This is a genomic window from Actinoplanes sp. NPDC051405 (genome assembly GCF_055586185.1).
On the sequence record NZ_JBVJIR010000003.1, the window covers coordinates 384,129 to 495,513 of the forward strand.

Consider the following 111,385-nt stretch of genomic DNA (forward strand, 5'->3'; position numbering starts at 1 on the left):
CGTCGAAGCCGGTGACGACGCCGCCGGCCTCCCGGACCAGCAGCAGCGGGCCGATGTGCGACCGCACGTTCTCGAACTGCCAGTGCACATCCAGCCGTCCGGCCGCCACTTGGCTGAGCTCGTGCCCGACCGGCACCGACGAGCGGACGTACAGGGCGTGCTGCAGCATGGCGGTCATCGAGGTGCCGACGCGCCGGGCCACCTCAGCCGAGTGGCTGGGCCGGGCCTGGCCGGTGCCGGTCAGGGCGAGAGCCAGGTCGGTCTTGGCGGAGACCGTCATCCGGCTGCCGTTGCGGTACGCCCCGCCGCCGTCGACCGCGGTGAACAACTCGTCGGACCAGGGCGCGAGGAGCACCACGAAGTCCGGGCGGCCGTCGCGGACCAGCGTGACGCCGATGTTCCAGTCGGTCATGCCGTGGACCAGGTTGAGGTTGCCGCCGACCGGGTCGACGACCCACCGGTCGCCGCCGGCCATCGGGCCGGTGGCGTGCTCGTCCTCCTCCCAGCCGGAGCCGGGCAGAGCGGCGAGCAGGGCGGGCCGCAGCAGGTCGGCCACGGCGGCGTCGTGCCGCCGCAGGCCCGCGAACAGCTGGTCCTCGGTGGCGACGCGGTTGCCGGGCGCGTAGAAGCCCCGCAGGCGAGCGCCGGCTTCCCGGACCAGATCGGTGGTGGTGGAGAGCAGGTCATCGGTCATGACCTGAGTCTTGGCCCGGCGATCAGATAAGTACAGTGCACTCTCTTTAAGCTAACGTTTACCCGCATGCAACTGGATCTGAACCTGCTCACGACGCTGGACGCCCTGCTCGTCGAGGGAAGCGTGCGCGGCGCGGCCGAGCGGCTGCACTTGTCGTCGCCCGCGGTCAGCCGCTCGCTCGGGCGGATCCGGAAGCTGACCGGCGACGACATCCTGGTGCGGACCGGCCGGACCATGACGCCCACCCCGTACGCCCTGGCGGTCCGCGAGCAGGTCAGCGGGCTGGTCCGGCAGGCCGGCGCGGTGCTGGCCCCGAGCCGCGACCTGGACCTGGCGACGCTGGAACGCACGTTCACGCTGCAGTGCCACGACGCGCTGACCACGGCGCTGGCCGCGCCACTGCTGGCCGCGATCGCCGAGCGGGCGCCGGGCGTACGGGTGCGGTTCTTGACCGAGACGGCCGTGGACACCGACGACCTGCGGCACGGCCGGGTGGATCTGGAGATCGGCGCGACGACCCCGGACCTGCCGGAGATCCGGACCGAGACCGTCGGCCACGACCGGCTCGTCGTGGTGCTGCGCGGTGATCACCCGTACGCCGGGAGTCTGGATCTTGAGGCGTACGCGGCTCAGCCGCACCTGCTCGTCTCCCGCCGCGGCCGGCTCAGCGACCCCGTGGACGACCTGCTCGAAGCGCACGGCCTGCACCGCCGCGTGCTGGCCGCCGTCGGCACCACCGCGACCGCCCTGCACGTGGCCGGCCACAGCGACGCCGTCGTGACCGTGCCGGAGGTGATGTGCCGCCCGCTCATCGCGGCCTTCGGGCTGGCCGTGGCACCGCTGCCGGAGCCGCTGCGGCTGCCGCCGGTGCCGATCGTGGGCAACTGGCATCAGCGCTACGACACCGACACCGGCCACGCCTGGCTCCGCGAGCAGACCCGCGACGTGCTGCGCGCGGTCCTCGGCGGCCTTACCTGAGCTCTTCGGCCAGCCCGACGATGATGCCCTCGGGGCCGCGGAGGTAGCAGAGCCGGTAGACGTCCTCGTACCGCACCACCTCACCGACGAGCTCGGCGCCGTGGGCGAGCAGGCGGGCGACCACCTTGTCGATGTCGTCGACGGCGAACATGATGCGGCGGATGCCCAGCGTGTTCACCGGGGCGATGCGCGGCTCGGCGCCGATCGCCTTCGGGGTGTGGAACCGGGCCAGCTCGACGCCGGAGTGGCCGTCCGGGGTCCGCAGCATCGCGATGTCCTGCTTGACGCCGGCGAGCCCGATGACCTGCTCCACCCAGGGCCCCTCGACCGGCCCCCGGCCCTGCAGCTCCAGGCCGAGTTCGACGAAGAACGCGATGACCGCGTCAAGGTCCTCGACCACGATGAGAACGTTGTCCATCCGCTGGATCGTCATGCTGGTCTCCTCGGTCCCGGACGGCCAGGATGACCGTCTCCGCCCCGGGGACGCGGCCGCCACGCCGTTCTCGACATCCGCGCCGATCTTTTCAGCGGGAGTGCGCGGAGCGGGTCGCGTGCAACGACGCCAGGAGCTGCAGCCGGTCCGCGTCGGCGCTGCCCGGTTCCGCGGTCCAGATGAGCATGACCGGGCCGGGGTTGCCCGGCAGCGGATAGGTGTCCCAGTCCAGGACGATGTCGCCGACCTCGGGGACCGGGAAGGTCTTGGTGCCGCTGACCGACTCGCGGACGTCGTGCCGGGCCCACAGCCGCCGGAACTCGGCGCTGCGGATGCTCAGCTCCCCGACGATCGCGGTGGCGCGGGGATGGGTGGGGTCGGTGGCCACGGCGGCGCGCATCATGCCGATGTAGTCCAGGGCCTGGCGCTCCCAGTCCGGGCAGCTCCGCTCGCCGGTCCGGGTGTCGTCGAACATCAGCAGCAGCATGTTGAGCCGGTCGGCCGGGTAGCCGTGCGGGTCGCCCAGCAGCGCCTCCGCCATCGTGTTCCAGGCGAGCAGGTCGAGGTGGCGGCCGAGCACGACCGCCGGGGTGTCCATCACCCGCAGCAGCCGCCGGGTGCTGTCCGGCACCCGTTCCGCGCCGTGCTCCGGCCGGGCGGGCATCGGCCGGCGAGCGGCGTAGGCCAGCGTGAACAGGTGGCGGCGTTCCTCGTCGTCGAGCGCCAGCGCGCCGGCCAGGGCCTCCAGGACCTCGTCGGACGGGCGTACCTCCCGGCCCTGCTCCATCCGCTGGTAGTAGTCGGTGCTCAGCCCGGCGAGCAGGGCCAGCTCCTCACGGCGCAGCCCGGTGACCTTGCGCCGGCCGCCCGGTTCCAGGCCGACGTCGTGCGGGCGCAACCTGCTGCGCCGGGCGCGCAGGAAATCGCCGAGCTCACGAGCGTACGGGTGCGGGCTGCTCATGCCGCAAGTGTGCCGCGGCCCGGACCACCGTGGGTAGGTCCGGCAGACCTAGGCAGGCGGGAACGACGGAACCGGCCCGGATCGCTCCTAGCGTCAGCGGTCCACGCACCGAAACCGTCAGGAGCAGCAGATGACCGGATGGACCGCCGACCGCATCCCCGACCAGCACGGCCGGACCGCGGTCGTGACCGGCGCGAACTCGGGCCTGGGCCTGGTCACCGCCACCGAGCTGGCCCGCCACGGCGCGCACGTCGTGCTCGCCGTCCGCAACACCGACGCCGGCGCGGCGGCCGCCCGCCGGATCGGCGGCGACGCCGAGGTGCGCGAGCTGGACCTGGCCTCGCTCGATTCGGTACGGGGGTTCGCCACGAAGCTGGCCGCCGACCACCCGGTGATCGATCTGCTGGTCAACAACGCCGGCGTGGTGCTGCTCGGCCCCCGCCGCACCTCGGCCGACGGCTTCGAACTGCAGCTCGCCACCAACATGCTGGGCCACTTCGCGCTGACCGGCCTGCTGCTCGGCAACCTGGCGGCGGCCCGGGCGGCGCGGGTGGTCAGCCTCAGCTCGATCACCCACCGGACCGCGCACCTCGACTTCGACGACCTGATGGCCGAACGGGACTACCGGGCCGCCGCCGTCTACGGCCGGTCCAAGCTCGCCACCACGATCTTCGGCGTCGAGCTGGACCGCCGCCTGCGTGCCGCCGGCTCGCCGGTCGTCAGCGTGCTGGCCCACCCGGGTCTCACCCGCACCAACCTGACCCCGCGAGCCTGGGAACACCGCGGCCGGCTCGGCCGGGTCATCGCGCGCGCGGGCCTGGTGGCCACCCAGCCGGTGGAACAGGGGGCGCTGCCGCAGCTGCGCGCCGCCACCGACCCGGGGGTGCAGGGCGGGCAGTTCTTCGGACCGGCCGGGCTCTGGGAGACGCGAGGCCGGGTCGCCGAGGCCCGGTTCAGCCGGGAGGCCACCGACCCGGCCGCGGGCGGGCGTCTCTGGACGGCGGCCGAGGCACTGACGGGCGTCAGCTATCTCTAGCGCAGGTCCGGGATGTCGCGCGCCTCCGCCTCCCGCTGCTCGCGGTACGTGTGCGCCGGCTCAGGGCAGCAGCTGGATGACCGCGGCGGGGCAGCGGCCGACCGCCTGCTCCACGGCCGGCCGTTCCGATTCCGGCGGCTGGTCGTCGAGCAGTACCACGATCGCCTCCTCCGGGTCCTGGTCGAAGACGGCCGGCGCGGTGAGCACGCACATGCCCGCGCCGATGCACAGGTCGCGGTCGACGGTGACCCTCACGACCAGGTCACCGGCAGCTCGACAGGGCCGCGGACCACGGAGTCCTTCTTCCACACGATCTCCTCGCGTGGCACCGCGACCCGCAACGCCGGCACCCGGCGGGCCAGCGCCCCGAGCACCGTGGTCAGCTCTATCCGGGCGATCTGCTGGCCCACACAGGCGTGCGCGCCGTGCCCGAAGCCGAGGTGCGCGCCGGGCTTGCGGGCCACGTCGAACGTGTCGGCGTCCGGGTGCAGCGCGGTGTCGCGGTTGCCCGATTGCACCGCCACCACCACGTAGTCGCCCGCCTTGATCGGCTGCCCGTTGACCACGGTGTCCTCGGTGGCCTGCCGCAGCAGGCCGATGCCGACGCCCAGGTAGCGGACGAGCTCCTCGGCCGCCGAGGCGGCCAGCCCGGGCTCGGCGCAGAGCTTCGCCCACTGTCCCGGGGTGTTCAGCAGGCAGACCAGACCGTACGTGATCATCGACGCGGTCGTGTCGAAGCCGGCGATGAGCAGCGCGCCGTTCATCTGCGTCAGTTCCTCGTCGGTGAGCGGGCGCTCGCTGTCGGCGCTGTGCTCGATCATCCGGCTGAGCACGTCGTCGCCGGGCCGGGCCCGGCGGGTGGCGACCAGCCCATACAGGTACGCCCACAGCGGCTCGATCGCCCGTCGCAGCTCGTCCGGGGTGGTGGAGGTCCTGAACAGAGCCGTCGCCGCGTCGTGCAGCAGATGACGCTGCTCGGGTGGCACCCCGATCAGCTCGGCGATCACCGCGGTGGTGATCGCGGTGGAGAACTGGCTGTGCAACGGATAGGGCTGCGGGGAGGCCAGCATGCGGGTGATCGCCTCGTCGGTGATCTGCTCGACCAGCGGCCGCAGCTCGGCCAGCCGGCGGGGGTGCGACACCTGCGGGGCGAAGTTGCGCCGGATCCGGATGTGCTCCGGGCCGTCCAGCTGGCTGAAGCCGGTGACCGGCGACTCCGGCCCGCCGAACGCGTCCAGCACGTGGGCGGCCTGGCCGGGCCGGGTCGAGAAGCGGCGGCCGTCGCCGAGCACCTCCCGGACGCCCGCGTAGTCCGAGACCAGCCACGCGTCCAGGCCGGTCGGGCAGGTCACCCGGACGACCTGCGGCGCGGCGCGCAGCCGGGCGTACTCCGGCGGCGGGTCGAACGGCAGCTGGTCCTCGTCCGGCAGTGGCAACGCAGGCAGAGACATCCCCGAACCTCCACAATGTGTAGTCGGGGAGATACCTTACGCGACTTTGACGAAGGTCAATATCCCTGGATCAATAGGAGAACGGGTCGTAGCCGTCGTTGTCGCAGGTCCGGCGCTGGGCGATGCAGTTGCGGACCCGCTGGTTCAGCTCCTTGACGTCCCACATCACGAACGCGTCGCCGTGCATCGACGACGCGCTCCGGCCCTGCGGATCGGAGGAGAGGTAGTAGCCCGCCTTCGAGCCCTTGGCCCCGTACGCGATATCGAAGGTCAAGGCCGGAATCCGGACCGGATGGCCGGCCGGGCAGCCGGCGTCGGTCCCGAATGCCACATGCTCCTTGTGGTGCGGGCTGTCCAGGTTCTTGCCGTCCCAGCAGTCCGGGAACTGCAGCATGAAATGCAGGCTCGCCGGCTCACCGCAGATCGGCCAGTTGCCGTTGTCGCTGCGGGCATAGCCATTGATGTCGCCGGGGCCGTAGAAGGCGCAGTAGAACTGACCCTGCGCGCCACGCGGCGTCGGCTGCTTCTTCTGGGCGTCCCCGGCGACCATCCGCAGCCCGTTCGGCATCGGCATGATCCCGTCCGAGTTCTTCCGGAGCGAGCGGTAGTAGACCCGGAATCCGGTGGTCTCGACCGGCTTGCGGGTCGCCGCCTCGTAGAGCGTCGGCACCCAGTACGCGGAATGGTCCACGACCGGCTTGCACGTCGTGGCCGTGAACTTCATCAGATCGCCGGCGACGGTATCCGCGTCCACGGCTTTGTTGCCGACGAACGAATGCATGTGCGAGGCGCCCGGCAGCCCGGGGAAGACGATCGGGTCGTCTGCCTTGCGGTGGCTGTAGCGGCAGTCGGCCCGGAACTCCGGCAGATTACCGGCGTTGCCCGGCGGGTCCGCCTTGGTGGCCTTGTACTTGGCGACCTGCGCGTTCCAGGCCGCCCGGTCGACCGGGAGCCAGCCGGCTCTGGGCGCCTGCTTGGTGGCGGTGGCAGTGGCAGTGGCAGTGGCAGTGGCAGTGGCAGTGGCAGTAATGGTGGCCGACGGCTTTCTTGCGGGCGGCGTCGTCCTCGGCGGCAGCGTCGTGCCAGGGGCTGTTGTCTGCGCGCGGGTCTGATCCACGGCCTGCGGCTGCTGGCGGGCGGAGGCCTGGGTGAGGCTCACCGACACGACCACCGCGGTGATGAGGGCAACGGTCACGCCGGCGCCGGCCACAGCCAGCCCCCGCCCGCGCCGGACATGACGACCGGACTCAGGCACGGGAAAAGGGAAACGCGGCACAGGTCACTCCCAACAAGCGAACACGACAAGCCGGTCGAACCGAGCGACCGCCGGAATCGTAGGCCGGTGGGAAGCGCACCTGACAGGCGCTTAAGCCGGAACAAAGAATGACTGTCCGACAGGACAGAATCCGCCGCGTGACCCCGAAAAAGTGTTAGCGGTGACGATGCTGTGCCGGCTGCAGGGTGGTCACGGCACGCAGCTCGTCGACGGTCAGCGGCCCCCGCGCCTCGGCCGCCACGCATTCGGCCAGTTCGGCACGGTTCTTGACGCCGAGGACGACGGTGGCGACGCCCGGGACGCTCAGCGCGTACCGGTGGGCCAGGGCCGCCGGGGTCTCGCCGAGCTCGGCGGCCAGCTTGCGGAACGGCTCCGCGCGAGCGAAATCGACGGCCGCGGGATGATCGGGGCTCACCTCCCGATCGAGCGCGGCGGTGAGCGACCCCGCGGCGACGGCGCGGATGCCGATCACCGGCACCTGGTTCTCGCCCGCCACCCGGACGATCTCCTGGTTGGCCGGCCCCGCGTCGATGCCGTAGGGCGGCCACAGATCGCCGGTCAGATCCAGCGCGTTCACGACGACCTGGGCGGCGTCCGGCCGCGGCGTCGCCCCGAGCGCGTCCACGACCGATGCCGGGTACGCGACCGCGGTGATCCCCCAGGCGCGGATGCTGCCCTCGTCCCGCAGCCGCTCGAACTCGGCGGCGACCTCCAGGTAGTCCGCCCAGTCGAGGTCGTCCGGCACGGCGGCGGACGGAACGCGCGGCCGCAACTGGGTGTGCAGCAGGAACAGGTCGAGGTGATCGCGGCCCACCCGGGCGAGGCTGTCCCGCAAGCTCCCACGGATGCGACCGGCCCAGTCCGGCGCCCCGGCCAGCTTGGGCAGCTGCACCTTGCTGGTGATCATGACGTCCGAGCCGGGACGGTTACGCAGCGCGGCGCCGGCCGCCTGTTCCGACTCGAAGCCGCTTCCGTAACTCGGCGCCAGGTCCAGCATGGTGACGCCGGCATCGATGGCGGCGTGAATGGTGGCAACTGCCTCAGCGCGGTCGGTGCTGCCCCACACGCCGGCGATGCCGCCACCGCCGAGCGTCAAGGCGCTGATGTGGCCGAGCCGTCCGAAACTTCTGGTCTCCATGGCAGTCCTCCCACCGGTCGGGCCCTTCGTCAACGACCGTAGAAGCTGGAGTGCGCTCCAGATCAACCCCCACGGCCGACGACATTCCGGCAACCGCGCTTCCGCGCGCGGGAGTCGGAGGAAGGTGGTTCTCATGCTGTCCGAGCTGCTCGCGGAGATCGAACGACAAGGCGGTTACGAGTCTGGGAGCGGGCCGGAGCCCGTCGTCAGCCTGGAGCGGGCCGTTCGCGAGCGACGTGCTGACTTGGACCGCCCCGCTTCAGACCGAACCGGAAACACTGCCCGGGTGGTGGAACGAGGCACCGCCGAAGGTGCCACTGCCCGTACCCGGAGGAATGCGGCTCTTGACGCTGTGGTGGGACTGATCCTGATCACTTGACCTTGAGGGTTACTCCGCTGCTGGTTGCGCTCCCGTTGTAGGTTCCGCCGGCCACCGAGACCCTGAGGGTCCAGGTGCCGCGCTTGAAGGATCGGGTGAATGAGTACGACCCGCTAGACGTCGTCTTCGCCGTCGTGACGGTCACCCACTTGGAGCCCGCCTTGCGTTGCAGGGTCACCCTCACGCCCGCGCGGCCCGGTTTTGCCGTACCTGTGAGCTTGATCTTCTTGTTGGCCTTGGGTTTGGTTGTGCTCGCCTTGATCGTGGCGGTGTAGCGGACCGTCGCCGCCGGTGTTGCTGAGGTTGCCGGCCAGGCGCCCGGCGATCCCGCGTACCGGATGCGGTAGGTCGTGGTGATCGACGGCTTGATGGTCGCCCGCCAGGCGCCCTTCGCGTCGGTCTTCACCGTTGTGATCCGGGTCCAGGCCGTCTTGCCGGCCGGGCGTTGTTCCAGAGTCGCCGACGTTCCGGCGATCGCCGTGCTGCTGCGGACGATGCCGGTGAGCGTGGCCGACCTGCCGTAGGAGAACGCGCTGGGCGTCACTGTCAGCGGCAGGGCGGTCGGGCTCAGGGTGACCGTCTTCTCCGCGCCGTCGCCGATCGCGCTGGTGGCCCGCACCCCGATCGTGTACGCGCGGCGGGTGTCCAGCCCGGCCAGGTCCAACGACCGGGCGGCGGCCGGAAGCGTCGTCTCCTGGCCGGGGGAGAGCCGCACGATGTAGCCGGTGGGGACCATCACGCCCGTGCCGTAACCCGGCCTGGCCCATTCCACCCGCGCGGAGCCGTTGCCGGCGGCGACCGACACGCTGACCGGGGCGCCCGGTGGCTGCGCCGGCAGTACCCGCCACGGCACCGACGCCGTCACCTGATCTCCGTCGGCGTCGACGGCGGTCACCACGGTGGTGCCGGAACCGGCGGTGGTGGGTATGCCGCCGATGGCGGCGACCAGCGTGCCCGAACCCGGCCGGCTCACTCCGAGGGTGAGGCCCGCGGGCAGGCCCGTGGCGGTCACCTGGAACGAGTCGTCGGAATCGACCATCTGGTCGGGTGCGTCGGTGAACGTCACGCTGTAGTTGCCGAAGGCGCCATAACCCAGCTGCATCGTCTGGGCCGGCGGCACCGACCGGGCGACCGGCGGACCCTTGACCACCCACCACATCAGTTGCCGGCCGGAGTTGCCGTCGGGGTCGGTCGCGATGATGTCGCCGGGGTACTCGCCCTTGACCGTGGGCGTACCCGTGATCAGCCCGTCGGCGTCGATCGACACACCGGGCGGCAGGTTGGCGGCGCTGAAGGTCACCGGCTGTCCCTGCGGATCGCGGGCGCTGACCTGGATGCGCACGGCCTCCCCGACGTGCGGGGTGGGCGTGCTGTCCTCGAAGTACGCCAGTTGCGGGGCGCCGTACGCCGGATCCGAGCCGTCGACCCCCGCGGCCAGCCAGGCGGCGTCGACGGTCCGCCGCTCGACGCTGTCCGGGCCGTACAGGTCCGCGGCCGCGCGGATGGTCGCATCCCGCGCGCCGGAGAAGTTGGTGTTCGAGACCATGTAGACGGTGAGGGCGCGGTACCAGATCTGCGCGGCGCGGTCGTTGCCGATGCCCGTGACCGGCGCGGCGCCACCGCACGGTGGGCTGTCTCCCCATCGCGTCGCGCCGCTGCCCACGGCCAGGGTGTAGAAGAACTTGTTGCCGATGCCCGACGAGTAGTGCGAGTCGAGGTCCTTCGCCGCCGGGGACCAGCACGAGACCGACTTGCCGTCCTGGGCGGGATCGTCCATGCGGCGCAGGGCCGGCGCACGGGTCTCGGTCTTCTCGCCGACGAGGTAGTCCGGCGGGTCGGCCGGGTTGGCCGCTGAGAACTCGACCAGCATGCCGAAGATGTCGCTGCTGGCCTCGTTCAGCCCCCCGGACTCGCCGGAGTACACCAGGTCGGCGGTCGCACGGGTGAGACCGTGGGCCATCTCATGCCCCACCACGTCGAGCGAGGTGAACGGCTGGCCCGTGGGCGCACCGTCACCGAAGTACATGCAGTCGCAGAGGCCGTTCCACCCCGCGTTGGCCTTGTCGACGTCGAAATGGACGTATGCGGTCACACCCTTGCCGTCGTTGTTCAGGCCCGCGCGGCCGAACGTCTCCCGCAGGTAGTCCGCGGTCCGCGCCATGCCGTAGTGCACATCCACGGCTGCGGTGGTGCGGTCGGCGCGGGTGCCGTCGCCCCACACGTCGTCCGCGTCGGTGAACTCGGCGAAATCCTTCGGCTCGAACAGGAAGTCGCGGTTGAGGGCGTCGCGGACGGTGTTGCCGCCCCGCTCCGGGTCGACGAGCGCGTACGTGCCGTCGGATTTCCGGGTGGTACCCAGCGGGACGTCTCCCACCAGCAAGCCGTGCCCGGTGCCCGCTTCGGCGGCGTGCACCTCGTCGTAGCTGCGCCGGACCGCCCCGGTTGCCGCGTCCACGATCACCACCTGGGCACCGACCGTCACCGCCCAGGCGCGTACCGGCTTGCCGGCGAAGGCGTCGACCACCTGTCGCGCGTTGCCGGCGCTGTGCTGCCCGGCGAATCGTTCGGCGGCCGCGACGGCCTGCTTGCGATCGACCTTCGCGGTTGCCGGAACGTCGATCGCCTGCCGCTGCGCCACGGTGGCGTCGGCGAACCGGCCGGTCGCGGCCGAGTGGACCACGAAGTCGCCGCCGAGCACGGCGAGGCCCTGATGCGTGCGCCGGAACCGGACGTGCCGGGTGCCGGCCGCATCCACCACGGCGTCCACCACGCGGTACTGCTCACCCGGCGCGGACCGGATGGCCGTGCCGTTCCGGCGGATCGCCGTCCGCGCGTCCCGGACCGCCCGGGCGCGGGTCACCGCCGGCTCGGCGGAGGTCTTGGGCTGGGCGGCGGTCCCGGGCTGGCCGGTCGCCGCCGGTTTACCGGCGGCGGGCAGATCAGCGGCGGACGGTCGCGGCGCGGCGGCCTCGTTCCACCGTGGCGCGGGATCCGCGGGGGCCTCACGGGCGACCGCGACCCCGGCCCCGGTGAGCACCAGTACGGCGGCGAGCGCGATCGGGACACGGCGATGCCGGACGGCCATCCTTATTTTCCCCCGTCGATCTTCGATGAGGAGGGGACGATACCGGAGCGACGCTGGATGGGTTGCCCCTGTCGGGGAGGGGCTAGTTTGTCGGGATGAGTCTCCTTGATGACGTGGCCGAGCGTGACGGCTGGCGGTGCTGGGTGTGTGACGAGCCGGTCGACGCCGGCATGTCGGTGAACGACCCGCGGGGTCCCAGCGTCGACAGCCGTACCGCCGACCGCAAGGCCAAGGTCACCGAGCGGCTCGCCCACCGCGCCTGCAACACCCGCAAGGGCGCGGTCAAGGTGGTCATCGCCTGGCCGGACCGGCTGCACGTGGTGGAGCCCGCGCCGCTGATCGCGGTCGCGGACCGCCTCGAGCGCAAGGGCGGGCGTGAGCTGGTCGCCCGGTGCCCGAGCCGCAAGGACGCCCAGGAGGCGGCGGACTGGCTGGTCGACCGGTTCTCCCGGCTGGTGCCCGGGCTGCCGGTGACCGCCAGCGTCGACCCGGGCGGCGGCCAGTTCCTGGTCGCCCTGGCCGCGAGCCGCCGCTGACCGATCAAGCTTCGCGGTCGCGCAGCAGGGATGCGATCTCCGTGGTCTGCGGATGGTCGTCGCCCAGCACGCGTCGGCGATCGCGGAGCACCTGTTCCCACAGCTCGATAGCCTCGGACGGGCGGCCGGCCGTGCGGTAGGCGTACGCGAGGTCGCTGCGGCTGGACAGGGTGTCCGGGTGGTCGTCGCCGAGCACCCGCCGCCGGTCGGTGAGAACCTGCTCGAACAGGTCGATCGCCTCGGTCACCCGCCCGGCCTCGTGGTGCGCGTAGGCGAGGTCGTAGCGGTTGGCGAGCGTGTCGGGGTGGTCGTCGCCGAGCACGCGCCGCGAGTCGATGACGATCTGCTCGAACAGGTCGACGGCCTCGGTCACCCGCCCCGCCGCCAGGTAGGCACTGGCCAGATTGTTGCGGCTGACCAGGGTGTCCGGATGGTCGTCGCCGAGCACCCGGCGCCGGCTGGCGCGGGCCTGCTCGAAGAGGACGATCGCCTCGGCCAGGCGTCCGGCCGCCCGGTACGCGAAGGCGAGGTCGTTGCGGCTGGCCAGGGTGTCGGGGTGGTCGTCGCCCAGGACACGTTGCCGGTCGGCGCCGACCTGCTCGAAAATCTCGATCGCCGCGGCCACCCGGCCCGCCGCCTGGTAGGCGCCCGCGAGGTTGTGGCGGCTGGTCAGAGTGTCCGGGTGGTCATCGCCGAGCACGCGTTGCCGGCCGGCGAGAACCTGTTCGAACATCTCGACCGCGGCGAAGACCTGGCCCTGGGACTGCCGGTAGACCGCTGCCTGGTCGTTCACGTACATCAGGTCGGTGTTGCTGTGTGCCGGGCCGGCGTGCCGGGTGAGCGCGTCGATGTGCGGCAGCAGCTGGTTCCAGCGGCGCCAGCCGGCGACATTGGTCAGCGGTGCCTCCGGTAACGCCGCCCGCACAATCGAGACGGCGGCGGCCGCGTCCTGTTCCTGCCTGACCACGGCCTGCACCAGCCGGTGCACACTCACCTCGCCCGCCCGGCGGTTGATCAGACTGAAGGACGCCAGCACCGCGAGCGCGTCGCTGGTCGCGACCGGATCAGCATGCGGCGGCGACAGCACCTCCACGGGTACGGCGTCAGGGCCGAGCCAGGCCAGCACCCGCAGCACCCGCACAGCCAGCGACGACCGCCCGGCGACCGCGTCCATGCCGGCCCGCCAGATCGTGGCCACCGTCCGCCGCGCCGAGTCACCCTCGCCCGGGTCGGCCGCGACCAGCGCGAACCGGTCGGTCAGCAACCGGACGTAGTCGTCGAAACCGAGACCCTCGTGCTGGCTGACGTACCCCGCGGCCTGCTCCAGCGCCAGCGGCAGGTCACCCAGTGCCGCCGCCAGCCGGCCGGCGCCGTCGCGGTCGTCCAGCCCGGTCAACCGCTGCAACAGCTGCACGCTCGCCGACCGGTCCAGCACGCCCAGCCGCAACGGCGTCAACCCGAGCCGGGCCCACCGGGCCGTCCCGAGATCGCGCCGGCTGGTCACCACCACCCGGCCCCGGCCGGCCACCTGGGCCAGCAGTGCCTCGATGTCAGCGACGTCCTCCACGTTGTCCAGCACCAGCAACCAGTCGCGATGGGTCTGCAGCCAGCCCAGCGCCCAGGAACGCGCGTCCGCCAGCGTCGCCACCGGGTGCAGCCGGCCCGTCAACGCGGCCAGACCGAGCTGCACGTTCGCCGCGGTGTCCGCGGTGATCCACCACACCAGCGAGTGCCGAGCCCGGAACGCCCGCGCATAGTGCACTGCCAGCTCGGACTTCCCGACCCCACCCAGGCCGAGCACCGCGGCCTGACCCGAACCGCGAGCCAGTACGTCGTCCAGCGCCGCGACGTCACGTCCCTCGAACACCGCCGATGCCGGCGGCAGATTGTCCAGCCCCGGCGGGGCGTCCACGGTGTCCGGCGTGAGTGCCGCCGTACCGTCCAGCGCGATGACGTTGTGGACGTTGCCGCTGCCGACCTGCACGTTGGCCGAGCCGGTGACCGTGACGCCGCCGGCGGGCGGATGCCCGGCCGGGCCGGTCACCGCGCCGGGGGCGGCTGGTGGACGGACAGGACGTTGTGGTCGCCGACCTGCACCCCGGTCGAGTTCGTCACGGTCACGGTGAAGGTGTCCCCGCGTACGGGGGAGGCCGCGATCATCGCCGCGATCTCCTCAGCCAGCTCGGCATCCTCCGACAGCGCGCGTTTCACCTGGGCGTACACCGCCGCCGCGAACGCCTCGTCGTCCGGATTCTCGCCCAGGTCGGTCACCGCGGCACCGACCTGCGCCGCGCGCGGCGACTTCAGCAGCCGGCCCAGCAGCCGCCGACCGGCACCCACGGTCGCGTTCGCCGCGGCGTCGGTGCCCTGCTCGGTGGCCTTGGTGACCACCGCGCTGCCGTACGCCCCGGCCGCCGCCGAGAGCAGCGGCACGACGGTGCCCGCGAGCTCGCCCACTTCGATCATGGCCACGCCTTCCTCGCCGGATGCAACGACATATACCAGACCGGTCACAGTGGATCAGGGGTCGGACGCGCGGATCGGACGGTCCGGTAGTGGCGGGCCGCGCGGACGCGATTGCCGCAGGCGACCGAGCACCACTCGCGGCGTGGGTGCGTCTTCGCGAAGTACAGCACGCAGCCGGGCGCGTGGCAGGCCCGCAGCATCGCACCGCGGGCCAGCAGCTGTTGAGCCTCGGCGGCCACCTCGGCGAGGGCGGCGGTCACCGGCGAGGCCGCGGATCCGGCGGCCAGTTCGAGGTTCCCCTCGGTCACCACCAACTGAGGGGCTGGAAGCTCACTCACGACGGCATTCACAGTCTCGAGTGCCTGTCGGACCTCCGACACGGCCGAGGCCGCCGCGGGACGGTCGTCGCCGGTCACGAAGGCGGCCAGCCGGCGGACGGAATCGCGCAGCGCCCGCGCGCGCAGGAACTCGTCGCGTGTCGCTGTCACGCCGTGGCGGGCCGTCCCGATCGCATCGAGCCACTCGTCGAGATCCGGTGGCGCCGCGAGGTCGTCGTGCACGCCGTCGGTGTCGGCCCAGATCGTCGCCATCAGGCGGACCGGAACCGGCTCGTCGGAAAGCATCCAGGTGCGCACCCCCGGAATCTATCACGGATGAAACGGCTTGCATCCGTTAGAAATGCGGAGTACAACTGGCCATCTGGTGGAAGGGGCTCATGATGACTGGCTTTCACGGCGGCGAGCTCGCCGTGCAGCGTCAGGCCGGCGTACGGCAGGACGCCGCCCGCCTCGCGCGCATGCTGGAACCGGCCGAGCTGTCCGGCGGCATCGCCGGCTTCCTCGCCGCACGCACCCTGCTGGTCATCACCGGCCGGGACGCGACCGGCCGGCTCTGGATCTCCCCGCTGGCCGGCCCGGCCGGGTTCCTCGAGGTCCGCTCCGACACCGAGCTGGCGGTCCACGCCGGGGTCCCGGCCGGTGACCCGCTGCACGGCATCACCGCCGGCCAGCGCATCGGCACGACCAGCATGGACTTCGCCCTGCGACGCCGGGTACGGCTCAACGGCACCCTCACGGCCGCCACCGATGACCTGCTGATCGTCGACGTCGAGCAGGCCTACGGCAACTGCCCGCAGTACATCCAGCAGCGGCTGCTCACCCCGGCCACCTCCGGTCAGGAGACGCCGGAAGATGTGCGCCGCGGTGCCGCGTTCGAGCCGGCCGACGTCGCATTGATCCGCTCGGCCGACACCTTCTTCCTCGGCACCGCGCACCCGCAGCGAGGCGCCGACGCGTCCCACCGTGGCGGGCCGCCCGACTTTGTCCGCGTCGACGAGCGCGGCCTGTGGTGGCCGGACTATCCCGGCAACAACGTGTTCAACAGCCTCGGCAACCTGGCCGTCAGCCCGGAGGCCGCGCTGCTGTTCGCCGACTTCACCACCGGGGTCACCCTGCAGCTGTCCGGAACGGCCCGGGTCGAATGGGGCGAGGCCGGACGGCCCGGCGACGACGGGCACAGCGGCCGCATCGTCCGCTTCGAGCTCGGCCAGCTCGTCGCCACGCGCCGATCGTCGATGCGCGAGTCCGCCCACCGCCCGTACCCGCACAACCCGACGCTGACCGACCGAGAGGACCGATCCCGATGACCGAGGACCGACCGCCGTTCCCGCCGTACGACCTGGCGACCGCCCGGCAGAAGGTGCAGGCCGCCGAGGACGCCTGGAACACCCGAGACCCGGCCAAGGTCGCCGCGGCCTACACGCCCGACTCGCAATGGCGCAACCGCGACGTGCACTTCACCGGCCGCCCGGCGATCATCGAATTCCTGACCGCCAAATGGGAACGCGAGCAGGACTACGCGCTCCGCAAGTCGCTGTGGGCCTTCCACGAGAACCGCATCGCGGTGCGCTTCCAGTACGAATGGCACGACGCCGCGGGCCAGTGGTGGCGCAGCTACGGCAACGAACTGTGGGAATTCGCCCCGAACGGCCTGATGAGCCGGCGCGAGGCCTCCATCAACGACCACCCCGGCAACGAGTCGGAGCGCCGCATCACCGGCCCCCGCCCGGAATCGGACCGCGGCCTCGACATCCCGATCTGGTGATCGGCGACGGTCATGGCCCGGTGGCCCGCAGTTCGCGCAGCGACGGGCACCGCAAGCGGCGGGCGGTTCCCGTATTTCGGTTCGCACCGAATGGCGACGGCGGTCATCGTGGCCATCGTGGCGTAGCTCAGCACTAGGAGACGGCGCACAGAATCAGCGCAGCGACTCTTGAGCCCAATGCCACGTCATGAACAGCCTTCCGTTGCTTGCCTCGACGGCAGAACGGTAAAGCGATGACCCGAACGAGCGACCTCTGATCAGCGACGGATGAGGCGGGTCCGCGCTGATCGGCGGAACTGGGCGAGGAGGGGATTGGCGTCCTCGCGGCGGGTGGCGATCACGACGTGGCACGGTTCGATTCCGTCCACCGCGACCGTGACGAGGTCGTCCCGGGCGGTCACCCGGGGGTCGTTCGCGGCTATCAGGGCGACCGCCTGCCCGTCCGCGACAGCTTCGAGTTTGTCCTCGATGGTGTCGGCGGGCATCGCCGCCAGCGGTGCGCCGTCCCGGTCCGGGCGCGGCTCCAGCCGCCAGAATCGCGTCCACGCAGCGGGCGCCCCGGCGCAGGCCACCATCGGCTCGTCGGCGAAGTCGGCCAGGGCGACCACTTCCTTCCCGGCCAGGCGATGCGATGCCGGAAGGACCAGCACGCGTGGCTCCTCGTAGAGCCCGGTGAGGTCGAGGTCGTCGGCCGGGATCGGGAGGGGGTGCGGGCGACCAGCACGTCGACCCGGCCGTCGGGCAGCGCGCGGGTCTCGTGCCAGTCCAGGTGGCGGGTGCGTACGTGCGCGTCCGGATGGTGGCGGCGTAGGTCGCGGACCGCGGCGGTGATGCTGAGGTCTTCGACGTAGCCGATGGTGATCGTTCGTGGCGGCGCAGCGTCACGCGCGGCGCGTACAGCCTGGTCGGCGTGCTGCACCAGGGCGACGTGCAGGGCCTCCGCCAGCGTACTCGTTATGTCGTTTCGGCATGACGGGGTGCGGAACGGGTCTTGGACGACGCCGCCGAGCGCGCGAGAGGTTGTGGTGCATGACCGTTGACTACCGCGCACAGACCGTTCTCCTCACCGGGGCCAGCTCCGGGATCGGGGCCGCTTTCGCCACGGCTCTGGCGGCGCGCGGCTCGAACCTGGTGCTCGTCGCGCGTCGGGCCGAGCGGCTGGCGCACCCGGCCGCCGGCAGCGAGCTTCGCCAGGCTGTCGCCGACCGCGGCGTCACGATCACCAGCCTGATCAACAACGCGGCGTTCGGCACCTTCGCCCGGTTCGCCGACGTTGATCCCGGCCGCCTCGCCGCGGAGATCGCCGTCGACGTGGCGGCACCGGTCCAGCTCACTGCCGCGTTCATGCCGCAGCTGCTGAGCGCCGCCAACGGGTTCATCATCAATCTCGCCGGCGTCTCCGCCTACTTCCCGTCACCACGCATGGCCGTCTACAGCGCCGTAAGGCCTTCATGCTGAGCTTCACCGAGTCCCTCTGGACGGAACTGCGCGGCACGGGCCTCACCGCGTTCGCCGTCTCGCCCGGCGCCACCGATACGGACTTCACCACCGGGGCTCGTGAGCCGGCGCCGGAGCGCTCTGCTGATGGACCGCGTCTTCGACCCGGACCGCCGGGCGAAGACCACCGCGGCCTGACGGCAACGCCTTCCCCGGGTGTGGCCCGAGTCATACCCTTCGATAGGAGCCCGGTACGCGCGCAAACGCTGAGGAGGGGTCATGAAAGTCGTGGTCAGGTTCGTGGTGGCGGTCATGCTGGCAGTGGGAATCGCCGGGGCGGCCGGGTCGCCTGCCGCGGCGTCCTCCGGGCATCAGAGGTTCAAAGCGCTCGTCTTCTCCAAGACAGCGGCGTTCCGGCACGACTCGATCCCGGCCGGAGTGGCCGCGATCCAGCGGCTCGGCGCCCGGCATCACTTCAAGGTGGACGCGACCGAGGACGCCTCCGTGTTCACCGACAGGAACCTCGCCCGGTACGACGTCGTGGTGTTCCTGAGCACCACCGGCGACGTCCTCGACGAGGCGCAGCAGGGCGCGTTCGAGCGTTACATCCGGGCTGGTGGGGGCTACGCGGGCATCCACGCCGCCTCCGACACCGAGTACGACTGGGCCTGGTACGGCGGCCTGGTCGGCGCGTACTTCCGCGACCACCCGGGCGCGGTCAACCCGCAGTTCCAGGTGGCCACGGTCAAGGTCCTCGGCCGTGACACTGCCGCCACCCGCCCGCTGCCGCGCCGCTGGGAACGCGAGGAGGAGTGGTACAACTTCCGTACCAACCCGCGGCACACCGTCCGCGTCCTCACCGAAGTGGACGAACGGACCTACGACCCGCGCGGCTACAGCGTCCCGGGCGGCTCACCGGGGATGGGCCGACACCACCCGATCTCCTGGTGCCAGCCGTACGACGGTGGCCGCGCCTTCTACACCGCGCTGGGGCACAAGGCCGAGTACTACAACGAGCCGCTGCTGCTCGACCACCTGCTCGGCGGGATCCGGATGGCCGCCGGCGTGGCCCGGTTCAACTGCGGCCGGGAGGACTGACCGGCGTACGTAGCCGCTCCGGTCACTGCCCGGAGCGGCTGCGCAGCCATGTCTCCCGGCGGCGCTGAGAGGCCCGCGACAGCCAGGCGTCCTGGATCACCTCGGCCAGCTCCGTACGGCTGATCTCGCCGAGCCGGCTCGCCCGGATCAGCACCGACGGGTGGCCGTTGAAGTGCGGAGTCGTGAAGAAGGGCGTCGTCTCGTCCTGGACCAGCGCCTGCTTGTCCGCGTCCGACTCCACCCAGAAGACGATCACGTCGGGATAGCGTTCGCCGGTCTCCGGGTCGACCGCGTCGGGGCGCGGGTTGCGGAAGAAGACGAACGACTTGCCGCCCACCTGATAGACCGGGTTGTCCGCCTCCGGGTCGTGGACGGTGACGTGCGGCATCGCGAGGGCTAGTTCGTGGACGTCCTCGACGCGCGCGGGACGATCGGCCGGATCAGGCACCGCCCCAGTCTAGGGCGCGAGCAGGGCGGCCGTGAGCACTGCGGCCGTTCGCTGCTGCCACTGGTCGGGGGTCCACTCGCAGACGTCGGTGAACTGCAGATACGTCTCGACGTTGCTGAGGACGAAGGCGAGGTCGCGGGCCTGCTCGACGTCGAGTCCCGGCCGCAGAGCGCCCCGCTCGGCGAGCAGCTCCACGAGAAAGCCGTGCGCCGCCCGCGTCTGCGCCTGGTTGGTGTCCCACTGGGCGGCCACCTCGGGGTCCGTCCCGGTCGCTCCGCGCAGGACCCGCATGAGCGGGACGATCCGGTCGAGGATGGTCCGGCCGGTGGCCAGCCACAATTCGATGATCCGTACGGGATCGGTCTCCTGCCGGATCTCCCGCACCCACGGCCGGTCCATCAGCGGTACGGGATCATCGTCGCCCACCGCGGCGACGTCCAGCGCCTCCTTGAGCAGCGTGCGCTTGTTGCCGAAGTGGAAGTACACGGTCTGGACCGCGACACCCGCCTGCTCGGCCACCTGATCGAGCAGCGTCGCGCCGTAGCCGTGCGCCACGAACTGCGCCGCGGCGGCCGCGATGATGCGCCGGCGGGTCGCCTGCGCTTGCTCGGCCCGGCTGACGCGGGGCTTGACAGATCCCGTCACGCGCTAGAGCCTACTCTAGTCAATTACTAGAGCCGACTCTAGCGAGTGGGGATGAGATGCCCGACCTGTCCGGCTTCCATCACGTCAAGCTCCCCGTGACCGACCTGACCCGCAGCCGCGAGTGGTACGCGTCGGTGCTCGGCCTCCGGGTCGAGATCGAGTTCGTCGAGGACGGCAGCCTGCGAGGGCTGGCCCTGGCCGACGCGAGCGGCCGGTTGCGCTTGGCGCTCCGGCTCGATCCCGTACGGGCCGAGGCACTGGCCGGCTTCGACCCGGTCGCGCTGGAGGTGCCGGAACGCGCAGACATCGAGGCGTGGCGGCGCCGCCTGGACGACCTGGGACAGCCGTACGGCGGCGTCGTCACCGGGCACAAAGGTGGCTCGGTCCTGGTCGGCCTGCACGACCCGGACGGCATCGAGATCCGGCTCTACGCCGACTGACCTGGAGGAACGACCATGATCAACGTCCACACCGACCTCACCCGGACGCTCATCGACGGCGCCGAGGTGGCCTACACCGACTCCGGCGGCGACGGCGAACCGCTGCTGCTGATCCACGGCGGCGGGCTCGCCGACTGGCTCACGCCGCTGGCCGCGACCCCCGAGCTGGCCGACCACCGGGTGATCCGCATGGTCCGCGCGGGCTACACCGGCGGCCCGCTGCCGGCCGGTCTGACGGTGGCCGACCACGCCCGCCACGCCGCCACCCTGCTCCGGCAGCTGGATGCCGCGCCCGCCCACGTCGTCGCCCACTCGTCGGGCTCGACCATCGCCCTCCAACTGGCCGTGGACGATCCGGCTGCCGTCCGTACGGTTGCTCTGTGTGAACCTCCGCTGGTCGACGCCCTGGCTGATCCGGCCGACCTGGACGCCCTGCACGCCGCCTTCGGCCCGGTGATGGGAACGGCGATGGCCGCGACCGCTCAGGGCGACCACGCGACCGCCTTCGACGCTTTCATGGCGCTGGTGTGCGGGCCGGGCTACCGGGCGGTGATGAACGACGTGCTCGGGACCGGCCTCGTCGAAGAAGCGGCGGATCGCAGCGGGGCCTTCTTCATGAGCGAGCTTCCGGCGGTCGGCGCGTGGACGTTCGATCCGGCGGTGACCCGGCCGGTCCTGCTCATCGAGGGCGCCGACAGCCCACCGCCGGTGCACCGGCTGGTCGCCCGTGTCGCCGGTCTGCTCCCGGAATCGGCGGTCGTCACCGTCGACCAGGCCAACCATTTGATGCCGCTGACCGCACCGGCCGAACTCGCGACGGTGGTCGCGCGTTTCGCGAGGTGACTATCCGGCCCGCCGGTCCCGGCGCGGGCGCTTGAGCACGATCGCCCCGCCCACGACGAGCACGATGCCGAGAACGATCCCGAAGAGGTCGGCTCGGACCACGCTGGAGACGGTCATCAGGACGCCTACGACGACCGCCGCCACGGCGACGAACTGCAGGATGTACGCGCCGACAGATTTAGCCGTGATATCCACCATGGACAGTCCGCTACCCGGCGCGCCCGTCGGTGAAACGGCAACAGCGAGCGAGGCCCGGTCCGGCGGATGTTACGCAGCCGGGCTGGTGCCTCGAGGCTGGCCTGGCCGCCCTGAACGGCGAAGTCGCCAACCTGGCCATGTACGACGGCTCGGGACCGGCCAAGGCCATCGCCGCCCGCCCGGACGACCTCGAAGCCGATTCCTGCTCGGCATGGCGGCCTCTTGGTCAATTGCCGACGCGTGTGCGGTCGATCGAGAAGACGGAATCCGGGCCGGAAAGCTGAAGGTGTCCGATGTGCACTCGTAGCTTTCCGCTCGCAGGGAGCGGGCCCACGATCATTGGGCAGTTGTCACGTTGGTCGCTATTGCGATGCCGGCCGCGATGAGAACAGAAACGGCAGCTCCCGAGGTGCGCCGATGAAGTCTCGACATGCACGCCCTCCGCGTTCGTAGAAACGGGATGTCATTGGCGGCCAGAGTGCACCAGGCCGGGTTTCGCATCGCGGAAAGTGTTATGCCGATGCCGAGTGGGGAGTCGCGTCGGCGCAGTCGCCACACACCTTGACACTCATCGATATCCATATCAGGCTGGGAGCGCTCCCAACTGTGTTTCCGCTCGGGCTGGGGCTGTTCAAGGAGTTGTGGATGAGGAAGTTCCGGCCGGCCACACCGTGCTGGTCCCGGCCGGTGCCGCCCTCCCGCCCGCAGCATCTCCACCGTCGTGTTGACCCATCCCTCAGGAGTGAACCAGTGACCAGAAGAAGATCGATCAGTGTCGGCTTGGCGTCGGCCGGTGCCGCCCTGCTGGCGTCGGCCGCGGTTGTCGTGGCGTTGCCGGCGGGTGCCGCGGCGGCGGGCTGCTCGGTGAACTACGCCGTGTCGTCGCAGTGGCAGGGCGGCTTCGGCGCCAGCGTCGGGATCACCAACCTGGGTGATCCGGTGTCCAGCTGGACGTTGACGTGGTCGTACGGCGCCGGCCAGACCGTGACGCAGGCGTGGAACACCACCCTGACCCAGAGCGGCGCGGCGGTGACCGCCAAGAACGTCAGCTACAACGGCGCGCTCGCGACCAACGGCACGGTGTCGTTCGGCTTCAACGGATCGTGGACCGGCAGCAACCCGGTCCCGGCCGGCTTCGCGCTGAACGGCGTGACCTGCACCGGCGGGACGGTACCGACGTCCCCGGCCACCACGCCACCGGGATCACCGTCCCCGACCCCGACGGTCTCACCCTCGACGCCGGGCGGTCCGTGCACGCTGCCGTCGACCTACCGCTGGACGTCGACCGGCTCACTGGCCAACCCCAGGAACGGCTGGGTCTCGCTGAAGGACTTCACCAACGTCGTCTACAACGGCAAGCACCTGGTGTACGCGTCCAACGTGTCGAACGGCTCGTACGGCTCGATGAACTTCGGTCTTTTCACGAACTGGTCCGACATGGCCTCGGCCAGCCAGAACGCGATGAGCCAGGGCACCGTGGCGCCGACGCTGTTCTACTTCGCGCCGAAGAACATCTGGGTGCTGGCGTACCAGTGGGGTCCGACCTCCTTCAGCTACAAGACGTCCACCGACCCGACCAACGCCAACGGCTGGTCCTCGGTGCAGACGCTGTTCACCGGGACGATCGCCGACGCCCCGTACGGGGTGATCGACCAGACGCTCATCGGTGACGACCAGAACATGTACCTGTTCTTCGCCGGTGACAACGGCAAGATCTACCGGGCCAGCATGCCGATCGGGAACTTCCCGGGCAGCTTCGGCGCCTCGTACACGACGATCATGAGCGACACGACGAACAACCTGTTCGAGGGCGTCGAGGTCTACAAGGTCCAGGGCCAGAACCAGTACCTGATGATCGTCGAGGCGATCGGCAGCCAGGGACGCTACTTCCGCTCGTTCACGGCCACCAGCCTCAACGGTACGTGGACCCCCCAGGCGGCGACCGAGAGCAACCCGTTCGCGGGCAAGGCGAACAGCGGTGCCACCTGGACCAACGACATCAGCCACGGTGACCTGGTCCGCAACAACCCGGACCAGACCAAGACCGTCGACCCCTGCAACCTCCAGCTGCTCTACCAGGGCAAGGACCCCAGCGCCGGCGGCGACTACAACAACCTGCCGTGGCGCCCGGGCCTGCTCACCCTCCGGCGATAGGGCTGTGACCCCGGTGGGCTCGGCGTCACGCCGAGCCCGCCGAGGGCTGCCAGAAGGTGCCGGGCAGGGCCTCGACGTCGGTCGCGGAGCGTTCGAGAAGCTCCGCGATGGGCAGCAGCGCGATCGACGCCGGATCCCCGGCGCCGGCCATGCTGCGGATCACCCCGGCCTGCCGGCGGGCCCGCTCGGGCACCACAGCACCGAACGCGAGCCGATCGCCGTCATACCCGTACGCGTCAAGCAGAAGATGGAGCCGCCGCGACCGCTCCCGAAGGTCCGGGCCGCTCAAGGCGGCGCCGTCGCGCGGCGACGCGAGCGGCACCCAGGACAGCGCGGAGAACGCCAGGTCCCACTCCCGCGAGGACGGGCCGGCGATGTCCCAGTCGCAGAATCCGACCAGCCGGTCGCCGTCGACGACCGCGTTGTAGGGAGCCGCGTCCTGGTGTCCGACAACAAGACCGGGACCCATCGCACCACCGATGAACCAGCGCTCGTCCGCCGGCGCCGTGAAGCCGGCGGTCAGGTCGTGCAGACCGCGCAGCCACCGGCCGACCTGGACCAGCATCGCATCGGCCGACGTCCAGGCGGGCGAGGGCTCCCGGTCACCGATCGTCTCTCCCGGCAGGTAGGTGAGCACCTCCCGGCCCTGATCGTCGAAGCCGAGCGCGCGCGGAGCGCCGGCAAAACCGGCATCTTCCAGATGCCGCAACACAGCATGCACGGTCGCGGTCCACGGCGAGGCCCGCTTGTGGACAAGCCCGTCGATGAGTACGGCACCAGTGGTGTTACCGCCGGGCAGGGTCTCTTCGCGCATGCACCGTCGTCTGCCGCGTTCCACAGCTGTGGCAGCAGGCCGAGCACCGCCACGCCGGCGCCGACAAGCATGGGCCGGGCCGGGACGAGGCTGCGCCACCCGTCGACGGGCTCGCGCCACACCAGTGCGGCGGCCGATGCGGTGGCGGCGGCCGCGACCGGCGCCGCGGCGGCCGCGACCGGCGCCGCGGCGGCCGCGACCGGCGCCGCGGCGGCCGCGTAGGTGATGTGGGTCTCGGTGAGGCTGCCCGATCCGCCGAAGCCCTTGATGGCGAACCAGGCCCGGATGGTGATCAGCCCGATGCCGACCAGCTGCGCGGCCACGATGGCGGCGAGCAGAGCCGCGCCTGCGTGCCGGTCGTCATGGACTCGTCGGTTCTCAGATCGCTCACCGGTGCTCACGCTGACGCTCGTGGCCCCCGATGAGCGTGATCCCGCCCAACGCCGTCAGGACATCGGCAGCCGCGATGTCGGCCCGGAAGTCGCCGGCGGCGACGCCGGCGTTCAGCAGCCGTTCGGGCCGGGCAGCCGGCGCGGGGTCGCCCCGTACGCGATCGACGCCGACAATGCGCGCCACCTCTGGAACGTCTCCCTCGAACTGACACACCGCGGTCTATGATCACGGCCCGCGCGGTATCGACGCCGCCGGCTGCCGGGGAGAGTCCACGTGAACAACGCCAACTGGGTCGCCCGTGCCGGCGCGATCCTGCTCGCCACCGTCTCGTTCGGTGCCTTCGCCCTGCCGGCGTTCGCGGCCGGGACCGACGGCGCCGCCTCCGTCTCCGGTACGACGGTGCGCTTCCACGCCGGCACCAAGGTCGCCAACCGGGTGGTGATCACCCGCAAGGGCAAGGTCGTGACCGTCGACGACCGGGTCAAAGTCAGAGCGGGCAAGGGCTGCAAGGCCGTCAAGGGCGACAGGACCAAGGTCCGCTGCACCGTCGAGAAGGGCCCGAAGCGGGTCACCGTCCGGCTCTACGACAGCAACGACTCGGTCGTGAACAACGCCGGCCTGCCGATGAGCGCCGAGGGCGGCTCCGGCAACGACCGGCTGGTCGGCGGCTCGCGCAACGACACGCTGTTCGGCATGTCCGGTGCCGACAAGCTCTACGGCCTGGCCGGCAACGACAAGCTTGACGCCGACACCGGCAACGACATGCTGTCCGGCGGTGACGGCAACGACAGCCTGGCCGGCTGGGCCGGCCGCGACATCCTGTACGGCGGCAAGGGCGACGACTCTCTCGAGGGCCTCGACGGCGACGACAAGCTGTACGGCGGCGCCGGCACGGACGGCCTCTCCGGCGGTAAGGGCCGGGACCACCTCGACGGCGGCGCCGGCAACGACGGGCTCGACGGCGACGAATCCGGGCCCTTCGTCGCCGACGTGCTCCTCGGCGGACCCGGCATCGACGCGGTCTCCTACTTCGGCCGGACCGCGGGCGTCGCGGTGGACGCGGACGGGGCCGGCAATGACGACGGCCAGGCCGGCGAGCATGACACCGTCGGCGCCGACATCGAGACCATCATCGGTGGCCGCGGCAAGGACCGGCTGACCGGGAACAATGGGTCCGGCCAGCTGCAGGGGTACGCCGGCGACGACGTGCTGCACGGCGGAGGCGGCGACGACCTGGTGGAGGGCGGGGAAGGACGGGACCAGCTGTACGGCGACGCGGGCGACGACCTGCTCTTCGGCTGGAAGGAGAAGGCGGCGGCGGACACCCTGGACGGCGGCACCAACGCTGCGACAGGCGACGAGTGCCACGCCTACAGCCCGGACACCAGCACCAACTGCGAACGCTAGTCCGCCCCGGTGGCACACACCCGGCTCACCGCCGACATGGTGGTCGACGGCCGCGTTCCGCGCGCGTTGGCGCTGTCGCCGGACGGCAGGTGGGTCGCCTACGTGGTCGCGCCGGTCGGGCGGGCCGGTGACCACCCGATCGGCGAGCTCTGGGTGGCGGCGACCGACGGCAGTGACCCGCCACGACGATTGACGGCGGGGGAGAGCAACGATGCGGCGCCGAGGTGGGCTGCTGATTCGCTAGCGGTCTACTTCCTTTCCGACCGAGCTGAGCGCGGCACGGCGCAGGTGTGCCGGGTCGGGCTGTTCGACGGAGTCGTGGAGACGCTCACGTCCTGGCCGGGTGGGGTGTCGGCTCACCTCCCACTGACCGATCCGGACCTGGTCGTCGTGATCGCGGCCTCACCTGAGGACGACGCCCGGGTCAGCCCGGACCGGTTGCGGCTGCTCGACGTTCGCAGCGGGCAGGTACGGACCCCTGACGCGTTCGGCGATCGCCATGTCGTCGAGGTGGCCCAGCGGCCCGACGACGGCATGCTGGCCGTGCTCACCTGGTCGACGCCTGAGGTGGACCCGGGTCTGCTCGAACCCGGTCTGCACCTGCTCGACCCGATCAGCGGCACGGCGCAGGATCTGGGTCGGGCTGCCGCGGACGCGTCGTCACTGGTCTGGTGGTCCGCCGAGGACGGCTGGCACCTGGCGTACCTCGCGAAGACGCCGCCGTTCCTGGTGGGTGGGCGAGCGGTTCTCGAGGTCGCCGTACCGGTGGGCGAGCACCGCAGCGTGACCGCCGGCACCACCGTCTGCCCGATCGGTCTGGTCCAGGCGGACACCGGTCCGCCGCTGGCCTTGGTCGCCGACGGCCTCGACACCGCGATCCACCGGCTGGATCCGGCCGGGCACCGCCTCGTCGAGGTGTCCCGGATCAAGGGCCACGCGACGTCGCTGACCACGAACCGGGACGGTGACGCCGTCGCGGTGGTGGTCAGCACGTCCTACGAGCCGGCCAACGTCCACGCCGGCCCGGCCGGTGGGCCACTGACCCGGCTGACCAACCTCAGGCCCGAACTGGCCAACGTCCGGTGGGGTATCCAGCAACGCTTGTCGTACAAAGCATCCGACGGGCTCGACCTCGACGGTCTGCTGATCCTGCCGCCCGGCCGATCCGGACCCTTCCCCTTGGTGACACTGGTCCACGGCGGCCCGTACGACCGGCACGCCGACCGTCTCCAACTCGGCTGGGACCCGTCCGGTCAGTGGCTGGCCGCCGCGGGATACGCGGTGTTCCTGCCGAACCCGCGCGGCGGCATGGGCCACGGCCACGACTTCGCGGTACGGGTCGCCGGGGCGGTCGGGCTGGAGGAGTGGACCGACATCTGCGCCGGTATCGACCGGCTCATCACCGACGGCGTGGCCGACCCGGACCGGCTGGGCATCGGCGGCTGGAGCCACGGCGGATTCATGGCGGCCTGGGCGGTCGGGCAGACGGACCGGTTCAAGGCTGCGGTGATGGGCGCCGGCATCAGCGACTGGGCAATGCTGGCCGCAACCGGGGAGGAGGGCCGGTTCGAGTCAGCCCTCAGCGGCAGTGACGGTTGGGAGGGGCCAGGTCCACACCGCCAGAGCCCGATCTCGTACGCCGGGGAGGTGCGCACCCCGGTGCTGATTCTGCACGGCGAGAACGACACCAACGTTCCGGTATCGCAGGCGGAGCTCTTTCATCGGGCGCTGCGCAGGTTCGGGGTGGAGCACGAGTACGTGGTCTATCCCGGGGAGAAGCACGCGATCCAGGAACGTGGTCACCAGCTTGACGTGCTGCGGCGTACCCGCGGCTGGTTCGATCGCTGGCTTGGATGACCCGGGCACCGAGCATCCGCGCAGGAGTCGCGATCGGTGCACTGACGTTGGCGGCGGTCGCGGACCGGGAGGTGGCCGGCCTGATGCGGTTGAGCGACCTTATCGCCGCAAGCCTTGCTACCGCAGCTTCCGTCTCGGCTCGGCTGCTCCGGGATCGACAGTGGGTGATCGAACCCCGTATTGTCCGGCGGCATCCATGATCACGGGGGTTCGGGCACCATGGGCAAGTTTCGTCTCATCACGGCAGCCGCGCTGGTCGTTTCGCTGGCCATGTCGACGCCGGCATTTGCCGCTGATCCGCCTGTCGATGTCGACGCACCGGTTGTCACCTCGACGGGTCTGGTGGACGGTCAGCTCGTCGGCCGGACCCAGCGGCTGCACCCGAGCTGGACCGACGACGTCGGCGTCGTCAAGGTCGAGGTCGTCCTCAACGGCGCCGTTGTGCGCAGCTACGCGCCCGGACAGTGGAACCTGGGCGTGACCCTTCCGGTGCCGGCACGGCTGCATGACGCCGACGCGGAAGTCACGATCCGGGCGTTCGACGCGGCGGGCAATCCCGGTGAGGCGACGAGCCGGGTCCACGTGGATACCGTGGCCCCGCACGCCACGCTGACGCCGCCGTTCGAGTCCATCGTCGGCGGCGTGGTCACCTTCACGGCGGTCGACACGTCGAGCGATCTTGCCCAGGTGTCGCTGTACGACCACGCGACACCTGGGGAGGCGGCGAGAGCGACGGCTGCTCCGTGGACGATCATCTGGGACACGGCGGGCCGTACCGGAATCGCGTACGTGCATTTCGAGCTCACCGACAAGGCCGGCAACGTCTCGTTCGCGTACGGTTTTTATGGCCTCGACAACACCGGCCCGACCATCACCGCCCTGCGATTCCCGTGGCAAGCGGATTACACCGTGGTGGATGGACGCGTCAGCGGCCGAAGCCGCCTGGCCGTCTCGATCGACAGCATCTCGCCGTTGGAACGGGTCGAGTGGTGGGTCGACGGGACACTGCGCTCGACGTATGTCGTGCCCTCCGATGGGTCCAGTTTCGAACCGTACTTCGACTGGGACACCGGTAAGGCGAACGGCACGGCTCAGCTGGAGGTCCGCGCCTACGACGTCCTGGGACATCGGGCGACCTTGACGCGCAGCATCGTGATGGACAACACCGGCCCGGTGATCACGGCGATCAGTCCCGGCCACCGCGCTTTGGTCCGAGGCAGCGAATTCCGCACCACCGCGAAAGGCACGGACCCGTCGGGAATCCGCGAGGCATACCTGCAGGACGCTTCCAGCGTGACCAAGGCGCCGTTCACCGTGACGGCCTCCGCCGGTAAGGACGGGACCCGCACGCTGACCTGGACGCTCACCGACCGGCTCGGTAACCGGAGCACGGCGAAACGCGCCGTCATCGTCGACAACACCAAGCCGAAGGTGAAGATCACCAAGGGCCCCGGCAACGGCGCGAAGGTCAAGAAGACCGTCAAACTCACGGTGTCCGCCACCGACCGCAACGGCATCAGCCGGGTCGAGCTGCTGATCAACGGCAAGGTCGTCGCCAAGGACACCAAGGCGGCCTTCGCCTTCTCGGTCAACCCGAAGAAATACGGCAAGAAGATCAAGGTCAAGATCCGCGGGTACGACAAAGCGGGCAACCTCACCACCACAGCAACGCGCACCTGGCGCCGCTGAACGTAGGAATCTCACTTCGGCGATGTCTCGACAAAGGTCTTCCCGGTGTCAGTCCACTGGACGGCGTCGCCCTCAGCGCGGGCGCTGGTTGCCGGACCGGACGTTCGGCGTCGTGTGGAGGAGTCCGCGCGTCCCGTCTATCCATGGTGGCGGCGGGTGGCGGTGGTGGACGGGATGCAAATCGCCGGTAGGCGTCAGCTCAACACGAGTCAGACGGTTCTGTACGGCAGGTAGGTAGAGTCGACGGTCAGAGCTCGAACGAGCGGTGCAACGAGGCGCTCGGCCACCTCGGCGGCATTGGTCGCCATGTCGGCGGTAAAAGCGACGGTTGTGCGCTCGTAGATGTCCTCGTCGTAGGGTTGCACTACGTCCTCGTCGCCGCTGCGCACGTAGTCGTAGGCGATCGCGTTCCCGATGCCGGTCAGACGGAGTCCGATGTCCCATTGCCCGTCGTATTTGGCGTAGCGCTGGGCGAGATCAGCGGCTAAGAAGAGCGCGCTGTGGACCAGACCCAGGACTAGTCCTGGAAAGATTACGGGGCGTGTTGACTGGGACCTCGGCTGGCCGACGGGGTGCCAGACGGGTCGCGCTTGGTCGGTGGCGCGGCCGCACAAGACGGTCACAGTGGCGTCCTCGCGCAATGTAAGGACGAGGAGGGTTTTCTCTTGAACGGAGCCGTTCTCTGAGACGCCGGCCGTACTGCGGATGCCGCTGCTGTCCCGTCGCCAGTGACCGGAGGAGAAGTCGGGCACGAACGGGTTCGGCTTGATGCGGACGGCGATCGCGCGTTGGACGGCCGCGTCCAGCTCTGCGGCGGCCGAGGGGGTACAGACAGCGCCTATTGCGTCGTCGGCAGTTGCCCGAGGGCTGACTACCAGGTAGAGGTGACCATTCACGCGGGCGCTCGGGTCAGGAACCGGGTCTCGAGCGGCGAGTTGATCGAGCAGATCGTGCACCGATACACGTCGTCGCACCAAGGGTTCGACCGGATGAGCCGTCGGATTTGCCGGTCCGGAGGCAACCGATGCGGATTCGGTCAGCCAAGCAGTTCGCGCCTGGTCGTAGGCCTCGGCCGTGGTAGCGGTGGCGAACCATCGGATGTCGCGGTCGATCTCCCACCACCAGTTGTCAGGCCCGCCGCCGCCGCTGCCGAACCCCCATCGCTGCACCTGCATCATTGCGTACAGTCGGCGGAGGTTCCTTCGCCTGCCTCTGACCAGCCCGAATGTCTGGGCCACCTCCTGCGATGTCAATCGCGGCGCGGCGTGCGGGTCGGTACCTGGATCGAAGGAGTTGTCCAGCTCGGCGGCCCACCGTGTGACCGTGAGGAACAATTCGATGTCGTACTCGGCTCCGTCGCACAGCGCCAGCCCTCGCAGGGTCAGCTGCATCGGATCATCTCGCATCGGGCGGGCGTTGCCACGGCGCCCGGCCATGAGCCCCGCGGGCATCGACATGACGGTGTACGCGGCATCGATGCCGTGTTGGCGAAGCGGCCGGTCGATCAGATTGAATGCGGGCCACGAGTCGTTCTGCTGGAACATCTCGGAGATCAGCTGCAGCGTCTGTCGATGCCCGGCTGTCAGTCCGGCGGGTGCGGATCCGGGTGAGGGCGCGCGGGTCGGCCCGGCCGGCTGCTTGACGACCGGCTGGAGGAGCTGCGCCAACAAGGCGAAGAGGACCTCGGCAGATGCGCGTGCTGCGAAGGCCTTGTACCGATCGTCCTTCCTCGGGTCGGCGTGGTCCGTCACGCCCTTGACCACCAGCCAGTGCGGAATGTGCTGGTGACGCGCCGCGGTCGCGAGGGTGGCCGCCTCCATCTCCAGGGCGGCGACTGAACGAACACCCATCTGGGCCAGTTGCTCCCAGGCGGCTCCGTCCTTGGCGACGCCGCTGCCGCTGGCCATCGGCCCCACCGACACGGCGAATGGCAATCGGTCGGGTCCGTCGACGTCGTTGTACCACTTTCGATCGATGAGGCTCTTGCCCTCGTCGGTCAACTCCCAGCCTTGACCGCTCCAGAGGATGAGGCCGTCGGCTTGCATCTCGGCGGTCCACGTCTCCCAGGTCTGTTGCGGGAAGTAGCGAGCTCGTGCCGGATGAGCCCGTGGCTCGTCGCCAGCTCTCAGCCGCTCCAAGAACCACAGCTTGGCTTCCTCGCGGCCTGCCTGGCCAAAGCTGGGCAGACTCGAAGGCGCGAATTCCTGGGCCGTACGCAACCAACGATCATCCAGCACAAACTGCCGGTGGTCGCCGGAGAACTCGGTCGACGTCCGCTTACCCTCGTCATACTCGTAGGCCAGCTCTGCCACGACAACGTCACCCAGCCCGACGACACTGGGATTGCCCGCGCAGACACCGCACATGGCAAGGCATTGCGGGTTCAAGCGCCCGGCCAACGCCGTCGCGGTCGGGCCTATCGAGCGGCCACCCATCCGCGTCGGCCGTGCCAAGGCAACCGACAGCGACGCTCCTGAGGAGTTCCTGATCTTGATCGTTTCGTAGGGATCAGAGCCGTCCCGGTCGTGCTGCTGCCATTCGTCGTCGTCGGCGGCCAGCGTCAGACCGACGGTGCGCGCCGCGGCGTACTCCTCGGGCAAGGCCGTGACGATGAGCACGTCCACGCTGGTCATAACACCCCTTGGCGACCTATCAGCAGCCGTCGACGTTACACCGCGCATCGCAGGCCAGGACTCTGTAAGTGGTGCAACGCAAACGGCTCGTTACCGACGAACCGATAACAAGCCGTTGACCTGCATAAACTGTGGTGGGCGATACTGGGATCGAACCAGTGACCTCTTCCGTGTCAAGGAAGCGCGCTCCCGCTGCGCCAATCGCCCTCGTTCAGATGCCGAGGTGGAGACGGGATTTGAACCCGTGTACACGGCTTTGCAGGCCGTTGCCTCGCCTCTCGGCCACTCCACCGAGCTGGCCCCGCACGTAACCTGTGGCGGCCTCTCCGAGCGGACGACGGGATTCGAACCCGCGACCCTCACCTTGGCAAGGTGATGCGCTACCAGCTGCGCTACGTCCGCTTGTCTCTCCGGCGCGTTCCCCGGCGACGGATGAAACATTAGCGGGTCCCCGGCCGCCTTGCCAAACCGGGGTCCCCCGGCGCGTCGCCCCGGCGTAATCCACAGGTAAGGAAACTGGCGAGCGCAGCCACCCCCGTACCCGCTTGGATGGGCTCATGCAGATCCGACAGGTCACCGCCGACGAGCGCACCGACACCATGTTCCCCCTGCAGACGTATGCCTTCATGCCCTCACCCTGGGCCGACGGCGACCGGGAGACCTACGCCCGCCGCATGCAGTACTACCGGACCGCCGTGAGCCTCGTCGCCGAGGAGAACGGCCAGGCGCTCGCCGGCGTCGGCGCCTTCCCGATGCGGCAGAACGTGCGCGGCACCCTGCATGACATGGCCGGTGTCGCCTCCGTGGCGACTCATCCGGCCGCCCGTCGCCGAGGCTTCGTCCGGGCGCTTCTGAGCCGCCTGCTCCGGCAGATGCGCGACCAAGGCTGCACGGTCAGCGCTCTCTACCCCTTCCGTCCGTCCTTCTACGGCCGCTACGGCTTCGTCGGTCTGCCCCGGGTGCGCACGGTCACTTTCGCGCCTGAGGGCCTCTCACACCTCCTGAAGGCCGAGCTGCCGGGCGAGGTCGAGCGCCTGCCCATGCGGGAAGCCTTCGACGACTACACGGCCCTCACGCTGCGTCTGCTGGGGGAACGGCACGGCTTCTCGGTGTTCGACGAGGTGCGCACCGCCGAGTTCCGGGACAACCCGCGCTGGGTTGCGATCGCCCGCGTCGAGGGCGAGGTCGTCGGGGCGGTGACCTACCGCATCGACCGGTTCGGCGGTGAGCTGCTGGCCGACGACCTGCTGACCACCGGTTCGCTGGGCCGGGCGCTCCTCCTGCAGTATTTCGCCCGCCACGTGGATCAGGTGGCGCGCGTGATCCTGAAGGTCGGCACGGATGAGGTGCCGGATCTGTGGGGGACCGATTTCCCGGTGCTCACCCAGGGCCGGGTCGAGCATCCCAGCCAGAACGGACCGATGGCCCGCTTGTTGTCGATGGAGGCGCTCACGGGCACCGCTACGACCGCCGAGCAGGCCATCACGATCGAGGTGGTCGACGACGACTTCATCGCGGGCCGCTACCAGTTGACCGGGGAGAGCGGGCAGCTCACCGTGGAGCCGAGCAAGAACGAGCCGCAGGCGACGGTCACCTGTGCGGGCATCTCAGCGCTCGCGTACGGGGTGCTCGACCCGATCGAGGTCGTGACCAGGGGCTTCGGGCACGTCGACGCGTCGGCGGTCGAGCCGTTGGCCGTGCTGTTCCCGAAGCGGATGCCGTACCTGTTCGCCGACTTCTGATCAGAATGATGCGGTCAGACAGCGGCGGGAAGGCCGGCGGAGCTGAATGCCCGGCCGTCGTCCGTCACCAGCGCGGAGTCGTAGCCGTCCGCCGCCAGCTTCGAGAGCCAGGCGATTCCTGCCTCGCCCATCGCCAGAGCCGCGGTCGCGTAGGCATCTGCCAGCGCCAGGTCCGGCCCGACCACGGTCACCGACCGCAGACCCCGGGCCGGGCCGCCGGTGCGGGGATTGAAGACGTGGTCACCGCGCTCGTAGGTGCCGGAGGTGGCCACCGCCTGGTCGCTCACCGCCAGGACCCAGCTGAGCTTGTCCGCCTCCCACGGGTGCCGGATGCCGACCCGCCACGGCGCTCCCGTGGCGCATCGTCCTCGGGCTCGGATGTCCCCACCGGCGTTCACACAGTGGTTCATCGAGCCGGCCTCCACCAGCCGCGCGGAGGCGATCTCCACCGACCAGCCCTTGACGTAGCCGCTCGGGTCGAGCGGGCCCGCCGCGTAGGCGTCGAAGTAGCCGTCGGTCTCGCGCCACAGGTCGGCGCACGCCTCCAGCACGTGCCGCATGTCCGCCGAGCAGTTCGCCGGGTCGATCTCCCGCCGGCGCAGCTTGCTGACCTCACTGTCCTCGCGGTATGTGCTGAACCGCCGGTCCACCTCGTGCAGCCAGCCGCACACGTCGTCGACCATCGCGCGCAGCTTCTCCGGCGGCAGATCGTCGGCCAGGTCGATGCTGACGACCGTCCCCATGACGTGCTCGGCGTGGTGCATGGCGCGGGACTCTACGCCGTCGCTTCGTCGATGGCCGCCTGCAGCGACTTCACGTACGACTCGGAGGTGAAGGTCGCGCCGGAGACCGCGTCGACGTCGGCGCTCTGGGCCTTGAGCGTGCTCTGCTTCAGCGAGGCGATCGCCGGCGGGTTGATCGTCGCGCTGTCGCCGGTGACCGGGTACGTCGCGTCCGCTGCGGTGATCTTGCCGCCGGAGATCTTGATCGAGACCTGGATGGTGCCGTACGGGTTCTTCGCCGCCGAGCCCTTGAAGATGCCGTTCTTGAGGCCGCTGCCGCCTGCCTCGCCCGAGGCGTCGGCGTTCTCGGTGGGCTTCGCGGCCGGCTTCTTCGACGACGGCTTCTTCGTTGCCGAGCCCGCCGGTTCCGGGTCGGCGTCCTGGCCCGAGTTGGCCAGGTCGACGGCGGGCGGCGCGGCCGAGGGAACCACCGGCGCGGAGACGCTCAGCCGGACCCCGACGATCAGGGCGGCGCCGGTCAACGTCCCAACGGCTGCTGCGGTACTGCGTCGCATGAGCAAACTCCCGGAATCAGAATTCGAAGGGGTCGAGGTGCAACTGGCTGTCTGGCACTTCCAGCTCGCGCAGGGTCTGCACCGCGGCGTCCACCAGCCCGGGCGGCCCGCACAGGTAGACATCGCGGCGGTTGACGTCGGGCACCAGCCCGAGCAGGCCGTTCGCTGTGAAGAGCCGGCGCGGGCCGGGGTCGTTGCGCGAGCCGACGATGTAGCGGACCCAGGCGTCGCGGCGTTCGGCCAGCTCCTCCAGCTCCTCGCGGAAGACCAGCTCGTCGGGGCGGCTGGCCCGGTAGATCACGATCGTGTCCGGCGGCATGTCCTCGAGCAGGGCCCGGATAGGTGCGATGCCGCTGCCACCGGCGATGAGCAGAGCCCGGCGGCGCGTCCGGCGCTGCGCGGTGAAGGTCCCGAACGGGCCTTCCGCCCAGATCGACGTGCCCGGCTGCATCTCCGCGAGCTTCGCGGTGTGCCCGCCGACCGCGGTGACGGTCAGGCGCAGCCACTGCGAGTTCGGCGCGGCCGAGAGCGAGAACGGGTGCGTCTGCCACCAGCCGTTGGCGGTCAGGAAGCGCCAGCGCATGAACTGCCCGGCCTGGGCGGTCAGGCTGTCCAGATTGCGGCCGTCGATGTAGATCGAGAACGTGTTCGCGCCCTCGGCGACGACCTCGGCCACCTCGAAGCGGTGCCGCACGTTGAGCCACAGCGGCTCGACCAGCCGGCCCCAGAACAGCGCGGCGATGACCAGGGCGGCGAGCGCGGGCCAGAAGACCGACGCGAAGCGGCCGGACAGATCCGCGCCGGTGGCGACCTGGTGGCCATAGCCCAGCAGCAGCACCAGGTAGGCGCTGAGGTGGATGAAGTGCCAGAGCTCGTACGGCAGCTTGGACCGCGCGGCCCGGATCGAGATCACACTGATCAGCACCAGCAGGCCCGTGGCCACCGTGGCGCTGATCATCTCCGGCAGGGTGGTGATGATCGTCCAGCCCTGGTCGACGACGCCCGACTCGGCGGTCAGCGCGTAGCCGTAGACGATGAAGACGATGTGCGTGAGCACCGCGACGACCAGCGTCGTGCCCAGCCAGCGATGCCAGCGCAGCAGGTCGCGGGCGCCGACCCACTCCTCGAGCCAGGACACCCGGCTCATCATCAGCAGCTGGATGAAGAGCAGGTAGCCGGCGATCAGCCCGGTGATCCGGCCGACGGCCAACATCAGCGTGGCGGTGTCGTTGATCGCCCCCGCCTGGGTGTCGAAGAGCCAGAGGGAGACGCTGGTGGCCAGGCCTGAGAAGAACAACAGCACCGTGAGCAGGCGGTTACCCGAGGTGGCTTCGGCGGGCGGGCGGTCGTCGGTGACGATCGCGGGGCCGGTGCCCTGCCAGCCCGACTCGTCCGGTGCCTCGACGATGATGTCGCCGCGGGGCACGGCCTCGTTCAGGTCGGGCTGGTCCCAGAATCCACGCTCCGGAGTCACCGTGGGCGCGAACGACGCTGCCGGCTCGTACTCGGGTTCGCGCTGGTCCTCGAAGGATTGGAACACGGTCGGCCCTGATCGGCCGGCAGTATCGCCGTACGCTCGCGCCATCGACCTCACCCGCTCAGCAGTCGTCCTTCGGCATCGGCCACCCCCCAGCGCCCGACGTGACGGTCCGGTCTCGGCGGGCCGTCGACGGTTACTACGCGGTTCAGCGGGTGAAGGCTCAAACCTGAACGGAAAAAGTCCGTGACCAGCGATGATCTTGCTCCGTGGGCGGGCAGCGGCGAGTCAGGCCGAAGGCCGCCGGTCAGGGGCATGATCGTGACGCGGGTGCAGGTAGATCAGGAGCGGCGGACCCGAGGCGAGGTGCGATGGCCGCGCGATCAATCAGCGTCCTCGGTGCGGCGAGTCGGGTCGATGCGCTGTCAGATGTGACGGATATGCGTGTCGGATCATCCGCATTCGAGGCGTTTGGAAACCAACCGAAAGCAATCGATATGCATCGGCCAGGGGTACGGCGGAGGAGGCTCGGTGACCGACGGCTACCGTCACGACGTGACTGACGAACCCGCCGGCCTCACCGTGGTCGGCATCGGCGCCGACGGCTGGCCGGGATTGTCGGGTACGTCCACCGCGGCCCTGACCGCCGCACAGGTGATCTTCGGTAGCGCCCGGCAGCTGGCCCTGTTGCCATCGGCGGTCGAGGGTGACCGGGTGCCGTGGCCGTCACCGCTGCTCCCGGCGCTGCCCGGTCTGCTCGAAGCGCACCAGGATCGGCGCATCGCGGTGCTGGCCAGCGGCGACCCGATGTTCCACGGGATCGGCGCGACGCTGGTCCGGCTGCTCGGGGCGGACGCCGTACGAGTCATCCCGCACCCGTCCTCGATCTCCCTCGCGGCGGCCCGCCTGGGCTGGCCGCTCCCTGAGGTCGACGTCCTCAGCCTGGTCACCGCCCCGGTCGAGGAGCTGCATCCGCTCATCCACCCGCGCCGCAAGATCCTTATTCTCAGCGCAGGCGCGAAGACCCCGGCCGCGGTGGCGGCCCTCCTGTCCTCACGCGGATACGGCGAAAGCACCATTACGGTCCTGTCCCAGCTCGGCGCCCCCACCGAGAGCAAGATCTCCGGAACCGCATCCTCCCTGGACCTGACGGGCATCGATCCGTTGAACGTGATCGCGGTGGTCTGCACCGACGGCACCGCCGCACCCGCGGAGCAAGCGGCCGCACAAATCGACCGGACGGGCCCGCGGCCGCTGGTGCCGGGCCTCCCCGACGCTGTCTATGAGAGCGATGGCCAGCTCACCAAGCGCGAAGTCCGAGCCGTAACGCTCGCCGTGCTCGGCCCCCAACCCGGCGAGCTGCTCTGGGACGTCGGCGCCGGCTCCGGCAGCATCGCGATCGAGTGGATGCGAACCCACCGGGACTGCCGCGCCGTCGCTGTCGAGTCCTCCGCTGAGAGGGCCGGGCGGATTGAGCGCAACGCTGCTGCTCTGGGCGTACCGAAGCTCCGGGTTGTCGAGGGCCGGGCGCCCGGCGCTCTGGCCGGATTGCCGGCGCCCGACGTGGTTTTCATCGGTGGCGGAGTGACGCGGGACGGGGTCGTCGAAGCCGCACTGGACGCCCTGCCATCGGATGGGCGGTTGGTCGCCAACGCGGTGACTTTGGAATCGGAGGCCGTGCTGGCGGCCTGGTACGCGAAGCTGGGCGGTGAACTGACCCGGCTCGCCGTGCAGCGGGCGGCGCCGGTCGGCGGTTTCACGGGATGGAGAGCGATGATGCCGGTGACCATCTGGTCGGTGACGAAGCCGTGACTCTATTAGGCCCTAGGCCGCGCGCATGCGAGGGAATCCTGTGATTGCTGCCCCTAGTCACCACTTGGTGGAGGGGTCTACCGATGACCAGCAGGCAACTGACCACATCGAACGATCGACTGTGGATTGCGTACTCACGGGATTGCCGCATCCGGAACCTGTCGCCGGAGACAATCAAGGGCTACTTCGAAGCCATCTACAACGCTGACCGGTTCTTTGGCTCGGACCTGTCGCAGCTCACGAAGCTCGACATCCGCAATTACCTCGCCGCGAGGCTCGACACCATGGCGGCGCGATCGGTGGTTACCTATTACCGGTCATTGCGCACGTTCTACAACTGGCTGGTGGTGGAGGAAGTCATCACCAAATCCCCGATGGCCGGTATCCCGCAGCCAGCATTCCCGGATGCCCCGCCCGCTGTGCTGTCCGATGAGGACCTCAAATCACTACTGCGTGCCTGTCAAGGCAAGACGCTTCTGTGTCGCCGTGATGAGGCAATCATCCGCGTGATGTCCGAGCCCGGGGGACCACGACTCGCGGAAATTGCTGGCCTGACTGTCGACGCGATCGATGACCGCAATGACATCATCGTGGTGACCGGCAAGACTGGCACGCGCTACATCCCGTTCGGCAACAAGACAGGGACCGCGCTTGACCGATACCGGCGCATCCGCGAAACACACAGATGTTCCGATCGTTCGGAACTTTGGCTCGGTATCCACGGGCCGCTGACCCCGAACGGCATCCAGCAAATGCTAGAGGTACGCGCACGGCAAGCGGGTATCGGTCATGTGCACCCTCACCAATTGCGGCACACAGCAGCGCATCGCTGGCTGGCGGCCGGTGGCAGCGAAACGGACGCTCTGCAATTGTTCGGCTGGTCCACCACTGACATGTTGCGTGTTTACGGCCGGTCGAGTGCGGCTGCACGTGCGCATGCATCGGCACGGCGGCAGTCGTTGGGAGACCGCTTGTAACCGGCGACCTGGCGCGAGCGCCAGGCTACCCGGTCCCACCCGATCGGAAGCTACTGATAGCGACCCCGTGAGAGCCAATCTCCGGGGTCGCTTTCGCGTCCAGGTAGGGGAGCACCGGCGAATTGATTGCGCGTGCATTGAACGGTTTTGCAGTAAATCACACTTCGTTGACAACCACCCGAACGCCGTATCAGCGTCAGGTGAAGGAGGTATCGCCATGAGAGATGATGAGGTACAAGTCCGAATCTACGAAGCGATGACCGACAAAGAACTGCTCATGGAGCTATCGGTGCTGGACATGCCCGATGCTCTGTGGCTGGCCATCCGCAATCGGCTGAAGCGCGGCCGGAGACTGCCGCAGCGACGCTTGCACCTGCACTCCATCTGATCCGGTAGACGCGACCCCTGAGACAGAGCTAGTGCCTCAGGGGTCGCTTGCCGTCCGAGTGTGCCAGGCAGCCCGGATCTTGGCTCAGCGGCCCTCTGAGGGCGCTTTTCACCATCTGCAAGATGGCAAGTCTAGCCACGCGTAGGAACGGCCTACAGGCGTTTGTGGCCCTGCACCGGGCACTACGATGAGAGCAGAGAGGTCCACACAGGACCGCCAGCGCTGGTCAGAGCGCGCATAGACATGGGGCTGGATTCGTTCCCTGGTGCTGACCCCGCCAGGTAGAGCGGAATCCAGCCCCTTTTTTCTTTCCCACCTCCGCCGGTGAGAAAGCTGGGGTAAATGGTGCCCGCTCGTCGGTGGCCGCGAACGCACTGCCACAAAAGGCGAGCGGGCGTCTCCATTCCCATCAAGTAATTCTTTAGGCCGGTAGACGACCACCTAAAGAACGCCGCCCCGTTCGGTTCAGACCACGCGGGTAAACGGAATCGATCGACGGTTCGAACCCACCCTCATAGGGCCGGGCATGCTGTCGGTGGAGCTTGTCCACTTCCGCTTTCGAGCGAAAGGGGGAAAGCTCTAATGAGCAATCTACCTAACGAAACACCGCTGCTGCGTCGTCTGAACGAGCAGCGAATTGCCGCTGCACACGAGCGCAAAGAACTCCTGCTGCGTGCCGCCGATGGCGAAGCAATGTCCGCTGAGGACGACCAGCGCTTTGACCGCGCCAATAAGAACATTGAGCGTTACGGCAAGCTGATCGAAGACGAGACGCGCCGCCTGCGGGATGACAAAGAATTCGCTACGGCGTTTGCGGCGTCCACGCCTCGCGGTGCCAGCTCGCTGGATCAGGTCGACCCGGCAGAGTTCCGCAACATTGCCATGCCGAGCATGCACGAGTACCGCACATTGGTCGAAGGCACCGATTCGGCTGGTGGCTACGTAACTCCGCAGATCTGGTCCACAAAGGTGGTTCAGTACCTATCCGCCAAGTCGGTAGTGCTGAGCGCACGCGCATCGACCGGTGGCGGAATCCAGGTCATCGACATCCCCAGCGGATCGGGCGATGAGATTCTGATTCCGAAGGTCGTCAGCGGCGTCACCGCCAGCATGATCCAGGAAACTGGCACCCTTACAGCGTCGGACCCAACGTTCGCCCAGATCTCGCTGAAGCCCAAAAAGGGCTACGCGTACTCGCTGGTGTCGAATGAAGTTCTGGAGGACTCGCGTCCACAGATTTCCAACATCGTGGTGGACGACCACATGCGACAGTTGGCGCTTCATTTCGACAATCAGTTCTTGCAGGGCGACGGTACCGGCAACAACCTGCGCGGTATCTATAACTTCACCGGCATCAACTCCGTGGCACACGCTGCCTCACTGGTTAATGCCGATGTCTTCCTGGACGCCATCAACCGGCTGTTGACGAACAACGCCAACCCGGACCGCGCAGTCATCTTCATGCACCCTCGCCTATGGACGCAGATCATGAAGCTGAAGACAACCACCACAGCGGGCAACAACGAGTACCTCGGCATGAGTGATGTCACCGGTACGTTGCAGCGTCGGCTCTTCGGTGTCCCGGTCTACCTGACCACGGTGCTACCCGTGAACCAGGGCACCGGTACGAACGGTACGCCGTTCCTGGTGGTGGACCTGGACCAGGTCGTGATTGCGCGCCGTATGGATCTGCGAGTGCAGTATGACCAGTCGCGCTATTTCGAGCAGGACATGACGGCTGTGCGGACACTGGCCCGCTTCGACATCGGAGTGTTCAACACTGCTGGTGTTGAGCGCGTTACGGACGTCAAGCCGTAATGGCCAGCCAGCAGATCGAAGCAACTTCTCGCGTCGTAACGACCGAGATTGTCATTGTGACGACACCCAGATAACTGAAAGAGAGCCAGCCGGGGCTTCCACATGCATCACCCCCGGCTGGCTTTTCATTTGCCCACGGATTCAAAGTTTGAAAGGGGATACATGGAGATGACAACCAGGCCGCGCGCTCTGCTCACCGAGGCAGACGTACGCGAAATCAAGATGCAATTGCGACTAGGCACCTCGCCCAAGTCGCTGGCCGCGCGATTCGGTGTCACGGTCGCGAACATCAGCGCCATCCGGAATGGAAAGAGTTGGAAGCATGTCGACTGACTGCCGATGCCGGCCAGTTCCGGTGCTGTGCTGGGACGGTAAGGCTTTCCACTTGGAGCGCAAGCACTTCTATTCGCAGGGATGCACGATCGACCGGGACGCGGCCGACCTGCGCGAGTGGTATGGGAACTTCAAGCCGTCGGGCAAGGTTCAGCCGGTCGATCACGACTACTGGCATTTTCAGCACTACCGAGACGGCAAGCCCTATATGGAGTCCTACAAGAAGCGGACTCATGGATTCGTCTGAGAGCCCCTGTGCGCCGTTGGACAGGCAGGGGGTACCCCGACCTACCGGCAAGGGGTTCCGATTCGTCTACGGAGTTTCGGGGGTCTGGCGCAATTCGCTGACCAGGCACGATGCAAGGCCAAGAACGACCATTAGCAAGGGGGTGTCCTGTCATGTCCCAACAGACCGTGCCGACGACGATGGACCCGCAGTTTGCGGGCATCACACGGGCATTTCGCGACCGGCTCGATGTGGACAAGAACGAGCTGGAGCTTTTGTTCACCTCGAACCTGAGTTACTACATCGAACCAATGACCGAACAGGAGTGCAGAGACTATGGAGCAGACATTGAAGAGTGGTTTCCGGCAAAATCCGCTGGCACCGCTTAAGCAGCGACTACGGCTGACCGCCGCATCGGACATCGAACCGAGAGCCGTCCGATGGTTGTGGAAAGACCGGATTGCCACCGGCACGTTGGCGTTGCTCGCCGGTCGGGAGGGCATCGGGAAGTCCACATTGGCGTACACACTGGTTGCCGACATTACTAACGGCACATTGCCAGGAGCGTTTTACGGTGAACCGCGGAACGTAGGAATTATCGCTAGTGAGGATTCATGGGAACACACGATCGTTCCTCGACTGGTGTCAGCGGGAGCAGATATCTCCAGAGTCTTCAGCATCACGACGGAGAATGAATTCGACTTCATCACGTTCCCCCGCGACATCCCATCGCTCGGCACGGTGATGAGGGACGGAGCACCGGCGCTGATCCTGCTGGACCCGCTGATTTCCCGTTTGGAGGGTCGGCTTGACACCTACAAAGACAGCAGCGTTAGGCAGGCGCTGGAGCCGCTAGTTCGGGTGGCACAGGAAGGCGACGCGGCAGTGCTCGGCATCATCCATACGAACAAGGGTGACTCGACCGATCCCCTTACCACCATCACGAGTAGCCGAGCGTTCACAGCAGTGAGCCGGGCAGTGCTGTACGTCGCTGAAGACCCAGACAACCCGAGCATCAAAATCATGGGGCAGCCTAAGAACAACCTCGGGCGCGGCGATCTGGCCGAGCTGTCCTACTCCCTGGCAGAGGCGAACCTCGGTGAATTCGACGGCGAGGAGATCACCAGCGTCAGACTCAATTGGGGGTCGGAGGTGCCCGCTGGCCGGCTGCGGCACATTCTCGCCAACCGCAACCGGCCGCCGCGAGCCAATCCCGCCGATGCCCGGCAAGACGGCATCATCGAATACGTCACCGCGAATGGTCCACTCAGCCGGAACAAGATATTTGAGGGAGTCAGGGGCAACCGACCCACCATCCTCAAGGACATTCAAGCGTTGATCGATGCCGGAGAGCTGGTCACCACTCCAACCAAGCTGGTCGACGTTCCGCGTTAGTCCGTTCCTCCAGTCGCGCCTGAGCATAGGTGGTACTGGTACTGGGCTGACCTGCATGTATGTAAACACACACTGGTACCACCCTTGTCCCGACTGGACAGAAGAAAGGTAAATACCCCCGATGAAATGGACGGGGCAACCGCGCCAGTCGGGACAAGGGTGGTACCAGTCCAACCGCAGGTCAGCCCAGTACCAGTACCACCGGTAGACGGGCGTGACTGGAGACCTGAACCGTAAACAGATCTTACTGAGAGGGGACCCAGTGGAAGACCAACTTCCGTCGGTGGAGTGGCACGCAGACGTTGTCAGCACGCTCCGAAACGGCGATTACGTCGCGCGGAGTGTGAACCACACAGAACTAGTCGCCGCAATTATGCGAGGGCTGGGTTACGCCGATGCGGTAATCGCGTCGACGATGATCACTATCACATGGAAAGGAATTGAGCCGGATGAGTGAAGGGGAAATCGAGCTGACGCCTGAACAGGCAGAGCTGGCGCAGCAGGGGACCTTTGCCGATTGGCAGGACAACCTAGCCAAGCTACTGACATCGGCAAACGTGGCATTGGCAACCAAGCCAGTCATCCGATATACGCCGAGCGAGGTACTGCGCCGGGTGTCCATGGATTTGCATGAGATAGCTACCGCCATGGCAGATGAGCTAGAGGAGCGGTATCAGAGCGGCAAGCTCGAATTCGACCAGGATGCGGCGGCAGAACTGGTGAAGCTTGCCAAGACTACGCGCCGCAACGCGGTTGCACGATTCGCTACCTGGGCTGAGGGCAAAGACCCGGATGCCGAGGATGACATTGATAAAGGTACAGGGATGTACCTGTGACGAAAGGAGACACCATCATGGCGGCAGACGAATACGCTCTTGTGTTTGTAGAGGAGAAGAATGGCTTCCGTAAGGAGCACAAGGTTAGCCCTAGTGAAATCGCAGAGGTGCTGCGAGAGAAGCGAGGCGACGCATTCGATGACAATGCAACGCTCACCTTTGCTGGCGCACGCACCGTAGATCGCAATCTAGAGGGCGATAACTACCTCTCCCTTACCAAGCCGGAGCAGGCGGATACCGGACTCAAGACAACGTCGACTAAGCGTGGTCGATGATTATTTGTGCGGAATGCGATACCGAGATGGAGCGGGCAGAGTTCCTGCACTCTCGACTGACGCATTACCTCTGCGATAGCTGCATTGAATTGCACGTATCGAAACGAGTGGGCAAGAATGTGGAATGGAGTACGTCGACATTGAACAGGTGGGAATTGGAAGCCGTTAACACAGCGTAGCTGCAATTCCATTTGGGAAATCTTCCCACCCCCCGGGGGCCCCTAACCTGCCCCCGCGAGCTTAAATTCTCGCGACGTGCGACGACCCGACAGGAAATCGAGTAGCAGAGAGCGGCTATTGCTACTCTCTGCTACTCGATCCTGCTCGTTTCCAGTCGTTTGCGGTCCATTTAGGACCAGACAACATCGAGACAAGTCGGGAGGTATTTGTGTGCCCTTATTGCCGCAAAAGGAAGCTGAAGAAAAGTGCCCGCGGACCGGTTGGCAAATCGTGTGACGATCCTATTTGCGAACGCGCCCACCGGGCGAGAATGAAAAGAATGGAGCGCGAGAGAAAGGCGGCCGGGCCATTGCCCGAATTACCACCGGCACCGGAACTAGATGATCCGGTATCCACGCCATTCGGAGATTTCATCTCCCACAAAGAAGCATGGATTCATGTTTATGACAACGAACGCAATCATGATGAGGCGTATACGAAAATGAACGGTTATCGAGACTGGGCAGTGGCCAATCTGGCACCACTAGAGCAACTAGCGAGTCCTGAGATCATCGGGCTTTTCACTGGTGTACCGCCGGAAATGGAAGAGGATGCCATTCGGGGATAGTAAACGACTTAAAGTCAAAGTCGTCAGTGATGCCGGGGATCTGATCAATGATTTCCAGGGCATACAGAAGGAAAGTAGCAAAACAGGAACGGCGATACAAAGGCTCGGCCGCGAGTTCAGCGCAATGGAAGCAAAGGCTCATGGCGTCTCCAAAGCTTTTGCGAACAAGTCCTTCGAGAACCAGCGGAAGGAAATCGCGCGGCTTGAGCAGACGCTAGCGAAGCGCAAGAACTTCGCGAATCTTGTCGGAGCAGGGCAGAACATCGGCGCTGAGCTGGTAACGAATATCGGCAAGGGCGCGGCCAGTAACGCCAAGCTGGCAATGAATCCGGCTGTGCTGGGAATTGGTGCCGCTGCTGCGGCCGGCCTGGCCCCGATCATTGGTGGCGCTGTCAGTGCAGCGGTGATCGGCGGTGCCGGTGCATTGGGCATCGTCGGCGGTATCGCGCTGGCAAAGAATGACCCGCGCGTCAAGGCTGCCGCTACGAGCCTTTCCGGCTACATCGGGGAGCGGATGAAAGACGCGGCTGAGCCGTTCGTCCCCGAGCTTGTCAGGGTGATGAGTCAGGCGCGCGGAGTCTTCGGCGAGGTTGAGGGAAACATCCGCTCGATCTTCTCGAAATCGGCCCTGCTCGTTCGGCCCCTGGTCGATGGTGCCGCTGAGTTGGTGCGGAAAGTGACACCGGCTTTCGACCGAATGGTGAGTCGAGCTGGTCCTATCTTCGCAGAGACCGGAAGGCAGATCGGCAAGATTGGCGACGCTATCGCGGACGCCATGGATTCGATGAGCAAGAACGGCACTAATGCCGCGTCGGTGGTGACCCTGATTGGCAACCTACTGTCGGGAATCATCCGGACCACCGGCTCCATCATCGGGGTCACCACCGGCTGGCTCGACCAGCTATTGAATGTCGCGCAGGGCGCATCGAAGATCGGCCAGGCATTCGAATGGATTCCGGGTGTGGGCGACCGGATCAAAGCTGGCCGCAAGACGATCGATGATATGCGGGCCACGATCGACCGCACCGGCGATTCCACACGGAAGACCGGTAGCGGATTCTTCGGCTTGACTGTGCAGACCAACGCAGCGGCAGCAGCGTCCGCCAATGCGGCCGAGAAGAACAAGAAGCTGTATGACAGTCTCCAGCAGGCTGCAAACGGCGCTATCAGTTCGATGCGGGCACAGGATGCCGTTAAGGCAGCCACCAACGCTGCAAGCGAGGCACTGAAGAACAACGGTGTCCGACTGAACAGCAACACCGAAAAGGGCCGCGCAAACCGTGAGGCTCTGTTCAATCTGGCGGATGCAGTCAACCGGCATAAGAGTGCGACGTTTGAGCAGACCGGCTCACTTCAGAAAGCCAGTGCCGCTAGTGAGCAGGGACGCAAGAAGTTCATCGAATTGGCCGATAAGATGGGCCTCAGTCGCACAGCGGCGATCAAGCTGGCCGACAAGCTGATCCCGCTGAATAAGACCTACACAGCAAAGATCACGACCTCCGGTGTCGATGAGGCAATGATCAGGCTGCGCTCTCTCAACCTCATGCAGAACGCTCTCAAGAAAGGCACCAGCCTTTCGCCTAGTGCCGCGCGAGCACTGGCAGGCGACGCAAAGGCAGCGAAGCAGCGAGGGTTGTATGCGACGGGTGGTCCCGTCAAGGGACCGGGTGGTCCGACCAGCGACCTAATTCCCGCGATGCTCTCCAACGGGGAGTACGTGCTGAACGCCAAAGCTACAAAGGCAATCGGCATGGCGAACCTGAACAAGATGAATGCGATGAAGCTTGCCGCCGGTGGTGCTGTTAGTTGGCCGTACCCGGTGACTGCGAGCAAGACCCGCATTCCACCGAAGTCCGAAGTGGTCGGTACGGTCGGTGGCAGTTTCGGAAACTGGCCGTCGAGCCCGAGCGCACAGCGTGGCGATTCGGGCGTGTGGCGGAAGATTTTGGCTCTGGTCAAGGCGTCCGGCATTCACTACAAGTTCGGTAACTCGTATCGCCCGGGTGATCCGAAGTGGCACGGTTCGGGACGCGCCATCGATTTCATGGGGTACAACCAGGATCGGCTGGCGAACTTCTTCCTCGGTCGGCAGAACCAAGTCCTGGAAATGATCCACCGGACCAATGCCCGCGACTACGCCTACACGCGCGGTAGGAATAAGGGATCGTTCAACCAGTCGCTGATGCAGGCTCATAAGAATCACCTGCACATCGCCATGGATGGGGTGTCCCAAGTGGAGCCTGGCCCGTTCGTCGGATACAACGCGACGGGTAAGCCGGAAACTTTGGTGAATGCGGATCTCATCCGGCCTGTTCAGGTCATGCCTGGCGCGGTCAACGTGACAGTTCTCGGCACCATGACCGTGACTCAGAAACGGCAGCTTGCGAGCGACCTTGCGATAGCGATTCGCGATGAAATGCGCACCCTAGCTCGGAGGAGCGGCGGCCGGTCCGGTCTGCCGGTCGGCTAGGTCCGGCGGTACGGCTCAATGGCGATACGGAGGAAGTGCTTCGCTCCGGCGTCATCGACGTAATAGACCCATTGAGCCGTACCCCACGCATCGGCAATCACTTCACCGTGGCGCTGCCACCGGTCATCCAACTTGCTCAGGATCTCGGCCAGTAGTTCGCCCTGATCAGGATTCATCCTCTGAGCCTGCCACGAACACACCCACGCCCTGGTGCCCTCTGAGAACGCCTGTGGCAATCAGGATGTCCACAGCCTTGCGGACAGTGGCTTGAGCCACTTGGTATTGCTCTGCTATCTCGCGGGTGCTGGGCAGCTTGTCGCCAGGCTTGAGCAACCCGGCAGCGATGCGCTGCTGGATGTCCTCGGAGATCCGACGCCACATCGGCACGAACGGCTGACCCACACCCATGATCCGACCACAGGACGTGATCTTGCGTCCCGGGTATGCCAGCCTCGCCATCATTGCTAGCTTTACTAGTAAGGCGGTGAGTGATGGAGGAAGCCATGAATTGGAAGTTGGTCATGTCCGAGACCGGAGAGCCGGAGCTGGTCTCGCGTGAGGATGACAACGAGAAGGTCACCTTCTCGATGATGAAGGAACTGGCCCGCGACTCAGACAACGGCCTGGTGGAGCTGGCCCCCGGTGTGTACTTCCAGCGCTTCCACCAGGGCACCGACGATGACACCGGTGGCTGGATCAGCGGGGGATGCTGAATCCGTTGTGTAGCAAGGGAATCCGGGCCGCGAGCCCCGGCTGGTAGAGTTTGGGGCTCACAACTTAGTTCGCCAGGCAGCGAGATCACTGGACAACTGCAAAAGCGCAGGTCACGGCCGGTCGGCGGGTTCACGGGATGGAGAGCGATGATGCCGGTGACCATCTGGTCGGTGACCAAGCCGTGACGGTGCATTTCATCGGCGCCGGGCCCGGCGCCGCCGACCTCATCACGGTGCGCGGCCGGCGGTTGATCGAGGCTTCGCCGGTCTGCCTGTACGCCGGCAGTCTCGTGCCCGCCGAACTGCTCGGCTACTGCCCGCCCGGCGCTCGGCTCGTCGACACCGCCCGCCTCACGCTGGACGACATCATCGGTGAGCTGATCACCGCCACCAAGGCCGGGCACGATGTGGCGCGGCTGCACTCGGGCGACCCCTCGGTGTTCAGCGCGGTCGCCGAGCAGATGCGCCGGCTGGACGAGGCCGGCGTCGAGTACGACGTGACGCCGGGCGTTCCGGCGTTCGCTGCGGCTGCCGCGTCGTTGGGCCGGGAGTTCACCGTGCCGGGTGTCGCCCAGACGGTCATCCTCACCCGCACCGCCGAGCGGGCCACCGCCATGCCACCGGGCGAGGACCTGGCGACGCTGGGCGCGAGTCGCTCGACGATGGTGCTGCACCTGGCCGTCCAGCGCATCGATGCGGTGGTCGCGGAGCTGGTGCCGAGCTACGGCGCGGAGTGCCCGGTGGCCGTGGTGGCGCGGGCGAGCCGGGAGGACGAGCTGATCGTGCGCGGCACGCTGGCGGACATCGCCGCCAAGGTGGCGGCGGCCGGGATCAAACGCACCGCCGTGATCGTCGTCGGCGCGGCCCTGACCGCCTCCACCTTCCCGGACAGTCACCTCTACTCCGCAGACCGATGCCGCCCATAGCGAGACCCATGCCATCCGGCGGAGGGGCGGGTGTCACCCGCAATCGGCGGTGCAACGATGTCTCCCGTAGGCGGTGGCCCTCTGCCGGCGCGGAGCCATGGCTTCCATGAGTGGAAAGAGAACCGGCCGGGTGCTCATTCTCGGCGGCACCACCGAGGGGCGCGAGCTGGCGTCCGCCTGCGCGCCCATCCCAGGCCTCGAGGTGATCAGCTCCCTCGCCGGCCGGACCACCTCGCCGCTGCTCCCCGCCGGCACGGTCCGCATCGGTGGTTTCGGCGGCGTAGACGGCCTCACCGCCTACCTACGCCACGAGCGCATCGATGCCGTCGTCGACGCCACCCACCCCTTCGCCGCAACGATGACCGCCCACGCGATTGCCGCGTCAGCTCAGGCCACCGTGCCGCTGCTGATCCTTCGCCGACCAGGCTGGACCGAACAGCCGGGCGACCGCTGGCACCGCGTACCCGACCTCGCGACCGCCGCAAAGCTGCTTCCCGACCTGGGCGAACGCGTCTTTCTCACGACAGGCCGCCAGAGCATCGCGGCCTTCGCGGAAGTGGACGCCTGCTGGTTCCTGTCCCGATCCGTCGAGCCGCCCGCCGAGCCCCTACCGAGCCGCCTCCAAGTGCTACTGGATCGAGGCCCGTTCACCCGTAGCGGCGAGCGAGCCCTCCTCACCGAGCACCGCATCGACGTGCTCGTCACCAAGGACAGCGGCGGCAGCACCGCCAAGCTCGACGCCGCCCGTGAGCTCGGCCTTCCGGTCGTGCTGGTCGACCGGCCACCGCTACCACCCGATGCTGACGTGGCGCCCACCGTCGATGCCGCGCTGGAGTGGCTCAGGCGGGATAGTGCCGCGGCGTATACACCTGGGTAGAGCCGTCCCCGCGGGTCGTCACCCGGGTCTGGCTCGAGCCGATGATCAGCAGGCAGCGCATGTCGATCGTCGCCGGGTCCAGGTCGCCCAGCGTTGTCACGCGGATCTCCTCCTCCGGGCCGCCCACGTCCCGGCCGACCACCACCGGAGTCGCCGGGAGGCGGTGCTGCAGCAGCAGCTCCCGGGCCCTGACCAGCTGTTCCTTGCGGCTCTTGGACGCCGGGTTGTAGATCGCGATCACCAGGTCGGCGCCCGCCGCCGCGGACAGCCGGGCCGCGATCACGTCCCAGGGCTTCAGCCGGTCCGACAGCGACATGATGCAGAAGTCGTGCCCGAGCGGCGCGCCGGCGCGGCTGGCCACCGCCTGTGCCGCCGTCAGCCCCGGCACCACCCGGACCGGGACGTCCTTCCACTGCGGATCCTCGCTGACCTCCAGCACCGCCGCGGCCATCGCGAAGACGCCCGGGTCCCCGGACGACACCACTGCCACCTTGCGGCCGCGTTTGGCCAGGTCCAGCGCGAACGCCGCGCGTTCGGCCTCCACCCGGTTGTCCGACGGGTGGCGGCGCTGGCGGGCGTTCGGCGGCACTCGGTCCACGTACGGGCCGTAGCCGACCACGTCGTCCGCCGCCGCCAGGGCCTCCTGCGCCTCCGGGGTCAGCCAGTCGCGGCCCGCCGGACCCAGCCCGACAACCGTCACCTGCCCCTGCTGCTCCTGCGTCGCCGGCTCGGCCACGAACGTCGCGGCGGCCGGGCTCGGCAGCAAGGCCAGGGAGAAATACGGCACTGTGTCCGGGTCGACGTCGGCCAGCCGGGCGTGGCGTTCCCGGTCGGTGGTCGCGCGTTCCACGTACCAGGCGTCGTCGAGGCGACCGGCCTGGGCCAGTGCTTCGCGGACGCCGGTGAAGGTGCGGCCCAGCTTCATGATCGCGGCCGAGTCCGTGGCGGCCAGCCGCGCCGCCAGCTCGGCCGGGGGCAGGGTGCCGGGGAGCACGGTCAGGATCTCGTCGCGTTCCATCAGCGGGCGGCCGAGCACCGCCGAGGCCGCGCTCACCGAGGTCACGCCGGGCACGACCTGCGTCTCGTAGCGGTCGGCGAGCCGCTTGTGCATGTGCATGTACGAGCCGTAGAAGAACGGGTCGCCCTCGGCCAGCACCACCACGTCGCGGCCCGCGTCCAGATGGGCGGCCAGCCGCTCCGCGCTCTGGGCGTAGAACTCGTCGATCGCGCCCTGGTAGCCGCCCGGGTGGTCGGTCGTCTCCGTGGTCACCGGGTAGATCAGCGGTTCCTCGATCTGGCCCTCGCGCAGGTACGGCTCCGCGATCGCGCGAGCGTTGCTGCGGCCGTGCCGGGCCGCGTGGTACGCGATCACCCCGGCCGCGCTGATCAGCCGGGCCGCCTTGACGGTGACCAGCTCCGGGTCGCCGGGGCCCAGCCCGACCCCGAACAGTCGGCCCGCCATGACTACTCCTCCTCCGAGGCGAGGGCGTTGACCGCCGCCGCCGTGATGGCGCTGCCGCCGCGTCGCCCGCGCACGACCAGATATTCCAGATCGGATGCGGCCAGCGCGTCCTTCGACTCGGCCGCGCCGATGAACCCGACCGGAATGCCCAGCACCGCCGCCGGTCGCGGCGCACCCGCCTCGACCATCTCCAGCAGCCGGAACAGCGCGGTCGGGGCGTTGCCGATCGCCACCACGGCACCGCCGAGCCGGTCGCCCCACAGGTCCAGCGCGGCCGCACTGCGGGTGTTGCCGAGCTGCGCCGCCAGCGCGGGCACCGCAGGATCGCGCAACGTGCAGATGACCTCGTTGCCGGCGGGCAGGCGCTTGCGGGTCACCCCGGACGCCACCATCTCGGCGTCACACAGGATCGGCGCGCCGCCGAGCAGCGCCTTGCGAGCCGCGGTCACCACCCCGGCGCTGAAGCCGATGTCGGCGGTCAGATCCACCATCCCGCAGGCGTGGATCATCCGTACGGCGACCCGTGCCACGTCGGCCGGCAACCCGGACAGATCCGCCTCCGCGCGGATCGTGGCGAACGACCGCCGGTAGATCTCCGCGCCGTCGCGCACGTACTCCATCTCAGCCCTTCCTCGCGGCGCCGACCAGCGCGCCGACCTCACCGACCGAGGTGACGCCACACGCATACGGCGACCGCACCTCGTAACCCGCCCCGGTCGCCTCGACCCGCACATGCGGCCCGGCGGGGCTCCCGCACCCGCGCGCGCAGCCGACCCAGTGCACCGGCAGTCCCGAGCCCGCGACGGTCGCGGCATCCGCGTCGGCCCGAACGTCGGCCAGGGACTTCGCGCAGCCCGGCCGGCCCGCGCACGCGGTCACCCCGACCCATCGCGACCCGGCCTCGACCTCGAGCCCGGCCCCGGCCAGAGCCGCGAGCCAGGACCCGGCCGCCTGCGGCGTCAGACCGGGCAGGACGACCCCACGCCACGGGGTGAAGGTCAAGCTCTCCGCCGCCTCCAGCACTTTCAGTTGTACGTCGCTGAGCCGCCCGAGCGGCACCAGGGCCCCGACGGCCACGGTCCCGTCAGCCTGCGCGACGACGCCGATCGGCTCCCGGAGGACTGGCCGAGGCAGCTCCGCGGGCTCGCCGAGCGTCCTGCCCAGCGCCGCGGCGGTCCGCGCGGCGACCCGAGCCGGCCCGTCCGCCAGCTCCCGCACGCGCCAGGCCGCTCGCTGCCGCCCGCCGGCGCTGCCGCCGGCCCGAGGGCCAGGGATGCCATCGGACCGCGCTCCGGTGGGAGCGCTGTGATCGACGACACCCGGTGCAGGCCGCGCACTGGGCACTCCCTCGGCGTCTCCACCATTCGGACCGGGATCGGGCGCGGCGCTGCCGGCAAGTGTGAGGGCGGAGCGGCCAGAAGCGGCGGGTGACGAGCTTCCCGGGATGGCGGATACAGCACTCGCGGCGGGATCGGATGCGGTGCCGGGGGCATCGCTCGGCGTAGCGGTGGGCGCTGCGTTTGTGGCAGGCGCGTCGTGGGGGGTGCTTGCGGTTGTGGGGGTCTGGGCGGCGCGTTCTTCGAGGAAGGCGTGAGCCGCTGCCAGCAGCGCCGGGACCACCTCGGCCGGCGGGACGCGCAGGCCCGCGTCCACTCCCGCGAAGATGACCGCCACCTCGTCGGCGAGCGGCAGGGCCGCCACGTCCGCCCCGAAGGCCACGTCCCGCTCGCCGCCGTCCAGGGCGAACAGGAACCGTCCGGGCAGCTCGGCCAGGGACGGATCGGCACACAGAGCCTGGTCCAGGGCCCCCACCGGCAGTCCTCCGGCGAGCGGCGAGGCGGCTATGTTGCGTACGAGTTCGTGGGTTTCGGAGGGCAGCAGGCCCGCCGCCCGCAGCCGGGCCGCCAGCTCGTCCACCGGGGCCTCGCCAAGGGCTCTGAGCTGGAGATTCGCCCGGCTGGTCAGCTCCACGTGCCCGTCGCCCCAGCGGGCCGCCAGCTCGTGCACCGCCGTGAGCTGCGCGCCGGTCATCCGGCCGCCCGGCACCCGGACGCGCGCCAGCGGCCCGTCGGCCGCGGCGTGCAGCCGCAGCGCGCCCGGGCAGGCATCGGCGTCGGCGCGCACGGATGGGATGGGCACGGCCCGGATACTACGGATCCGGGCCGACACTTTCCCGGCGGCGGTCGGCATCGTCACACCCGGCGCCTCGCCTTGACGTTGCTCGTGCGCTTCTGGAGAGTGGGAGGCCACGTGCGGCGACGCCGCGGAGGAAGCCGGTGCGAGTCCGGCGCGGTCCCGCCACTGTCAGAGGGTCCTGATAGACCTTCGAGCCAGGAACTCCGGTCGCCGTGAATTCCACCGATCCGGGGCGCGGACCCCGAGGGGAGAGCCGTGTTTCTGCTGCTGTCGACGTCTGACACCGACCTGCTGAGCGCCCGGGCCAGCGGGGCTGCCTATCGCCTCGGCAATCCCGCGCGCACGCAGGTCGCCGATCTGCCGGCGCTGCTCGACGGGGTCGAACTGGTGGTCGTGCGGATCCTCGGCGGTCGCCGGGCCTGGGAGGAAGGGCTCGACGCGTTGCTCGCCGGGCCGGTCCCGGTGGTGGTGCTCGGCGGCGAGCAGGCGCCGGACGCCGACCTGATGAAGCTCTCCACCGTGCCCGCGGGTGTGGCCGCGGAGGCGCACGGCTATCTCGCCTACGGTGGCGCGGACAATCTGGCCGCCCTGCACGACTTCCTCTCCGACACGATCCTGCTGACCGGGCACGGCTTCGCCGCTCCGGTGCCCGCGCCCGACTGGGGCCTGCTGCCGCGTGATTCGACCGCGCAGACCGGCCCCACCGTCGCGGTGCTCTACTACCGCGCTCATCACATGGCCGGGAACACGGCGTTCGTCGAGGCTCTGTGCCAGGCGATCGAGGCCAAGGGTGCGCGGCCGCTGCCGATCTTCACGTCCTCGCTGCGCACCGCTTCGCCCGAGCTTCTTGCCGAGCTGCGCAAGGCCGATGCCCTGGTGGTGACCGTGCTGGCGGCCGGCGGCACCAAGCCGGCCACCGTCTCCGCGGGCGGTGACGACGAGGCCTGGGATGTCGGGGTGCTCGCCGATCTCGACGTGCCGATCCTGCAGGGCCTGTGCCTGACCAGCAGCCGGGCCGCGTGGGAGGCCAGCGACGACGGGCTCTCGCCGCTGGACGCGGCGACCCAGGTGGCCATCCCCGAGTTCGACGGCCGGATCATCACCGTGCCGTTCTCGTTCAAGGAGATCGACCCGGACGGCCTCTCGATCTACGTTCCCGACCCCGAGCGGGCCTCCCGGGTGGCCGGCATCGCGGTCGCGCACGCCCGGCTGCGGCACATCCCGCCGGCCGAGCGCCGGATCGTGGTCATGCTCTCGGCCTATCCGACGAAGCACTCCCGGATCGGCAACGCGGTCGGGCTCGACACGCCCGCCTCCACGGTCCGGCTGCTGCAGGCCATGCAGGAGCATGGCTACCGCGTCGGTGACTTCCCGGGCGTCGCCGAGGGCGACGGCGACAAGCTGATCCACGCGCTGATCGCGGCCGGCGGCCAGGACCCCGACTGGCTGACCGAGGACCAGCTCGCCGGCAATCCCGTACGGATCACCGGCTCGGCGTACCGGCAGTGGTTCGCGACCCTCCCGGCCGACCTGTGCGAATCCATGGAACGGCACTGGGGCGAGGCGCCCGGCGAGCTGTACGTGGACGACGACGCGATCGTGCTGGCCGCCCTGCGCGACGAGAACGTGGTCGTGATGGTGCAGCCGCCCCGTGGCTTCGGCGCCAACCCGGTCGCCATCTACCACGACCCCGACCTGCCGCCGAGCCACCACTACCTGGCGGCCTACCGGTGGCTGGCCGACGACTTCGGCGCACACGCGGTCGTGCACGTGGGCAAGCACGGCAACCTGGAATGGCTGCCCGGCAAGAACGTCGGCATGTCCGCCTCGGACGGCACCGACGCGGCGCTCGGCGACCTGCCGCTGATCTACCCGTTCCTGGTCAACGACCCGGGGGAGGGCACCCAGGCCAAGCGCCGGGCCCACGCGACGCTGGTCGACCACCTGATCCCGCCGATGGCGCGGGCCGAGTCGTACGGCGACATCGCCCGCCTCGAGCAGCTGCTCGACGAGCACGCCAACATCGCCGCGCTCGACCCGGCGAAGCTGCCCGCCATCCGGGCGCAGATCTGGACCCTGATCCAGGCGGCCAAGATGGACCACGACCTGGGCCTGGCCGACCGGCCCGACGACGAGGAGTTCGACGAGTTCATCCTGCACGTCGACGGCTGGCTCTGCGAGATCAAGGACGTGCAGATCCGCGACGGCCTGCACATCCTCGGGGCCGCGCCGAGCGGCGAGGCCCGGGTCAATCTGGTGCTCGCCATGCTGCGCGCCCGGCAGATGTGGGCCGGTCAGGTGGCCGCGCTGCCCGGTCTGCGCGAGGCGCTCGGTCTGGCCGAGGACGCGTCCACCGCCGAGACCGATGCCGTGGAGGCGCGGGCGCACGCGCTGGTCGCCGCCATGGAAGAGGCCGGCTGGGATCCCGCCGCCGCCGACCACGTCACCGACGACGAGACGGTGGCCCAGGTCCTGCGCTTCGCCGCGACCGAGGTCGTGCCCCGGCTCGCGCGCACCACCGACGAGCTGACCAACGTCCTGCACGCCCTCGACGGCGGGTACGTGCCGGCCGGGCCCAGCGGGTCGCCGTTGCGTGGCCTGATCAACGTGCTGCCGACCGGCCGCAACTTCTACTCCGTCGACCCCAAGGCCATCCCGAGCATGCTGGCCTGGGAGACCGGGCAGGCGATGGCCGAGTCGCTGCTGACCCGCTACCGCGCGGACTACGGCGACTGGCCCAAGTCGGTCGGCCTGTCCGCCTGGGGCACGAGCGCCATGCGGACCGCCGGCGACGACATCGCCGAGATCCTCGCCCTGATGGGGGTACGCCCGATCTGGGATCCGGCCTCCCGCCGGGTCACCGGCATCGAGCCGATCGACCTGGCCGAGCTGGGCCGGCCCCGGATCGACGTGACCGTACGCATCTCCGGCTTCTTCCGTGACGCGTTCCCGCACGTGGTGGCCATGCTGGACGACGCGGTCGGGCTGGTGGCCGGGCTGGACGAGACACCCGAGCAGAACTTCGTCCGGGCGCACGCGCTGGCCGACGTGGACGCGAAGAAGTCCTGGCGGCAGGCGACCACCCGGATCTTCGGCTCGCGGCCGGGCGCGTACGGGGCGGGGATCCTGCCGCTGATCGACAGCCGCAACTGGCGCGGGGACGCCGACCTGGCCGAGGTGTACGCGGTCTGGGGTGGCTTCGCCTACGGGCGGGGGCTGGACGGGGTCGAGGCGCGCGGGGACATGGAGACCGCGTACAAGCGGATCGAGGTCGCGGCCAAGAACATCGACACCCGCGAGCACGACATCGCCGACTCCGACGACTACTTCCAGTACCACGGCGGCATGATCGCCACCGTACGGGCGCTGACCGGGCGGGCGCCGGCGGCGTACATCGGCGACTCGACCAACCCGGACGCGACCAAGACCCGCAGTCTCACCGAGGAGACCGCCCGGATCTTCCGTGCCCGCGTGGTGAACCCGCGCTGGATCGCGGCGATGCGCCGGCACGGCTACAAGGGCGCGTTCGAGCTGGCCGCGACGGTCGACTACCTGTTCGGCTACGACGCGACGGCGGGCGTGGTCGCCGACTGGATGTACGAGCAGCTGGCGGCCAGCTACGTGCTCGATCCGGACAACCAGAAGTTCATGACCCAGTCGAACCCGTGGGCGCTGCACAGCATCACCGAACGGCTGCTGGAGGCGGCGGACCGCAAGCTCTGGGAGTCCCCGGAACCGGCGACGCTGGCCGCGTTGCAGCAGGTCTACCTGGAGACCGAGGGCGATCTGGAAGGCGACGCGGAATAGTTGCCGGGGCATGTCGAGCCGGCGCCGGTGACTCCGACCCATGGGCATGCAGAGCGAAACGAGCAACCGCCGCGTCGTCGGAAACATCTCCCTGTCCCTCGACGGCCGCACCAACGGCGTCGGTGGCGACTACGACATGGGCTGGATCGTGCCGCACGCGGTCACCGACGCCGGCCGCGACCACATGATCCGGGTGACCGAGCCGGCCACCACGGTGCTGCTGGGCCGCAAGAACTATCAGGGCTTCGGCAGCTACTGGCCGGCCGTCGCCGGCAACCCCGAGGCCGATGAGCGCGACCGGGCCTTCGCGGCCTGGCTCAACCGGACCGAGAAGGTCGTGTTCAGCACGACCCTGACCGAGACGCCCTGGGAGAATTCCCGCGTCGTCGCGGGCGACCTGCCCGAGGAGGTCCGCAAGCTGCGAGCTGGGGACGGCGGGGACATCATCGTGCTGGCCAGCAGCAGCATCATCCGGGCCCTGCTCGACGCCGAACTGCTGGACCGGCTGTGCATCACTCTGTGCCCGGCCATGGTCGGCGGCGGCGCCAGACTGCTGGAGGACGGCCTCCCCGCCTCCACATGGACGCTCGCCGACTCGACGACGTCGGAATCCGGCGCACTCTGCCTGGTGTACGACCGAGTTGCCGCCTAATCGGCGTCGCGGCGGCGCAGCAGGTACGTGTCCATGATCCAGCCGTGCCGCTCCCGGGCCTCGGCGCGGACCCGGCGGATCTCGTCGCTGACCTCGGCCAGCGGACCGGAGACCAGCAGCTCGTCCTCGGTGCCGAGGTACGCACCCCAGTAGATGTCCACGTTCGCGGCGTCGACCGACCCGAACGTCTGGTGCGCGTCCAGCATCACGATCACGTCGTCGACGTCCGCCGGCCACTGCTCGGCCAGCCGCCGGCCCGTGGTGACCTGGAACGGCCGGCCGACCCGGTTCAGGCCGACCCGGTGCTTGGCCGCCAGCGTCGAGACGCTGCTGATGCCCGGAATCACCTCGTACTCGAAGACGGTCTCGCCGCGGCGCAGGATCTCGTCGAGGATGCTGATCGTCGAGTCGTAGAGCGACGGGTCACCCCAGACCAGGAACGCCCCGGTCTCCTCGTCGAGCAGATGCTCGCGGATCAGCGCCTCGGTCACCTCGGACCGCCGGTGCCGCCAGTCCGCGATCGTGCCCTCGTAGTCGGCGGGGGTGCGGTCTCGGTCCGGGTCGCGGCCCTCGGCGATGCGCCGGCTGGGGCGGGCGTACGCCTTCAGCAGCCTGCGCCGGAGCTCGATCAGGCTCTCCTTGGTGTCGCCCTTGTCGAGCAGGAAGAACACGTCGGTCCGGCCGATCGCCTTGGCTGCCTGCAGGGTCAGGTGGTCCGGGTCGCCCGCGCCGATCCCGATGACGTAGATCTTCCGCACGCCCAGCAGTCTGCCGCACGCCATCGATGCACCGAACCGCAGGCCCACGTCGAGGTGTCGACGCCGCCGGGTCGCCCGGTCACCGGAAAGCCGGTCGCCGGGAAGCCGGTCGCCCGGTCGCCCGGAAGCCGGTCGCCGGGAAGCCGGTCGCCGGGAAGCCGGTCGCCGGGAAGCCGGTCGCCCGGTCGCCGGGAGCTGGTCGCCGGGGACAACGACGCCCGGTTGCCGGGAGCTTGTCGCCGGGAACAGCGACGCCCGAGGTGGCCCATCGGATCAGACGGCGACCGCCGCCGCCCGCGCATGCTCCAGCGCCAGCTGCAAAGCCCCGTGCAGCGCCGCCTCCGTACCCAAAGTCCCGTGCTCGACCCGCGTCGGCCCGGGGAACGAGATCGCCGCCCGCACCCGCGGCAGCAGCGCCGGATGCGTCCCGACCGGCCCTCCCAGCAGCACCAACGCCGGATCCACCACCGCCGCCACCGAGATGATCGCCCGGGCCACCGCCGCCGCGAGCACCCGCAGCGCCGGCTCGTCGCCGCGATCGAGCAGTTCCAGCGCCGCCGCCACGTCGTTGGACGGGGCGTCCGAGCGGCCGAGCCCACCGGCCGCCAGATCAGCGGCGATCGTCGGCGCACCGGCGCCCGGCAGGTAGCCGATCTCACCGGCCAGCCCGTGCGCGCCGCGGATCAACTGGTCGCCGATGTAGAGGCCGACGCCCAGGCCCGCGCCCACATACACGTACGCGAAGCTGGCCTCGCCCGCCGCCCGGCCGGCGCGGTGTTCGGCCAGCGCGGCCAGATTGACGTCGTTGTCGACCAGAATCGGGGCCGGCACCAGGTCGCCGATCAGTTCGGCCGGGCTGAGCAGGCCTTCCGGGAACGGCGTGCCGGCCAGCGGGACGACCTCATGAGTGACCGGGTGCACCGGGTTCGCGATGGAGATCCCGACGGCCCGCAGGGGGCCGGGCCCGCCGGGGAAGGCGCCGACGGCGGCCCGCAGGTTGGCCACCAGTGCGTCCACGTCGCCGGGGGCGCCGGCCGGACGGCGGTGTTCGTTCAGGGTGCGGCCGGCCAGGTCGGCGGCGCGGGCCCGGACGCCGGACTGGTCCAGCTCGACCGCGAGCACCCAGCCGGCCCGCGCGCCGAGCTCGTAGAACGTGCCGATCCGGCCCCGGCGCCCGGTCTCCTTCAAGCCCGTGGCGTCGAGCAGGCCGCCCTCGACCAGGCGCCGGACGGCCTCGGAGACGGTGGGCCGCGAGTAGCCGGTCATGTCGGCCAGCTCGGCGCGGGTGGTGCGGCCCTGGCGGATCGTCTCGTCCAGGAGGCGCCGGTCGGTGGCAGCCCGGAGCACCGTCTGCGGCAGTGCCCGGCTGACGTCGTTCACCGTCACCTCTTGTGATCTTCCGGCGGGATCTCCTACATTAGGACAAGGTTCTAGTTAGGTCACCTAATCAAATGGAGGCAGCGATGCACCCGGCCCCGGACGACATCCCCCGCGCCATCCGTGAGACCAAGGCCGAGCTGCGCAAGCGGATCGGCGACGTCACAGGCGCCTTCGCGCGGGCCGAGGCCGCGGTGCGGGCCGAGGTCGCCGAGGTGGTCGCGCAGCGCGAGCGCGGCGAGCAGGTCTGGCCGGTGGTCCAGTTCGCCGACATCGCCGCCGGGACGGTGCCGGTCGACCTCGTCGAGGCGGTACGCCGCCGCGGCTGTGCCGTGGTCAAGGGCACCTTCGGCCGTGACCGCGCCGAGGGCTGGGACGCCGAGCTGGTGTCGTACCTGGACCGCAACGACTTCGCCGGCAAGTACCGCTACCTCGACGACGGCATCTTCGGCGGGCTGTCGGCCAGCAAGCCGTCGATCTTCCCCATCTACTGGTCACGCCCGCAGATGGAGGCCCGTCAGGACGACAACATGGTCGCCGTGCGCGGCTTCCTCAACTCCTTCTGGAAGCACGAGTCCGAGGGCCGGGTGTGGTTCGACCCCACCCGCGACACGGCGTACCCGGACCGGGTCCGGCGCCGCGAGCCCGGCACCGACTCCGCCGGGCTGTCCGCGCACACCGACTCCGGCTCGATCGAGCGGTGGCTGCTCCCGGCGTACCAGAACGTCTTCCGGCACGTCTTCGCCGGCAACCCCGAGGCGTACGACCCGTGGGACGGCGCCTACCGCACCGAGGTGCACGAGTTCGACTCCACGGTGATGTGCTCGGCGTTCCGCACGTTCCAGGGCTGGACCGCGCTGTCCGACATGGCGCCGACCGAGGGCGTCCTGCACGTCGTGCCGATCCCCTCGGCCATGGCCTACCTGCTGCTGCGGGCCTTGCAGGACGACGTGGCCGACGACGACCTGTGCGGGGCGGCCAACGGCCAGGCGCTGCCGATCAGCGAGCGCTGGCACCCGGCGCTGATGCCCGCGCTCACCCCGATCCCCGCGGTCGAGCCGGGGGACACCGTCTGGTGGCACGGCGACATGATCCACTCCGTCGGCGCGGTGCGGGACCAGCAGGGCTGGGGCAACGTCATGTACATCCCGGCCAGCCCGTACTGCGAGAAGAACGCCGCCTACGCGGCCGAGTGCGGCCAGGCGTTCCTGCGGGGTGTCAGCCCGGCCGACTTCGCCGCCGAGGACTACGAGGTCGACTGGGCGGGCCGGCCGACCGCCGACGAGCTCAGCCCGACCGGCCGCGCGCAGCTGGGTCTCCCGGTGGGCTGAGGTAGGCCAGCACGGCCAGCACCCGGCGGTGGCTGTCGCCGGAGTCGGGCACCCGCAGCTTCTGCAGGATGCTGCGCATGTGCGTCTCGACCGTACGCTCGGCCAGCCTCAGGCCGGCGGCGATGGCCCCGTTGGAGCGGCCCTCGGCCGCCAGCGCCAGCACCTCGACCTCGCGCGGTGTCAGCACCGCCAGCGGGTCGGCGCGACCGGTCGAGGCCAGCAGGGCCGAGACCACCTCGGGGTCGAGGGCGGACCCACCGGCGGCGACCCGGCGGATGGCGTCCAGGAAGTCGTCCACCCCGAGGACGCGGTCCTTGAGCAGATAACCGAAGCCGCCGGTCGCCACCAGGGGCACGCAGTGCCGGGTCTCGACGTGCTGGGAGAGCAGCATCATCGGCAGACCGGGATGGGCCGCCCGGAGCCGGCGGGCCGCCAGGGCGCCGTCCACCGTCATGGTGGGCGGCATCCGTACGTCGATGATCACGAAGTCCGGCCGGTGCCGGTCCACGGCCTCGTCGAGCAGATCGGCGTCACCGACCGCGGCGACCACGTCGTGTCCGCCCTCGGCCAGCAGCCGCCGCAGTCCCTCCCGGAACAGTGCTGAGTCCTCGGCCAGCACGATGCGCACTCAGATCACCGCCGTGATCGTGGTGCCGCCGCCGGCCGGGCTGTGCACGGTCAGCTCACCACCGATCGACAGGACCCGGTCGCGGACGGAGGTCAGCCCGAAACCCGGCCGGGCCCCGCCCACCCCGTTGTCGGACACCTCGATGCGGAGGCCGGGGCCCAGCTGCCGGACCACGACACCGATGGCGGTGGCCCGGGCATGCTTCATCACGTTGGTCAGCGCCTCGGCGACCACGAAGTACGCCGTGGTCGCCACCACCTCCGGCGGGTCCACGTCGGGAACAGTGACCGTGACCGGCACCGAGCTGTCCGTGGCCAGGGCCCGCAGCGCCGCGGCGAGCCCGTCCTCCAGCCGGCTCGGGCGTACGCCGTGCGCCAGCCGCCGCAGATCGGCCACCGTGTCACCCAGCGCGGTCACCGCTGTCTCCAGATCCTGATGCGCGGGCTGGTCGGGGGCGATGCCGCGCTGCACCGACCGCAGGCGCATGCCGACCGCGATGAGCTGCTGCTGGGCGCCGTCGTGCAGGTCGCGGGCCAGCCGCTGCCGCTCGGCCGCGCCGGCGAGCGCGAGCCGGGCCTGACCCGCCCGGGTCTCGTCGAGGGCCCGCCGCAGTTCCAGTCGCAGCCGGCTCACCTCGATCGGCAGCCGGGCCTGGACGGCCGCCTCACGGGCCCGCCGCAACCGCCGCGCGGACGCCAGCCCGAGCACGATGACCCCCACCTCGGTGTCGCCCGTGGTCAGCGGCACGCAGACCGATCCGGGCGCGACCCGCGACGGTTCCCCGGCCGGATCGACGTACCGGTCCGCCGCGCTGCCCGGCAGCCGCACGAGCAGCCGCAACCCGGGATCGCCGAGCACGGTCCGCAGCACCGCCTCGGTTTCCTCCGGCTGCGCGTTGCCGCCGCGCACCTGCCGCACGAACTGCTCCACGCGGGCCCGGGTGACCGTGCGCTCCCGGTCGACGACCCGGCCGACCAGCTCGTTGATCAGCCGGTGCAGCGGCAGCAGGCACATGGCGGTGACGAAGGCCGCGCCGGTCAGCCCCACCCGCGAGTCGCCGCCGGCCGCGTCGGCGATCGCGAACACCACCCCGGCGAAGATCGCCGCGGAGAGCACCGACGTGCCGACCCAGGCCAGCGTCGTGCCCAGCAACCGGTCCACGTCGAGCAGGTCGTGCCGCACCACCGCGACCGCGATGGCGGCGGGAACGGCGAGCAGCATCGCGCCCAGGAACCCCAGGTACGCGATGTCGACCGGAGCGCCGAGCAGCTCGGCGACCCAGCCACCGGCCAGCAGCACGGGCACGGTGATCGCGCCGAGCACCAGCCAGCGCAGCTGGGTCCGTACCGTTTCGCCGCCGGCCCGGTAGCGCACGACCAGGCTGCCGACCGCCAGGCCGAGCGCGACCAGAGCGGCGCAGAAGGCCGGGACGGCGACGGACGCGAAGACGGCGTCCGGCACCCTGATACCCAGGCCGGCGGGGTCGGGCGTGACGTCGCCGGATACGGGCCGCAGCAGAGAGACGGTCGCGTGCACGGTCAGCGCGGTGGCCACGCCGAAGGCGACGCTGAGCCGCCAGCGCCGTCCGGGCAGCATCCCGTCCGGGAAGACCAGGCAGAGACCGACGAAGCCGGCCAGATTCCACACCCAGGCGCCGAGCTGGAAGGTGTAGGCCCAGCGGGCCGCCGGCCAGGGATCGGCCGTCAGTGCGGTCGCGCCCCAGTTCTCGACCGCGAAGACCGCCGCGGGCGCGGCGCCGACCCAGCTCAGTGCGGCACCGACCGGACTGCCCGGCACGCGCCGGTGCAGCAGCAGGCCGGTCACCACCGGTACGCCGAGCAGACACGTCTGCATCGCCCAGTCCACGACCGAGGGGCTGAGCGGGGCCGACATCGAGACGGCCACGGCGAAGACCAGCCCGGGCAGCAACGCGCCCCGGCGCAGCATCGTCCGGGCGCCCATCCGATCATCCTTGTCCCTCGGACGGTTTCCGTCATCAGTGTCAGCACTTAGCCGCCGGCACTCGATCGGGTCCGGCGCTGGCCCGGATGTGCCCGAGGGTGCGGTCCGGCCAGGGTGAAGCGGTCACCAGCGCCACCCTCGGAAGGAAACGTCATGGAACTGATCGTCACCGTGCTGCTCGCGTTCCCGCTCGGCTTCGCCCTGCGCTCCCGGACAGCGGCCTACCTCGCCTACATCGCCGTGCACTCGTTCGTGTTCACCTTTCAGAGTCTTGTCCTGCTCCGGGCCTGGACGGGCGGCGACACCTCCGCCTTCTCCGCCGACGCGCACACCGTTCCCTGGTCGTACGCGCTGGTCAACGCCGTCATCTACGCCGCCGGGCTGGGCCTGGTGGCGCTGGGTCACTGGGTGCGCAGCCGGCGGGCCGCCCGGCCGGCGCAGGCGGCCGACCTTGCCGGATGAGCCCGGAACTCTCGCGGTGCTCAGTCGGGCAGGATCGGCACCGACGGGTTCAGGTCGCGGCCCAGCGACGCCGCCCGGGTCACCGAGGACGAGCCGAACCTGTCCCGGACCGCGTCCAGCGCGGTGTCCAGGCTGTCCGCCACCGGCACGTCGAACGGCAGCTCCAGCTGCACCGCGCCGTCGCTGTCCAGGTTGCCGACCGCGACGCCGACCAGGGTCAGGCCGCGCTCGTCGATCAGCGGCCGGGCCTCGGTCAGCAGCTGGCGCGCCGTGGTCAGGATGGCGCTGGTCTGCATGGTCGCCTTGAGCAGGCTGCGGGAGCGGGTGGCCCGGGTGAAGTCGCCGAAGCGCAGCCGCAGGGTGATCGTGCGGCCGGCCCGGTGGGCCGAGCGCATCCGGCGGGTGACCCGGTCGACCAGGGCGGCCAGGGTCGCGTCGATCTCCTCGAACGGGCGCGGCCGGCGGCCCAGCGCGCACTGCGAGCCGATCGAGCCGCGCCGGTGGCCGGTGCGGACCCGGCGGGGGTCGCGGTTGTGGGCCAGCGCGTGCAGGTGCCGTCCGGCGTGCGCGCCGATCATGGTGACCAGGGCGGCCTCGCCGATGCGGGCCACGTGCCCGACGGTCAGGATGCGGTGCTCGCGCAGCTTGCCCGCGGTGACCGGGCCGACGCCCCAGAGGCGTTCGATCGGCAGCGGGTGCAGGAAGGCGAGCTCCTCGCCCGGGGGCACCACCAGCAGGCCGTCCGGTTTGCCGACGGCGCTGGCCACCTTGGCCAGGAACTTCGTCCGGGCCACGCCCACGGTGATCGGCAGGCCGACCCGCTCGCGGACCTCCGCGCGCAGGCGGGCCGCGATGCCGGCCGGGGTGCCGCTGATCCGGTGCAGCCCGCCCACCTCGAGGAAGGCCTCGTCGATGGAGATGCCCTCGACGATCGGGGTGGTGTCGCGGAAGACCTCGAAGACGGCCTTGCTGGCCGCCGAGTACGCCGACATCCGCGGCGGGACCATGAGGGCGTGCGGGCACAGCGCGCGGGCCTGGGCGATGCCCATCGGGGTGCGGACGCCGTACGCCTTGGCCTCGTAGCTCGCCGCCAGCACGACGCCGCCGCCGACCAGGACCGGGCGGCCCCGCAGGGCGGGATCGTCCCGCTGCTCGACCGACGCGTAGAACGAGTCGAGGTCGGCGTGCAAGATGGTCGCCTGGTCGGACACCGCGTCATCTTCGCACACGTGTTCGAATTCGGCGACGCGCGAGGATGGGGACATGACGAAGCGACCGCCGCTGGCCGAGAAGCTCGATCTGCAACCCCACCCCGAGGGTGGCTGGTACCGCGAGACCTTCCGGTCCGCGGTCACCATCCGGCCCGACGGGTACGCGGGCCCGCGCGCCGCCGCCACCGGCATCTACTTCCTGCTCCAGCCGGGCGAGTTCTCCGCGTGGCACGTGGTGGCGTCCGACGAGCTGTGGTTCCTGCACTCCGGCTCGCTGGAGCTGCGCTACGGCGGCGCCGGCCCCGACCCGGTCGAGGGTGGTGAGACGGTGGTGCTCACCGCCGGGAACCCGCAGGCGCTGGTGCCGGCCGGCGTGTGGCAGAGCGCGTATCCGGCCGGTGGCGAGCCCGTGCTGGTGAGCTGCGTGGTGTCGCCGGGCTTCGACTTCGCGGACTTCCGGCTGGCCTAGTGTCGCAGCTCACGGGCTGTTCAGGAAGTACCAGGGGGGTACCCCGGTTAGCAAGGTTGAGTGCAACACGCTCAATCTTTGACCGGAGGAACCTCCCATGGTGCTGCGTACCGATTTCGACCGCCTGACCACCCGCGTCTTCGACTCCGCCACCCGTAGCGCCGGCGCCCGCCTGGACGCCTACCGCGAGGGTGACTCCTTCTTCATCGACATCGATCTGCCCGGCGTCGACCCGGCCGGCATCGACATCACCGTGGACCGCAAGGTGCTCACCGTGCGCGCCCAGCGCAAGCGGGCCGAGCGCGACGGCGTGCAGTACGTCGTGGCCGAGCGCCCGATGGGTCCGGTCAGCCGGCAGGTCTTCCTGTCCGACTCGCTGGACACCGACCGGCTCGACGCCCGCTACGACAACGGCGTGCTCACGCTGAGCATCCCGGTGACCGAGAAGGCCAAGCCGCGCAAGTTCGAGGTTGCCGCCGCCTGACGTTCAGGTGCGTCGTCCGGGGCCGCGCGCCGATCGAGGTGCGCGGCTCCGGCGCGTCAGTGGGCGAACGCGAAGTAGTTCAGGTTGACGAACTCGGCGGCGTCGTCGCGGGCGAAGGTGAGGAAGACGGTGTGCCGCCCGGTGGTGGGCTCGATGTCCGCGCTGCGCGACTGCCACTCTTGCCAGCCGCCGGTGTCCTCGACCGGCACCGCGCCGACCGGGGCGTTGCCCGGGCTGTCCAGGCGGAGCTCGATCCGGCCACCCCCGCCGTCCACGTCGGAAGCCAGCCGGACGGCGACCTTGGTGGCCGGCTCGGCGCCGAACTCCACGTCGTCGAAGCGCAGCCAGTCGCCGTTGCTGATCCAGCCGATGTTCTGCCCGCCGCCCTCGTCCTCGGTCTCCTGGAACTGGGTGCCCTGCTGGCCGGCGGCCGTCTCGGCCTGGATCACCGCGTAGGCGTCGACGCCGCCGGGTGCCGGGGCGCTCGGTGAGGGGGAGGGCTCCACCGAAGGGGCGGCCGGCTCCGAGGGGGACGACGCAGCCGACGGTGGGGCGGCGACCGCGGCGGCGGCGGCCGGGGTGTCCGATCCGCCCTGGAGGCGCCCGATCAGGTAACCGAGCAGGACGAGGGCCAGTCCGGCCGCGGCGAGCGCGAGCCGGTTACGGGTGACCCGCGACCGGGAGTGATAGACGCCGGTCGGCGGGGAGGCTGGAGTAGTCATCGGCTCAGCAGGACAACGCAGCGACCGGCTTTTTCGAAAAGTGTCGACCATGGACGCTGAGCTGCGATAACGGACCGATGTGCCGGTCGGTGGAGGCTGTGCTATCGGCGCGGACATCGGCCGGCGTCATCGGTTGACATCTCCCGGAGGCCGTACCAAGCTCGGTGAGAGCGCTCTCACTGGTTGCGGAGCGTAATGGCCGGGACGCATCCCCCTTCCCTGTCCGCCCCCGAAGCGGCCCGGCCGACGCCGGATCCCTCCCGCGCGGATGTCCTCTCGCCGGGCCGGTGTCATCCGGGGGCCGACAGTTAGGTGCTCATGCGTCTCAACCGCAGATCTCTGCTCGGGCTCGTCGTCGCGGCGGTCGCCATCCCCGCCGCCGTCGCGGTGATCCCCACCGCCCAGGCCGCCACCGGCCCCGACCTGCTCCCGCTCACCGTCACCAACAACTCCGGCCGCGGCGAAGCCACCCACCTGTACGTGCTGGGCGTCAGCGGCGGCAAGCTCGGCTACGTCACCGAGGCCGGCACCTTCACCCCGTGGACCGGCGGGGCCAACCCGCCCGCACCGGCGCCCGACGTGTCGATCGACGGCCCGGCCAACGGAGCCAGCAAGACGATCCCGGTGCCCAAGGGCCTCTCCGGCCGGATGTACATGTCTTTCGGCGACAAGCTCGACTTCAGGATCAGCCAGGACGGCGGTCTTGTGCAGCCCGCGCCGTGGGCGGCGGGCGACCCCAACAGCGACATCCTGTTCGACTGGAGCGAGTTCACCTACAACGACTCCGGCATCTGGCTGAACAGCTCCCAGGTCGACATGTTCGCCGTGCCGCACGCGGTCAGCGTCACCGGCTCCGACGGCACGACCGCGGTCACGGGTCAGCTCAAGCCCGGCGGGCGCAACGCCGTCATCGACGCCATGAAGGCCGACGCGTCGTTCAGCGGTCTGGTCCGGACCCGCGCCGACGGCACCGTGCTGCGCGTGCTGGCTCCCGGCAAGGGCGCCGACGGTGGCGACTTCGACCCGGACTACCTGGCGTCCTACATCGACCGGGCCTGGGCCGCGTACGAGAACACCGACCTCACCGTGAAGCCCTTCGCCGACCAGCCCGACAAGATCTTCAAGGGCCGGACCAGCGGCGACGTCATGGCCTTCACCGACGCCACCGGCGCGCAGGTGGCGACGTTCACCAAGCCCACCACGGCGCACGTCTGGGGTTGCGACGGCAACCTCGGCGCCCCGAACGACCTCGTCGTCGGCCCGATCGCGCGCAGCCTCTGTGCGGCGCTGCAGCGGACCACCCTGGGCACCCAGGCCGTCGAGCCGAGCACGGACGCGTCGACGTTCTACCGCAACGAGCCGACCAACCTGTACAACAAGGTGATCCACGAGCAGATGGTCGACGGCAAGGCGTACGCGTTCGCCTTCGACGACGTGGCGAACCAGGAGTCGCTGGTGCACAGCGGCGACCCGACCGCGATCGGCATCACGCTGACGCCGTTCGAGTAGGACCGTGCGGGTACGGCGCGCCGTCGCTCAGATCTTCGGGATGAGCATCTGGGCGACGGCCGTCGCCTCGGCCAGGTTCTCCTCGTCGCTGTCGCCGCGGCTGTAGACGTCGATCGAGACCGTGCCGTAGAGCACGTAGAGGTGGCCGGCCAGCTGGAAGGCCCGCTCACCGATGTCGTTCACCGGCGTCGCGTCGGCGATCTTGACGGTGAAGTCCTGCTCGGTGGTCCGGCTCAGGAAGACGGCCAGCTGCCCGCCGGACTGCTGCCACTGGCAGAAGCGGTTGCTGTCGCCGGCCGGCAGCCCGTCCTCGTCGATCTGGGTGATCTCCCGCCCGGTCAGCTCGGTGACCTGCTTCCGGCTGAGCAGCGTGCACGGGTCAGGGATGTCACCGGCGTCCTTGACCGAGTCACCCAGTCCACTGGCGGCGGTCGGTGACGGGGCCGCCGAGGTGGCGGCCGGCGGGGAGGCCGTTGAGGCTTGCTCCACTGCACCGCAGCCCGTCAGGGCGAGACAGGCGACGAGGGCGGCGAACGGGCGGCGGTGGTTCATGCGCCCAGGTTGCCGGGTCGCGCCGGGGCACCGGAAGAGCCGGTACGCGCAGATGGCACGGAGGCGGGAGAACTTCAGCCGTTAGGGGCGAGGGCGGACAGGATCTCCTCGGCCCGTTCCCCGGCGGCCCGCGGGTCGCCGTCCGGTGAACCGATGAACGGGTCCCAGTTCAGGTCGTAGAACAGCTCGGTGACGCCGGCCTCGGCGTAGAGCTGGGCGCCGGCCCGGATCTGGTCCCAGGTGCCCGACAGCGGCACGCCGTCCTCGCGCAGCCCGGCCTTGACCACGCCGCGCACCACGATCCGGAGGGCGTCCGGGTCGCGGCCCGACTCCTCGGCCGCGCGCCGCACGATCTGCGTACCACGCGCGATTTCCTCGAGGCTGGCCCGGCTGCTGCTGACCCAGCCCGCGGCGATCCGCCCGGCGCGGCGCAACGCGACATCCGCCGTGCCGCCCAGCAGGATCGGCGGGCCCCCGGGCTGCACCGGCGCGGGAGCCATGACGCTCGGCGGCACGGTGTAGAACTCCCCGTCGAAGGCGACGTGCTCACCGGTGAACAGGGCGCGCAGCACGCGCAGATACTCCTCCGTGCGGCGGCCGCGGGGATTCGGGTCCGAGCCCGTCGCCACGAACTCCACCTCGGACCAGCCGGTGCCCAGGCCCAGGTCGAAACGGCCGCCGGAGAGCACGTCGAGCGTGCTCGCCTGCTTGGCGAGGTAGGTGGGGGAAAGGTAGGGCAGGTTGATGACGGCGACCCCGAGCCGGATGTCGGTGGTGCGGGCGGCCGCGTAGGTCAGCGCCAGCAGCGGATCGAGCACGCTGCGGTAGACCGGCTGCAGGTTCTGCTCGTCGCCGGCCAGCAACCGCTGGAACGACCACAGCCCGTGGTAGCCGAGCTCCTCGGCGCGCATCGCGAACCCGGTCAGGGACAGGGGATCCGCCCACACGCCGGAGACCGGGCATCCGCAGCTGATCAACATGCGGTTCACCGTACTGCCCGCCGATCGGGCGGGCTACCGGGCCGGACGATGCCCGCGGGGCACAATGTCGGCACAGGCTTCTCCTACGGTCGGGAAAGGGTCGCCGGATGCCGCTGACTCTCGTGGAGATGAACCCGGAGGACTTCGTGCGCCGCCGCGCGCTGCTGGTCGCGAGCTACGCGCAGGCGATCACCACGGCTCGGGCGCTGACTCCCGCGCAGGCGCGGGGCGAGGCCGAGCGGGACGTCGCCGAGAGGCTGCCGCGCGGTCCGGCGACCCGCGGCCAGCTGCTGCGCAGGGCTCTGGTGGACGGCACCGAGGTCGGCTGGATCTGGCTGTCGCTGCCCGGCACGACCGTGCCGGACATCGCCTGGATCAACGACATCGAGGTCGATCCGCCGTTCCGGTCCCGGGGGTACGCCGGCGCGATCATCACCGCCGCGGAGGTGGAGCTCGTCGCTCGCCGCGTGCCGGCGATCGGCCTGAACGTCTTCGGTGACAACGACACAGCCCGCCGCCTCTACCAGCGGCTCGGCTTCGAGGTGACCGCGGAGCAGCGCTCGCGCTCGCTGGCCGAGGTGCCCGTGGCCGAGGGGATCGAGCTCGTGCCGATGGCCGACTACCAGAGCCGGATCGAGGCGTTGTTCGCCGACTACGCCCAGGATCTGGTGCACGAGCGGGGCCTGTGGCACGGCGAGGCCGAGGACCGGGCGTCCCGCAAGCTGGCCGAGCTGCTCCCCGACGGGGCGCGGACCCCGGGGATGCTCCTGCGCACGGTGGTGGCGCGGGGCGTACCGGTCGGATGGGTCTGGGCCGGTCTGCCGGCGCCGCCGCGGCTCGCCATGGGCTGGCTGCACAACATCGAGATCGACGAGCCCTACCGCCGCCGGGGTCACGGCCGGGCGGCCATCGCCTCGGTCGAGGCCGAGCTGGCGCGGCGGGGTGTCGCTACGATGGGTCTCAACGTGCACGGGGCCAACACCGGGGCCCGCCGGCTCTACGACCGGCTGGGCTACCGCCTGCTGGCTCAGCAGATGGCCAAGCACCTGCCGGCCCGGTGACCGGGCGCGGCAGGCGTCAGTTGCTGTAGATCCGGGTCGGGCTGATCAGCACGGCGGTGCGCCGCTGCTCGGCCATGACCCGGTCGTACTCGGCCCAGTCGTCGTGGGAGCCGCCGGCCGCGGTGAAGATCTCGCGCAGCAGCAGGCGCAGGCGGTCGGCGTCCAGCCACGGCCGGGGATCGTCCGGGCCGGCCAGCTCGGCGTGGCCCTCGACGGTGGCCCACTGCCAGCCGCTGCGGAATGCCGTGGTGATCTGCGGCCGGGCCCGCAGGTTGGCCAGCTTGACCCGGCCGTACGTGACGAACGCCAGCACCTGCTCGCCGGTCCCGGGATGGGTCACGACGCCGGCGTTCACCAGCGAGGACTGGATCGTCTGATCGGCGCGCAGGGTGGAGACGATGGCCAGGCCGCTCTCGTTCGCGGCCAGGCTCCATGCTTCGGACAGGGTCGTCACCGTTCGGCCTCCGCCTTGTCGAGAAAGTCCTGCATCCAGGCGATGCGGTGCGGGCTCAGGCCGGCCTCCCGGCCCTGCGCGACCGCTTCCCGGACGTGCGCCAGCCCTTGCTCGCGCAGGCCGTCGGCCAGCTCGGCGATGCCCAGCGCCATCGTGCCGCCCGGGATCCAGCGCGGGTCACCGAGCTCGGCGCGCAGCTCGTGCGAGATGCGCAGGTGCTCCAGCGCCTTGTCCGACTGCAGATCGGACGCCGCGTAGTAGAAGCCGACGTGGCGGTGCACCTCGGAGCGCAGCAGCAGGTCGCCGTACCGGTCGGCCAGGTCGAGGGCCTCCCAGTAGTACGGCATGGCGGCCTCCCAGTCCTGGCGCAGCACCTGGTGGACCAGGCCGACGCCGAACAGCGACTCGGCCGTGCCCGCCGGGTCGCCGAGGTCCCGCCGGATCTCCAGGGCCTGCTGGAAGAGGGCTTCCTCACCCTCGCTGTCGGCCTTGCCGAGATCCTCGTCCTCCAGCGCCCGGAAGTGCATGAGCATCGCCTGCCGGTCCAGCACCGCGGCCTCGAGGGCCCGGTCGCCGTCGGCCCGGGCCTGGGTCAGCAGCTCCTCGAAGGTCCGCTCGGCCGCCTCGTAGTCCCCGGTCCGGAACGCGGCCTCGACCATCGCCTCGTTGCCCGCCGCCAGTGTGTCCCCCGTTGTCCCCATTCTTCGCAGGCTACCGGCGGATCGGCGCCCAGGCTGTCCGCCCGCGCGTTTGCTTGCCCCGGCCTGCTCGAATCAAGGGCGTGACCGAGGACATCGAAACCCGCCTGACCGCGCTCGCCGGACTGGTCCGCGAGGCCGAGCTGCTCCGCGCCCGGCGCGCCGAGCTGGACCAGCGACACACCGAGCAGGCGGCCGCCCTGTCCGAGCTGCGCGCGCAGTGGGCCGGGGAGGTCCGAGACGTCGAGCGCCTCGAGGGCCTCTCGCTGTCCCGGGTGCTGGTGGCCCTGCGCGGCGGGCACGCCGAGGAGCTGTCCCGCGAGCAGGCCGAGGCCGAAGCGGCTCGTTACCGGGTCGCCGAGAGCGAGAGCCGGCTCGCCGCCATCCGCGCCGAGCAGGCGGCGGTCGACGCGCGGCTGGCCGAGTTCGCCGACCTGCCGGCCCGCTTCGCGCGGGCGGTCGACGACAAGGAGAGCCACCTGCGCCGGACCGGTGGCCCGCAGGTGACCCGGTTGCTGGCCCTGGCCGGGGAACGCGGCCGGGTGGAGGCGGAGCTGCGCGAGCTGCACGAGGCCGGCCGGGCCGCGGACGCCGCGCTGGGTGCGCTGGCCGAGCTGCGCCGGCAGCTCGACCGGCTGTCCGGCCGCCAGACGAGCACCAACCTGCTCGGCGGCGCGGTGGCGCTGCGCAGTCCGGACTGGCTCGACGGGGTCGCACGGTCGGCGGCGTACGCCGACCGCTGCCTGGTGGTGCTGCACACCGAGCTGGCCGACGTCGGCCTGGCCCGGCCGCTGGGCCACGCCCCGCGGCCGGTCGTCCCGCCGACCGGCGTCGCGCAGGTCTTCTTCTCGGACCTGCTCATGCGGGACCAGATCAACCAGGCGATCCGCAACACCGACGGGTCGGGCGCGGTGGTCACGGAGGTACGCCGAAACGTCGCCCAGCGCACCGAGGCGGCCCGCGCCCACTGGAGCGGACTGATGCGCGAGCGCCAGGACCTGCTGACGGCGTGACTACAGCGCGGCGAGCGCCTCCGGGATCGGCGTGTCGCCGGCGAACAGCTCGAACGTGGTGCCGACGGTGGCGGGCGTGGTCAGCACGGCGGCCAGCACCGCCGCCACGTCGTCCCGCGGCACCGGACCGCGGTTGCCCAGCTCGGCCGAGACCCGGACCAGGCCGGTGCCGGGATCGTCGGTGAGCGAGCCCGGGCGCACGATCGTGAAGTCGAGGCCGCTCGCCCGGACGTAGTCGTCGGCCTCGGCCTTGGCCTGCAGGTAGGCCCGCATCGACTCGCCCGCGGAGTCCGGCCGGTCGGCGCCGATCGAGGAGACCATGACGTAGCGGCGTACCCCGGTGGCGCGGGCCGCGTCGGCGAGCTTGACCGCGCCACCCAGATCGACCGTCCGCTTGCGTTCGGCCCCGCTGCCGGGGCCGGCGCCGGCCGCGAACACCACGGCGTCGGCGCCCTTCACGTACGCGTCCAGCGTCGCGTCGTTCTCCAGATCGCCGACGACCGGGACCGCACCGAGCGCGGTCAGGTCGGCGGCCTGGGCGGATGAGCGGATGAGGCCCCGGGCGGTGTGCCCCTGGCCGGCCAGCAGGCGGAGCAGGCGGAGAGCGACCTTGCCGTGGCCGCCGGCGACGAGAATGTCCATGACTCTGTTCTACTCCGCCGGCTGCGGCACCGGCTGGAACGCGACGTCGGTCACGTCGGCCGCCAGCTCGGTGAAGTCGGTGCCGTAGGCGGCCGGCTCGACGATGCGCAGCACCAGCGCGAAGGGGCGGTCGGCGCCGTACCGGCGGGCCAGCTCGGGGTGGTTGGCGGCCAGGTAGCGGGCGCCGGCGAGGTTGCTGCCCGCGCTCAGGCCACCGATGAAGAACACCGGGTGCCCACCCGCCGGTCCCCAGAACCGGGCGAGCAGGACGTAGCTGGTCTCCGGGGTGAGGACGTACTCGGTGCCGCCGACGGTGAACGACAGCCGGGGCTTCTCGTCGTCGAAGATCGCGTACGTCACGCCGCGCAGGATCGTGCGCACGTGGGTGGCGCTGCGCGGGCTGGCGCCGCCGGGTCCGCCGACGCAGAACTCGGTGAGCCGGCCGATCTCGCCGGTCGGCTGGTTCTCCCCGACCCGGTCGGCGTGCGCGCCGCACTCGCGGGCGATGGTCGCCAGCTCCACCAGCGCGGCGACGTCACGGCGGTGCACGCTGAACTCGCGCGGCGACGAGGCGTGCCGGGACACCACCAGCAGGCAGCTGGCTCCCTCGGTGAGACCGAAGAAGGCGCGTTCGCGGCTCAGCTTGCGGCGGCGCAGCAGGAAGCCGGCGAGCCAGACGGCCGTACCGGCGATGACGCTCGCCAGGAGATTGATCGCAAGGTCGCCCACGCGGTCATGATGGCCGATGTCGTCGACCGGGCGTCACGCGGACTCGCGGATCACCAGGGTCGGCTGGAAGGTCACCGAGCGGGGCAGCCGGCCGGGCGCGGCGATGTGGGCCATCAGCACCTCCGCCATCTCGGCGGCCATCTCCTCGACCGGCTGCCGGATGGTGGTCAGCAGCGGCCGGCAGTCCAGGGCGGCGCTGCTGTCGTCGAAGCCGACCACGGCGATGTCGTCGGGAACCCGGCGGCCGAGATCCTGCACCGCGCGCAGCGCGCCCTCGCTCATCAGGTCGCTGGCCACGAACAGGCCGTCGATGTCGGGGTGCTCGGCCAGCAGCCGGCGGGCGCATTCCTCGCCGCCGTGCCGGGTGAAGTCGCCCTCGATCGAGGGCACGTCGCCCATGCCGCGGTTGGCCAGGAACGATCGGAAGCCGTCGAGCCGGTCGGAGCCGGCCGGGATGTCCAGCGGCCCGCTGATCGTGGCCAGCCGGCGGCAGCCCCGGCTGAGCAGGTGCTCGGCGGCGAGCCGGGCGCCGAGCCGCTGGTCGACGTCGACGAAGCTGGCCGCCAGCGGCGACGCGGGCCGGGCCGAGACGACCGCCGGGATGCCCAGCTCGTGCACCTGCCGGGGCAGCGGGTCCTGCTCGTGGCTGCTGATCAGCAGCACCCCGTCGACGTGGCCCTGGCGCAGGTAGCGGATGACGTGGTGGTGGTCCGTCGAGTCGGTCGGGATGATCACCAGGTGCACGTCGTGCGGGCGCAGCGCGCCGGTGGCGCCGGCGGTGATCCGGCCGAAGTACGGATCCGTGAAGATCCGGTTGAGGAACGAGGAGTTGTGCGGCCGGTCGGGCTCGGAGATCACCAGGGCCACCGAGTTCGACTTGCGGGTGACCAGCGAGCGGGCCGCCACGTTGGGCACGTAGCCGGTGTCGGCGATGGCGCGCTGGACGATCTCGCGGATCTTGGCGTCGACGCTGGGGGCGCCGTTGATCACCCGGGAGACGGTGGCCCGCGACACCCCGGCCGCCTCGGCGACCTGGTCCATCGTCGGGTGCTGCCCTGCGCGGGAGGGCCGGGTAGTCATGGCGTCTGTTATAGCACCAGGCGGTTTTCGCTTGAGAGCGCTTTCACGCCCGGAGCCGCCGGGGCGGCGACGAGCCCCGGCGGCTGCGGACGTCATCTCACGGCCGTCCGTTCGTGCCGCACTTGACGATGATCCGGATGCAGTCGTTCACCCGGCGGGCCATCTCCTCGACCGGCCAGGCGTTGAAGAAGTCGCCGTGCATGCTGTACCCGTTGCCGGACGCCAGCCGGAAGTTCGCCGGATTGCCGCTGACCGGGTAGCGCATGACCTGCCGCAGCTTCGGCACGACGACCGGGTGGCTCGCCGGGCAGGCGGCGTTGACCGGATACGCCATGTGACTCTTGTGATCGGGCGAGTCCAGGTCTCGGCCGTTCCAGCACTGCGGGAAGTCGAGGTACGACTCCAGCATCGTGCCGGCCGGACACTCCACGAAGTTGTGCGACGAGCCCACGTGCCCGGCGTGCAGGCACGACCAGCGCGAGTTCGACGCGTCGGCCGGGCCGGTGGCCTTGGCGTTGCCGGCCACGATCCGCAGGCCGAACGGCAGTGGCTGGGTCTGGGCGATCAGGTCGTCCCGGACACCCTCACCCAGGTAGTAGAAGATGCCGGTGGTCGGCTCGACCGGGGTGTTGCCGTTGTAGAACGTCGGGATCCAGTACGACGACTTGTCGATCGACGGGTTGCAGTTGCTGTTCGCGTTGAACAGGTCGTCGACGGTCGAGTTCGCGTTGGTCACCGTGCTGCCGAAGAAGCTGTGCATGTGCGAGGCGCCCGGCATGTTCGGGAACACGATCGGGTCGTCGGGCAGCCGGTGACTGAACGGGCAGTCCGCGAGGAACTCGGCCACCCGGACAGCGCCGGGCGGGATCGTCGGCGGGGGAGCGGTGCCGCCGCCGCTGCCGTACACCTCGAACTCGGCCAGCGAGACACCCCACTGGGTGGCGCGGGCGGTGGACTGCAGCCGGACGTAGCGCCCGGACCCGGTGACCGCGACGGTCTGCCGGCCGCCGGTGCCGGCGACATTGGCCTTGACCGTGGTCCAGGACGTGCCGTTGGCCGAGGTCTGCAGGTTGAAGGTGCGCGAGTACGCGGCCTCCCAGTCCAGCACCACCGAGGACAGGGTGGCGGTGGCGCCGAGGTCGACCTGCAGCCACTGGGGGTCACTGAACGCGCTGGACCAGCGGGTGCCGGGGTTGCCGTCGACGGCGTTGGCGGCCGGGAAGGCCGCGGACTCGATGGAGGAGGCCGTGGCCGGCCGGTTCGCCGACAGCAGCCCGTCGGCGGCGCTGGCCGGGCCCTGGGTGATGGCCACGTAGCCGGTGAGGACGGTCGCGACCGCGGCCGCGATGGACAGACTTCGTTTGCGCATGGGGATCCTTCCTGAGCCGGGGCGGGCGGGGAAACCCGCCCCGGCGCGGGGGTCAGCTCACTTGTAGACGCGGACGTAGTCGACGAGCATCCGGGCCGGGAACGGCGTGGAGGCGTCGATGGGACCGGGGAAGTCACCGCCGACGGCCAGGTTGAGGATGAGGTAGAACGGGTGGTCGAAGATCCACGGTCCGCGGGTCGCCTCGACGGTCGCCTTGCTGGCGTAGAACACCTGCTGGCCGTCGAGCAGGAACTTGATGCCCTTGCTGTCCCACTCCGCCGCCCAGACGTGGAAGTCCTGCGACAGGTCCACGGTGGCGTACTTCTGGCCGTAGCCGCCGGCGCCGTTGTACTGCGGGGCGTGCAGCGTGGAGTACGCCTCGCTGGTGTTGCGGCCGAGGACCTCCATGATGTCGATCTCGCCGTTGTACGGCCACGGGCGGCCGGTGAGGAAGTCGGCGCCCATCATCCAGAACGCGGGCCACAGGCCGTTGCCCTTGGGCACCTTGATCCGGGCCTCGACCCGGCCGTACTGCACGGTGAACTTGCCGCCGGTGTTCATCCGGGCCGAGGTGTACTCGCGGCCGTTGGAGGCTTCCTTGCGGGCCTCGATCACCAGCTGGCCCTGGCCGTTCATCTGCGCGTTGTTGCTGTTCTCGGTGTAGTACTGGACCTCACCGTTCTGCGGCACGCCCGGGTCGTAGGTCCACTTGGCCGTGCTCGGCCTGGTGCCTGCCGGGTCGTTGAACTCGTCGTTGAAGACCAGCCGGCTGGCCGGGAAGGCCGGGTCGGCGGGCTGGGCCGGCGGCGCGGTGGGGGCGCCACCGGTGCCGTAGACATTGAAGTCGTAGAGCGAGTAGCCGTACGGGGTCGCCCGGGCGGTGCCGTACATCCGCACGTAACGGCCGGTGCCGCTGACGTTCAGGACCTCCTTGAAGCCCTTGCCGGTGGTGGTCGAGTAGATGTCGGTCCAGCTGCTCGCGTTCGGCGACACCTGGATCTTGTACGAGGTCGCGTACGCCGGGTCCCACTGCAGCTCGACCCGGCTGATCTGGGCCGTGGCCCCGAGGTCCACGTAGATCCAGCCGGGGTCGACCCAGCCGGTGGTGGAGCTGGTCGCCCAGCGGGTCGCCGGGTCCAGGTCGAAGGCCTTGCCGACGGTGCACGGGTTGCAGTTGACGTCGTTCTGCTCGCTCGACGCCGCACCCGGCTTGTTGTAGGACAGCAGCGTCGCGCCACCCGCGGGCGGAGGCGTGGTCGGGCCGGTCGGCGGGGTGGTCGGCGTGCTGCCGCTCGCGAAGACCTGGAACTCCCACAGCGAGTAGCCGTAGATGGACAGGGCCCGCTCGGTCAGATTGAGCCGCACGTAGCGGGTGTTGCCGGCGACCGTGATCGTCTGCTCGCCGGCGTTGCCGCGCAGGGTGCCCGTGGCGTTGGTGAAGGTCGTGCCGTTGGTGGAGAACTGGACCGTGAAGGCGGTCGCGTACGCGGCCTCCCAGTTCAGCTTCACGCTGCTGACCGCCGTCGTGGCGCCCAGGTCGACCTGCAGCCACTGGGCCGCCGCGAAGGCGCTGGACCAGCGGGTGCCGGTGTTGCCGTCGGTGGCGGCGGAGGCGGGCGTGCCCTCCCATTCGACGGAGGAGGCGGTGGTCGGCTTGCCCTGCGAGACCACGACCTCGGCCGCGTCGGCGTTGCGGACGGTGGCGACCAGATAGGCCGCCAGCAGGCCGAGCAGGGCGAAGGTGAGCGCGGCGACCCGCACGGGCGCCAGACGGCGCCCGTTACTTCGGAAAACTTCAGGACTCATGGACGGTCCTCCTTGCGGGGAATCAAGAGGGCGGGGAACCAGCGGGATGTGTCGGAGCGGTTTCAGAACTGCTTCGGGGATGAGAAAGCGCTCTTTGGTACGTCACTTTGAACTGCCGGTTAACGGGTGTCAATGCCTGCTAGAGGCTCGGGAAGCGCTTTCTCGTCCGCGTTCTCGGCGTGCACGGCGAATCGATGCAGGTGAACGGGCACGCGGGGCGATCAGCCGCGCCGCCGGCGACGCCAGGTTCCGGAACCGGGCGGAAGGTCAGCGGGCGTGCGCCGCCGGCTGGAGGGCCGTCGTCACGAAGGCGGTGACGAGCCGGGTCCAGAACACCGGCCGTCGCAGCAGAGTGTGCGTCTCACCGGGAACCGGCACGAACGAGGCGCCGATCCGGGCCGCGTACGCGGCGGACGACCGCGGGTCCGTCACCCGGTCCGCGTCACCGTGCGCGATCACGATCGTCGCGCCGGGCCGGGGCGCCGGCTCGCCGGCCTCGATCCACGGTGCCAGCGCGCAGACGCCGACCACACCGGGCTCGCCGGCCAGCCGCAGCGCGACCCGCCCGCCCATCGAATGGCCCACCAGCACGACCGGTGCACCGGGATGCGCCCGGCGCGCCTCCTCCAGCGCCCAGCGGGCATCGCGCACCGGATCCTGCGCGTCGCCGTTCCAGCCGCGCACCCGGTACCGCAAAGTCCAGACCGCGACCTCGTGACCCCGCGTGCTCCAGCTGATCGCCCGGGCGAACGGCACCATCCGCAGATGGGCCAGCCCCCGGCGAGCCGGCGCCACGCTGGTGGCCCGGCCGCCGGGCAGCAGCAGCACCACCGCGCGGGCGTGCTCGCGGGGACCGGACATGTCGAGCGCGGGGGCGGGCTCGACGGGTGTCCGGGGCGCGAACGCGGTCGGGTGGCTGGTCATGACCCCTTCACTACCCGTTTCTGCCCCGCCGATACCCGGCCTCACTCCGGTATCGGCACCGGCGGCCGGTGCAGCCGCGGGAGCGCGGTCACGGCCCAGATCAGCAGCGCGGCGACGCCGAGGGCCAGCACAGCCGCGCTGACCGCCTTGTCGATCGCCTGCGCGGTGACCATCATCGGCAGCATCTTGACCGCCACCGAGCCGCCGAGCGCCCGGACCGACGCGCTGTAGGCCAGCGCCGTCGTGATGCCGTCGGCCGGCGCCTCGTCCGCGACCAGCGCGTCCATGTCGCCCTCGAACGCCGTCTGGCTCACCCCGGCCAGGAACTGGGCGATCAGCACACTGACCGCGTGCATCGGCGCGCCGATCCAGCCGACCAGCATGGCGACGCCCCACAGCGTCCAGCGCAGGACGGCCGGCAACTTCATGGTGCCGATCGCCTCGACCGCCACGGTCGCCAGCAGGCAGCCGAGACTGAACGCGATGGCGGCGGCGGCCACCCAGCGCCGGCCGTGCAGCTCGGTGGTGAGCGGGATGGCGAGCAAGGTCGGTCCCGACGCGAGCAGCATGATGCCGCCGCCCGCGACGAGCAGCCTGGGCGAGACCGCGAGCCGGCGCCGGGGCCGGCGGGCCGGGTTGCGCCGGTGCCCGGTGATCCCCGTGCCGCCGGTGAGGGTGCTGACGGCGTACCGCAGGATCCGGGCCGGCATGATCCGGCGGGCCGCGCCGTGCGGGGTCATCCGGGCCCGGCGCGAGCTGACGATCGTGGGGATCAGCGAGCCCGCGTACGCGATGAAGATCAGCACCAGCGGCCAGCCGGTGGGATGACCGTCCGGGCCGGCCGGCAGCAGTGCGCCCAGCCCCGTGCCGGCGGCTTCGACGGCCGCGATGGCCAGCGCGTACCGCGTCATCGACCGCGGCCGGGCGTCCACCGCCGCGACCTCGGCCCGCATCGCGGCGAAGCCCACCCAGGCCGCCACGTGCATCGCCGTGACGGCGAGCGCGATCAGCCAGGACGGCAGGCCCACGATGAGCCCGGCCAGCGCGCCGACCCGCAGCAGGATCTCCGTGCCGGCGGCCCCGCGCAGCAGCGTGCGGCCGGCGCAGCGCCGCGAGAGCCAGCCGGTGACCGGCGCGGACAGCACCACGCCGATGAGCATCGCGGCGTTGTAGAGGGCCGCCTCGGCGAGACCGCCCCGGGAGACGGCCAGCAGCACGAGGATCGTCCAGCCCAGCGCCATGCCGAAGGAGTCGACGACGCCGGACACCACGAGCTCGCGTACCCGGCCGGCGCGGCGCAGGCCGACCGGTCCGACGCGGCGGTGCCCGCCGCCCCTGGGCTCACGCCGCTTGTGGTCAGTGACCACCGGAGGTTCCGGACCGGACCAGCTCATCCGTCAGCTCCCGCAGGTCCGGCTCGCCGGTGCCGCCGCCGACGAACAGCGGCGTGGGTGGCGCGAAACCGTTGAAAGCCGAGGCGTAGCTCAGGGTGTAGGCCCCCGCCGAGCCGATGTAGACGACGTCGCCCACGTCGATGCCGGCCGGCAGCTCGACGCCGTGGAACATCGTGTCGGAGCTGTCGCAGCTGGGACCGGTGATGGTGAAGGGCCGCGTGGTGACCTCGCCGTGACCGGGAACGGAGGACCAGATCGGGTAGTCCCAGCCGGTCGGCACCTGGATCGTCTCCATCATGCCGTTGTAGGCGCCGACGTCGACGAAGAGCCAGTCGCGGCCGCCGCGGACCTCGCGGCCGATCACCCCGACGGCCATGACCGCGGCCTCGGCGACCAGGTGCCGGCCGGGCTCGGCGACGAGCAGATCCGGACGGTACGGCAGCAGCTCGGCCACCGCGGGCAGCACCATGGCCCCGATCTCGCCGATCGAGGGCACGTCGGCCTGGTAGCGGGCGGGGAAGCCGCCACCGAGGTCGATCATGTCGAGCCGGATGCCGTCGTCGAGCAGGTCGGCCATGACCGCCCCGGTCGCGCCGAGGGCGTGCCGCCAGGCGGCCGCGTTGCCGCACTGCGAGCCGACGTGGAAGGTGATCCCGTACGGGCGCAGCCCCAGCCGCCGGGCGAGCACCAGCAGGTCGCGGGCCTCGGGCAGCTCGGCGCCGAACTTGCGCGACAACGGGAACGAGCTGGCGGTGTCGTCCACCAGCAGCCGCAGGTAGACGGCGCTGCCCGGGGCGTGCTCGGCGATCTTGCGCAGCTCGTTGGCCGAGTCGAAGCTGAAGCGCCACAGCCCGGCGGCGTACGCGGCGGCGATGTGCCCCGGCGCCTTGACCGGGTTGCTGAACAGCACGCCGGCCGGGTCGACGCCGAGGCGCTCCAGCATCCGCAGTTCACCCAGCGAGGCGACCTCGAAGCTCGCGCCGTGGTCCCGCAGGGTCGCGAGGATCTCCGGCGAGGGGTTGCACTTCATGGCGTAGCACGGCAGCACGCCCGGCAGCGCCGCGGTGAACGCCGCAAGCCGGTCCACGACCGTGCCGAGATCGGTGACCAGGTACGGGGTGGGCATGTCGATGACCTCGAGGCAGTGCGGGGACAGCGCGGCGGGCCACTGGGCCGGGAGCTGAGCGCGGGTGCCGGTGAGGGCGGCGGTCATGCGGACTCCTGAACTGTGGTGGGGGGCGGGGGTACGGGGATCAGGCCGGGGCCGGCTGGGCGCCGGCCCCGTCGAGCAGCAGGCGGCCGGCCTCACCGGCGGGCACCGGGCGGGAGAAGTAGAAGCCCTGGGCGAAGGTGCAGCCCATCTCCCGCAGCGCGGCGAGCTGGCCGTACTCCTCGATGCCTTCGGCGACCGTGGACATGCCCAGGCTCTGGCCGAGCTGGACGATCGTGCCGGCCAGCGCGGCGTCGTCGGCCTGCTCGCCGAGCCGCTCCACGAACGAGCGGTCGATCTTGAGCGTGTCCACCGGGAACCGGCGCAGGTAGGCCAGCGAGGAGTAGCCGGTGCCGAAGTCGTCGATCGCCAGCGTCACGCCGAGCGCCTTGAGCCGGACCAGCTGGGCCAGGTTGTCCTCGGTGTCGGTCATCAGCACGCTCTCGGTCATCTCGAGGCAGAGCTGGTCGGCCGGCATCCCGGTCTCGGTCAGCACCTCGCGGACGACGGCGGGCAGGTCGCTGCGGTCGAACTGGCGCACCGACACGTTGACGGCCATCTTGACCGGGCGGCGGCCGTCGCGCGCGGACCACTCCATCGCCTGGCGGCAGGCCTCGTGCAGCACCCAGCGGCCGAGCGGCACGATCAGCCCGGTGGCCTCGGCGATCGGGATGAAGTCGAGCGGGTTGATCATCCCGCGGGTCGGGTGCTGCCAGCGCACCAGCGCCTCGAAGCCGATGACCTGGCTGTCGGCCATGTCGATGGTGGGTTGATAGTGCAGCCGGAGCTCGCCGCGCTCCAGCGCCAGGCGCAGGTCGGCCTCCAGCTCCAGGCGCTCGACCAGGCCGGCCAGCATCCGCGGGTCGTAGCTGGCGAAGCCGCTGCCACCCGTGCCCTTGGCCTTGTACATGGCCAGGTCGGCGTTGCGCATGAGCTGCTCGGCGTCGTCGGCGTGCCCGGCCCCGGCCGCACCCTCGCCGAGGGCGGCGTACGCGGCCAGCCCGATGCTGCCCCGCACGTGCAGATCACGGTCGCCGACGCGGAACGGCTCGTGCAGCTCGTCGACGATGCGCTGGGCCACGATCTCGGCCTCGCCCTGGCCGAGCGCCGAGCGGATCAGCACCGCGAACTCGTCGCCGCCGAAGCGGGCCACCACGTCGCCGTCGCGCACCGAGGCGGTCAGCCGGTCGGCCACCCGGACCAGCAACTGGTCGCCGGCCAGGTGCCCGAGGCTGTCGTTGACCTCCTTGAAGCCGTCCAGGTCGAGGAAGAGCACGGTCACGTCGTCGTCCTCGCCGCGCTGCTCCAGCGCCTCGGCCACCCGCTCGCGGAACAGGGCGCGGTTGGCCAGCTGGGTCAGCGCATCGTGGTACGCCTCGTGCACGAGCTGCTCCTGAAGCTCCTTGCGCTCGCTGATGTCGCGGGTGTTGAGCACCAGACCGCCGACGTTGGGGTCGCCGAGCAGGTTGGTCACGGTGATCTCGGCCTGGCGCTGACGCCCGTCGAGGTGCGGCAGGGTCAGCTCCAGCACGGTGGTCGCGTACGGCCGCGCGCTCACCGAGCGCAGCGCGTCCCGCAGCCGGGCGGTCGACTCGGGGCTGAACCGTTCGGTGAGGTTGCGGCCGGTGAGCATGGCCGGGGTGTAGCCGAAGACCCGCTGCACGGACTCGCTCTGGTACAGCACCACGGCGTCGGTGCCGACCACGGTCACGACGTCGGAGCTGTGCTGCACGAGCGCGTGGAAGCGCTGCTCGCTGGCGTACAGCTCGGCGGTGCGGTCGGCGACGCGGGTCTCCAGGTTGCGGGTCAGGCCGCGGTTCTCCAGCAGCGTGAGCAGCTGCCGGCCGACGATCAGCAGGATCAGGGCGGAGCGGGTGTACGTGACGAACGGCGTGGCCTGCCCGGTGCGGGCGAACCAGACGATGCTGGTGGCCAGCGCGGCGAGCACGGCCACGTACGGCAGCAGCACCCCGAACGGCTGGCCGCCCTCGCCGTCCACCCGCGCCGGTTCGGCCGTGTCGGCCGTCCTGAGCGGCTTGGTGGCGGCGAGCAGGATCAGCGAGAAGCCCGCGAACCAGCCGATGTCGGTGCCGCTGCCGGACGCGTACGCGCCGGTCAGGTTGAGGTAGGCGTACCCGATGTCGGAGGCCGCGAAGGCGACGATGCCGGCGGCGACCAGCGCCAGGTGGGCGAAGTCGCGGCCGCGGCGCCGCTGCAGCGCCAGCATGTAGACCACGATCGTCACCATGACGATGTCGCCGAGCGGGTACGCGAGGCTGAGGTAGAGCGCGAGGACGCTGTCGCCACCGGCTTTGATCAGCGGTTCGATGACCACGAACCAGGCGATCAGCACCAGCGAGACGGCGACCATCAGGCCGTCGAGCACGCTGCGGGCCCGGTTGGCCAGGGTCTGGGTGGCGATCGGCAGCACCAGCAGGCCGGCCGAGGTCAGCAGGATCATGCCGAGGTAGCCGATGTCGGCCTGCGACGGCAGCGGCACCGAGCCGGTGAAGGTCTCCAGCCAGACCGCGCAGGCCTGGCCGGCCCCCCAGGACAGCACGCCCAGGCCGAGCAGAGCCCAGCCGGCCCGCACCCGCCCCCGCAGTGTCGCGGCACGGAACAGACAGGCCACGGCCGCCGAGACGGCGGCGGCACAAAGTCCGAGGTTGGAGATGACCTGTGCGGTGTCCGGCCCGCCGACCCCGGTGCTGAGGACGACGCCGAAGGTGGCGACGACGACTGCGACGATGACGCAGAGCCGTGCCCAGCGGTGGACGCCGCGCGGCGTCGGCGGTGCTGTGCTGGCTGCCATCAGACTCTTCTCCGGTTCGCTCGGCCCCCGGGGCAGGGTGGTCGTAACTGCCGTGATCGGGTGGCGGCGGTGCGGACCTGAGAGGTTCGCCCGGACGGCCGGGTGCAATTCGGGTGCCCGATGGCTCCGTCTCATTGACACGCGTCTTTGCTGCGTGACAACGTTGTCACGTGACGATGACGTCGTTGACCGGAGGTTTACCGATGACCCGTCGGCTCCTGGCGGCCCTGCTGCTGGTCATTTCCGTCGGCACCGCGAGCCCCGCCCAGGCCCGGGCCGCCGCCGCGGAGGACCCCGTCGAGCTGGTGCACCCGTTCGTCGGCACGCAGAACTTCGGCAACACCTTCCCCGGCGCCAGTGCACCCTTCGGCATGGTGCAGGTCAGCCCCGACACCGGCGGCCAGGGCGGCTACGACTACCAGCAGGACAGCATCTACGGCTTCAGCCAGACCCACCTGTCCGGTGTCGGCTGCGGCGTCGCCGGCGAGCTGCCCATGCTGCCCACCACCGGTCCGGTCACCACCGCGGACCCGAACCAGTACCGTTCGCCGTTCTCGCACGACGACGAGGACGCCGAGCCCGGCTACTACCGGGTCGGGCTGACGAAATACCAGACCACCGCGGAGCTGACCGCCACCGCGCGCACCGGCTGGCAGAAGTACACCTTCCCGGCCACCGGCGCGGCGAACGTCCTGTTCAACACCGGCAAGGCCAACCAGAACGTCTTCGACTCCGAGATCCACGTCGTCGGCGACCGGACCGTCGAGGGCCGGGTACGCGCCGGCAACTTCTGCGCCGGTAAGGACGACCACACCGTCTACTTCACCGCCAGCTTCGACCGCCCGTTCGCCGCCACCGGCACCTGGCGCGGCTCGGCGCTCTCGCCCGGCGGCCGGGACGCGGCCGGCTCCGGCAGCAACGGCGCCTGGGTCACCTTCGACGCGAGCCAGGACCGCGACGTGGTGGTCAAGGTCGGGCTCTCCTACACCGGTCTGGCCGGCGCCCGGCAGAACCTGACCGCCGAGACCGCCGACTCGTACGACTTCGCCGCCACCCGGGCCGCCCTGCGCGCCCGCTGGGCCCAGGAGCTGGACCGGATCTCGGTCAGCGGCGGACCGGCCGACCGGCGCAGCGTCTTCTACACCGCGCTCTACCACTCCCTGCTGCACCCGAACCTGGCCGGCGACGTCGACGGCCGGTACGTGGGCTTCGACCGCCAGGTGCACACCGCCGAGGGGTACACGCCGTACCAGAACTTCTCGCTGTGGGACACCTACCGGCCGCAGAACCAGCTGCTGGAGCTGCTGGTGCCGCAGGTCGCCCGGGACGTGGCACTGTCCGTGCTGGCGATCGGGCGTGACGGTGGCTGGCTGCCGCGCTGGGCGCTGGCCAACAGCGAGACCAACATCATGACCGGTGACCCGGTCACCCCGTTCCTGGTCGAGGCCTGGTCCAAGGGCCTGCTGGCCGGGCACGAGCAGGAGGCGTACGCGCTCCTGCGGAAGAACGCCACCGCCCAGCCGCCGGCCGGCTCGCCGTACAACGGGCGGACGGGTCAGGACTTCTACGCCGACCGCGGCTACATCCCGTCCGGGCTGAGCCGGGGCAAGGAGTGCGCCGACAAGGGCGGCGACAACGACTGTGACCACCCGGCCTCGGCGACCCTGGAGTACGCGGCTGCCGATGCGGCGCTCGCCCTGATGGCCAAGGGGCTGGGCAGGACCGCCGACGCGAAGCTGTTCGCCGGGCGCGGGCAGTGGTACCGCAACCTCTGGGACTCCTCGATCAAGCAGTTCCGGCCCCGGACGGTCGACGGGACGTGGCTGACGCCGTACGACCCGGTCGCGGCGGCCGAGCAGTTCCACGAGGGCGGGGCGTACCAGTACCAGTGGCTGGTGCCGCAGGACCCGGCCGGTCTGGTGCGGCTGATGGGCGGCCGGGCGGCGACCGAGAAGCGGCTGGACGACTTCTTCGTCTACGACAAGCTGCTCACCGATCCGGCCCGCACCGCGCGCGAGGACTGGATCGCCGCGCCGTACGACTACTACGCCAAGGCGACCTACAACCCCAACAACGAACCGGATCTGCTGGCGCCGTACATGTATCTCTGGGCGGGCGACCCGGCGAAGACCGCGACGGTCGTCCGGGCCGCGATGACGCTCTTCACCACCGGCCCCGACGGCATGACCGGCAACGACGACCTGGGCACGATGAGCGCCTGGTACGTCTTCTCGTCCCTGGGCCTCTACCCGACGATGAGCGGCGCCAACTTCCTGGCGCTGTCCAGCCCGCAGTTCCCGAAGGCGACCGTGCGCACCGGCGGCAAGACGCTGACCATCACCGCGCCCGGCGCCTCGGACACCAACCGCTACATCCAGGGCGTCCGGCTCAACGGCCGGTCCGTCGGCAAGACCTGGCTCGACTGGTCGGCGGTGACCCGCGGCGGCACGCTCGCCCACACGCTCGGCAAGAAGCCGTCGTCCTGGGGCACGTCGGTCCTGGCCCAGCCGCCGTCGGTGAACAAGGCGCCGGCGGACGGTCGTACCCATGTCGACGCCACCGTGCGCCCGGCCGGCGCGGCCCTGCCGGCCGGCTCGGCCACCGCCCAGCAGGCGGCGTTCCAGGTCGACGTGGTCGGCCAGGCGCCGCTCGTGATCGCACCCCGGGTGACGGCGACGGCGCCGCCGGGCTGGACGGCGACGGTCGCCCCGCACCCCAAGGTGCTGCTCAGCGGACGCCTGCCGATCGGCACCACCGCCACGCTCACCGTGCGGGCGCCGGCCGGGACGCCCGCGGGGGCGTACCCGATCGAGGTCTCGGTCTCCGCACCCGGCACCGCCACGGTGAAACGGACCGCCACCATCACGGTCCGGGAGCCGCTCATCTGCGCCGGCGTGACCGACACGGCGTGCCTGATCGACCTCGGCGCCGAACGCACGCTCGACGGCACGGCCACCGTCGCCGACCCGGCGGAGGGCAACTTCGACGGCGGCGGCTGGAGCTACGACGCCGACCTGCTGCCCAAGGCCGGCCCGGTGACCTGGGGCGGCGTCACGTACCAGGCGCCGGACCCGACCGGGACGGCGAAGAACTTCGTGCCGGCCCGCGGCCAGTCCCTGCTGCTGCCGACCGGAAACCACACGGCGGCCCACCTGGTCGCGACGACGCACAACGGGCCGGTGACGGCCGCGCTGACCATCGGGTACGCGGACGGCACCTCCGCGCCGGCCACGGTGACAGTGGCGGACTGGTGTGGCACGGCGTCCACGGGCACGACCGCGGTGCTGGCGATGCCGCACCGGATCAAGGCGGGTCAGGGCGTGGACGGGCCACCGGTCAGTCTCTTCGGGGTCAGCCTCCCGGTGCCGGCGGGCAAGCAGATCCGCTCGATCACCCTGCCGAACGACGCCCGCCTGCACCTCTACGCGGTGACGCTGGCCTGATCCTTGTCCAGGCAGAACTCGTTGCCTTCGGGGTCGGCCAGCACAGTCAGGCCGTCGGTCTCCCACTGGATCCGGGCGCCGAGGCCGATCAGCCGGGCCAGCTCGGCGACCGGGTCCTCGGCGTTCAGGTCCAGGTGCACGCGGTTCTTCACAATCTTGTGCTCGGGCACCTGGGTGAACCACAGCCGCGGCCCACCCTCCGGCCCGGGCAGCACCAGCACGGTCGGGTCCTCGTCGGGATCCGGATCGTCCGGCCCGTACGGCGCGATGCTGTACCCCTCGAGCACCTGCACCCACCAGCGGGCCAGCGCGGGCGCGTACTCGCAGTCGAACACGATGTCCATGAGCCGGGCCACGACTACATCACCCACCCGTAGAGGTGTTCGACGTGCAGGCTCAGCACGATCCGGCCGTCGGCGACCATGGCCCGCCGGTAGTCGTCCCAGTCCGGGTGCTCCTCGCGGCGGATCAACCGGTAGACCTCGACGAGCTCCTCGACCGTGGCGTCGTGCTCCTCGGCCGACGGCGGGGAGAACGTGGCGTGCACATCTGCGACCACGTAGCCGCCGCCTCCCGGTCCTGCCACGCGGAGGCTGCCGCGCGGGTCGCGGCGCAGGTTGTGCACCTTGGCCAGCGTTTCGCGGGTCGACACCCGCAGCACCCGGGTCTTGCCGTCGGCGGTGTAGTTCACGTCGGACAGCTGGGGCCGGCCGTCGCGCTTGATGGTGGCGAGGGTGCACAGGTCGGCCGCGGCGACGACGGCCCACAGATCATCGGACATGCCCTGAATGTAGAGCAGCCGCCCCCTCCACGCGGGAGGGAGCGGCTGCCGGGGCGCGGTCAGGTCAGAGCTTGGCGCACTGGCCGATCCGTACCCCGCTGACCTTGTTGGCCAGGCCGTTGTTCACCGGCGCCGGCTTGTTGCCGGAGCAGGTGAGCGGCCCGCCGACCGTGTTGCCGGCGACGACCGTGGCCGTCTTGTTGTTCAGCAGGGTCACCGCGCTCTTGAGGGTCGAGTTCTCCAGGCTGACCGGTCCCGATCCGGTGACGGTGAGCGGCCCGCTGACCGTGGTGTTCAGCAGCGACACCGTGCCCGCTCCGGTGGCCGTGACCGCCGCGCGCAGGGTCGCGCCGGTGGCGTAGAGCGAGGCGCCCTTGGAGACCGTGACCAGGCCGGTGATCTGGGCACCGGCCTTGACGCAGGTGACCCCGGACCGGACCGACACCGCGCCGACGACCTTGTCCGCGATCGTCGTGGTGCACGCGGGGGCCGGGACGCCGAGCAGTTCCACTTCGGCGAGCGTGGTGCCCGCGGCGACGTCGAGCCGGTAGTACGCGTACCGGCCCGGGCTGGCGATCTTGAAGGGCCGGGTCTGCCGGCGCCACTCGAACTCCTGGTCCTTGCGCTCGTCGATCGTGGTCCACGTGGTGCCGTCGTAGGAACCCTTCAGCGTCCACAAGGCCGGATCCTCCTCGGCCACGGTGCCCGAGGTGAGCGTGTAGTAGCCGGCCTGCTCGCCGGCGGAGGCGAACTGGTACTGCCAGCCGCCGGCGAGCGTGGCCTGGGTGGTGGAGGTGTCGTCGACCAGGGCCGGGTCCGACGCCGTGCCGCGGCCCGGGCCGGTCAGGTCCCGCAACGGGTTCGGCACCGCGTCGCCCGAGGTGAGCGACTCCGGGGCGGCGTCCTGGCCGGTGCCCCACTGCGACGGCGACGAGCCCATGGTGAAGTCGAGCCGGGCGCCGTCGGCCAGCAGCGAGTGCGGCAGCGACGTGGAGTTGTAAGCCTTGCCGTTGACCTTCAGCGACTGCACGTAGACATTGCTGCGGCTGTTGCCGGGGGCGTTGACGACGATCTTCTTGCCGTTCTCCAGGTTGACCGTCGCCTTGGTGAACAGCGGCGAGCCGATCGCGTACGCGGGATTGCCCATCTGCAACGGGTAGAAGCCGAGCGCGCTGAACACCTGCCAGGCGCTCATCTCGCCGTTGTCCTCGTCGCCCGGGTAGCCCTGGCCGATCTCGCTGCCCAGGTACAGCCGGGACATGGCCTCGCGGACCACCTTCTGCGCCTTGTACGGCTGACCCGCGTAGTCGTACATGTAGGGGATGTGGTGCGACGGCTGGTTGCTGAAGCCCCACTGACCCATCCGGACGTCGCGGGCCTCGTACATCTCGTGGATCGGGCCGCCGTACGAGCCGTAGAAGGTGGCCGTCTCGGGGGTGGTGAAGAACTTGTCGAGCTTCTTGGCCAGGCCGTCGCGACCGCCGTACAGGTTGGCCAGGCCCTGCCCGTCCTGCGGCACGTGGAACGCCATGTTCCAGCCGTTGGTCTCGGTGTAGTCGTAACCCCAGACCCGCGGGTCGTACGAGGCCGGCGGATTGCGCCAGTTGCCCGCGGAGTCCTTGCCCTGGAAGAAGTCCACCGACGGGTCGAACATGTTGATGTAGTTCTGCGCGCGGTTGCGGAAGTACTCGGCCTCCTCGGCGTACTCCTTCGCCTTGGCCCCGCCCTTGGCCAGCGCCTCGGCCATGTTGGCGATGCCGTAGTCGTTGATGTAGCCGTCCATCGCCCAGGACATCGCCTCGCCGGTGCTGTCGCTCGGCGTGTAGCCCTTGAAGATGGCACTGGCCAGGCCCTTGCGGCCGACGTTGGCGTTCGGCGGCGTGACCGTCGCGTTCTTCACCGCGGCCCGGTACGCCGTCTCCGCGTCGATGCCCGGGACGCCCTTGAGGTACGCGTCCGCGAAAGCCACGTCCGAGCTGGTGCCGACCATCAGGTTGGCGTAGCCCGGCGCCGACCAGCGCGAGATCCAGCCGCCGTCGCGGAACTGCTGGACGAAGCCGTCCACCATCTCCCCGGCCTGCTTCGGCGTGAGCAGCGAGTACGCCGGCCACGTCGTGCGGTACGTGTCCCAGAAGCCGTTGTTGACGTAGACCTTGCCGTCCTTGATCGGCGCCCCGGTCTCCGTCGGCGAGCTCGCCGGGCTGGTCACCGCGGACTGCACGGTGTGCTTGTAGACGGGTTCCTCGTTGCTGCCGGTGTTCTCGAAGCCCGAGTTGGGATAGAGGAACAGTCGATACAGGTTCGAGTAGAGGGTGACCAGCTGGTCCTCGGTTGCGCCCTCGACCTCGACGGTGTGCATCTTGGCGTCCCACAGGTCGCGGGCCTTGTCCCGGATCGAGGCGAGCGTCGCGTCGGCGGCGATCTCCAGGTCCAGGTTGTGCTTGGCCTGCTCGACGCTGATCAGCGAGGTGGCGATCCGCATCCGCACCGTCTTGTGCTCGGTGGTGTCGAACTTGAGGTAGCCGGTGGACGGCCGGTTGCCGGTGGGCAGCATGCCGCTGGCCGTGACCGGGGCGTCGACGGTGGCGTACATGAACATCCGGGTGAAGCCTGCGGACAGGCCGCCGCTGTTCACGTCCGACCAGCCCGAGACCGCCTGGCCGGCCGCGTCGATGGTCAGCCCGGACCGGTTGTCGACGTTGTCCAGGATCAGGTTGCCGGTGTCGCCGGTGAAGGTGAACTGCATCAGCGCGGCGTGGTCGGTCGGCGCGATCTCGGTCCTGAGCCCGTTGTCGAACGTCACGCCGTAGTGGTACGGCTTGGCGATCTCGTTCTCGTGACCGAAGGCCAGCGCGCGGTTGGCCCGGTTGGCATCCGGTACGCCGGTAGCGGCGCTCGGCATCACCTGGAACGTCTGCCGGTCACCCATCCACGGGCTGGGCTCGTGGCTGGCGGAGAACGCCTGCAGGGTCGGCCGGTTCGCCGCGTTGTTCTGGCGGTGGTACTCGTACAGCCAGCTGGTCGTGCCGGCGTTGGTGACCGGGGTCCAGAAGTTGAAGCCGTGCGGGACCGCCGTGGCCGGGAAGTTGTTGCCGCGGGAGAAGTCGCCCGAGGACATCGTGCCGCGGCGCGTCTCGGCGTACTCAGCCAGGTGCTCCTTGGGCTTGGCCGGGGCTACCTCGGCGAGCGCGATGTCGTCGTACCAGGCCCGGAAGCTGGTGGGACCGGACGGCTTGTCGTACGTGATCAGGATGCGGTCGACGGTCCGGCCCGCCGCGACCTGGCCGATCCGCGCGGTCCGCTTGTTCCACTGCGCGGTGTAGAGCGTCTGCGACGCGCCCTGCGCGGCGGCGCTGACCACGGTCCCGTTCTGGTCGACGGCCTTGAGCTCGGACAGGAAGGTGCCGTCGGTGAAGGCCAGGTCGACCGCGGTGTACGTGGCCGGGTTGGACAGGTCCTCGCGGTTGAACTCCGGCAGCACCAGGTACGACAGCTCGGTGTCGGCGGTGACCGTCACGTCGACGTCGAACACCTTGTTGGCGGAGTGCCCGCGGCCCTCGGCGGTGTGCCGCCCGGCGATCTGGAACGCCTTGAGCCCGGTGAAGCCCACGCCCGCCTTGGCGGTGGGGGAGCTGGCCGGGCCCGGGCCGACCCGGCTCTGCATCGGACCGGTCGGCGGCGGCGTCACGTTGGCGTCGGCGAGTTCCAGCTCGGCGAGCTGGGTGAGGTTGCCGGACGGGTGCCCGGTGATATTGAGCCGGTAGATTCCGAAGGTGCCCGGGTCGGCGACCGTGTAGGTCCTGGTCTGGAAGCGTTCGGTGAAGGTCTGCCCGGCCTGCGTGTCGACCGTGGTCCAGGTGCTGCCGTCGGTGGAGCCCTGCAGCGTCCAGTCCCGCGGGTCACGCTCGGGAGCGTCGTTGGCGGAGGTCAGCGCGTACTTGATGACCTCGGCCGGGGCGTCCAGCGTGTACTGCGCCCAGCTCGTCGGGGTGTCGACCAGCCACTTGGTGGCCGAGTCGCCGTCGTTGAGGTTGTTGCGGCCCTCGTTGCTGTTCGGTTCGGCGTTGACCGCGATGCCGGTGACGTGCCCGCGCAGGCTGCCCGGCATGCCGACGACCACGGTGCCGTCGACGCCGCCGCTGCCGGCCGCCGCGTCGACCGTGTCGGTCCAGGTGGGTTGCGGATCGTCGGTCTCGAACGACGAACGGAACGAGGTGGCGGCGGCCGCCGCGGCCGCCCCGCCTGTGGCGACTGCCGCTGCCGCGGCGATCAATGTGACGGATAACAGGGCGACACCCCATCGTGGCCGGTGCATGCCGTCTCCTTCTCGGGGCCGTGAAACATTCGCGACACATCGTCACGTGCAAGTCTCTCGATCCGCAAGGGTTCGGCGGCCCCCGATTGACATCGATGTCAGCGCAGGCCCGCCAGCCAGCGCTCCACCTCGGCCGGCGAGCGCAACAGCACCACCGGCGGCATCGCCGGGTCGGCGGGCCAGGCCCGCATCCGCCGCCGCTTGCGCGCGAACGACCGGAAGTGCCAGACCACGATGTTGTCGGTGGACAGCACCAGGTTGCGCACCCGCTCCCGGTTGCCGTTGCAGATCTCGGTCCGCAGCACGATCCGGCGCGCGGTGCGCCGCAGCAGCCGGCCCAGCGAGCGCCAGCGCGGGAAGTCCAGGCCCACCACCAGGTCGGCCCGCGCCAGCGGGACGTCCCGCCAATTGCCGTACGCCGAGTCGAGCACCCAGGACTCGGTGGCGCAGATGGCCGCGATCCGTTCCCGCTGCACCTCGTCGGGCACCTGGACCCAGCCGGGCTCCCAGGTGAGGTCGTCCACCGAGTGGTACGGCACTCCCAGCCGCTGCCCGATCCGTGCCGCCAGCGTCGACTTGCCCGACCCGGTCACGCCGTACACGACGATCCGGCGCATCAGCGGCCCACCAGCCCCTCCTCGTACGCGAGGATCACCAGCTGCACCCGGTCCCGGACGCCGAGCTTGGTGATCGCGCGGGTGATGTGGGTCTTCGCGGTCAGCGGGCTGATCACCAGCTCCCGCGCGATGTCCTCGTTGGACAGCCCGGAGGCGACCAGGGCGACCACCTCCCGCTCGCGGGTGGTCAGCGCGGCCAGCCGTGCCCCACCGGCCGGCGCCGGGGCCGGCCGGTGCGCGAACTGCTTGATCACCCGCCGGGTGACGCTGGGGGAGAGCAGCGCCTCGCCGGCCGCGACCACCCGGACGGCGTGCCGCAGCCCCTCCGGGTCGATCTCCTTGGTGAGGAAACCGCTCGCCCCCGCCTCCAGCGCCGCGAAGACGTACTCGTCGGTCTCGAACGTGGTCAGGATGATCACCCGGCAGTCCCGCAGCTCCGGATCCGCCATGATCCGCCGGGTGGCGGCGATCCCGTCCAGCCCGGGCATCCGGATGTCCATCAGCACCACGTCCGGGCGCAGCGCGCGAGCGGTCCGCACGGCCTCGTCCCCGGTGGCGGCCTCGCCGGCGATCACGATCTCCCGGTCGCGCTTGAGCAGGCTGCGGAAGCCGGCCCGGACCAGGTGCTGATCGTCGGCGAGCAACACGGAGACACCCATGTCAGGCCGCGATCGGGATCATCGCGCGGACGGTGAAGCCGCCGGCCGGTCCGGCTCCCGCGGTCAGGGCGCCGCCCAGCGCCGCGACCCGTTCGCGCATCCCCATGATCCCGTGTCCCTCCGTGCTCGTCGTCTCGCCGGCGCCGTCGTCGGTGACGTCCACCGTGACACTCGCCGGGGTGTAGTGCAGGGTCACCGTGACCCGGGTGGCCCGGGCATGGCGGACCGTGTTCGTCAGTGCCTCCTGCACCACGCGATACACCGCCGTCGCGACCGGCGCCGGCACCTCGGCGCGTTCGCCCAGCTCGGTGACCGTCACCTCGATCCCGGCCGCCCGTACCTGATCGGTGAGTCCGGCCAGGCCCTCCAGCCCGGCGGCCGGGGTCTCGATCCGGTTGCCTTCGCGCAGCACGTCCACGAGCGACTTCAGGTCGCTCATGGCCCGGCCCCGGACGTCCTGGGCCAGCCGCAACGCGTCGCGGGCCTCCTCCGGCTCCTCGTCGAAAGCGTCCAGCGCCACGTTGAGGTGCACACCGACCACGGCGAGCGTGTGCGACACCACGTCGTGCAGGTCGCGGGCGATGCCGACGCGTTCCTCGGCGCGCCGCCGCAGCGCTTCCAGCTCCTGCTCGTGCAGGGACTGCGCCAGCCGGGCGGCGACCTCGTCCTGCCAGCGGCGGGTGCTGCGGTACGCGAGGGCGGCGGCGAGCACCGCGGCCAGCCACAGGGCCTCCCCACCGAGCTGGCCGAGGACCCGGTCGGAGTCGTACCGCTCGACGAAGGCGTCCCAGACCAGCCCGTACGACAAAGTGAGCGCGCCGGCCACCGCGGCCGTGCGCAGTCGCCCGGCGAGGGCCAGCGCGGCGAAGGCCGCCGTGGCCGGCCAGGCCCAGCCGCTGCCGATCAGGTCCGACGAGCGCCAGGCCACGACGGTCAGGACGGCGACGATCAGGACGGTCAGGGGCCAGCGCCGGACGAACAGCATCAGCAGGGCCAGCCACACCGCCACGGTGGCGGTCATGACGTCCTGCAGATTGCCGCCGGTGACGGCGAGTCCGGCGGGGACACCGACCAGCGTCAGAGCGGCGGCCACCCAGGGCAGTGGGCGTGGCATGGTGATCACCGTCCCGTCACCGTGGTCGGTCGCAGCGGCCGCAGCGCCACGAAGCTGAAGCAGGCCCCCGTCATCCACAGGGCGAGCCGCCGGGTCAACGAGATGAGCGTCTCATGGTCGGCGATCCCCAGTCTCGGTCCCGCCACGACGTCCAGCGCGGCGAGTGCGGCCAGCGCACCCACCCCCGCTGCGATCAGGCACAGTTGCTGTCTCATGGTCTCGGTCATGGGGGAAAATTAGGCTCGGCGGGGGCCCGGCCGCGTCGTCCCGGCGCCGTCTCCGCCGGCGACTCCCTTGGAGTACGGGGCTACACCGATCGCCGTATGTCGCCCTAGGCTGACCCGCGTGACCGACGAAGGCACCGCCGCCGCCGTGCTCGCCGCCCACGGCCGTTTCCAGGTCCGGCCCGGGCTCACCGAGTCCGAGCTGGCCGGCGTGGAGCAGGAGTTCGGCTTCTCGTTCGCCGACGACCACCGCGCCTTCCTGGCCGCCGGCCTGCCGTACGGGCGCGGCTGGCCGGACTGGCGGGACGGCGACCGCGGCCAGCTCCGCGAGAGGCTGGCCAGGCCGGTCGAGGGCGTGCTCTTCGACGTCGCCGAGAACGGCTTCTGGTATGAGGGCTGGGGTCCGCAACCGGCCGAGAACGCCGACGCTGTCACGGTTGCCCGCCGGTTCCTGATGACCGTCCCGCGGCTCGTGCCCGTCTACTCCCACCGCTATCTGCCGGCGGGCCGCGGCGCCTCCGGACACCCGGTGCTGTCGGTGATGCAGACCGACATCATCAGCTACGGCGCCGACCTGACGACCTACATCCGCCACGAGTTCGGCGGCGAACCCCGGCAAGCGGGCCGTCCCACCGTCGCCTTCTGGCGCGACCTGGTCAGCTAACCCTCGACGTCCCGCTTCGCGCGGGCCCGGCGCTTGCCCTCGTGCATGGCGGCCACCCGGGCTACGGGGATGGTGTGTCCCTCGGCGACCAGCCCCGGATCCAGCGGCTGTGGCTGCGGCATGTGCGCCGCCCACGGGTCACTGCCGTTCAGCAGCTCCGGCGCCGTCCGTACGGTGAAGTCGGCCGGCGTCACGTCGTCGAGCACGTCCCAGCCCACCGGGAACGACACCGGCAGCCCCGGCCGCACCCGCGGGCTGTACGCCGCCACCACAGTCGCGCCGCCCGCCCGGGTCGCGTCGAGGAAGACCTTGCCGTGCCGGTCCTCGCGGATGAACGCCGTCGTCGCCAGCTCCGGATCGAGGCGCTCGGCGCGCGCTGCGACGGCCCGGGTCGCGGCGGCCACGTCCACGGTCGCGGCCCTGCCGTCGAGCGGCACGAAGATGTGCACGCCCTTGGACCCGCTGGTCTTGACCGCGCCGGCCATGCCCGCGTCCGCGAGTGCCCGGCGGACCAGGTGGGCAGCCTGGACCACCACGTCGAAGCCGGCGCCCTCGGGCGGGTCCAGATCCATGATCAGGTGGGTCGGGCGGTCGCGGTCGGCCACGGTCATGAGGGTGGGGTGGTATTCGACCGCGCGCTGGTTGGCGAACCAGAGCAGCGTGCGGCGGTCGTTGCAGAGGGCGTACTGCACCTCGCGGTGCGACGCCTCGGCCCACACGGCGGTCCGCGGCACCCACTCCGGCGTGTACTTCGGCAGGTTCTTCTGCATGAACTTGTCCTGGCCGCGCAGCACCCGGATCACCGAGAGCGGCCGGTCGCGCAGGACCGCGAGGACCGGATCGCGGACCGCGTCCAGGTAGTCGACCAGGTCCCGCTTGGTCGCCCCGGCGCCGGGGAAGAGCTCCTGGTCCAGGTTCGTCAGGGGTACGCCGGCCCGTTCCTCTTTGTCCGCCATGGCCTCATCCTGCCCGGACCAGGCTCAGGGCGGGAAGCACCATCGCCAGGGTCAGCACCACGTACACGCCGCCGAGGAAGAACTGGCCGTGCCGGGTGGCGATCACAGCGCCGACGAACGGCCCCACGACAGCGGCCAGCGCGGCCAGCAGCAGGGTGCCCGGCTGCCGTTCGGGCCCGGTGATGCCCCAGCCGACCAGCAGCGACACGGAGACCAGCCAGATCAGGGTGACCAGGATGACCTTGAGCGCGACCTCGGAACGCACCCGGGCGGCCCGGCGCTCGGCGCGCAGCTCACCCGGCGACGGGAGCCCGACGTCGACGCGCGACAGCGGCGTCCGCTCGATCTCCAACGTCACAAGCAGCACTCTAGGGGAGCCGCCGGGGTCGCCGCATCACCAGCGCAGGATGACGATCCCCCACACCACCACTACGTCCAGCAGCAACGGGATGAGTCGACCACGCAGGGGTGAACCGAGTCAGCGGGGCGGGCGTTCGCCGCTGCCGCGGGGGATGACCGAGGTCGAGATGACGATCGAGCGGGCCGGGCCGGAGTGGCCGCTGATCCGTTCGTGGGCCAGCCGGGCCGCCTCGCGGCCCATCGCCACCGCGTCGTGCGCCACCACCGTCGTGCCGATGACCTCGGCCAGGTCGAAGTCGTCGAAGCCGATCAGCGCCGGCGGGTCCGGCCGGTCCTTGAGCACCCGCAGCGCGCCGGTGGTCAACCGGTTGTTCGTGGTGAACAGCGCGGTGGGCGCCGGGTCCAGCGCCAGCAACTCGTGCACTGTCTCCTCGGCCCGGCGTACGTCGTGCACGTCGGTGCGCAGGTAGCGCTCCCACTGGTCGTTGCCGGCCGCGTTCATCGCCGCCCGGAAGCCCTCGATGCGCTTGCGCTGCGGGACCGTCCGGGCCAGGTCGGCCACCAGCGCGATCCGCCGGTGGCCACCCCGGAGCAGGTGCTCGGCGCCGGCCCGGGCGCCCCCGGCGTTGTCGATGACCACCACGTCGGCGTCGATGCCGTCCGGCGGCCGGTCCAGGAAGACGAACGGCACCCCGCGGCTGCCCTCGATCGCCAGGTACTCGTGGCGGTCCGCGCTCGGGACGATCAGCAGCGCCCGTACCCGTCGCTCCAGGAACGTGTCGATCAGCTCCCGTTCCAGCGTCGGGTCCTCGTCGTTGTTGGCCGTCACCAGCTGCAGCCCGTGCTGGCGCAGCTCACGCTCGATCCCGCTGGCCACAGCCGAGTAGAACGGGTTGGTCAGGTCGCCGCTGATCAGCGCCACCAGTGCCGAAGTGGCGCCCCGGCGCAGCTCGCGGGCGATGCCGTTGAGCCGGTAGCCGAGCTGGTCGGCCGCGTCGCGGACCCGGCGGCCGGTGTCCTCGGCGACGTTCGGCTCGCTGTTGAGCGCCCGCGAGGCCGTCTTGAGGCTCACTCCGGCGAGGGCGGCCACCTGGGTGAGCGTCGGCCGGCGGGCGGTCGATTCGTCGACGGCGCCGTCGGCGGTCCGGGATGCGGGCATGGTGCTCCGAACTGTCGGCGAGACGGTAAGCCGGGGCGAGCAGGCGGCTCAGGCGGCAATTATGACATCGACGCCGCCCGGCGCGGCCGCCCCGGCACACGCCGACCGGCCCGGCCCGGCCGAGCGGATCGGCGACCGGGACCAACCGTTCGGACCGCTGCGAAGATCGGCAGAAATACTACTGTCTGTAGTCTCCGGTCCCGACGCCGGAGCCAATAGTGGCTGCTGGAGGCGTTGTGACGGACACCATCACCGCCGGCCGGGATCGATACTTCGACACTCTGCGTGCTGTAGCGATCATCCGGGTGGTGCTGTTCCACGCCTTCCCGCTCGCCGCGCTCGAACTCGTCTTCCCCTCGATGGGGGTTATGTTCGCGCTCGGCGGCTCGCTCATGGTCAAGTCACTGGACCGGTCGGCGACCCGGGCGGTGCGCAGCCGGGTGCGCCGGTTGCTGCCCGCGCTGTGGGTGATGGCGCTCATCGCCGTACCGGTGATGATCCAGCGCGGCTGGCCGGACCGGCCGTCCTGGCCGCATCTGCTGCTCTGGATCCTGCCCATCGCGGATCCGCCGGCGAGTGAATTCGGCTACCCGGCCGCGGGCGTGCTCTGGTACCTGGTCACCTACCTGTGGCTGGTCCTGCTGTCGCCGCTGCTGCTGAGCCTCTACCGCCGGTGGAACCTGCCGACCGTGCTGCTGCCGCTGTTCGGGCTCATGCTGCTGACCGCCTACCCGGACACCTTCGGCACAACCGCCGGCTGGGTGGTGCAGAACGTGCTGGCGTTCGGGTCCTGCTGGATCCTCGGCTTCGCCCACCGCGAAGGCGACCTGGCCAAACTCCGGCCCGCCGTGGTGCTTGGACTGGCTGCCGCGTGCGTCGCCGGTGGGCTCGGCTGGGCGTACCTGCATCCGGCGGACACCGGGATGGACCTGACCGGCCTGCCGGTCGCGTACGCGGTCTTCTCCATCGGTTTTGTGCTGGCGCTGCTGCGCTGGGCGCCGCGGATGGACTGGCTCGCCCGGGCCCGGCCGCTGGACGGCTTCGTGTCGATGGTGAACAACCGGGCAGTGACCATCTACCTGTGGCACAACGTGGCCATCACCGTCGCGGTCTACCTCTTCGACCCGCTGAAGCTGTGGCGGATCCCCACCCAGGGTCTGGAGAGCACGATCGACTTCACCATCGCGCTGACCACGCTCGCGGTGATCGTGCTCGCCCTGGGCTGGGTCGAGGACATCGCGGCCCGCCGGCCGCCGCGCTTCTCGCCGTTCGTCCGGCGGCGCACACTTCAGCAGCCCCCGGCTCCGGCGCCTGCCCCCGCGCCGGCGGCCGTCTGAGCTGCTGGAAAAGAGCGGGCCCCGCACCATCCGGTGCGGGGCCCCTCTCATGCGACGGGTACGGCGGTCGGCAGGTCGCGGTGGCCGCGCAACGGGCCCAGCACGAGGATCAGGCCGCTGGCGGCGTACCCGATGGCCATCAGCATGATCGCGCCGCGGACGCCCAGCGGGCCCGTCAGCGCGCCGCCCAGCACGGCCCCGACCGGGATCGCGCCGAAGTTGACGAACTGCATGCTGGTCAGCACCCGGCCGAACAGGCCGGGCGGGCAGTACGCCTGCCGGAAGCTCGCGCCGATCACGTTGCCGGCGATGGCGCCGGCGGCGACCCCGAGCATCCCGGCCACGAAGACGAGCAGACCGAGGCCGGGCTGGGTGAACGGGACGAGCACGGAAGCCACCCCACCGAAGGTCTTGCAGGCGACCAGCGCCCGGGCGCCGCCGAGCCGGCGGACCAGCCGCGGGGTCAGCGAAGCGGCACCGACCCCACCGAGGCTGACCGCCGCGAACAGCAGGCCGACGGTGGTGGTGCTGACCCCGAGCTCGCGCACCAGGAAGACGACGGCGATCGCGTTGATGCCGGTGAGCCACAGATTCGCGGCCGCGCCGTAGACGGTCTGATTGAGCAGGTACTTGTCCCGCAGCAGCCAGCGGGCCCCGACGACGATGTCGGCGCGGATGCTCTCCCGCGCGGTCGGCGCCGGCCGCCGCTCCGCGCGCCGGATGCGCCACAGCGCGAAGGCCGAGATGAGGAAACTGAACGCGTCCACGACCAGGCCGGCGACCGCGCTGACCGCGGCGACGAGCAGGCCGCCGGCCGCCGGGCCGGCCACCTGGGCGGCGGACTCGGTGCTCTGCAACGCGGAGTTGGCCCCGACCAGGTCTTCCTTCTCGAACATCGCCGGCAGGTACGCCGCCCAGGCGACACTGAAGAAGACCGTGGCGGCGCCGAGCAACAGGGTGACGGCGAGCAGGTGGGCCATGGTGAGAGCGCCGGCCCAGGCGGCGACCGGCACGCTGATCACGAGTACGGCGGAGACCAGGTCGCTGACGAGCATCACCGGCCGGCGGGCGACCCGGTCTATCCAGGCGCCGGCGGGCAGGCCGATGAGCAGCCAGGGCAGCCAGGCGGCGGCGGTGAGCAGGCTGACGGTGAAGGCGCTCGCGTCCAGGACCTGGACCGCGATCAGAGGAGTGGTGACGGCGGCGACCGAGCTGCCCAGGCGGCTGACGGTCATGCCCGCCCACAGCTTGCGGAAATCAGCGTCACGAAGAACGCCGCGGCGCTTCGCTTTGTCCAGGGCGGGGGCGGTCACGGGCGGGCCGGGAAGCCCCGGCCGATCACGAAGACCGGCTCCCGGTCCGCCGCCTCCGGGCGTCCCGCGTAGCGGTCCATGACCGCCTGGATCTCCGCCCCCATCTCGGCCAGCTCAGCCGGGCTGAGCCGCAGGAAACCGTCGGTGGAGAACGCCGCGTCGCTCCACGGCTCCTCGCGGGAGGCCGGGCTGCCCAGCCAGGTCGAGATGAGATCCACCTGCCGTTGCAGCCCGATCGCCATGGCGGCGTCCGCGGCGGCGATGTCCGCGGCGTCGGCGGCGAAGTCGGCCGTGCTCCAGCTGATGCTCCGGTCCGGCATGCGCCACCAGTGCTCCTTGCGGTTGCGGGCGAGCTCCGGCGCCTCCTCGATGAGACCGGCCTCGGCGAGCACCCGCAGGTGGTGGCTCACGTTGGCCACGGCCTGTCCGGTGGTGCGGGCCAGCACGCTGGGCATGGACGGCCCGTCCACGCGCAGCACGTCGAGGAGCCGGCGTCGTACCGGATGCGCGACCGCCTTGAGGACGGCGGCGTCCTTGATCTGAGCCATGGCCCCACCCTGCCATGGTTAAGAACCATTGCGCAACAACTCTTTACCATTAGGCTGGCGCAATGATCCGACCCAGAGCTGCCGCAGACCTGCCCGCCTGCGTGGCCACGCTGCGCGTGGTGCACGAGGTAGACGGCTATCCACTGAATTGGCCTGCCAAGCCGGAAGCCTGGCTGACGCCGCCGGGCCTGCGCGAAGCCTGGGTCGCGGTCGAAGGGGAGGCGGTCGCCGGGCATGCGATCGTGACCGGCGACGGGGAGCTGAGCAGGCTTTTCGTCAGCCCCCAGCGGCGTGGCGCCGGCCTGGCGCGGGAGTTGATCGCCCACGCGCGCGCAGCTCACGGCGGGCCGCTGGTGCTGGAAGTGGCCAACGCCGCGGCGGCGGCCTACTACGAGCGCACCGGGTGGATCTTCACGGGCAGCGCGGTGGCGGACTGGACCGCGCCCGACGGCAGCCCGGTCACCCTGCGCCGCTACCGCTCAGCGTGACAGCCGCCGCACGATCTCCTCCGGCGGGAGCTGACGATCCGCCGACTCCGGCACACCGGCCGCCAGCTCAGTCCCGGCGATGTCCGCATACACCACCGCCAGGGCCTCGAACAGCGCCGGCGTCAGCCCCGCCGCCTCCTGCGTGACCGCGATCTCCCGCATCTCGTCGACGAACCGGTGCGCCTTCGTCGCCGCGCTCACCACCCCTGCCGAGTCGTCCAGTCCGTTGCGCGCCAGGTCCGCCAGCACCTGCTCCAGCACCCCGTGCTGCCCAGCCGTCCGCATCGCCTGCGTGACCAGTGCCGTCAATCCCTTGTAAATGCCCGCCGTGCACATCTTCAGCGCACTGGCCGAGCCCAGCCCACCGCTCAGCACCACCGGCTCGACCTGACCGTCCCACGGCAACCCGGCCACGACTTCGGCCTGCGGCCCGCTGAGGTAGATCCGGGCGCCCGGCCGGGCGGACGGCGGCGGTCCCGAGATCGAGCCATCCACGACCGGCAGCCCGGCGCAGGCCTGCGCGATCCGGGCCATCGTCTGCGGTGCGACGGCGTTCAGGTCCGCCACGACCGGCGCCACCCCGGTACGGCGAGCCGCCTCCGCGATGCCGTGTGCGACACCGAGGGCTTGCGCCGGCGGGGTGACCGACAGCACCACGTCCGCGGCGGCGATCACCTCGTCCAGGCCGGGCAGCAGTTCCAGGCCTGCGGCCAGCCGGTGGGTCCGCTCCGAGCGCCCGGCCGTGGTCGCGACCACCCTCGCGCCGCCGGCCCGCAGCGCACCGCCCAGGCCCGCGCCCATGTGTCCCGGACTCACCATCGCCACAGTCACCATGCCCCGACATTAAAGACCGGGCCACAGCCGGGACACAGATGACGCACAGTGAAGCTTGGTTGTCTTCTGGGAGACAACCCGCGAGGAAAGGCCACCACCGTGCAGGAACAAGGGGATCAGGACAACGCCGCATACGTGCGCCGGGTGCACGACAAGGGGCTGCAGTTCGACCTGCGGACCATGTCGCGGCGCCGGCTGCTGGCCGCCTTCGGCGGGGTGGGCGCCCTCGCTCTGGTCGGCGGGACCGCGGCCTGCGGCAGCACAGCCGAGACGGGGACGACGTCCGCCGCCACCAGCGCCGCTGCCACCGGCACAGCCACCGAGGTCGAGTCGGAGACGGCCGGGCCGTACCCGGCGGACGGGTCGAACGGGCCGGACGTGCGAACCGAGTCGGGCATCGTGCGCAAGGACATCCGCACGTCGTTCGGGGACTCGAGCGGGACCGCTGAGGGCGTACCGCTGGAATTCTCTCTCGTCGTGACCGACCTCGACGGCAAAGCCCTCACCGGGGCCGCGGTCTACGCCTGGCACTGTGACCGCGACGGCAACTACTCGCTGTATTCCACCGGGGTGACCGACCAGAACTACCTGCGGGGTATCCAGGAGACCGACGCCTCCGGCACCGCGACTTTCACCAGCATCTTCCCGGCCTGCTACTCGGGCCGGTGGCCGCACATCCACTTCGAGGTCTACTCGTCGCTCGCCAACGCCACCAGCGGGGACGGCCCGATCGTCAAGACCTCACAGATCGCCATCCCGCAGGACGTGGCGGACGCCGTCTACGCCACCGACGGCTACAGCCGGAGCGTCAGCAACCTGAGCCAGGTCAGCCTGGCCACCGACAACGTGTTCGGTGACGACTCGGCGGTCACCGAACTGGCCACCGTCACCGGCAGCGTGGCCGACGGTTACGTCGCCAAGCTCACGATCGCGGTCGACCCGTCCGGTGAGGAGACCGGCGGCGGCGCGCCCGCCGGTGGTGGGGGAGCGCCGGGCGGCACGCCGCCCTCGGGCGCCCCGCGTCCGGCCTCCTCCTGAGCGGATGGTTCCGCCCGGGCCGCCCCAAGGCCCGGGCGGAACCCGCTCACACCTCGGCGGTCAGTTCGTAGATCTCGGTCACCGGGTGACCGGCCTTCTCGTGCACGCGCTGGACCGCCTCTTTGCTCGGCCCGGTCGACAGGCAGAAGACCTTGCCCTGCTCAGGATCGAGCCAGGCCCGCTCGAAGTGCACCCCCTCCTCCCCTTCGATCTTCAGGTCGGCCTCGTGCGCGGCGTCCAGCTCCGCCGGGGTCACCCCGTGGAACCCGCTGTGCACGTCCATGTACTTCGCCATCGAACTCGTCCCCTCCATTCGGTTACCGGCATCAGCCTGCGCGGACGGGCCGCGTCGGACATCGGTCATAACACCTAGGAAGGCCACCGGCTTCGGCCTAGAGTCACGCCATGCGTGCCCCGAGCCCTGTGCTGGTCGGCCGCGACGACCTGCTGGCGCTCGCGGACCGCCGGCTCGCGGCGACCGCCGGCGGCCGCGGCGAGCTGCTCTTCCTGGCCGGCGAGGCCGGCATCGGCAAGACCCGCCTGCTGACCGAGATAGCCGGCCGGGCCGCGGCGAGCGGTTTCACGGTGGTCGGCGCGGCCGCGTTCCCGGCGGACGCCGACGTCGCCGCCGGGCTCATCACCGACGCACTCTCTTCTTTCGGTACGCGCACAGCAGAGCTCCTCCGCCAGTCCCACGACGGCGACAGTCACCGCCAGCGTCGTCTGCTGGTCACCGGCCTGGCCGACGCGCTCGCCGAGGCCGGCGCGGGACCGCAACCGGTGCTGATCACGCTGGAGGACCTGCACTGGGCGGACGACGTGACCCTGCAGACCCTGGCCCGGCTCGCCCACCGGCTGCCCGGCCTGCCGTTGCTGATCATCGGCACGTACCGCAGCGACGAGCTGTACCCGCGGGTCCCGATGCGGGAGTGGCGCACCCGGCTGCTCAACCAGCGGCACGCCGAGGAGGCCCGCCTGTCCCGGCTGAGCCCGGCGGACACCGCGGCGCTGGCCACCGCGATCTCCGACCGCATCCTGCCCGCCACGGTGACCGGCGCGATCTTCGCCCGTAGCGACGGCATCCCGCTGCACGTCGAGGAGTTCCTGGCCACGGTCGACGCCGAGGCGGCCCTGCCGGACACTCTCGCCGAGGCGGTGCTGGCCCGGGCGGCGTCGTTGAGTGCAGCTGCCCGGTCGCTGGCCGGCACGGCGTCGGTGATCGGCCGATCCTTCGACGTGGACCTGCTGACCGCGATCACCGGCGACCGCCCGGACACGATCGACGAGGGCCTGCGCGAACTGGCCGAGCGCTTCTTCGTCCAGCCGCACACCGACGGGTTCACGTACGACTTCCGCCACGCCCTGATCCGCGACGCGCTGCACGCTGACCTGCCCCCGTTGCGGCGCCGCGAGCTGCACGCCCGGGCGGCGGAGGCGGCGCTCGCGGCCGGGCTGTCCGACGCCTTCGTGAGCGACCAGTACGAACGCGCGCACCGTCCGGCCGAGGCACACCGACACGCGGTGACCGCGGCGGCCGCGGCAGTACGGATGTCCGCGCACCGCGAGGCCGTCGAGCTGTACCGGCGGGCGTTGCGGACAGCGCCGGCCGGTCTGCCGGTGGACGAGTCGGCGGCCTTGCTGACCGCGCTGGGTGGCGAACTCGCGGCGGTCGACGAGAACAGTGAGGCCGCGGAGACGCTGCTCACGGCGTACCGGATGCGTCTGGAGGCCGGGGACGCGCTCAGCGCGGCCGCCGTCGCACCGCAGCTGGCCGCGGTCCGGCATCTGCTCGGCGCGGGCCTGGCGGAACGCACCGGCCTGCTGCGCGAAGGCCTGGACCTGATCGCATCACGCAGCGACGAGCAGGCCCAGGAGATCCGCGCCGGGCTGCACGCGGCGCTGGCCGCGGCCTACATGCTGGACCGGCGGCTCGAGGAGGCCACCGAGGTCGGGGTGCTGGCCGAGGCGTTCAAGGTGGAGGACTGTGATCATCCGCTGCGCTGTCACCTCGGCGGGACGCTCGGCTCGATCCTGGTCTTCGCCGGCCGCATGCACGAAGGCTGGCAGATGCTGGCGAACGCGATCGGCCGGGCCCGCCGCGGCGGCCTGGAAGCGGAGGCGGCCCGCGGCTACCGGATGATCGGCTCGTCGGCGTCGGTGCTGGTCGAATACGACCTGGCCCGGCAATGGCTGAGCGAGGGCATCGAGTACGCGGACTCGGTGGAACGCTTCAACGACCGGCACTACATGGCCGCGCATCTGGCCCATGTGGACTGGGCCGAGGGAGCGTGGCCGGCGGCGGAGGCGGGGGCGGCCCGGGCGCTGGCCGACGGACAGGGCATCACCACCCGGATCACGGCGCTGCACGTGCTGGGCTATGTGGCCCTGGGCCGCGGATCGTTCGACGCGGCCGACCTGTGCATGCGCGAGGCGGCGGCGCTCGGGGAAGCGATGGGGGAGCTCCAGCGCATCTCACCGGCGTGGTGGGGCCTGGCCTCGATCGCCCTGCTGCGTGGCGAGCCGGCCGAGGCGATCGGGTGGTGCGAGCGCGGGTACGAGGCTTCGGCGAAGGTGCGGGATGCGGCTTATCTGTTCCCGTATGTGGTGACCGGGGTGCGGGCCTACCTGGCGAAACAGGATCTGACCGGGGCGCGGGACTGGCTGCGGCGGACCGGTGAGCTGCTGCGGGACCGGGAGATCCCGGGGACGCTCGGGGCGCTCGATCATGGGGCTGGGCTGGTGCATCTCCATGAGGGGCAGACCGGGAAGGCGCGGGTCGAGCTGGAGCGGGCTGCTGAGTTCTGGCGGGGGCGGCGGCGGTTCTGGGAGGGTACGCAGGCGGTGGCTGATCAGGCGCGGTGTGCGTACCGGTCGCGGCGGCCGGCGGATGCTGCGCGGTTGTCGGCCCAGGCCGCTGCCGAGGCCGAAGCGGCTGGGGCGGTGGTGTTGATCCCTGCCGGTGCCGCTTCGCCGACGTCCGGCTCTGCGCGTGATCGGCTTGCGCCGTCGGGCTCTGCGCGTGATCGGCTTGCGCCGTCGGGCTCTGCCCGTGATCGGCTTGCGCCGTCCGGTTCTGCTGTTGAGTGGTCGCGTCCGTTGGCGGCTGCGCCGGGGTCGCGGAACCTGTCGGTGGCTGCCTCCGAGCGGCCCCATTCGCCGGCGACTGCCGGCGGCGCGCCGCGTGCGCCGTTGCCCGGGCCGGGGCCGTCGGGCGCGAATCTGCCTGAGCTCACCGCGAGGGAGCGGGAGGTGGCGGGTCTGATCGGCGAGGGCGCAACCAACCGCGAGATCGCCGCGGCGCTGTCGATCTCGCCCAAGACCGTGTCGGCGCACGTCGAACACATCTTGACCAAGCTGTCGGCGTCCCGCCGGGCCCAGATCGCGACGTGGGCTGCGACACATCGCTGACGATTGTCGACCGATCGGGGTACGTCGAACGGGCTATAGCTAGTGGTCTATACCTTGGCAAGAATCGGTTCATGACCGCGCCCGGAAACGACGCACTCCTGATCACACTGCTGGCCGCGTTCACGGCCTGCGTGGGATACGCCGCCGGCCGCCTGCATCAGTGGTACCGCACAGTCCTGGACCGCGACGAGGCCTATCGGGACGGATACGACACAGCGACCCGCAGCGTATTCAGCCTGGCGGCGCGGTTGATCGGCCCCCGGCGGGCGGTCCGCGGGACGGCCGTCGTATCGCCGGCTGTCGCGCCCCGGCCTGATCAGTCGGTGATTCTGCTGCCCGCCTCGTCGTCCGTGACACCGCCGCCTCCTGATCTTCGTCCGTCCGCCGTCAGCTCCCCGGCCGCGCCGGCCCGCTCTGCCGCGGGCTCATCCCGCTCCGCTGCCTCTTTGGCTGGTGCTTCTTCCGGGACCGCTGCTTCTGCGGCCCGCTCGGCATCGTCGGCCGCTTCCTCGTCGGGCCCGCTCGCCGCTTCGGCCGGCCCGTCCTGGCCTGCCTCGCCGTCGGCCACCGATGCAGCCGCATCTTTCGGCTTCCCGGCGCCTACTTCTGTTTCGCCGCTGGCGCACGGCTCCAGTCCTGCGCGGAACAGCTCCTCGCGTCAGGGAAACAGTCCCTTCGCCACGGCGAAGGGCCCGTCTCCTGCGGCAAAGAGCACGTCAAGCCCCGGTAAAAATCCGCCGGTTGTCGAGACGGGTTCGTCGGTACTGGGGGCGAGCTCGCCTTCCGGCGGTTCTGGCACGCCGGTTGCAGGTTCACCTTCGGTCGGCCGTGATTCGTCGGCTGCGGGGCCGGGTTCACCCCGCGCGGCGGCGGGTTCTTCGCCTGCGGGGCCGGGCTCACCGCTCGCGGCGGCGGGTTCGCCCGCAGCGACGGGTTCACCACCCGCGGAGGAGAGCGAGTCTCCTACCGGGGTGGAATCGCCGAGCGCGGGCAAGGGCTCGCCGTCGGCCACCGTGAGGCGCTCGTCGTCCGCCGGCCAGACCGAAAGCGCCGGCGGCGGCCGCCACCTAGTGCCGGACGAGCTGGTCCGGGCCCCCACCTACCGCCTGACCCCGGACCGTGTCGCCCGGGCGAAGGTGCGCGAGGCGATTTCCGACGACGACGATTCCGAGGACACCACCCGCCTGCCCCCGTCGGTGCCCCGCCCCCGCCAGTCGTGACCCGCCGGGAAATGTCACAGCCCGGCGTTAGGGTGCGCCATGGTCACCGTCCAGGAGGTCCGCGAGGTCGCCCTGAGGCTGCCCCGCACTACTGAGCACCTGATCTACGACCGGGTGAAGTTCCGGGTGGGACAGATCGTCTACGTGGCGTTCTCCCGCGATGAGACCGTGATGGGCTTCGGGTTTCCGAAGGAGGAGCGCGAGTCGCTGGTGGCGTCCCAGCCGACGGTCTTCCACCTGCCCAAGGCGACCGACATGCGCTTCCGGTGGGT

General features: G+C 70.5%; 105 protein-coding genes, 3 tRNA genes and 1 riboswitch (2 of these 109 only partly in view). Of the genes, 45 read left to right on the forward strand and 63 right to left on the reverse strand.

The features are described from left to right. Positions 1 to 694 carry the 5' portion of an inositol monophosphatase family protein gene (locus tag ACZ6S4_RS09650; RefSeq protein WP_465474477.1) on the reverse strand. 92 nt of this gene lie to the left of the window's left edge, so only the first 694 of its 786 coding nucleotides appear in the window; its start codon is at positions 692 to 694; its stop codon lies beyond the left edge, outside the window. Between the two features lie 66 nt (positions 695 to 760). Here ACZ6S4_RS09650 and ACZ6S4_RS09655 point away from each other — a divergent pair, with 66 nt between their 5' ends. Continuing rightward, a complete protein-coding gene (locus ACZ6S4_RS09655; RefSeq protein WP_465474478.1) occupies positions 761 to 1,672 on the forward strand; it encodes a LysR family transcriptional regulator in 912 nt (303 codons plus the stop codon). Here the strand turns inward: ACZ6S4_RS09655 and ACZ6S4_RS09660 are convergent. Both ACZ6S4_RS09660 and ACZ6S4_RS09665 read right to left on the reverse strand, forming a co-directional pair. Further along, a complete protein-coding gene (locus ACZ6S4_RS09660) occupies positions 1,665 to 2,105 on the reverse strand; it encodes a VOC family protein (protein ID WP_465474479.1) in 441 nt (146 codons plus the stop codon). The genes ACZ6S4_RS09655 and ACZ6S4_RS09660 overlap by 8 nt on opposite strands. A 91-nt stretch (positions 2,106 to 2,196) precedes the next feature. Next, on the reverse strand, positions 2,197 to 3,066 hold the full coding sequence (locus tag ACZ6S4_RS09665) for a helix-turn-helix transcriptional regulator (protein WP_465474480.1): 870 nt from the start codon (positions 3,064 to 3,066) through the stop codon (positions 2,197 to 2,199). Positions 3,067 to 3,196: 130 nt separating this feature from the next. Between ACZ6S4_RS09665 and ACZ6S4_RS09670 the strand changes: the two genes are divergently transcribed. After that, positions 3,197 to 4,102 (forward strand): oxidoreductase, encoded by a 906-nt coding sequence (locus ACZ6S4_RS09670; protein WP_465474481.1) that lies wholly within the window; start codon positions 3,197 to 3,199, stop codon positions 4,100 to 4,102. A 60-nt stretch (positions 4,103 to 4,162) separates the two neighbouring features. On the opposite strand, the gene ACZ6S4_RS09675 is transcribed toward ACZ6S4_RS09670, so the two are convergent. The 5 genes from ACZ6S4_RS09675 to ACZ6S4_RS09695 all read right to left on the reverse strand — a co-directional run bounded on the left by ACZ6S4_RS09675 (position 4,163) and on the right by ACZ6S4_RS09695 (position 11,431). Continuing rightward, positions 4,163 to 4,357: a ferredoxin gene (locus tag ACZ6S4_RS09675; RefSeq protein ID WP_465474482.1), complete on the reverse strand. Its 195-nt coding sequence runs from the start codon at positions 4,355 to 4,357 to the stop codon at positions 4,163 to 4,165. After that, positions 4,354 to 5,553 carry a cytochrome P450 gene (locus ACZ6S4_RS09680; RefSeq protein ID WP_465474483.1) on the reverse strand — a complete coding sequence of 400 codons (1,200 nt, stop codon included), beginning with the start codon at positions 5,551 to 5,553 and terminating at the stop codon, positions 4,354 to 4,356. The genes ACZ6S4_RS09675 and ACZ6S4_RS09680 overlap by 4 nt, the downstream gene beginning before the upstream one ends. 70 nt (positions 5,554 to 5,623) lie before the next feature. Further along, on the reverse strand, positions 5,624 to 6,748 hold the full coding sequence (locus ACZ6S4_RS09685; RefSeq protein ID WP_465474484.1) for a DUF1996 domain-containing protein: 1,125 nt from the start codon (positions 6,746 to 6,748) through the stop codon (positions 5,624 to 5,626). Between the two features lie 235 nt (positions 6,749 to 6,983). Further along, positions 6,984 to 7,967: an aldo/keto reductase gene (locus tag ACZ6S4_RS09690; RefSeq protein ID WP_465474485.1), complete on the reverse strand. Its 984-nt coding sequence runs from the start codon at positions 7,965 to 7,967 to the stop codon at positions 6,984 to 6,986. Positions 7,968 to 8,338: 371 nt separating this feature from the next. After that, complete coding sequence (locus tag ACZ6S4_RS09695; protein ID WP_465474486.1) at positions 8,339 to 11,431, reverse strand: M4 family metallopeptidase; 3,093 nt, start codon at positions 11,429 to 11,431, stop codon at positions 8,339 to 8,341. 95 nt (positions 11,432 to 11,526) lie between these two features. Here ACZ6S4_RS09695 and ACZ6S4_RS09700 point away from each other — a divergent pair, with 95 nt between their 5' ends. Next, the gene (locus ACZ6S4_RS09700) at positions 11,527 to 11,967 is read left to right on the forward strand and encodes a hypothetical protein (RefSeq protein WP_465474487.1); all 441 of its coding nucleotides are present in this window, start codon (positions 11,527 to 11,529) and stop codon (positions 11,965 to 11,967) included. Between the two features lie 4 nt (positions 11,968 to 11,971). On the opposite strand, the gene ACZ6S4_RS09705 is transcribed toward ACZ6S4_RS09700, so the two are convergent. The 3 genes from ACZ6S4_RS09705 to ACZ6S4_RS09715 are packed head-to-tail and all read right to left on the reverse strand — an operon-like array spanning position 11,972 to position 15,068. After that, positions 11,972 to 14,011, reverse strand: a complete 2,040-nt coding sequence (locus ACZ6S4_RS09705) for a tetratricopeptide repeat protein (protein ID WP_465474488.1) — start codon at positions 14,009 to 14,011, stop codon at positions 11,972 to 11,974. Further along, positions 14,008 to 14,433 carry an RIP homotypic interaction motif-containing protein gene (locus ACZ6S4_RS09710; RefSeq protein ID WP_465474489.1) on the reverse strand — a complete coding sequence of 142 codons (426 nt, stop codon included), beginning with the start codon at positions 14,431 to 14,433 and terminating at the stop codon, positions 14,008 to 14,010. The genes ACZ6S4_RS09705 and ACZ6S4_RS09710 overlap by 4 nt, the downstream gene beginning before the upstream one ends. 44 nt (positions 14,434 to 14,477) lie before the next feature. After that, on the reverse strand, positions 14,478 to 15,068 hold the full coding sequence (locus ACZ6S4_RS09715) for a CGNR zinc finger domain-containing protein (protein ID WP_465474490.1): 591 nt from the start codon (positions 15,066 to 15,068) through the stop codon (positions 14,478 to 14,480). Between the two features lie 83 nt (positions 15,069 to 15,151). Between ACZ6S4_RS09715 and ACZ6S4_RS09720 the strand changes: the two genes are divergently transcribed. Then, positions 15,152 to 16,078 (forward strand): pyridoxamine 5'-phosphate oxidase family protein, encoded by a 927-nt coding sequence (locus tag ACZ6S4_RS09720; RefSeq protein ID WP_465474491.1) that lies wholly within the window; start codon positions 15,152 to 15,154, stop codon positions 16,076 to 16,078. Continuing rightward, complete coding sequence (locus ACZ6S4_RS09725) at positions 16,075 to 16,536, forward strand: nuclear transport factor 2 family protein (protein WP_465474492.1); 462 nt, start codon at positions 16,075 to 16,077, stop codon at positions 16,534 to 16,536. Before ACZ6S4_RS09720 ends, ACZ6S4_RS09725 begins: the two co-directional genes overlap by 4 nt. A gap of 257 nt (positions 16,537 to 16,793) precedes the next feature. Here ACZ6S4_RS09725 and ACZ6S4_RS09730 read toward each other — a convergent pair whose 3' ends face one another. Then, positions 16,794 to 17,300, reverse strand: a complete 507-nt coding sequence (locus tag ACZ6S4_RS09730; protein WP_465474652.1) for a LysR substrate-binding domain-containing protein — start codon at positions 17,298 to 17,300, stop codon at positions 16,794 to 16,796. Between the two features lie 265 nt (positions 17,301 to 17,565). On the opposite strand from ACZ6S4_RS09730, the gene ACZ6S4_RS09735 reads away from it, so the two are divergent. Further along, a complete protein-coding gene (locus tag ACZ6S4_RS09735; protein WP_465474493.1) occupies positions 17,566 to 17,994 on the forward strand; it encodes an SDR family NAD(P)-dependent oxidoreductase in 429 nt (142 codons plus the stop codon). 258 nt (positions 17,995 to 18,252) lie between these two features. Then, complete coding sequence (locus tag ACZ6S4_RS09740; protein ID WP_465474494.1) at positions 18,253 to 19,071, forward strand: ThuA domain-containing protein; 819 nt, start codon at positions 18,253 to 18,255, stop codon at positions 19,069 to 19,071. 22 nt (positions 19,072 to 19,093) lie between these two features. Here ACZ6S4_RS09740 and ACZ6S4_RS09745 read toward each other — a convergent pair whose 3' ends face one another. Continuing rightward, positions 19,094 to 19,519, reverse strand: coding sequence for an MmcQ/YjbR family DNA-binding protein (locus ACZ6S4_RS09745; RefSeq protein ID WP_465474495.1), 426 nt, complete (start codon positions 19,517 to 19,519; stop codon positions 19,094 to 19,096). Between the two features lie 9 nt (positions 19,520 to 19,528). Further along, the gene (locus tag ACZ6S4_RS09750; RefSeq protein WP_465474496.1) at positions 19,529 to 20,164 is read right to left on the reverse strand and encodes a TetR/AcrR family transcriptional regulator; all 636 of its coding nucleotides are present in this window, start codon (positions 20,162 to 20,164) and stop codon (positions 19,529 to 19,531) included. A 56-nt stretch (positions 20,165 to 20,220) separates the two neighbouring features. Between ACZ6S4_RS09750 and ACZ6S4_RS09755 the strand changes: the two genes are divergently transcribed. Beyond that, positions 20,221 to 20,604 carry a VOC family protein gene (locus ACZ6S4_RS09755; protein WP_465474497.1) on the forward strand — a complete coding sequence of 128 codons (384 nt, stop codon included), beginning with the start codon at positions 20,221 to 20,223 and terminating at the stop codon, positions 20,602 to 20,604. 15 nt (positions 20,605 to 20,619) lie between these two features. Then, complete coding sequence (locus ACZ6S4_RS09760; protein WP_465474498.1) at positions 20,620 to 21,447, forward strand: alpha/beta fold hydrolase; 828 nt, start codon at positions 20,620 to 20,622, stop codon at positions 21,445 to 21,447. Here ACZ6S4_RS09760 and ACZ6S4_RS09765 read toward each other — a convergent pair whose 3' ends face one another. Further along, a complete protein-coding gene (locus ACZ6S4_RS09765) occupies positions 21,448 to 21,645 on the reverse strand; it encodes a hypothetical protein (RefSeq protein WP_465474499.1) in 198 nt (65 codons plus the stop codon). It lies immediately after the preceding gene. Positions 21,646 to 22,395: 750 nt separating this feature from the next. Here ACZ6S4_RS09765 and ACZ6S4_RS09770 point away from each other — a divergent pair. Beyond that, positions 22,396 to 23,799: a non-reducing end alpha-L-arabinofuranosidase family hydrolase gene (locus ACZ6S4_RS09770; RefSeq protein ID WP_465474500.1), complete on the forward strand. Its 1,404-nt coding sequence runs from the start codon at positions 22,396 to 22,398 to the stop codon at positions 23,797 to 23,799. Between the two features lie 25 nt (positions 23,800 to 23,824). Here the strand turns inward: ACZ6S4_RS09770 and ACZ6S4_RS09775 are convergent, their stop codons facing one another. Both ACZ6S4_RS09775 and ACZ6S4_RS09780 read right to left on the reverse strand, forming a co-directional pair. After that, a complete protein-coding gene (locus ACZ6S4_RS09775; protein ID WP_465474501.1) occupies positions 23,825 to 24,613 on the reverse strand; it encodes a phosphotransferase in 789 nt (262 codons plus the stop codon). Between the two features lie 387 nt (positions 24,614 to 25,000). After that, positions 25,001 to 25,189, reverse strand: coding sequence for a hypothetical protein (locus ACZ6S4_RS09780; RefSeq protein ID WP_465474502.1), 189 nt, complete (start codon positions 25,187 to 25,189; stop codon positions 25,001 to 25,003). A 90-nt stretch (positions 25,190 to 25,279) separates the two neighbouring features. Here ACZ6S4_RS09780 and ACZ6S4_RS09785 point away from each other — a divergent pair, with 90 nt between their 5' ends. The 3 genes from ACZ6S4_RS09785 to ACZ6S4_RS09795 all read left to right on the forward strand — a co-directional run bounded on the left by ACZ6S4_RS09785 (position 25,280) and on the right by ACZ6S4_RS09795 (position 29,959). Further along, the gene (locus tag ACZ6S4_RS09785) at positions 25,280 to 26,413 is read left to right on the forward strand and encodes a calcium-binding protein (protein WP_465474503.1); all 1,134 of its coding nucleotides are present in this window, start codon (positions 25,280 to 25,282) and stop codon (positions 26,411 to 26,413) included. Between the two features lie 36 nt (positions 26,414 to 26,449). Next, positions 26,450 to 28,270 carry a S9 family peptidase gene (locus ACZ6S4_RS09790; protein WP_465474653.1) on the forward strand — a complete coding sequence of 607 codons (1,821 nt, stop codon included), beginning with the start codon at positions 26,450 to 26,452 and terminating at the stop codon, positions 28,268 to 28,270. A gap of 219 nt (positions 28,271 to 28,489) precedes the next feature. After that, entirely contained in the window at positions 28,490 to 29,959 is a 1,470-nt protein-coding gene (locus tag ACZ6S4_RS09795) for an Ig-like domain-containing protein (protein ID WP_465474504.1), read from the forward strand. Between the two features lie 209 nt (positions 29,960 to 30,168). Here ACZ6S4_RS09795 and ACZ6S4_RS09800 read toward each other — a convergent pair whose 3' ends face one another. The 4 genes from ACZ6S4_RS09800 to ACZ6S4_RS09815 form a co-directional block, all read right to left on the reverse strand. Further along, entirely contained in the window at positions 30,169 to 32,583 is a 2,415-nt protein-coding gene (locus tag ACZ6S4_RS09800; protein WP_465474505.1) for a 5'-methylthioadenosine/S-adenosylhomocysteine nucleosidase family protein, read from the reverse strand. A 141-nt stretch (positions 32,584 to 32,724) separates the two neighbouring features. Continuing rightward, positions 32,725 to 32,799, reverse strand: a tRNA-Val gene (locus ACZ6S4_RS09805). A 14-nt stretch (positions 32,800 to 32,813) separates the two neighbouring features. Beyond that, a tRNA-Cys gene (locus tag ACZ6S4_RS09810) sits at positions 32,814 to 32,884 on the reverse strand. 37 nt (positions 32,885 to 32,921) lie between these two features. Beyond that, a tRNA-Gly gene (locus tag ACZ6S4_RS09815) sits at positions 32,922 to 32,994 on the reverse strand. A 155-nt stretch (positions 32,995 to 33,149) separates the two neighbouring features. Between ACZ6S4_RS09815 and ACZ6S4_RS09820 the strand changes: the two genes are divergently transcribed. Continuing rightward, positions 33,150 to 34,334 carry a GNAT family N-acetyltransferase gene (locus tag ACZ6S4_RS09820; protein ID WP_465474506.1) on the forward strand — a complete coding sequence of 395 codons (1,185 nt, stop codon included), beginning with the start codon at positions 33,150 to 33,152 and terminating at the stop codon, positions 34,332 to 34,334. A 14-nt stretch (positions 34,335 to 34,348) separates the two neighbouring features. Here the strand turns inward: ACZ6S4_RS09820 and ACZ6S4_RS09825 are convergent, their stop codons facing one another. The 3 genes from ACZ6S4_RS09825 to ACZ6S4_RS09835 are packed head-to-tail and all read right to left on the reverse strand — an operon-like array spanning position 34,349 to position 37,171. Next, positions 34,349 to 35,098, reverse strand: coding sequence for an FAD:protein FMN transferase (locus ACZ6S4_RS09825; protein WP_465474507.1), 750 nt, complete (start codon positions 35,096 to 35,098; stop codon positions 34,349 to 34,351). A gap of 11 nt (positions 35,099 to 35,109) precedes the next feature. After that, complete coding sequence (locus ACZ6S4_RS09830; protein ID WP_465474508.1) at positions 35,110 to 35,631, reverse strand: FMN-binding protein; 522 nt, start codon at positions 35,629 to 35,631, stop codon at positions 35,110 to 35,112. A gap of 16 nt (positions 35,632 to 35,647) precedes the next feature. Then, positions 35,648 to 37,171 (reverse strand): ferredoxin reductase family protein, encoded by a 1,524-nt coding sequence (locus ACZ6S4_RS09835; protein WP_465474509.1) that lies wholly within the window; start codon positions 37,169 to 37,171, stop codon positions 35,648 to 35,650. A 381-nt stretch (positions 37,172 to 37,552) separates the two neighbouring features. Between ACZ6S4_RS09835 and cbiE the strand changes: the two genes are divergently transcribed. The 11 genes from cbiE to ACZ6S4_RS09890 all read left to right on the forward strand — a co-directional run bounded on the left by cbiE (position 37,553) and on the right by ACZ6S4_RS09890 (position 48,425). After that, entirely contained in the window at positions 37,553 to 38,920 is a 1,368-nt protein-coding gene (cbiE, locus tag ACZ6S4_RS09840; protein ID WP_465474510.1) for a precorrin-6y C5,15-methyltransferase (decarboxylating) subunit CbiE, read from the forward strand. An 83-nt stretch (positions 38,921 to 39,003) separates the two neighbouring features. Then, positions 39,004 to 39,897: a tyrosine-type recombinase/integrase gene (locus tag ACZ6S4_RS09845; RefSeq protein ID WP_465474511.1), complete on the forward strand. Its 894-nt coding sequence runs from the start codon at positions 39,004 to 39,006 to the stop codon at positions 39,895 to 39,897. A gap of 217 nt (positions 39,898 to 40,114) precedes the next feature. Then, a complete protein-coding gene (locus tag ACZ6S4_RS09850; RefSeq protein WP_465474512.1) occupies positions 40,115 to 40,285 on the forward strand; it encodes a hypothetical protein in 171 nt (56 codons plus the stop codon). 582 nt (positions 40,286 to 40,867) lie between these two features. Beyond that, positions 40,868 to 42,103, forward strand: a complete 1,236-nt coding sequence (locus ACZ6S4_RS09855) for a phage major capsid protein (protein ID WP_465474513.1) — start codon at positions 40,868 to 40,870, stop codon at positions 42,101 to 42,103. Between the two features lie 385 nt (positions 42,104 to 42,488). Continuing rightward, positions 42,489 to 42,683: a hypothetical protein gene (locus tag ACZ6S4_RS09860; protein ID WP_465474514.1), complete on the forward strand. Its 195-nt coding sequence runs from the start codon at positions 42,489 to 42,491 to the stop codon at positions 42,681 to 42,683. Between the two features lie 152 nt (positions 42,684 to 42,835). Then, positions 42,836 to 43,051: a hypothetical protein gene (locus tag ACZ6S4_RS09865; protein WP_465474515.1), complete on the forward strand. Its 216-nt coding sequence runs from the start codon at positions 42,836 to 42,838 to the stop codon at positions 43,049 to 43,051. After that, positions 42,999 to 44,057, forward strand: coding sequence for an AAA family ATPase (locus tag ACZ6S4_RS09870; protein ID WP_465474516.1), 1,059 nt, complete (start codon positions 42,999 to 43,001; stop codon positions 44,055 to 44,057). The genes ACZ6S4_RS09865 and ACZ6S4_RS09870 overlap by 53 nt, the downstream gene beginning before the upstream one ends. Positions 44,058 to 44,506: 449 nt before the next feature. Beyond that, positions 44,507 to 44,893, forward strand: a complete 387-nt coding sequence (locus ACZ6S4_RS09875) for a hypothetical protein (RefSeq protein ID WP_465474517.1) — start codon at positions 44,507 to 44,509, stop codon at positions 44,891 to 44,893. Continuing rightward, positions 44,890 to 45,168, forward strand: a complete 279-nt coding sequence (locus tag ACZ6S4_RS09880; protein ID WP_465474518.1) for a hypothetical protein — start codon at positions 44,890 to 44,892, stop codon at positions 45,166 to 45,168. The genes ACZ6S4_RS09875 and ACZ6S4_RS09880 overlap by 4 nt, the downstream gene beginning before the upstream one ends. A 499-nt stretch (positions 45,169 to 45,667) precedes the next feature. Beyond that, positions 45,668 to 45,955, forward strand: a complete 288-nt coding sequence (locus ACZ6S4_RS09885; protein ID WP_465474519.1) for a hypothetical protein — start codon at positions 45,668 to 45,670, stop codon at positions 45,953 to 45,955. Further along, a complete protein-coding gene (locus tag ACZ6S4_RS09890; RefSeq protein ID WP_465474520.1) occupies positions 45,939 to 48,425 on the forward strand; it encodes a hypothetical protein in 2,487 nt (828 codons plus the stop codon). The genes ACZ6S4_RS09885 and ACZ6S4_RS09890 overlap by 17 nt, the downstream gene beginning before the upstream one ends. On the opposite strand, the gene ACZ6S4_RS09895 is transcribed toward ACZ6S4_RS09890, so the two are convergent. Both ACZ6S4_RS09895 and ACZ6S4_RS09900 read right to left on the reverse strand, forming a co-directional pair. Beyond that, the gene (locus ACZ6S4_RS09895) at positions 48,422 to 48,601 is read right to left on the reverse strand and encodes a hypothetical protein (protein ID WP_465474521.1); all 180 of its coding nucleotides are present in this window, start codon (positions 48,599 to 48,601) and stop codon (positions 48,422 to 48,424) included. The genes ACZ6S4_RS09890 and ACZ6S4_RS09895 overlap by 4 nt on opposite strands. Then, a complete protein-coding gene (locus tag ACZ6S4_RS09900) occupies positions 48,591 to 48,833 on the reverse strand; it encodes a GntR family transcriptional regulator (protein WP_465474522.1) in 243 nt (80 codons plus the stop codon). The genes ACZ6S4_RS09895 and ACZ6S4_RS09900 overlap by 11 nt, the downstream gene beginning before the upstream one ends. A 95-nt stretch (positions 48,834 to 48,928) precedes the next feature. On the opposite strand from ACZ6S4_RS09900, the gene ACZ6S4_RS09905 reads away from it, so the two are divergent. The 3 genes from ACZ6S4_RS09905 (at position 48,929) to ACZ6S4_RS09915 (ending at position 50,941) form a co-directional block, all read left to right on the forward strand. Then, on the forward strand, positions 48,929 to 49,138 hold the full coding sequence (locus ACZ6S4_RS09905) for a hypothetical protein (protein ID WP_465474523.1): 210 nt from the start codon (positions 48,929 to 48,931) through the stop codon (positions 49,136 to 49,138). 137 nt (positions 49,139 to 49,275) lie between these two features. Further along, the gene (gene cobM, locus ACZ6S4_RS09910) at positions 49,276 to 50,064 is read left to right on the forward strand and encodes a precorrin-4 C(11)-methyltransferase (RefSeq protein WP_465474524.1); all 789 of its coding nucleotides are present in this window, start codon (positions 49,276 to 49,278) and stop codon (positions 50,062 to 50,064) included. 130 nt (positions 50,065 to 50,194) lie between these two features. Beyond that, on the forward strand, positions 50,195 to 50,941 hold the full coding sequence (locus ACZ6S4_RS09915; RefSeq protein ID WP_465474525.1) for a cobalt-precorrin-6A reductase: 747 nt from the start codon (positions 50,195 to 50,197) through the stop codon (positions 50,939 to 50,941). On the opposite strand, the gene ACZ6S4_RS09920 is transcribed toward ACZ6S4_RS09915, so the two are convergent. The 3 genes from ACZ6S4_RS09920 to ACZ6S4_RS09930 are packed head-to-tail and all read right to left on the reverse strand — an operon-like array spanning position 50,904 to position 54,542. Next, positions 50,904 to 52,403, reverse strand: coding sequence for a precorrin-2 C(20)-methyltransferase (locus ACZ6S4_RS09920; protein WP_465474526.1), 1,500 nt, complete (start codon positions 52,401 to 52,403; stop codon positions 50,904 to 50,906). The two genes, ACZ6S4_RS09915 and ACZ6S4_RS09920, sit on opposite strands and share 38 nt — an antisense overlap. 2 nt (positions 52,404 to 52,405) lie before the next feature. Beyond that, on the reverse strand, positions 52,406 to 53,023 hold the full coding sequence (locus ACZ6S4_RS09925; RefSeq protein WP_465474527.1) for a precorrin-8X methylmutase: 618 nt from the start codon (positions 53,021 to 53,023) through the stop codon (positions 52,406 to 52,408). 1 nt (position 53,024) lies between these two features. Beyond that, positions 53,025 to 54,542, reverse strand: a complete 1,518-nt coding sequence (locus tag ACZ6S4_RS09930; protein WP_465474528.1) for a precorrin-3B synthase — start codon at positions 54,540 to 54,542, stop codon at positions 53,025 to 53,027. A gap of 127 nt (positions 54,543 to 54,669) precedes the next feature. Beyond that, a riboswitch (cobalamin riboswitch) is annotated at positions 54,670 to 54,743 on the forward strand. Between the two features lie 51 nt (positions 54,744 to 54,794). Here ACZ6S4_RS09930 and cobN point away from each other — a divergent pair. After that, positions 54,795 to 58,346 carry a cobaltochelatase subunit CobN gene (cobN, locus tag ACZ6S4_RS09935; RefSeq protein ID WP_465474529.1) on the forward strand — a complete coding sequence of 1,184 codons (3,552 nt, stop codon included), beginning with the start codon at positions 54,795 to 54,797 and terminating at the stop codon, positions 58,344 to 58,346. Between the two features lie 40 nt (positions 58,347 to 58,386). Then, complete coding sequence (locus tag ACZ6S4_RS09940; protein ID WP_465474530.1) at positions 58,387 to 58,998, forward strand: dihydrofolate reductase family protein; 612 nt, start codon at positions 58,387 to 58,389, stop codon at positions 58,996 to 58,998. Here ACZ6S4_RS09940 and cobF read toward each other — a convergent pair. Further along, positions 58,995 to 59,756, reverse strand: coding sequence for a precorrin-6A synthase (deacetylating) (gene cobF, locus ACZ6S4_RS09945; RefSeq protein ID WP_465474531.1), 762 nt, complete (start codon positions 59,754 to 59,756; stop codon positions 58,995 to 58,997). The two genes, ACZ6S4_RS09940 and cobF, sit on opposite strands and share 4 nt — an antisense overlap. Positions 59,757 to 60,029: 273 nt before the next feature. Continuing rightward, the gene (locus ACZ6S4_RS09950; RefSeq protein ID WP_465474532.1) at positions 60,030 to 61,136 is read right to left on the reverse strand and encodes an ROK family transcriptional regulator; all 1,107 of its coding nucleotides are present in this window, start codon (positions 61,134 to 61,136) and stop codon (positions 60,030 to 60,032) included. A 71-nt stretch (positions 61,137 to 61,207) separates the two neighbouring features. On the opposite strand from ACZ6S4_RS09950, the gene ACZ6S4_RS09955 reads away from it, so the two are divergent. Next, positions 61,208 to 62,464, forward strand: a complete 1,257-nt coding sequence (locus tag ACZ6S4_RS09955) for a YbiU family protein (protein ID WP_465474533.1) — start codon at positions 61,208 to 61,210, stop codon at positions 62,462 to 62,464. Here the strand turns inward: ACZ6S4_RS09955 and ACZ6S4_RS09960 are convergent. After that, positions 62,421 to 63,092: a response regulator transcription factor gene (locus ACZ6S4_RS09960; protein WP_465474534.1), complete on the reverse strand. Its 672-nt coding sequence runs from the start codon at positions 63,090 to 63,092 to the stop codon at positions 62,421 to 62,423. The genes ACZ6S4_RS09955 and ACZ6S4_RS09960 overlap by 44 nt on opposite strands. Continuing rightward, positions 63,093 to 65,054: a sensor histidine kinase gene (locus ACZ6S4_RS09965; protein ID WP_465474535.1), complete on the reverse strand. Its 1,962-nt coding sequence runs from the start codon at positions 65,052 to 65,054 to the stop codon at positions 63,093 to 63,095. Between the two features lie 153 nt (positions 65,055 to 65,207). Here ACZ6S4_RS09965 and ACZ6S4_RS09970 point away from each other — a divergent pair, with 153 nt between their 5' ends. Beyond that, complete coding sequence (locus ACZ6S4_RS09970; RefSeq protein WP_465474536.1) at positions 65,208 to 65,516, forward strand: hypothetical protein; 309 nt, start codon at positions 65,208 to 65,210, stop codon at positions 65,514 to 65,516. A gap of 20 nt (positions 65,517 to 65,536) precedes the next feature. Here ACZ6S4_RS09970 and dinB read toward each other — a convergent pair whose 3' ends face one another. Continuing rightward, the gene (dinB, locus tag ACZ6S4_RS09975) at positions 65,537 to 66,727 is read right to left on the reverse strand and encodes a DNA polymerase IV (RefSeq protein WP_465474537.1); all 1,191 of its coding nucleotides are present in this window, start codon (positions 66,725 to 66,727) and stop codon (positions 65,537 to 65,539) included. 52 nt (positions 66,728 to 66,779) lie between these two features. Here dinB and ACZ6S4_RS09980 point away from each other — a divergent pair, with 52 nt between their 5' ends. Then, on the forward strand, positions 66,780 to 67,196 hold the full coding sequence (locus ACZ6S4_RS09980) for a cupin domain-containing protein (protein ID WP_465474538.1): 417 nt from the start codon (positions 66,780 to 66,782) through the stop codon (positions 67,194 to 67,196). Positions 67,197 to 67,293: 97 nt separating this feature from the next. After that, the gene (locus ACZ6S4_RS09985; RefSeq protein ID WP_212990257.1) at positions 67,294 to 67,680 is read left to right on the forward strand and encodes an Hsp20/alpha crystallin family protein; all 387 of its coding nucleotides are present in this window, start codon (positions 67,294 to 67,296) and stop codon (positions 67,678 to 67,680) included. Positions 67,681 to 67,736: 56 nt separating this feature from the next. On the opposite strand, the gene ACZ6S4_RS09990 is transcribed toward ACZ6S4_RS09985, so the two are convergent. Further along, positions 67,737 to 68,402 (reverse strand): carbohydrate-binding protein, encoded by a 666-nt coding sequence (locus tag ACZ6S4_RS09990; RefSeq protein ID WP_465474539.1) that lies wholly within the window; start codon positions 68,400 to 68,402, stop codon positions 67,737 to 67,739. Positions 68,403 to 68,720: 318 nt separating this feature from the next. Between ACZ6S4_RS09990 and ACZ6S4_RS09995 the strand changes: the two genes are divergently transcribed. Continuing rightward, positions 68,721 to 69,911: a beta-1,3-glucanase family protein gene (locus ACZ6S4_RS09995; RefSeq protein ID WP_465474540.1), complete on the forward strand. Its 1,191-nt coding sequence runs from the start codon at positions 68,721 to 68,723 to the stop codon at positions 69,909 to 69,911. A 27-nt stretch (positions 69,912 to 69,938) separates the two neighbouring features. Here ACZ6S4_RS09995 and ACZ6S4_RS10000 read toward each other — a convergent pair whose 3' ends face one another. After that, positions 69,939 to 70,463 (reverse strand): DUF3558 family protein, encoded by a 525-nt coding sequence (locus tag ACZ6S4_RS10000; protein WP_465474541.1) that lies wholly within the window; start codon positions 70,461 to 70,463, stop codon positions 69,939 to 69,941. A 74-nt stretch (positions 70,464 to 70,537) separates the two neighbouring features. Then, positions 70,538 to 71,443 carry a TIGR03619 family F420-dependent LLM class oxidoreductase gene (locus ACZ6S4_RS10005; RefSeq protein WP_465474542.1) on the reverse strand — a complete coding sequence of 302 codons (906 nt, stop codon included), beginning with the start codon at positions 71,441 to 71,443 and terminating at the stop codon, positions 70,538 to 70,540. A 107-nt stretch (positions 71,444 to 71,550) separates the two neighbouring features. Between ACZ6S4_RS10005 and ACZ6S4_RS10010 the strand changes: the two genes are divergently transcribed. After that, the gene (locus ACZ6S4_RS10010) at positions 71,551 to 72,504 is read left to right on the forward strand and encodes a GNAT family N-acetyltransferase (RefSeq protein ID WP_465474543.1); all 954 of its coding nucleotides are present in this window, start codon (positions 71,551 to 71,553) and stop codon (positions 72,502 to 72,504) included. Between the two features lie 16 nt (positions 72,505 to 72,520). Here the strand turns inward: ACZ6S4_RS10010 and ACZ6S4_RS10015 are convergent, their stop codons facing one another. Both ACZ6S4_RS10015 and ACZ6S4_RS10020 read right to left on the reverse strand, forming a co-directional pair. Beyond that, positions 72,521 to 72,958 (reverse strand): TIGR03618 family F420-dependent PPOX class oxidoreductase, encoded by a 438-nt coding sequence (locus tag ACZ6S4_RS10015; RefSeq protein ID WP_465474544.1) that lies wholly within the window; start codon positions 72,956 to 72,958, stop codon positions 72,521 to 72,523. Next, complete coding sequence (locus ACZ6S4_RS10020) at positions 72,955 to 73,659, reverse strand: tetratricopeptide repeat protein (protein ID WP_433720893.1); 705 nt, start codon at positions 73,657 to 73,659, stop codon at positions 72,955 to 72,957. Before ACZ6S4_RS10020 ends, ACZ6S4_RS10015 begins: the two co-directional genes overlap by 4 nt. 80 nt (positions 73,660 to 73,739) lie before the next feature. Here ACZ6S4_RS10020 and ACZ6S4_RS10025 point away from each other — a divergent pair, with 80 nt between their 5' ends. Further along, entirely contained in the window at positions 73,740 to 74,669 is a 930-nt protein-coding gene (locus tag ACZ6S4_RS10025; RefSeq protein ID WP_465474545.1) for a hypothetical protein, read from the forward strand. Here ACZ6S4_RS10025 and ACZ6S4_RS10030 read toward each other — a convergent pair whose 3' ends face one another. From ACZ6S4_RS10030 to ACZ6S4_RS10070, 9 genes are all read right to left on the reverse strand, one after another. Continuing rightward, entirely contained in the window at positions 74,670 to 75,311 is a 642-nt protein-coding gene (locus ACZ6S4_RS10030) for an SDR family oxidoreductase (protein ID WP_465474546.1), read from the reverse strand. A gap of 9 nt (positions 75,312 to 75,320) precedes the next feature. Then, positions 75,321 to 76,040, reverse strand: a complete 720-nt coding sequence (locus ACZ6S4_RS10035) for a hypothetical protein (RefSeq protein ID WP_465474547.1) — start codon at positions 76,038 to 76,040, stop codon at positions 75,321 to 75,323. Between the two features lie 33 nt (positions 76,041 to 76,073). Beyond that, entirely contained in the window at positions 76,074 to 77,120 is a 1,047-nt protein-coding gene (locus tag ACZ6S4_RS10040) for a LacI family DNA-binding transcriptional regulator (RefSeq protein WP_465474548.1), read from the reverse strand. A gap of 97 nt (positions 77,121 to 77,217) precedes the next feature. Beyond that, the gene (locus ACZ6S4_RS10045) at positions 77,218 to 78,489 is read right to left on the reverse strand and encodes a DUF1996 domain-containing protein (RefSeq protein WP_465474549.1); all 1,272 of its coding nucleotides are present in this window, start codon (positions 78,487 to 78,489) and stop codon (positions 77,218 to 77,220) included. Between the two features lie 57 nt (positions 78,490 to 78,546). Beyond that, positions 78,547 to 80,295 (reverse strand): discoidin domain-containing protein, encoded by a 1,749-nt coding sequence (locus ACZ6S4_RS10050; RefSeq protein ID WP_465474550.1) that lies wholly within the window; start codon positions 80,293 to 80,295, stop codon positions 78,547 to 78,549. 267 nt (positions 80,296 to 80,562) lie between these two features. After that, complete coding sequence (locus ACZ6S4_RS10055; protein ID WP_465474551.1) at positions 80,563 to 81,219, reverse strand: alpha/beta hydrolase; 657 nt, start codon at positions 81,217 to 81,219, stop codon at positions 80,563 to 80,565. Between the two features lie 41 nt (positions 81,220 to 81,260). After that, positions 81,261 to 82,586, reverse strand: coding sequence for a hypothetical protein (locus tag ACZ6S4_RS10060; protein ID WP_465474552.1), 1,326 nt, complete (start codon positions 82,584 to 82,586; stop codon positions 81,261 to 81,263). After that, a complete protein-coding gene (locus tag ACZ6S4_RS10065; RefSeq protein ID WP_465474553.1) occupies positions 82,576 to 83,826 on the reverse strand; it encodes a type III PLP-dependent enzyme in 1,251 nt (416 codons plus the stop codon). The genes ACZ6S4_RS10060 and ACZ6S4_RS10065 overlap by 11 nt, the downstream gene beginning before the upstream one ends. Positions 83,827 to 83,866: 40 nt before the next feature. Then, on the reverse strand, positions 83,867 to 86,635 hold the full coding sequence (locus ACZ6S4_RS10070) for a putative bifunctional diguanylate cyclase/phosphodiesterase (protein ID WP_465474554.1): 2,769 nt from the start codon (positions 86,633 to 86,635) through the stop codon (positions 83,867 to 83,869). A gap of 203 nt (positions 86,636 to 86,838) precedes the next feature. On the opposite strand from ACZ6S4_RS10070, the gene ACZ6S4_RS10075 reads away from it, so the two are divergent. Beyond that, positions 86,839 to 90,078, forward strand: coding sequence for a GH92 family glycosyl hydrolase (locus ACZ6S4_RS10075; RefSeq protein WP_465474555.1), 3,240 nt, complete (start codon positions 86,839 to 86,841; stop codon positions 90,076 to 90,078). On the opposite strand, the gene ACZ6S4_RS10080 is transcribed toward ACZ6S4_RS10075, so the two are convergent. The 7 genes from ACZ6S4_RS10080 to ACZ6S4_RS10110 form a co-directional block, all read right to left on the reverse strand. Beyond that, complete coding sequence (locus ACZ6S4_RS10080) at positions 90,057 to 90,449, reverse strand: VOC family protein (RefSeq protein ID WP_465474556.1); 393 nt, start codon at positions 90,447 to 90,449, stop codon at positions 90,057 to 90,059. The genes ACZ6S4_RS10075 and ACZ6S4_RS10080 overlap by 22 nt on opposite strands. After that, complete coding sequence (locus ACZ6S4_RS10085; protein WP_465474557.1) at positions 90,437 to 90,859, reverse strand: PPOX class F420-dependent oxidoreductase; 423 nt, start codon at positions 90,857 to 90,859, stop codon at positions 90,437 to 90,439. The genes ACZ6S4_RS10080 and ACZ6S4_RS10085 overlap by 13 nt, the downstream gene beginning before the upstream one ends. 64 nt (positions 90,860 to 90,923) lie before the next feature. After that, the gene (locus tag ACZ6S4_RS10090; protein ID WP_465474558.1) at positions 90,924 to 95,174 is read right to left on the reverse strand and encodes a GH92 family glycosyl hydrolase; all 4,251 of its coding nucleotides are present in this window, start codon (positions 95,172 to 95,174) and stop codon (positions 90,924 to 90,926) included. 98 nt (positions 95,175 to 95,272) lie between these two features. Continuing rightward, positions 95,273 to 95,791: a P-loop NTPase family protein gene (locus ACZ6S4_RS10095; RefSeq protein WP_465474559.1), complete on the reverse strand. Its 519-nt coding sequence runs from the start codon at positions 95,789 to 95,791 to the stop codon at positions 95,273 to 95,275. Beyond that, on the reverse strand, positions 95,791 to 96,450 hold the full coding sequence (locus tag ACZ6S4_RS10100; protein WP_465474560.1) for a response regulator transcription factor: 660 nt from the start codon (positions 96,448 to 96,450) through the stop codon (positions 95,791 to 95,793). The genes ACZ6S4_RS10095 and ACZ6S4_RS10100 overlap by 1 nt, the downstream gene beginning before the upstream one ends. A 1-nt stretch (position 96,451) precedes the next feature. Next, complete coding sequence (locus ACZ6S4_RS10105; RefSeq protein WP_465474561.1) at positions 96,452 to 97,564, reverse strand: sensor histidine kinase; 1,113 nt, start codon at positions 97,562 to 97,564, stop codon at positions 96,452 to 96,454. Positions 97,565 to 97,569: 5 nt separating this feature from the next. Continuing rightward, positions 97,570 to 97,791, reverse strand: coding sequence for a hypothetical protein (locus ACZ6S4_RS10110; RefSeq protein WP_465474562.1), 222 nt, complete (start codon positions 97,789 to 97,791; stop codon positions 97,570 to 97,572). A gap of 118 nt (positions 97,792 to 97,909) precedes the next feature. Between ACZ6S4_RS10110 and ACZ6S4_RS10115 the strand changes: the two genes are divergently transcribed. Next, positions 97,910 to 98,452, forward strand: a complete 543-nt coding sequence (locus ACZ6S4_RS10115) for a hypothetical protein (protein ID WP_465474563.1) — start codon at positions 97,910 to 97,912, stop codon at positions 98,450 to 98,452. Here the strand turns inward: ACZ6S4_RS10115 and ligD are convergent. From ligD to ACZ6S4_RS10130, 3 genes are all read right to left on the reverse strand, one after another. Continuing rightward, on the reverse strand, positions 98,449 to 99,408 hold the full coding sequence (gene ligD / locus ACZ6S4_RS10120; protein WP_465474564.1) for a non-homologous end-joining DNA ligase: 960 nt from the start codon (positions 99,406 to 99,408) through the stop codon (positions 98,449 to 98,451). The two genes, ACZ6S4_RS10115 and ligD, sit on opposite strands and share 4 nt — an antisense overlap. Before the next feature lie 4 nt (positions 99,409 to 99,412). After that, positions 99,413 to 99,766, reverse strand: a complete 354-nt coding sequence (locus ACZ6S4_RS10125; RefSeq protein WP_465474565.1) for a hypothetical protein — start codon at positions 99,764 to 99,766, stop codon at positions 99,413 to 99,415. A 120-nt stretch (positions 99,767 to 99,886) separates the two neighbouring features. Further along, entirely contained in the window at positions 99,887 to 100,927 is a 1,041-nt protein-coding gene (locus ACZ6S4_RS10130) for a LacI family DNA-binding transcriptional regulator (RefSeq protein ID WP_465474566.1), read from the reverse strand. A 236-nt stretch (positions 100,928 to 101,163) separates the two neighbouring features. Between ACZ6S4_RS10130 and ACZ6S4_RS10135 the strand changes: the two genes are divergently transcribed. Then, positions 101,164 to 102,264 (forward strand): acyltransferase family protein, encoded by a 1,101-nt coding sequence (locus ACZ6S4_RS10135; protein WP_465474567.1) that lies wholly within the window; start codon positions 101,164 to 101,166, stop codon positions 102,262 to 102,264. 47 nt (positions 102,265 to 102,311) lie between these two features. Here ACZ6S4_RS10135 and ACZ6S4_RS10140 read toward each other — a convergent pair whose 3' ends face one another. Next, the gene (locus tag ACZ6S4_RS10140; protein WP_465474568.1) at positions 102,312 to 103,577 is read right to left on the reverse strand and encodes an MFS transporter; all 1,266 of its coding nucleotides are present in this window, start codon (positions 103,575 to 103,577) and stop codon (positions 102,312 to 102,314) included. After that, positions 103,574 to 104,125: a winged helix-turn-helix domain-containing protein gene (locus ACZ6S4_RS10145; protein ID WP_465474569.1), complete on the reverse strand. Its 552-nt coding sequence runs from the start codon at positions 104,123 to 104,125 to the stop codon at positions 103,574 to 103,576. Before ACZ6S4_RS10145 ends, ACZ6S4_RS10140 begins: the two co-directional genes overlap by 4 nt. Positions 104,126 to 104,187: 62 nt before the next feature. Between ACZ6S4_RS10145 and ACZ6S4_RS10150 the strand changes: the two genes are divergently transcribed. Further along, positions 104,188 to 104,613: a GNAT family N-acetyltransferase gene (locus tag ACZ6S4_RS10150; protein WP_465474570.1), complete on the forward strand. Its 426-nt coding sequence runs from the start codon at positions 104,188 to 104,190 to the stop codon at positions 104,611 to 104,613. Here the strand turns inward: ACZ6S4_RS10150 and ACZ6S4_RS10155 are convergent. Continuing rightward, the gene (locus tag ACZ6S4_RS10155) at positions 104,605 to 105,447 is read right to left on the reverse strand and encodes an NAD(P)-dependent oxidoreductase (protein ID WP_465474571.1); all 843 of its coding nucleotides are present in this window, start codon (positions 105,445 to 105,447) and stop codon (positions 104,605 to 104,607) included. The genes ACZ6S4_RS10150 and ACZ6S4_RS10155 overlap by 9 nt on opposite strands. 99 nt (positions 105,448 to 105,546) lie before the next feature. Here ACZ6S4_RS10155 and ACZ6S4_RS10160 point away from each other — a divergent pair, with 99 nt between their 5' ends. Continuing rightward, positions 105,547 to 106,485 (forward strand): intradiol ring-cleavage dioxygenase, encoded by a 939-nt coding sequence (locus ACZ6S4_RS10160; protein WP_465474572.1) that lies wholly within the window; start codon positions 105,547 to 105,549, stop codon positions 106,483 to 106,485. 46 nt (positions 106,486 to 106,531) lie between these two features. Here ACZ6S4_RS10160 and ACZ6S4_RS10165 read toward each other — a convergent pair whose 3' ends face one another. After that, positions 106,532 to 106,780 (reverse strand): SCO4226 family nickel-binding protein, encoded by a 249-nt coding sequence (locus ACZ6S4_RS10165; protein ID WP_465474573.1) that lies wholly within the window; start codon positions 106,778 to 106,780, stop codon positions 106,532 to 106,534. A 110-nt stretch (positions 106,781 to 106,890) separates the two neighbouring features. Here ACZ6S4_RS10165 and ACZ6S4_RS10170 point away from each other — a divergent pair, with 110 nt between their 5' ends. Then, on the forward strand, positions 106,891 to 109,893 hold the full coding sequence (locus ACZ6S4_RS10170; RefSeq protein ID WP_465474574.1) for a helix-turn-helix transcriptional regulator: 3,003 nt from the start codon (positions 106,891 to 106,893) through the stop codon (positions 109,891 to 109,893). A gap of 316 nt (positions 109,894 to 110,209) precedes the next feature. On the opposite strand, the gene ACZ6S4_RS10175 is transcribed toward ACZ6S4_RS10170, so the two are convergent. Continuing rightward, complete coding sequence (locus tag ACZ6S4_RS10175) at positions 110,210 to 110,461, reverse strand: hypothetical protein (protein WP_465474575.1); 252 nt, start codon at positions 110,459 to 110,461, stop codon at positions 110,210 to 110,212. Positions 110,462 to 110,864: 403 nt separating this feature from the next. Here ACZ6S4_RS10175 and ACZ6S4_RS10180 point away from each other — a divergent pair, with 403 nt between their 5' ends. Beyond that, positions 110,865 to 111,113 carry a hypothetical protein gene (locus tag ACZ6S4_RS10180; protein ID WP_465474576.1) on the forward strand — a complete coding sequence of 83 codons (249 nt, stop codon included), beginning with the start codon at positions 110,865 to 110,867 and terminating at the stop codon, positions 111,111 to 111,113. Positions 111,114 to 111,152: 39 nt separating this feature from the next. Continuing rightward, positions 111,153 to 111,385: the 5' portion of an MmcQ/YjbR family DNA-binding protein gene (locus ACZ6S4_RS10185; protein WP_465474577.1), read on the forward strand. The gene runs 139 nt beyond the window's last position; the window shows 233 of its 372 coding nt (coding positions 1-233); the start codon lies at positions 111,153 to 111,155; its stop codon lies off the right edge, out of view.

Excerpts from the sequence above, each read along its gene's own strand:
- ACZ6S4_RS10170 (WP_465474574.1), top strand. The coding sequence starts at position 106,891 with ATGCGTGCCCCGAGCCCTGTGCTGGTCGGCCGCGACGACCTGCTGGCG.
- ACZ6S4_RS09970 (WP_465474536.1), top strand. The coding sequence starts at position 65,208 with ATGGAACTGATCGTCACCGTGCTGCTCGCGTTCCCGCTCGGCTTCGCC.
- ACZ6S4_RS10010 (WP_465474543.1), top strand. The coding sequence starts at position 71,551 with ATGCCGCTGACTCTCGTGGAGATGAACCCGGAGGACTTCGTGCGCCGC.
- ACZ6S4_RS10095 (WP_465474559.1), bottom strand. The coding sequence starts at position 95,791 with ATGCGCCGGATCGTCGTGTACGGCGTGACCGGGTCGGGCAAGTCGACG.
- ACZ6S4_RS09890 (WP_465474520.1), top strand. The coding sequence starts at position 45,939 with ATGCCATTCGGGGATAGTAAACGACTTAAAGTCAAAGTCGTCAGTGAT.
- ACZ6S4_RS09655 (WP_465474478.1), top strand. The coding sequence starts at position 761 with ATGCAACTGGATCTGAACCTGCTCACGACGCTGGACGCCCTGCTCGTC.
- ACZ6S4_RS09830 (WP_465474508.1), bottom strand. The coding sequence starts at position 35,631 with ATGCGACGCAGTACCGCAGCAGCCGTTGGGACGTTGACCGGCGCCGCC.
- ligD (WP_465474564.1), bottom strand. The coding sequence starts at position 99,408 with ATGGCGGACAAAGAGGAACGGGCCGGCGTACCCCTGACGAACCTGGAC.
- ACZ6S4_RS09995 (WP_465474540.1), top strand. The coding sequence starts at position 68,721 with ATGCGTCTCAACCGCAGATCTCTGCTCGGGCTCGTCGTCGCGGCGGTC.
- ACZ6S4_RS10165 (WP_465474573.1), bottom strand. The coding sequence starts at position 106,780 with ATGGCGAAGTACATGGACGTGCACAGCGGGTTCCACGGGGTGACCCCG.
- ACZ6S4_RS09855 (WP_465474513.1), top strand. The coding sequence starts at position 40,868 with ATGAGCAATCTACCTAACGAAACACCGCTGCTGCGTCGTCTGAACGAG.
- ACZ6S4_RS09990 (WP_465474539.1), bottom strand. The coding sequence starts at position 68,402 with ATGACTACTCCAGCCTCCCCGCCGACCGGCGTCTATCACTCCCGGTCG.
- cobM (WP_465474524.1), top strand. The coding sequence starts at position 49,276 with ATGGAGAGCGATGATGCCGGTGACCATCTGGTCGGTGACCAAGCCGTG.
- ACZ6S4_RS09820 (WP_465474506.1), top strand. The coding sequence starts at position 33,150 with ATGCAGATCCGACAGGTCACCGCCGACGAGCGCACCGACACCATGTTC.
- ACZ6S4_RS09925 (WP_465474527.1), bottom strand. The coding sequence starts at position 53,023 with ATGGAGTACGTGCGCGACGGCGCGGAGATCTACCGGCGGTCGTTCGCC.
- ACZ6S4_RS09725 (WP_465474492.1), top strand. The coding sequence starts at position 16,075 with ATGACCGAGGACCGACCGCCGTTCCCGCCGTACGACCTGGCGACCGCC.
- ACZ6S4_RS09735 (WP_465474493.1), top strand. The coding sequence starts at position 17,566 with ATGACCGTTGACTACCGCGCACAGACCGTTCTCCTCACCGGGGCCAGC.
- ACZ6S4_RS09965 (WP_465474535.1), bottom strand. The coding sequence starts at position 65,054 with ATGGGCGCCCGGACGATGCTGCGCCGGGGCGCGTTGCTGCCCGGGCTG.
- ACZ6S4_RS10055 (WP_465474551.1), bottom strand. The coding sequence starts at position 81,219 with ATGACCAGCCACCCGACCGCGTTCGCGCCCCGGACACCCGTCGAGCCC.
- ACZ6S4_RS09920 (WP_465474526.1), bottom strand. The coding sequence starts at position 52,403 with ATGGCGGGCCGACTGTTCGGGGTCGGGCTGGGCCCCGGCGACCCGGAG.
- ACZ6S4_RS09740 (WP_465474494.1), top strand. The coding sequence starts at position 18,253 with ATGAAAGTCGTGGTCAGGTTCGTGGTGGCGGTCATGCTGGCAGTGGGA.
- ACZ6S4_RS10105 (WP_465474561.1), bottom strand. The coding sequence starts at position 97,564 with ATGCCACGCCCACTGCCCTGGGTGGCCGCCGCTCTGACGCTGGTCGGT.
- ACZ6S4_RS10150 (WP_465474570.1), top strand. The coding sequence starts at position 104,188 with ATGATCCGACCCAGAGCTGCCGCAGACCTGCCCGCCTGCGTGGCCACG.
- ACZ6S4_RS09660 (WP_465474479.1), bottom strand. The coding sequence starts at position 2,105 with ATGACGATCCAGCGGATGGACAACGTTCTCATCGTGGTCGAGGACCTT.
- ACZ6S4_RS10110 (WP_465474562.1), bottom strand. The coding sequence starts at position 97,791 with ATGACCGAGACCATGAGACAGCAACTGTGCCTGATCGCAGCGGGGGTG.
- ACZ6S4_RS09850 (WP_465474512.1), top strand. The coding sequence starts at position 40,115 with ATGAGAGATGATGAGGTACAAGTCCGAATCTACGAAGCGATGACCGAC.
- ACZ6S4_RS09695 (WP_465474486.1), bottom strand. The coding sequence starts at position 11,431 with ATGGCCGTCCGGCATCGCCGTGTCCCGATCGCGCTCGCCGCCGTACTG.
- ACZ6S4_RS09825 (WP_465474507.1), bottom strand. The coding sequence starts at position 35,098 with ATGCACCACGCCGAGCACGTCATGGGGACGGTCGTCAGCATCGACCTG.
- ACZ6S4_RS09870 (WP_465474516.1), top strand. The coding sequence starts at position 42,999 with ATGGAGCAGACATTGAAGAGTGGTTTCCGGCAAAATCCGCTGGCACCG.
- ACZ6S4_RS10100 (WP_465474560.1), bottom strand. The coding sequence starts at position 96,450 with ATGGGTGTCTCCGTGTTGCTCGCCGACGATCAGCACCTGGTCCGGGCC.
- ACZ6S4_RS10020 (WP_433720893.1), bottom strand. The coding sequence starts at position 73,659 with ATGGGGACAACGGGGGACACACTGGCGGCGGGCAACGAGGCGATGGTC.
- ACZ6S4_RS10005 (WP_465474542.1), bottom strand. The coding sequence starts at position 71,443 with ATGTTGATCAGCTGCGGATGCCCGGTCTCCGGCGTGTGGGCGGATCCC.
- ACZ6S4_RS09700 (WP_465474487.1), top strand. The coding sequence starts at position 11,527 with ATGAGTCTCCTTGATGACGTGGCCGAGCGTGACGGCTGGCGGTGCTGG.
- ACZ6S4_RS09845 (WP_465474511.1), top strand. The coding sequence starts at position 39,004 with ATGACCAGCAGGCAACTGACCACATCGAACGATCGACTGTGGATTGCG.
- ACZ6S4_RS10155 (WP_465474571.1), bottom strand. The coding sequence starts at position 105,447 with ATGGTGACTGTGGCGATGGTGAGTCCGGGACACATGGGCGCGGGCCTG.
- ACZ6S4_RS09900 (WP_465474522.1), bottom strand. The coding sequence starts at position 48,833 with ATGGGTGTGGGTCAGCCGTTCGTGCCGATGTGGCGTCGGATCTCCGAG.
- ACZ6S4_RS10070 (WP_465474554.1), bottom strand. The coding sequence starts at position 86,635 with ATGGCAGCCAGCACAGCACCGCCGACGCCGCGCGGCGTCCACCGCTGG.
- ACZ6S4_RS10075 (WP_465474555.1), top strand. The coding sequence starts at position 86,839 with ATGACCCGTCGGCTCCTGGCGGCCCTGCTGCTGGTCATTTCCGTCGGC.
- ACZ6S4_RS09775 (WP_465474501.1), bottom strand. The coding sequence starts at position 24,613 with ATGCGCGAAGAGACCCTGCCCGGCGGTAACACCACTGGTGCCGTACTC.
- ACZ6S4_RS09755 (WP_465474497.1), top strand. The coding sequence starts at position 20,221 with ATGCCCGACCTGTCCGGCTTCCATCACGTCAAGCTCCCCGTGACCGAC.
- ACZ6S4_RS10085 (WP_465474557.1), bottom strand. The coding sequence starts at position 90,859 with ATGTCCGATGATCTGTGGGCCGTCGTCGCCGCGGCCGACCTGTGCACC.
- ACZ6S4_RS09980 (WP_465474538.1), top strand. The coding sequence starts at position 66,780 with ATGACGAAGCGACCGCCGCTGGCCGAGAAGCTCGATCTGCAACCCCAC.
- ACZ6S4_RS09670 (WP_465474481.1), top strand. The coding sequence starts at position 3,197 with ATGACCGGATGGACCGCCGACCGCATCCCCGACCAGCACGGCCGGACC.
- ACZ6S4_RS09720 (WP_465474491.1), top strand. The coding sequence starts at position 15,152 with ATGACTGGCTTTCACGGCGGCGAGCTCGCCGTGCAGCGTCAGGCCGGC.
- ACZ6S4_RS09940 (WP_465474530.1), top strand. The coding sequence starts at position 58,387 with ATGGGCATGCAGAGCGAAACGAGCAACCGCCGCGTCGTCGGAAACATC.
- ACZ6S4_RS09760 (WP_465474498.1), top strand. The coding sequence starts at position 20,620 with ATGATCAACGTCCACACCGACCTCACCCGGACGCTCATCGACGGCGCC.
- ACZ6S4_RS09795 (WP_465474504.1), top strand. The coding sequence starts at position 28,490 with ATGGGCAAGTTTCGTCTCATCACGGCAGCCGCGCTGGTCGTTTCGCTG.
- ACZ6S4_RS10090 (WP_465474558.1), bottom strand. The coding sequence starts at position 95,174 with ATGCACCGGCCACGATGGGGTGTCGCCCTGTTATCCGTCACATTGATC.
- ACZ6S4_RS09955 (WP_465474533.1), top strand. The coding sequence starts at position 61,208 with ATGGAGGCAGCGATGCACCCGGCCCCGGACGACATCCCCCGCGCCATC.
- ACZ6S4_RS09690 (WP_465474485.1), bottom strand. The coding sequence starts at position 7,967 with ATGGAGACCAGAAGTTTCGGACGGCTCGGCCACATCAGCGCCTTGACG.
- ACZ6S4_RS10030 (WP_465474546.1), bottom strand. The coding sequence starts at position 75,311 with ATGGACATTCTCGTCGCCGGCGGCCACGGCAAGGTCGCTCTCCGCCTG.
- ACZ6S4_RS09895 (WP_465474521.1), bottom strand. The coding sequence starts at position 48,601 with ATGAATCCTGATCAGGGCGAACTACTGGCCGAGATCCTGAGCAAGTTG.
- ACZ6S4_RS09875 (WP_465474517.1), top strand. The coding sequence starts at position 44,507 with ATGAGTGAAGGGGAAATCGAGCTGACGCCTGAACAGGCAGAGCTGGCG.
- ACZ6S4_RS09665 (WP_465474480.1), bottom strand. The coding sequence starts at position 3,066 with ATGAGCAGCCCGCACCCGTACGCTCGTGAGCTCGGCGATTTCCTGCGC.
- ACZ6S4_RS09905 (WP_465474523.1), top strand. The coding sequence starts at position 48,929 with ATGAATTGGAAGTTGGTCATGTCCGAGACCGGAGAGCCGGAGCTGGTC.
- ACZ6S4_RS09680 (WP_465474483.1), bottom strand. The coding sequence starts at position 5,553 with ATGTCTCTGCCTGCGTTGCCACTGCCGGACGAGGACCAGCTGCCGTTC.
- ACZ6S4_RS09765 (WP_465474499.1), bottom strand. The coding sequence starts at position 21,645 with ATGGTGGATATCACGGCTAAATCTGTCGGCGCGTACATCCTGCAGTTC.
- ACZ6S4_RS09790 (WP_465474653.1), top strand. The coding sequence starts at position 26,450 with ATGGTGGTCGACGGCCGCGTTCCGCGCGCGTTGGCGCTGTCGCCGGAC.
- ACZ6S4_RS09985 (WP_212990257.1), top strand. The coding sequence starts at position 67,294 with ATGGTGCTGCGTACCGATTTCGACCGCCTGACCACCCGCGTCTTCGAC.
- ACZ6S4_RS09710 (WP_465474489.1), bottom strand. The coding sequence starts at position 14,433 with ATGATCGAAGTGGGCGAGCTCGCGGGCACCGTCGTGCCGCTGCTCTCG.
- ACZ6S4_RS10050 (WP_465474550.1), bottom strand. The coding sequence starts at position 80,295 with ATGAGTCCTGAAGTTTTCCGAAGTAACGGGCGCCGTCTGGCGCCCGTG.
- ACZ6S4_RS09865 (WP_465474515.1), top strand. The coding sequence starts at position 42,836 with ATGTCCCAACAGACCGTGCCGACGACGATGGACCCGCAGTTTGCGGGC.
- ACZ6S4_RS10130 (WP_465474566.1), bottom strand. The coding sequence starts at position 100,927 with ATGCCCGCATCCCGGACCGCCGACGGCGCCGTCGACGAATCGACCGCC.
- ACZ6S4_RS10000 (WP_465474541.1), bottom strand. The coding sequence starts at position 70,463 with ATGAACCACCGCCGCCCGTTCGCCGCCCTCGTCGCCTGTCTCGCCCTG.
- ACZ6S4_RS10045 (WP_465474549.1), bottom strand. The coding sequence starts at position 78,489 with ATGCGCAAACGAAGTCTGTCCATCGCGGCCGCGGTCGCGACCGTCCTC.
- ACZ6S4_RS10145 (WP_465474569.1), bottom strand. The coding sequence starts at position 104,125 with ATGGCTCAGATCAAGGACGCCGCCGTCCTCAAGGCGGTCGCGCATCCG.
- ACZ6S4_RS09885 (WP_465474519.1), top strand. The coding sequence starts at position 45,668 with ATGGAGCGCGAGAGAAAGGCGGCCGGGCCATTGCCCGAATTACCACCG.
- ACZ6S4_RS10040 (WP_465474548.1), bottom strand. The coding sequence starts at position 77,120 with ATGACTACCCGGCCCTCCCGCGCAGGGCAGCACCCGACGATGGACCAG.
- ACZ6S4_RS10065 (WP_465474553.1), bottom strand. The coding sequence starts at position 83,826 with ATGACCGCCGCCCTCACCGGCACCCGCGCTCAGCTCCCGGCCCAGTGG.